This window comes from Pseudomonas sp. TMW 2.1634 (assembly GCF_001703595.1).
GTDB classification, from domain to species: domain Bacteria; phylum Pseudomonadota; class Gammaproteobacteria; order Pseudomonadales; family Pseudomonadaceae; genus Aquipseudomonas; species Aquipseudomonas fragi.
Genome location: NZ_CP016849.1, coordinates 1,314,153 through 1,429,495, shown reverse-complemented (window position 1 = coordinate 1,429,495; position 115,343 = coordinate 1,314,153). Strand labels below are relative to the sequence as shown.

General features: G+C 61.3%; 80 protein-coding genes, 1 tRNA gene, 3 pseudogenes and 1 riboswitch (2 of these 85 cut by a window edge). Of the genes and pseudogenes, 37 read left to right on the top strand and 47 right to left on the bottom strand.

The window, feature by feature from the left end; all coding sequences use genetic code 11:
- Positions 1-2,553: the 3' portion of an NEL-type E3 ubiquitin ligase domain-containing protein gene (locus BFC21_RS06650; protein WP_120265831.1), read on the top strand. Its footprint begins 3,921 nt before the window's first position; only the last 2,553 of its 6,474 coding nucleotides appear in the window; the start codon falls outside the window, past its left edge; the stop codon is at positions 2,551-2,553.
- A 40-nt stretch (positions 2,554-2,593) separates the two neighbouring features.
- Here BFC21_RS06650 and metH read toward each other — a convergent pair whose 3' ends face one another.
- Positions 2,594-6,304 carry a methionine synthase gene (gene metH, locus BFC21_RS06645; protein WP_088377507.1) on the bottom strand — a complete coding sequence of 1,237 codons (3,711 nt, stop codon included), beginning with the start codon at positions 6,302-6,304 and terminating at the stop codon, positions 2,594-2,596.
- 154 nt (positions 6,305-6,458) lie between these two features.
- Between metH and BFC21_RS06640 the strand changes: the two genes are divergently transcribed.
- Positions 6,459-8,756 (top strand): fatty acid cis/trans isomerase, encoded by a 2,298-nt coding sequence (locus BFC21_RS06640; protein WP_088377506.1) that lies wholly within the window; start codon positions 6,459-6,461, stop codon positions 8,754-8,756.
- A gap of 112 nt (positions 8,757-8,868) precedes the next feature.
- Complete coding sequence (gene nfuA, locus BFC21_RS06635; RefSeq protein ID WP_016781101.1) at positions 8,869-9,453, top strand: Fe-S biogenesis protein NfuA; 585 nt, start codon at positions 8,869-8,871, stop codon at positions 9,451-9,453.
- Positions 9,454-9,670: 217 nt separating this feature from the next.
- Here nfuA and cobM read toward each other — a convergent pair whose 3' ends face one another.
- The 5 genes from cobM to BFC21_RS06605 all read right to left on the bottom strand — a co-directional run bounded on the left by cobM (position 9,671) and on the right by BFC21_RS06605 (position 12,629).
- Positions 9,671-10,417 (bottom strand): precorrin-4 C(11)-methyltransferase, encoded by a 747-nt coding sequence (gene cobM / locus BFC21_RS06625; protein WP_088377505.1) that lies wholly within the window; start codon positions 10,415-10,417, stop codon positions 9,671-9,673.
- A 64-nt stretch (positions 10,418-10,481) separates the two neighbouring features.
- Positions 10,482-10,907: a cobalamin biosynthesis protein gene (locus BFC21_RS06620; RefSeq protein WP_088377504.1), complete on the bottom strand. Its 426-nt coding sequence runs from the start codon at positions 10,905-10,907 to the stop codon at positions 10,482-10,484.
- Positions 10,904-11,605, bottom strand: coding sequence for a CbtA family protein (locus BFC21_RS06615; protein ID WP_095003694.1), 702 nt, complete (start codon positions 11,603-11,605; stop codon positions 10,904-10,906). Before BFC21_RS06615 ends, BFC21_RS06620 begins: the two co-directional genes overlap by 4 nt.
- A gap of 11 nt (positions 11,606-11,616) precedes the next feature.
- Entirely contained in the window at positions 11,617-11,805 is a 189-nt protein-coding gene (locus BFC21_RS06610; RefSeq protein ID WP_081481042.1) for a CbtB-domain containing protein, read from the bottom strand.
- Between the two features lie 95 nt (positions 11,806-11,900).
- A riboswitch (cobalamin riboswitch) is annotated at positions 11,901-12,113 on the bottom strand.
- Between the two features lie 150 nt (positions 12,114-12,263).
- Complete coding sequence (locus BFC21_RS06605; RefSeq protein WP_120265829.1) at positions 12,264-12,629, bottom strand: response regulator; 366 nt, start codon at positions 12,627-12,629, stop codon at positions 12,264-12,266.
- 164 nt (positions 12,630-12,793) lie between these two features.
- On the opposite strand from BFC21_RS06605, the gene BFC21_RS06600 reads away from it, so the two are divergent.
- The 5 genes from BFC21_RS06600 to BFC21_RS06580 all read left to right on the top strand — a co-directional run bounded on the left by BFC21_RS06600 (position 12,794) and on the right by BFC21_RS06580 (position 19,322).
- On the top strand, positions 12,794-16,270 hold the full coding sequence (locus tag BFC21_RS06600; protein WP_095003696.1) for a response regulator: 3,477 nt from the start codon (positions 12,794-12,796) through the stop codon (positions 16,268-16,270).
- Positions 16,271-17,086 carry a protein-glutamate O-methyltransferase CheR gene (locus tag BFC21_RS06595; protein ID WP_016781095.1) on the top strand — a complete coding sequence of 272 codons (816 nt, stop codon included), beginning with the start codon at positions 16,271-16,273 and terminating at the stop codon, positions 17,084-17,086.
- The gene (locus BFC21_RS06590) at positions 17,083-17,691 is read left to right on the top strand and encodes a chemotaxis protein CheB (protein ID WP_088377501.1); all 609 of its coding nucleotides are present in this window, start codon (positions 17,083-17,085) and stop codon (positions 17,689-17,691) included. Before BFC21_RS06595 ends, BFC21_RS06590 begins: the two co-directional genes overlap by 4 nt.
- Positions 17,682-18,878, top strand: a complete 1,197-nt coding sequence (locus BFC21_RS06585; protein WP_088377500.1) for a hybrid sensor histidine kinase/response regulator — start codon at positions 17,682-17,684, stop codon at positions 18,876-18,878. The genes BFC21_RS06590 and BFC21_RS06585 overlap by 10 nt, the downstream gene beginning before the upstream one ends.
- Positions 18,879-18,944: 66 nt before the next feature.
- Positions 18,945-19,322 carry a response regulator gene (locus tag BFC21_RS06580; RefSeq protein WP_016781092.1) on the top strand — a complete coding sequence of 126 codons (378 nt, stop codon included), beginning with the start codon at positions 18,945-18,947 and terminating at the stop codon, positions 19,320-19,322.
- A 112-nt stretch (positions 19,323-19,434) separates the two neighbouring features.
- On the opposite strand, the gene BFC21_RS06575 is transcribed toward BFC21_RS06580, so the two are convergent.
- From BFC21_RS06575 to mexE, 4 genes are all read right to left on the bottom strand, one after another.
- On the bottom strand, positions 19,435-20,490 hold the full coding sequence (locus BFC21_RS06575; RefSeq protein WP_088377499.1) for a tetratricopeptide repeat protein: 1,056 nt from the start codon (positions 20,488-20,490) through the stop codon (positions 19,435-19,437).
- 208 nt (positions 20,491-20,698) lie between these two features.
- Positions 20,699-22,108: an efflux transporter outer membrane subunit gene (locus tag BFC21_RS06570; RefSeq protein ID WP_120265828.1), complete on the bottom strand. Its 1,410-nt coding sequence runs from the start codon at positions 22,106-22,108 to the stop codon at positions 20,699-20,701.
- Positions 22,105-25,284 (bottom strand): efflux RND transporter permease subunit, encoded by a 3,180-nt coding sequence (locus tag BFC21_RS06565; protein ID WP_120265827.1) that lies wholly within the window; start codon positions 25,282-25,284, stop codon positions 22,105-22,107. Before BFC21_RS06565 ends, BFC21_RS06570 begins: the two co-directional genes overlap by 4 nt.
- 15 nt (positions 25,285-25,299) lie before the next feature.
- On the bottom strand, positions 25,300-26,544 hold the full coding sequence (gene mexE / locus BFC21_RS06560) for a multidrug efflux RND transporter periplasmic adaptor subunit MexE (protein WP_120265826.1): 1,245 nt from the start codon (positions 26,542-26,544) through the stop codon (positions 25,300-25,302).
- Between the two features lie 290 nt (positions 26,545-26,834).
- Here mexE and BFC21_RS06555 point away from each other — a divergent pair, with 290 nt between their 5' ends.
- On the top strand, positions 26,835-29,714 hold the full coding sequence (locus tag BFC21_RS06555; protein WP_256557629.1) for an RHS repeat domain-containing protein: 2,880 nt from the start codon (positions 26,835-26,837) through the stop codon (positions 29,712-29,714).
- A gap of 132 nt (positions 29,715-29,846) precedes the next feature.
- Here the strand turns inward: BFC21_RS06555 and BFC21_RS06550 are convergent, their stop codons facing one another.
- The 4 genes from BFC21_RS06550 to BFC21_RS06535 form a co-directional block, all read right to left on the bottom strand.
- On the bottom strand, positions 29,847-34,334 hold the full coding sequence (locus tag BFC21_RS06550; RefSeq protein WP_120265825.1) for a SpvB/TcaC N-terminal domain-containing protein: 4,488 nt from the start codon (positions 34,332-34,334) through the stop codon (positions 29,847-29,849).
- Complete coding sequence (locus BFC21_RS06545; RefSeq protein ID WP_120265824.1) at positions 34,331-39,043, bottom strand: neuraminidase-like domain-containing protein; 4,713 nt, start codon at positions 39,041-39,043, stop codon at positions 34,331-34,333. Before BFC21_RS06545 ends, BFC21_RS06550 begins: the two co-directional genes overlap by 4 nt.
- Positions 39,036-41,690, bottom strand: a complete 2,655-nt coding sequence (locus BFC21_RS06540; protein WP_162939290.1) for a Tc toxin subunit A — start codon at positions 41,688-41,690, stop codon at positions 39,036-39,038. The genes BFC21_RS06545 and BFC21_RS06540 overlap by 8 nt, the downstream gene beginning before the upstream one ends.
- Before the next feature lie 232 nt (positions 41,691-41,922).
- Positions 41,923-44,106 (bottom strand): TonB-dependent siderophore receptor, encoded by a 2,184-nt coding sequence (locus BFC21_RS06535; protein WP_120265822.1) that lies wholly within the window; start codon positions 44,104-44,106, stop codon positions 41,923-41,925.
- A 535-nt stretch (positions 44,107-44,641) separates the two neighbouring features.
- On the opposite strand from BFC21_RS06535, the gene mtlD reads away from it, so the two are divergent.
- Both mtlD and BFC21_RS06525 read left to right on the top strand, forming a co-directional pair.
- Positions 44,642-46,768: a bifunctional mannitol-1-phosphate dehydrogenase/phosphatase gene (mtlD, locus tag BFC21_RS06530; protein WP_120265821.1), complete on the top strand. Its 2,127-nt coding sequence runs from the start codon at positions 44,642-44,644 to the stop codon at positions 46,766-46,768.
- A gap of 61 nt (positions 46,769-46,829) precedes the next feature.
- Positions 46,830-47,840 carry an Ldh family oxidoreductase gene (locus tag BFC21_RS06525; protein WP_095003707.1) on the top strand — a complete coding sequence of 337 codons (1,011 nt, stop codon included), beginning with the start codon at positions 46,830-46,832 and terminating at the stop codon, positions 47,838-47,840.
- Positions 47,841-47,963: 123 nt separating this feature from the next.
- Here the strand turns inward: BFC21_RS06525 and abaF are convergent, their stop codons facing one another.
- From abaF to BFC21_RS06455, 11 genes are all read right to left on the bottom strand, one after another.
- Positions 47,964-49,358 (bottom strand): fosfomycin efflux MFS transporter AbaF, encoded by a 1,395-nt coding sequence (gene abaF / locus BFC21_RS06515; RefSeq protein ID WP_088377490.1) that lies wholly within the window; start codon positions 49,356-49,358, stop codon positions 47,964-47,966.
- A 70-nt stretch (positions 49,359-49,428) separates the two neighbouring features.
- Entirely contained in the window at positions 49,429-50,346 is a 918-nt protein-coding gene (locus BFC21_RS06510) for a dihydrodipicolinate synthase family protein (protein ID WP_095003708.1), read from the bottom strand.
- A gap of 202 nt (positions 50,347-50,548) precedes the next feature.
- Positions 50,549-51,577 (bottom strand): proline racemase family protein, encoded by a 1,029-nt coding sequence (locus BFC21_RS06505; protein WP_088377489.1) that lies wholly within the window; start codon positions 51,575-51,577, stop codon positions 50,549-50,551.
- 9 nt (positions 51,578-51,586) lie between these two features.
- Positions 51,587-52,309, bottom strand: coding sequence for an amino acid ABC transporter ATP-binding protein (locus tag BFC21_RS06500; protein WP_088377488.1), 723 nt, complete (start codon positions 52,307-52,309; stop codon positions 51,587-51,589).
- Positions 52,302-52,952 carry an amino acid ABC transporter permease gene (locus BFC21_RS06495; protein WP_086797303.1) on the bottom strand — a complete coding sequence of 217 codons (651 nt, stop codon included), beginning with the start codon at positions 52,950-52,952 and terminating at the stop codon, positions 52,302-52,304. Before BFC21_RS06495 ends, BFC21_RS06500 begins: the two co-directional genes overlap by 8 nt.
- Positions 52,953-52,962: 10 nt before the next feature.
- Entirely contained in the window at positions 52,963-53,628 is a 666-nt protein-coding gene (locus tag BFC21_RS06490; protein WP_088377487.1) for an amino acid ABC transporter permease, read from the bottom strand.
- Complete coding sequence (locus BFC21_RS06485; protein ID WP_120265820.1) at positions 53,621-55,387, bottom strand: aconitase X; 1,767 nt, start codon at positions 55,385-55,387, stop codon at positions 53,621-53,623. The genes BFC21_RS06490 and BFC21_RS06485 overlap by 8 nt, the downstream gene beginning before the upstream one ends.
- A 10-nt stretch (positions 55,388-55,397) precedes the next feature.
- Positions 55,398-56,216, bottom strand: coding sequence for a transporter substrate-binding domain-containing protein (locus tag BFC21_RS06480; RefSeq protein WP_016781074.1), 819 nt, complete (start codon positions 56,214-56,216; stop codon positions 55,398-55,400).
- A gap of 1,402 nt (positions 56,217-57,618) precedes the next feature.
- Positions 57,619-58,299 carry a GntR family transcriptional regulator gene (locus BFC21_RS06465; RefSeq protein WP_088377485.1) on the bottom strand — a complete coding sequence of 227 codons (681 nt, stop codon included), beginning with the start codon at positions 58,297-58,299 and terminating at the stop codon, positions 57,619-57,621.
- Between the two features lie 70 nt (positions 58,300-58,369).
- Positions 58,370-59,773, bottom strand: coding sequence for an ATP-binding protein (locus tag BFC21_RS06460; protein WP_120265817.1), 1,404 nt, complete (start codon positions 59,771-59,773; stop codon positions 58,370-58,372).
- The gene (locus tag BFC21_RS06455) at positions 59,770-60,480 is read right to left on the bottom strand and encodes a response regulator (RefSeq protein WP_088377483.1); all 711 of its coding nucleotides are present in this window, start codon (positions 60,478-60,480) and stop codon (positions 59,770-59,772) included. The genes BFC21_RS06460 and BFC21_RS06455 overlap by 4 nt, the downstream gene beginning before the upstream one ends.
- 187 nt (positions 60,481-60,667) lie before the next feature.
- Between BFC21_RS06455 and BFC21_RS06450 the strand changes: the two genes are divergently transcribed.
- The 8 genes from BFC21_RS06450 to BFC21_RS06415 all read left to right on the top strand — a co-directional run bounded on the left by BFC21_RS06450 (position 60,668) and on the right by BFC21_RS06415 (position 70,748).
- Positions 60,668-63,046 (top strand): TonB-dependent siderophore receptor, encoded by a 2,379-nt coding sequence (locus tag BFC21_RS06450; RefSeq protein WP_120265816.1) that lies wholly within the window; start codon positions 60,668-60,670, stop codon positions 63,044-63,046.
- Between the two features lie 24 nt (positions 63,047-63,070).
- The gene (locus tag BFC21_RS06445; protein WP_095003715.1) at positions 63,071-63,751 is read left to right on the top strand and encodes a Fe2+-dependent dioxygenase; all 681 of its coding nucleotides are present in this window, start codon (positions 63,071-63,073) and stop codon (positions 63,749-63,751) included.
- Positions 63,748-64,896 carry an ABC transporter substrate-binding protein gene (locus tag BFC21_RS06440; RefSeq protein WP_177342577.1) on the top strand — a complete coding sequence of 383 codons (1,149 nt, stop codon included), beginning with the start codon at positions 63,748-63,750 and terminating at the stop codon, positions 64,894-64,896. The genes BFC21_RS06445 and BFC21_RS06440 overlap by 4 nt, the downstream gene beginning before the upstream one ends.
- Complete coding sequence (locus BFC21_RS06435; protein ID WP_016781068.1) at positions 64,893-65,954, top strand: iron ABC transporter permease; 1,062 nt, start codon at positions 64,893-64,895, stop codon at positions 65,952-65,954. Before BFC21_RS06440 ends, BFC21_RS06435 begins: the two co-directional genes overlap by 4 nt.
- The gene (locus tag BFC21_RS06430; RefSeq protein WP_088377480.1) at positions 65,951-66,721 is read left to right on the top strand and encodes an ABC transporter ATP-binding protein; all 771 of its coding nucleotides are present in this window, start codon (positions 65,951-65,953) and stop codon (positions 66,719-66,721) included. The genes BFC21_RS06435 and BFC21_RS06430 overlap by 4 nt, the downstream gene beginning before the upstream one ends.
- 145 nt (positions 66,722-66,866) lie before the next feature.
- Positions 66,867-68,159, top strand: coding sequence for an MFS transporter (locus BFC21_RS06425; protein ID WP_120265815.1), 1,293 nt, complete (start codon positions 66,867-66,869; stop codon positions 68,157-68,159).
- 13 nt (positions 68,160-68,172) lie between these two features.
- The gene (locus tag BFC21_RS06420; RefSeq protein ID WP_120265814.1) at positions 68,173-69,648 is read left to right on the top strand and encodes a sucrose-6-phosphate hydrolase; all 1,476 of its coding nucleotides are present in this window, start codon (positions 68,173-68,175) and stop codon (positions 69,646-69,648) included.
- A 101-nt stretch (positions 69,649-69,749) separates the two neighbouring features.
- Positions 69,750-70,748, top strand: coding sequence for a LacI family DNA-binding transcriptional regulator (locus tag BFC21_RS06415; protein WP_120265813.1), 999 nt, complete (start codon positions 69,750-69,752; stop codon positions 70,746-70,748).
- A 5-nt stretch (positions 70,749-70,753) separates the two neighbouring features.
- Here the strand turns inward: BFC21_RS06415 and BFC21_RS06410 are convergent, their stop codons facing one another.
- Entirely contained in the window at positions 70,754-71,788 is a 1,035-nt protein-coding gene (locus BFC21_RS06410) for a D-cysteine desulfhydrase family protein (RefSeq protein ID WP_120265812.1), read from the bottom strand.
- Between the two features lie 233 nt (positions 71,789-72,021).
- Between BFC21_RS06410 and BFC21_RS06405 the strand changes: the two genes are divergently transcribed.
- Positions 72,022-72,909 carry a LysR family transcriptional regulator gene (locus BFC21_RS06405; RefSeq protein ID WP_162939289.1) on the top strand — a complete coding sequence of 296 codons (888 nt, stop codon included), beginning with the start codon at positions 72,022-72,024 and terminating at the stop codon, positions 72,907-72,909.
- Between the two features lie 85 nt (positions 72,910-72,994).
- Here the strand turns inward: BFC21_RS06405 and BFC21_RS06400 are convergent.
- Positions 72,995-75,418, bottom strand: a pseudogene (locus BFC21_RS06400) (membrane-bound PQQ-dependent dehydrogenase, glucose/quinate/shikimate family).
- Between the two features lie 242 nt (positions 75,419-75,660).
- On the opposite strand from BFC21_RS06400, the gene BFC21_RS06395 reads away from it, so the two are divergent.
- A complete protein-coding gene (locus tag BFC21_RS06395) occupies positions 75,661-77,031 on the top strand; it encodes an MFS transporter (protein ID WP_086797282.1) in 1,371 nt (456 codons plus the stop codon).
- Positions 77,032-78,236: 1,205 nt separating this feature from the next.
- On the opposite strand, the gene BFC21_RS06385 is transcribed toward BFC21_RS06395, so the two are convergent.
- From BFC21_RS06385 to BFC21_RS06330, 11 genes are all read right to left on the bottom strand, one after another.
- Positions 78,237-79,208: an ABC transporter ATP-binding protein gene (locus BFC21_RS06385; protein WP_088377474.1), complete on the bottom strand. Its 972-nt coding sequence runs from the start codon at positions 79,206-79,208 to the stop codon at positions 78,237-78,239.
- Positions 79,208-80,197: an ABC transporter ATP-binding protein gene (locus BFC21_RS06380; RefSeq protein WP_088377473.1), complete on the bottom strand. Its 990-nt coding sequence runs from the start codon at positions 80,195-80,197 to the stop codon at positions 79,208-79,210. Before BFC21_RS06380 ends, BFC21_RS06385 begins: the two co-directional genes overlap by 1 nt.
- A gap of 2 nt (positions 80,198-80,199) precedes the next feature.
- Positions 80,200-81,081, bottom strand: a complete 882-nt coding sequence (gene ddpC, locus BFC21_RS06375; RefSeq protein WP_088377472.1) for a D,D-dipeptide ABC transporter permease — start codon at positions 81,079-81,081, stop codon at positions 80,200-80,202.
- A gap of 1 nt (position 81,082) precedes the next feature.
- Entirely contained in the window at positions 81,083-82,099 is a 1,017-nt protein-coding gene (locus BFC21_RS06370) for an ABC transporter permease (protein ID WP_095003726.1), read from the bottom strand.
- A 75-nt stretch (positions 82,100-82,174) separates the two neighbouring features.
- Positions 82,175-83,740, bottom strand: a complete 1,566-nt coding sequence (locus tag BFC21_RS06365) for an ABC transporter substrate-binding protein (RefSeq protein WP_088377471.1) — start codon at positions 83,738-83,740, stop codon at positions 82,175-82,177.
- 150 nt (positions 83,741-83,890) lie between these two features.
- On the bottom strand, positions 83,891-84,442 hold the full coding sequence (gene ddpX, locus BFC21_RS06360) for a D-alanyl-D-alanine dipeptidase (protein WP_088377470.1): 552 nt from the start codon (positions 84,440-84,442) through the stop codon (positions 83,891-83,893).
- Positions 84,443-84,480: 38 nt separating this feature from the next.
- Positions 84,481-85,341, bottom strand: a complete 861-nt coding sequence (locus BFC21_RS06355) for a MurR/RpiR family transcriptional regulator (protein ID WP_086797272.1) — start codon at positions 85,339-85,341, stop codon at positions 84,481-84,483.
- 170 nt (positions 85,342-85,511) lie between these two features.
- Positions 85,512-85,997, bottom strand: coding sequence for a GNAT family N-acetyltransferase (locus BFC21_RS06350; protein WP_120265810.1), 486 nt, complete (start codon positions 85,995-85,997; stop codon positions 85,512-85,514).
- A gap of 3 nt (positions 85,998-86,000) precedes the next feature.
- Positions 86,001-86,162: a DUF2986 domain-containing protein gene (locus tag BFC21_RS06345; RefSeq protein ID WP_088377468.1), complete on the bottom strand. Its 162-nt coding sequence runs from the start codon at positions 86,160-86,162 to the stop codon at positions 86,001-86,003.
- A gap of 672 nt (positions 86,163-86,834) precedes the next feature.
- Positions 86,835-87,938 carry an alkene reductase gene (locus BFC21_RS06335; protein WP_083369526.1) on the bottom strand — a complete coding sequence of 368 codons (1,104 nt, stop codon included), beginning with the start codon at positions 87,936-87,938 and terminating at the stop codon, positions 86,835-86,837.
- A 175-nt stretch (positions 87,939-88,113) separates the two neighbouring features.
- Positions 88,114-89,151: a LacI family DNA-binding transcriptional regulator gene (locus BFC21_RS06330; protein ID WP_088377467.1), complete on the bottom strand. Its 1,038-nt coding sequence runs from the start codon at positions 89,149-89,151 to the stop codon at positions 88,114-88,116.
- Positions 89,152-89,362: 211 nt separating this feature from the next.
- Here BFC21_RS06330 and BFC21_RS06325 point away from each other — a divergent pair, with 211 nt between their 5' ends.
- Both BFC21_RS06325 and BFC21_RS06320 read left to right on the top strand, forming a co-directional pair.
- A complete protein-coding gene (locus tag BFC21_RS06325) occupies positions 89,363-90,694 on the top strand; it encodes an MFS transporter (RefSeq protein ID WP_088377466.1) in 1,332 nt (443 codons plus the stop codon).
- A 13-nt stretch (positions 90,695-90,707) separates the two neighbouring features.
- On the top strand, positions 90,708-92,051 hold the full coding sequence (locus tag BFC21_RS06320) for an amidase (RefSeq protein WP_095003734.1): 1,344 nt from the start codon (positions 90,708-90,710) through the stop codon (positions 92,049-92,051).
- A 999-nt stretch (positions 92,052-93,050) separates the two neighbouring features.
- Here BFC21_RS06320 and BFC21_RS06305 read toward each other — a convergent pair.
- A complete protein-coding gene (locus tag BFC21_RS06305; protein WP_088377464.1) occupies positions 93,051-93,635 on the bottom strand; it encodes a flavin reductase family protein in 585 nt (194 codons plus the stop codon).
- A 109-nt stretch (positions 93,636-93,744) separates the two neighbouring features.
- Here BFC21_RS06305 and BFC21_RS06300 point away from each other — a divergent pair, with 109 nt between their 5' ends.
- Entirely contained in the window at positions 93,745-94,956 is a 1,212-nt protein-coding gene (locus BFC21_RS06300; protein ID WP_088379482.1) for an MFS transporter, read from the top strand.
- Between the two features lie 4 nt (positions 94,957-94,960).
- Here the strand turns inward: BFC21_RS06300 and BFC21_RS06295 are convergent, their stop codons facing one another.
- On the bottom strand, positions 94,961-95,404 hold the full coding sequence (locus tag BFC21_RS06295; RefSeq protein ID WP_088377463.1) for a nuclear transport factor 2 family protein: 444 nt from the start codon (positions 95,402-95,404) through the stop codon (positions 94,961-94,963).
- 361 nt (positions 95,405-95,765) lie between these two features.
- On the opposite strand from BFC21_RS06295, the gene BFC21_RS06290 reads away from it, so the two are divergent.
- Complete coding sequence (locus BFC21_RS06290; protein WP_016781043.1) at positions 95,766-95,969, top strand: co-regulatory protein PtrA N-terminal domain-containing protein; 204 nt, start codon at positions 95,766-95,768, stop codon at positions 95,967-95,969.
- Positions 95,970-95,971: 2 nt separating this feature from the next.
- On the opposite strand, the gene BFC21_RS06285 is transcribed toward BFC21_RS06290, so the two are convergent.
- Entirely contained in the window at positions 95,972-97,336 is a 1,365-nt protein-coding gene (locus BFC21_RS06285) for a HAMP domain-containing sensor histidine kinase (RefSeq protein ID WP_088377462.1), read from the bottom strand.
- Positions 97,314-98,006: a response regulator transcription factor gene (locus BFC21_RS06280; protein WP_088377461.1), complete on the bottom strand. Its 693-nt coding sequence runs from the start codon at positions 98,004-98,006 to the stop codon at positions 97,314-97,316. The genes BFC21_RS06285 and BFC21_RS06280 overlap by 23 nt, the downstream gene beginning before the upstream one ends.
- A gap of 117 nt (positions 98,007-98,123) precedes the next feature.
- Between BFC21_RS06280 and BFC21_RS06275 the strand changes: the two genes are divergently transcribed.
- From BFC21_RS06275 to BFC21_RS06255, 5 genes and pseudogenes are all read left to right on the top strand, one after another.
- Positions 98,124-98,813 carry a response regulator transcription factor gene (locus BFC21_RS06275; protein WP_088377460.1) on the top strand — a complete coding sequence of 230 codons (690 nt, stop codon included), beginning with the start codon at positions 98,124-98,126 and terminating at the stop codon, positions 98,811-98,813.
- 103 nt (positions 98,814-98,916) lie between these two features.
- Positions 98,917-100,335 (top strand): efflux transporter outer membrane subunit, encoded by a 1,419-nt coding sequence (locus tag BFC21_RS06270; protein ID WP_088377459.1) that lies wholly within the window; start codon positions 98,917-98,919, stop codon positions 100,333-100,335.
- The gene (locus BFC21_RS06265; protein WP_088377458.1) at positions 100,332-101,498 is read left to right on the top strand and encodes an efflux RND transporter periplasmic adaptor subunit; all 1,167 of its coding nucleotides are present in this window, start codon (positions 100,332-100,334) and stop codon (positions 101,496-101,498) included. Before BFC21_RS06270 ends, BFC21_RS06265 begins: the two co-directional genes overlap by 4 nt.
- The gene (locus tag BFC21_RS06260) at positions 101,495-104,572 is read left to right on the top strand and encodes an efflux RND transporter permease subunit (protein ID WP_088377457.1); all 3,078 of its coding nucleotides are present in this window, start codon (positions 101,495-101,497) and stop codon (positions 104,570-104,572) included. The genes BFC21_RS06265 and BFC21_RS06260 overlap by 4 nt, the downstream gene beginning before the upstream one ends.
- 143 nt (positions 104,573-104,715) lie before the next feature.
- Positions 104,716-105,067 (top strand): annotated as a pseudogene (locus BFC21_RS06255) (hypothetical protein); the annotation flags it as partial.
- 25 nt (positions 105,068-105,092) lie between these two features.
- Here BFC21_RS06255 and BFC21_RS06250 read toward each other — a convergent pair.
- Positions 105,093-105,476, bottom strand: a complete 384-nt coding sequence (locus tag BFC21_RS06250; RefSeq protein WP_120265806.1) for a hypothetical protein — start codon at positions 105,474-105,476, stop codon at positions 105,093-105,095.
- Positions 105,477-105,530: 54 nt separating this feature from the next.
- On the opposite strand from BFC21_RS06250, the pseudogene BFC21_RS06245 reads away from it, so the two are divergent.
- From BFC21_RS06245 to BFC21_RS06235, 3 genes and pseudogenes are all read left to right on the top strand, one after another.
- A pseudogene (locus BFC21_RS06245) lies at positions 105,531-106,063 on the top strand (glycoside hydrolase family 19 protein).
- Positions 106,064-106,088: 25 nt separating this feature from the next.
- Positions 106,089-106,580: a lysis protein gene (locus tag BFC21_RS06240; protein ID WP_371914942.1), complete on the top strand. Its 492-nt coding sequence runs from the start codon at positions 106,089-106,091 to the stop codon at positions 106,578-106,580.
- Between the two features lie 72 nt (positions 106,581-106,652).
- On the top strand, positions 106,653-107,549 hold the full coding sequence (locus BFC21_RS06235) for a hypothetical protein (RefSeq protein ID WP_095039542.1): 897 nt from the start codon (positions 106,653-106,655) through the stop codon (positions 107,547-107,549).
- Between the two features lie 176 nt (positions 107,550-107,725).
- Here BFC21_RS06235 and BFC21_RS06230 read toward each other — a convergent pair whose 3' ends face one another.
- The 3 genes from BFC21_RS06230 to BFC21_RS06220 form a co-directional block, all read right to left on the bottom strand.
- Complete coding sequence (locus tag BFC21_RS06230; RefSeq protein ID WP_120265805.1) at positions 107,726-109,633, bottom strand: PIN-like domain-containing protein; 1,908 nt, start codon at positions 109,631-109,633, stop codon at positions 107,726-107,728.
- Between the two features lie 649 nt (positions 109,634-110,282).
- Positions 110,283-110,501: a hypothetical protein gene (locus tag BFC21_RS06225; RefSeq protein WP_095039541.1), complete on the bottom strand. Its 219-nt coding sequence runs from the start codon at positions 110,499-110,501 to the stop codon at positions 110,283-110,285.
- Between the two features lie 248 nt (positions 110,502-110,749).
- Positions 110,750-110,836 (bottom strand) — tRNA-Leu (locus BFC21_RS06220).
- 290 nt (positions 110,837-111,126) lie between these two features.
- Here BFC21_RS06220 and BFC21_RS06215 point away from each other — a divergent pair.
- The 4 genes from BFC21_RS06215 to BFC21_RS06200 all read left to right on the top strand — a co-directional run bounded on the left by BFC21_RS06215 (position 111,127) and on the right by BFC21_RS06200 (position 114,619).
- Positions 111,127-112,173 carry a DMT family transporter gene (locus BFC21_RS06215; RefSeq protein WP_088377456.1) on the top strand — a complete coding sequence of 349 codons (1,047 nt, stop codon included), beginning with the start codon at positions 111,127-111,129 and terminating at the stop codon, positions 112,171-112,173.
- A gap of 45 nt (positions 112,174-112,218) precedes the next feature.
- Complete coding sequence (locus tag BFC21_RS06210) at positions 112,219-112,803, top strand: DedA family protein (RefSeq protein ID WP_120265804.1); 585 nt, start codon at positions 112,219-112,221, stop codon at positions 112,801-112,803.
- A 472-nt stretch (positions 112,804-113,275) separates the two neighbouring features.
- On the top strand, positions 113,276-113,803 hold the full coding sequence (locus BFC21_RS06205) for a DUF4174 domain-containing protein (protein ID WP_088377454.1): 528 nt from the start codon (positions 113,276-113,278) through the stop codon (positions 113,801-113,803).
- A gap of 204 nt (positions 113,804-114,007) precedes the next feature.
- On the top strand, positions 114,008-114,619 hold the full coding sequence (locus BFC21_RS06200) for a LysE family translocator (protein ID WP_016781033.1): 612 nt from the start codon (positions 114,008-114,010) through the stop codon (positions 114,617-114,619).
- Here BFC21_RS06200 and punR read toward each other — a convergent pair.
- A protein-coding gene (gene punR, locus BFC21_RS06195) for a DNA-binding transcriptional activator PunR (RefSeq protein ID WP_088379481.1) crosses the window boundary here: on the bottom strand, positions 114,555-115,343 show its 3' portion. It continues 171 nt past the right edge of the window; 789 of the gene's 960 nt are visible here — the last part of the coding sequence; its start codon lies off the right edge, out of view; the stop codon is at positions 114,555-114,557. The genes BFC21_RS06200 and punR overlap by 65 nt on opposite strands.

The following is a 115,343-nucleotide window of genomic DNA, read 5'->3' as shown; positions in this document are numbered from 1 at the left end:
GCCCATGTCCACAGCCTCAACCTGAGCGAACTGGGCCTTGGGGTGGAGTTGCTGGACCGCTTCCTGGTTTCGTTTGAGCACGTGCGCGAGTTGAACCTGAGTCGCAACGGCCTGGACACGCTGCCACTGGCCCTGAGTGACATGCACCAGTTGACCGGCCTGAATCTGGCCCATAACGAATTGACCATCACCCCGGCGTTGCAAACCCGTCTGAGCGGGTTGGCCCGGCTGGAGCGCCTGGACCTGCAGGGTAATCGCATCACGGCTCTGGATGTCAGCACCATGACCCGGCTGCAGTCCCTTGACCTCAGCCATACGGGTATCAAGAGCTGGCCGACCGGGGTGCTGCAGTTGCCACGCCTGCGCCAGCTGGACCTGAGCAGCAGCGCCGTCAGGACCGTACCCAATGCCCTGTTCAGTGGTCATGACGGGTTGCTGCAGGGCACGCGACTTAACGGTTGCAGCCTGACTGCGCAAAGCTGCGCAGACTTGCTGGCCTATGGTCGGCGCACAGGGAGTGACAGGGTTGGCAATATTGCAACCGGGCTGCTGGCTGCCGGCAGGACCGGCGGCAGCCCGGAGTATTTCCCTGTGCTGGTAAGCGACCAGCCCGACCTGCTGCTGGCCGACGGGCCTGTATTCAGCCCGGATGAAGTGGTGCCCGGTCCTGCACCTGTGTTTGAACCGGGCAACCCCTCATCCAGTCGTACCGCCTTGCTGCAGCAGGTCAACCCGGACCTGAGCCTGCACGACGCGGTGGCCTGTCTGGATCGGTGGCAGGCAGAGGGGATGGCGGTACTGGATATCGACGCGCGGCTTGGCGAGTTGCATCGCCAGCACCAGGTGCTGGTCCAGCGCCTCAATGACTGGATCAACACCCCGGGGCACCGGGAAGGCGGACGCTGGGTCAGTGCCGTCGACCGCCGGCGCGCGGCTGACCGGCTTATGAGGACCTGGCGCCAGGGAGTGACCGCCGTCAGGGGCGCGGAGGGCCAGACCCTGGACTTTTCCGATCTGTGCCTGGGGGACATACCTGCCCTGAGCGTGGTCCAGGAGCATGTCACCACCCTCAACCTCAGTGGCGCACGCATCACTGACCGAGGTACGCAAGCCTTTATCTGCGAGTTCCCGGCCTTGCGCAGCCTGCACCTGAACAACAACCAGCTGAGCCGCTTGCCGGAGGGGCTGGGCTCCTTGCAAAACCTGTCGCGGCTAGAAGCCTCGCGCAACCATTTGCAGGCCGAGGACAGTTATGGTCCGTTGCGCTCCCTGGCTCATCTGCAGTGGCTGGACCTGAGCTACAACCGGCTTGCCAGCTTCGACCTGAGTGGCATGAACCAGTTGCAAACCCTGAACCTGCAAGGCAATCGCCTGGTGCGCTGGCCAGCCCGTGTGCTCACGACTCCCACGCTGGCGACCCTCAACCTGAGCGGCAACCAGATCGAGAATATTCCGGTGGAGTTGTTTGAAGGTGACAACGACGGACTTATGGCGCACACCGATCTGTCCAATAATCCGCTTTCGGCTGCGGGGTATGAAACCTTGCGCGACTACATCGACTTTTCAGGCAACGACATGGGCTTGTCTCCCGAAGACATTGACGACGGGCTGGCCTACACCGGTAACAGTTCCGACAGTGACAATGAGCAGGGCCCGGCCCCTGTCAGAGATGAGAACCTGGACCACCTTGATGACTTGAGCCCGGCACAAGTGGCGCAGCAGAAGGCTCGCTGGTTACAGGGCGTGGCCCAGGACTCGCCCCTGCAGGGCATCTGGGATGGCTTGTGGGCACGCAGTGAGGGCAGGGGCCTGTTCTATCTGCTTGACCAGTTGCAGTTTACCCAGGACTTTATCCAGGATCGGGCCGGCTTGACCCAGCGGGTATTGAATGTGCTGCAGGCTGCGGCGTCGGATCCCCGGCTATGCGACGAACTGTTTGTCATGGGGCGTTCGGATGTGACCTGTGGTGATGGCCGCATCCTGCTGTTCAGTGATCTGGAAGTGAAGGTCTACGAATTCAACGCGCTGAAAACGGTAGTGGCGGGTCAGGAAGGCCCGGCATTGCTGGCCCTGACCAGGCGTCTGTTCCGTCTGGGGCAGTTGGAGGATATTGCGCAAATGGCCTGTTTGAACCGCCGGGGCGCAGATATCGCCGAAGTGCGCCTGGCCTACCGCATCAGCCTGGGCAAGCGCCTGGATCTGCCATCACAGCCCAAGGACATGCATTACAGGCATGCGGCCAAGGTCAGCGCGCTGGATATCGAGAGTGCCTACCTGAGAATCAAGGCAGCAGAAAGCTCGCCAGCCTTTATGGCGCAGTTACTTGAGCAGGATTACTGGACCAGCTATCTCCAGCGCCAGTATCCCCAGGCGTTCGTGGAGCTTGAACAGCGTTTTGCCCAGGAGCACAAAGCCCTGGAAGAACGCCATGCTGATCTTGGGGATGACTATCAGAGAGACATCAACGATCTGGACGAAGAGAAGAAAAGCGAGGAGCGGCAACTGCGTGAGCGCCTGACAGAGCAGGCGATCAGCAGCCATGAAGCGGCTTGACGGTGTGGGAGCGGGCAAGCCCGCTCCCCCTGGGTCTCTATCAGTTGTCGTAGCCCAGGTTTGGTGCCAGCCAGCGCTCGGTCACGCTCAGGTCCTGGCCCTTGCGTGCGGTGTAGCTGTCGATCTGGTCCTTGTCGACCTTGCCCACTGCAAAGTACTGCGCTTGCGGGTGGGCAAAGTACCAGCCGCTGACTGCCGCCGCCGGGAACATGGCGTAGTGTTCGGTGAGGAACACGCCGCTTTTGCCTGCGCGCATTTCTTCGGCTTCTGGATCAAGCAGCTTGAACAGCGTGGCCTTCTCGGTGTGGTCCGGGCACGCGGGGTAGCCGGGAGCAGGGCGGATGCCGCTGTATTGCTCCTTGATCAGCTCTTCATTGGCCAGTTGCTCGTCCTTGGCATAGCCCCAGTAGTGGGTCCGCACCTGCTGGTGCAGCCACTCGGCGCAGGCCTCGGCCAGACGGTCGGCCAGGGCCTTGACCATGATCGAGTTGTAGTCGTCACCGGCATCCTGGTAAGCCTTGGCCACTTCTTCGGCACCAATCCCCGCAGTGGTGATAAAACCACCCACATAGTCGGTCACGCCGCTGTCCTTTGGCGCAACGAAGTCGGCCAGGGAGAAGTTCGGCTTGCCGTCGGTCTTGATGATCTGCTGGCGCAGGTGATGCAGCTTGGCCAAAGGTTGGCCATCGTCGTCAAACAGCTCCAGGTCGTCATCGTTAACCTGGTTGGCCGGCCAGAAACCAAACACCGCCCGGGCGCTGATCAGCTTTTCATCGATGAGCTTCTTGAGCATTTCCTGGGCGTCGGCGTACAGCGCCGTGGCCGCTTCGCCCACCACTTCATCGGTGAGGATGCGCGGGAACTTGCCGGCCAGGTCCCAGGAAATAAAGAACGGGGTCCAGTCGATGTACTCGGCCAGCACCTTGAGGTCGATATTGTCCAGCACCTTGGCGCCGGTAAAAGTCGGCTTGACCGGCTGATAGCTGGCCCAGTCGAACTGCGGCTTCTTGGCGATGGACGCGGCGTAGCTCAGGCGCTCGGTGCGGGCGCTGCGGTTGGCGGTGCGCTCGCGCACTTCAACGTACTCTTCGCGGGTTTTCTCGACGAATGCCGGTTTCAGCTCCTTGGACAGCAGCTGGGTGGCCACGCCCACGGCGCGGGAAGCGTCGGTGACGTAGATCACGGCATCGTTCTGGTACTTGGGTTCGATCTTGACCGCGGTGTGCGCCTTGGAGGTGGTCGCGCCGCCGATCATCAACGGCAGATGGAAGTTCTGACGCTGCATCTCGCGGGCCACATGCACCATTTCATCCAGCGACGGGGTGATCAGGCCGGACAGGCCGATGATGTCGCACTTCTGCTCCTTGGCCACCTGCAGGATTTTCTCCGCAGGCACCATCACCCCCAGGTCAACGATATCGTAGCCGTTACAGCCCAGCACCACGCCGACAATGTTCTTGCCGATGTCATGCACGTCGCCCTTGACCGTGGCCATCAGGATCTTGCCCTTGGCTTCAGGCTTGTCGCCTTTTTCCAATTCGATAAACGGGATCAGGTGGGCCACCGCCTGTTTCATCACGCGGGCAGATTTAACTACCTGGGGCAGGAACATTTTGCCTGCGCCAAACAGGTCGCCGACGATGTTCATGCCCGACATCAGCGGGCCTTCGATCACTTCGATCGGGCGCTTGAACGACAGGCGCGATTCTTCGGTGTCTTCGACAATGTGGGTGGTAATGCCCTTGACCAGCGCGTGCTCCAGACGCTTGTTGACGTCCCAGCCGCGCCACTCTTCGGTCTCGGCTTCCTTGACGCTGCCATCGCCCTTGTACTTGTCGGCAATGGCCAGCAGGTTGTCGGTGGCATCCGGTGTGCGGTTGAGCACCACGTCTTCCACGGCATCACGCAGCTCGGCCGGGATCTGGTCGTAGATCTCCAGCTGGCCGGCGTTGACGATACCCATGGTCAGGCCATTACGGATCGCGTAGAGCAAAAACACCGAGTGGATGGCTTCACGCACCGGGTTGTTGCCGCGGAACGAGAACGACACGTTGGACACGCCACCGGACGTCAGCGCATAGGGCAGCTCGTCACGGATATAGGCGCAGGCGTTGATAAAGTCCACGGCATAGTTGTTGTGCTCTTCAATGCCGGTGGCCACGGCGAAGATGTTCGGGTCGAAGATGATGTCTTCCGGCGGGAAGCCCACTTCATTGACCAGAATGTCGTAGGAGCGTTTGCAGATTTCCTTTTTGCGCGCTTCGGTATCGGCCTGGCCGGCTTCGTCGAAGGCCATCACCACCACGGCGGCACCGTAGCGCTTGCACAGTTTGGCGTGGTGGATGAACTGCTCCACGCCTTCTTTCATGCTGATGGAGTTGACGATGCCCTTGCCCTGGATGCATTTGAGGCCGGCTTCGATCACTTCCCACTTGGAGGAGTCGATCATGATCGGGACGCGGCTGATATCCGGCTCGCCGGCGATCAGGTTGAGGAAGGTGACCATCGCCTTCTTCGAGTCCAGCATGCCCTCATCCATGTTGATGTCGATGATCTGCGCACCGGCTTCAACCTGTTGCAGGGCCACTTCCAGGGCTTCGGTGTAGTTGTCTTCGCGGATCAGGCGGGCGAAGCGGGCAGAGCCGGTGATGTTGGTGCGCTCGCCGACGTTTACGAACAACGAGCTGCGATCGATGGTGAACGGTTCCAGCCCGGAAAGACGGCAGGCCTTTGGAATGTCCGGGATCTGGCGCGGCGCATAACCGGCCACGGCATTGGCGATGGCCTGGATATGCCCCGGCGTGGTGCCGCAGCAGCCGCCGACAATGTTGAGGAAACCGCTTTGGGCGAATTCTTCAATGACCTTGGCGGTTTCGGCCGGCAGTTCGTCGTACTCGCCGAATTCGTTGGGCAGGCCGGCGTTGGGGTGCGCCGAAACGTAGGTGCTGGCCTTGTTCGACAGTTCTTCGAGGTACGGGCGCAGTTCGCTGGCACCCAGGGCGCAGTTCAGGCCCACGGAAATAGGTTTGGCATGGGCCACCGAGTTCCAGAATGCTTCGGTGGTCTGGCCCGACAGAGTGCGGCCGGAGGCGTCGGTGATGGTGCCGGAAATCATGATCGGCAACTCGACACCCAGCTCTTCAAATACGCCCTGTACGGCAAAGATCGCGGCCTTGGCGTTGAGGGTGTCGAAAATGGTCTCGATCAGGATCAGGTCGGCGCCGCCTTCGATCAGGCCTTTAGTGGCCTCGGTGTAGTTTTCCACCAGCTCATCAAAGGTCACATTGCGGTAGCCGGGGTTGTTCACGTCCGGGGACAGCGAGCAGGTGCGGCTGGTCGGGCCCAGTACACCAGCGACAAAACGGGGTTTGTCCGGGGTTTCCAGCGTCTTGGCATCGGCCACCTTGCGCGCCAGGCGGGCGCCTTCTACGTTTAGTTCGTAGGCCAGTGCCTGCATGCCGTAGTCGGCCTGGGAAACCTGGGTGGCGTTGAAGGTGTTGGTTTCGAGAATATCGGCACCCGCATCCAGATACGCCTTCTCAATGGAGCCGATCACGTCCGGGCGGGTGAGCACCAGAAGGTCGTTGTTGCCCTTGACGTCGCTCGGCCAGTCGGCGAAGCGTGTGCCACGATAGTCGTGTTCCTCTAGACGGTAGCTTTGGATCATAGTGCCCATGCCGCCATCGAGAATCAGAATGCGCTCTTTGAGGGCTTGCTGAAGTGCTTGGAGACGAGCGCTGCGGTCAGACATAGGACTACCTGTTAGAGCCATGCAAAAGATGCGAAATCATAACAAACCTGCGTGGGATTTGAGCGTCTGCTGATTTACATGAATTTGATTCATGTTGTGACGTTTGTTCGACGGGTAGAATCGCGACATATTTTTGATATCAGGACACTGGCACATGTTTTTTCGCCTACTCACCAGCGCCGTGACGCTGGTGATGTGCAGTACAGCGTTGGCACAGGCCCCGTTGGTTAGCCCGGCTATTTCCTATACCAGGGACATACAGCCGATCCTTACCGAAAAATGCGTGGCCTGCCATGCCTGCAACGACGCCGCCTGCCAGTTGAACCTGGGCAGTGCGGAGGGCGCGACCCGGGGTGCCAGCAAGGTGCCGGTATACAAAGGTGATCGCGTCGATGCCGTGGCCCCCACGCGGATCTTCTACGATGCCAGCGGCCCCACTGAATGGCGCAACAAGGGTTTTTACTCGGTGCTCGACGCCCAGGGCGCGCAAGCGGCCCTGATGGCGCGCATGCTGGAGCTGGGGCACAGCACGCCGCTGACCCCGAATGCCAAATTGCCCGAAGAAATCGTCCTGGGCCTGAACCGCGAGAACGTCTGCCCGGCGCCCGGCGAGTTCAATGCCTATGCCCAGAGCCATCCCAAAGAGGGTATGCCGCTGGCCGTGACCGGCCTGACCGACCAGCAATACAGCACTGTGCAAACCTGGCTGGCCCAGGGCGCGAAAGTTGATCAGAACGCCATCAAGCCCACTGCGGTCGAGGCCGCGCAGATTGCCGAGTGGGAGGAACTGTTCAACCGCCCGGGTTCCACCGAAGCCCTGGTGGCGCGCTGGTTGTACGAGCACCTGTTCCTCGCCCATACCTATTTTGACAACGGTGTGCCGGGGCATTATTTCCAGTGGGTGCGTTCGCGCACGCCCAGCGGCCAACCTGTCGACCTGATTGCCACGCGCCGCCCCAACGATGACCCGGGCACGGCGTTTTACTATCGCTTGCAGCCAGTGCAGGGCGTGATCGTGCATAAAACCCACATCACCTACCCGATGGGGGCGCACAAACTGGCGCGGGTCAAGCAGCTGTTCTACAGCGGTGACTGGCATGCCACCAAGCTGCCTGGCTATGGGCCGCGCGGGCGGGCCAACCCGTTTGAAACCTTTGAAGCCATCCCGGCGGTCGCGCGCTATCAGTTCATGCTCGATAACGCCGAATACTTCGTGCGTACCTTTATCCGCGGCCCGGTGTGCCGTGGGCAGATCGCCACCGATGTAATCCGCGACAACTTCTGGACCGTGTTCCAGGAACCGGCCCGCGACCGTTATGTCACCGATGCGGTGTACCGTGGCCTGGCAACGCCCCTGCTGGCCATGCCCGGGCAGATCGACGACGTTGGCAGCGTGATTTCCCTGTGGCACAACTACCGCGACAAGCGCAACGACTATGAAAAGCTGCGGCAAAAAGCCTATGCCGACATGCCGCCACCGAGCTGGTCGACCCTGTGGGCGGGCAACGACAACGCCTTGCTGACGGTATTCCGCCACTTTGACAGTGCCAGTGTCAGCAAGGGTTTGATCGGCGAGATCCCGCAGACCATGTGGCTGTTTGACTACCCGTTGCTGGAACGCACCTACTACCAGTTGGCAGTCAACTTCGACGTCTTCGGCAATGTCTCGCACCAGGCTCAGACGCGTCTGTACTTTGACTTGATTCGCAACGGTGCCGAGGTCAACTTCCTGCGCCTGATGCCCGCCGACTCCCGCGCATCGATCCTCAGTGACTGGTATCAGAACAGCGGCAAGCTGAAGATGTGGATGGACTACCAGAAAATCGACACCGACACCCCGACCGGCATGAAGCTCGACCCGGCCGACCCCAAGCGTGACTTCGCCCTCAAGCTGATCGAGCGCACCGGCACCCTCAATGCAAGGCCCGACCCGATCAACCGTTGCAGCGGTGCCTACTGCTCACGGCCCAATATCCCACAAGAGTTCAAGTACGCCGAGCAATCCCTGAGCCGCTTGACCTCGCGCCCGGCAGCGGGGCTGGCGGTGATCAACCAGTTGCCCGAAGCCACCATGCTGCGTATCGAAGGTGCAGACGGCAAGCGTGAGATGTACAGCATGCTGCGCAATCGCGCGCACACCAACGTGGCCTTTATGCTGGGTGAGGAATACCGCCTGGAGCCGGGGCTGGACACCCTGACCATCTACCCGGGCGTGCTGAGCAGCTACCCCAACTTTATGTTCAATATCCCGGCAGGGCAGGTCGAAGCCTTTGTCGAGGCGATGGAGCAATGCAAGGATCAGGCAACGTTCGACACCATCGTCGAGCGGTGGGGCATTCGCCGCAGCCACCCGCAGTTTTGGCAGTACTTCCATGATATAGGCCAGTACATCAATGAAACCGACCCGGTGGAAGCAGGCGTACTGGACATGAACCGTTACGAAAACCTGTAAAGGGACGGTTGAAATTGAACGAATGGGACGCAGCTTTCCTGACAAAAACACTAGGACTTTGTCAGGCGCGCCGATTGGCGTAAACTGCGTCCCATGTCTGCGAGGAGATTCCATGAGCGCCATAACGATTACCGACGCTGCCCACGATTACCTGGCTGATCTGCTGTCCAAGCAGAACACCCCGGGTATCGGTATCCGCGTTTTTATCACCCAACCCGGTACTCAGTACGCTGAAACCTGCATTGCTTACTGCAAGCCGGCTGAAGTCAAACCTGAAGACACGGCCATCGGCCTGAAAAGCTTCACGGCCTGGATCGATTCGTTCAGCGAACCGTTCCTGGACGATGCCGTGGTCGACTATGCCACCGATCGCATGGGTGGCCAGCTGACCATCAAGGCGCCCAACGCCAAAGTGCCGATGGTCAATGCCGACAGCCCGATCAACGAGCGCATCAACTACTACCTGCAAACCGAGATCAACCCCGGTTTGGCCAGCCACGGTGGTCAGGTGAGCCTGATCGAAGTGGTTGAGGACGGTATCGCGGTGCTCAAGTTCGGTGGCGGTTGCCAGGGCTGCGGCCAGGCAGACGTGACCTTGCGTGAAGGTATCGAGCGCACCTTGCTTGAGCGTGTGCCGGAGCTCAAAGGTGTACGTGATGTGACCGACCACTCGCAGAAAGAAAACGCCTACTACTAAAAAGGTGTTCGCTGCGAAGCTGAAGAAAAAACGGTGCCCCGTGAGCACCGTTTTTTTATGCCTGCGCGAGGGCTCAACCCTTGTGGGAGAACGCTTGATTGTGGGAGCGGGCTTGCCCGCGATGGAATCGCTGCGGTTTACCTGACAGACCGCAGCGCCTGGATCGCGAGCAAGCCCGCTCCCACAGCAAGCCAGTTCCTGCAAGGGGGAGTGCCGTTTATGGCCGGTACAAATGCGCATGCCCTGCGCGGTACAGCGACGAATCGGCAAAGCTGTCACTGGCCAGCACCCGGCCCACCAGAATCAGCGCCGTACGCCTGAAACCCTTGGCCTGGACCTTGGCCGCGATGTCGGCCAGCGTGCCCTGTACCCAGTCCTGATCCGGCCAGCTGGCCCGATGGATCACCGCAATCGGGCAATCGCTGCCGTAATGGGGGGTCAGCTCGGCGACGATATTTTCCAGGTTCTTGACCCCCAGGTGAATCGCCATCGTCGCCTTGTGCTGCGCCAGGCTGGCCAGTTCCTCGCCCGCAGGCATCACGGTTTTTTCCGCATAGCGGGTCAGAATGACGGTTTGCGAGATATCCGGCAGGGTCAGTTCAGCCCCCAGAATCGCCGCGCAGGCCGCGGTGGCCGTGACCCCGGGGATAATTTCAAAAGCTATGCCCAGCTCGCGCAGGCAGCGAATCTGTTCGCCAATCGCGCCGTACAGGCTCGGGTCGCCGGAATGCACGCGAGCCACGTCCTGGCCCCTGGCGTCGGCGGCCTTGATCAAGTCGATGATCTGCTCGAGGTGCAGCTCGGCGCTGTTGATCACCTGTTCGGCCTGATGGCCTTGCAGCACCGCTTCGGGCACCAGGGAGCCTGCGTAAATGATCAGCGGGCAACTGCGAATCAGGCGCTGGCCCTTGACGGTAATCAGTTCTGGATCGCCGGGCCCGGCGCCGATGAAATAGACGGTCATGGCAGTCTCTTGAAAGGGTCGAGGTAGAGCTGTTCTTGAACAACGCTCATAGTGAGGCGGGGGATTATCGCGGGTTTTGCCGGGCACAGGCCAATGCAAAGGTTGCTTCGGCCGTATGTTGGCGTGTGATCAGCAGGCTGGCAGGTGCGCCAGCGAGTTGTTCGGCCAGCGCCAGGGCAGCACTTTCGGCAATGCCAAAACAGCCGGTTTGCTCGTAGGCAATAGCCGAATGATGGCTCAGTTGCGGAGCATACCGGTCCAGTTGTGCCGCGCTGAACACCTCAAGCCCGAGGCCCAGTTGCGCTGCCAGTTGCACCAGCCCCGGTTCGTCGCGCTTGAGATCGATACTGGCCAGGGCCTGCACCCCATCGAGTGCAAGCCCGGCCCGGGCCAGTGATTGTTCGATCAGCGCCCGCAGCGCCTGCGCGCTGCACCCCCGGCGGCAGCCCAGGCCAATCACCAGGATTGGCGCTGTGCGAGTGGCCGTCATGCCGAGTATTGGCCTTCAGCTTTGCGGCGGAACAGCCAGGCGCTGATCACGCCCAGGGCCAGCCAGAAGGCCAGGTTGGTCAGTTGTGCGGCAATCTTGAACTGCGACTCCAGTGCCTCGGGTGCCAGGCTGGAATGTACCAGCGGCTGCGGTGCGCCAAACAGGTGTGGCACCAGCACAATTGCCACGCCCAGCACTTTCAGTGCCCAATGCCGGCCAAACACCAGCAGGGCAATGCCCACGGCCGTCGAGGCGGCAGTGCTGACCCACCAGAGCTGGCGTTGCAGCAAGTCCGCCGCGGCAGTGCCCGGCAGTTCTGGTGGCAAGCCCATTGTCGGTGCCAGGCAGAACACGGCATAGCCAGCCAGGCCCCAGAGCAGGCCCTGGGACGTGCGGGTCGGGGCGCGCAAGGTATACAGGCCCGCCAGCATCAGGGCGAAACCCACCGCGACCACCAGATTGCCGCCTGTGGTGGACAATACGCGCTGCCAGCCGTCTTCCGGTTCCCAGGCCTCGGCGTCGTGCTCATGCGCAGGCATGGCCATGTCGGCATGCTCGTGCATTTCACTGGCGGCGGGTTTTTCGTAGGTTTCGGCCTGCAAAATCAGCGGGGCGACCCACAGGCTTTGCAGCAGGGTCAGCAGCAGGGCGGCCAGCAGGCCGGTAAAGCCTGCCGTTTGAGCGATACGCTTGATCATGGCAGGCAGTCTCAATGGCACGGGAAGGCGGAGCTGTGACGGGTGTCGTGGGCGGCGTTGTGAACGGCGTCGATATGGGAGAACCCGGCAAAGTACACCAGGAACGCGCCCAGCACGGCAGCGCCGACAGCGGCGACGATGCGTTGGCTCTGGGTAGTGCTGGTAGCGGCGGAATGGGTACGGCTGGTGCTGACGGACATGGCGCTTGCCTCGGGTCGGACGACGGGCAGCAAAGCGCAAGAAAACCCCGCGAACGAAGCCCGCAGGGTTTAACAGCGCCCGCCCACCGCGGGTTTGTTATTCGAAATAATCAGGCCGGTCTCCGGGCTTGCGAGGGGCTCGTAGGTTGAGCCTGCAAACATCTCCTTCCCATGCCTTCGGCACAGTGGACGTGATGTTTCTCTCGCTTACCGTTGCGGGGGCAGCGCCGGACTTGTCAGGGCAAAACGCCTGACGCACCGGTTTCCCGTTTCACCCTGTGAAGGGCACCTGATACAAGATGTGTAGGAAAACACAGCGCTGTGGGGCCGTCAATTGCACAGGCATGCCTGGCTTTTGATTTTTATGGGGGCGCAGGCTTGCCTGCGATGCGGGTAAGGCGGTCTTGCAGGCACACAGCAGTGAGACGATCGCGAGCAAGCCCGCTCCCACAGACCTCTTAGGCGTTCACCAACATGCTTTTGACTTTGGCACGCAGTTGGTCAATGGAGAAGGGCTTGCCGATTACCGCCATGCCTTCGGCAATCTCCAGGCTCTCGGCATAACCACTGGCAAACAGTACCGGCAATTGCTGGCGCAGTTCCCGGGCCTTGCTGGCCAGCGCCCGGCCATCCATGCCCGGCAAACCCACGTCGGTCATCAGCAGGTCGATAGTCTGGGCCGTATCCTCAAGCAGTTCCAGGGCGCGCTCGCTGCCATCAGCTTCAAGCACACTGAACTCCAGCTCTTGCAGCACGTCTACGATCAGCATGCGAACAATGGCGTCGTCTTCGACCACAAGGATAGTGGAGGGTGTTGCGGACATAATCGTGATCCCGATAAAAATTTGAGCGTGTTCTCGCAGCCAGCAAGGATAGCCTTCACCTGCCTTTGTATGCGCGTAAAATCTGCTTTGAAAGCAAGAAAATAGAACTATTACTCGATAATCCGGCAAACTCCGGTTTTTTATGACAGTCCACGGGCCTGAAAATGAACTCACCTGCATCAATTGATGAGCGAAGCTTTCGCAAGCTCCTGAGCCGCAATATCGGTTTGCCCCTGGCCGTTGGCGTGCTCAGTGCCGCGTTGTTTGTGGTCATGGTCAGCTATCTGCTGTCGGTTATCAGGTGGGTCGAACACAGTGACCGGGTCATCAGCAATGCCAATGAGGCCGTGCGCCTGACGGTCGATCTGGAAACCGGCATGCGCGGCTTCCTGATTACCGGGGACGAGCACTTCCTCGACCCCTACGCCGTGGCCAAGCCGCAGATCAATGTGCAGCTCAAGGGCTTGCAGGAGCTGGTCAGCGACAACCCGCAGCAAGTTGACCGCCTCAAGCGCCTCGAGGCCCTGCAGGAAGAGTGGAATGCCTACGCACAGTCGATGGTCGAACTGCGTCGCCAGGACGGCGATTACCGCTCGGCGGTGCAGGCTGGCCGGGGCAAGCGCCTCAGTGATGAAATTCGCAAGGAATATGACGACTTCATTCAAATGGAGCAGCAGTTGCGGGTTGCGCGCAGTGAAGATGTCAGCCGCACCACCATTGTCAGCATTGGCCTGTATCTGGTTTTCGTACTGGGCCTGAGCGGTTTTCTGGCTTATATCGGGCGTCGTGATTTACTTGCACTTTCAAGCAGTTATAACAATGCCTTCGAGTCGCAGATCAAGGCCGCGCAGCGCCTCGAACAGCAGGCTTGGCTACGCAACGGCCAGACCGAACTGGCGGAGCAGGTGCTGGGCCGCCTGACCCTGAACATGTTGGGGCGCAATATCCTGCAGTTCTGTGCCCAGTACCTGGGGTCGGTGGTAGCCGCCGTTTATGTCCGCGAAGATCACGGGGGCCTCAAGCGTGTGGCCAGTTATGGTTTTTCCCGCGAGCAGGAAGCCCAGGACCAGTTGATCCACAACGACGAGGGCATTGTCGGGCAGGCTGCCCAGCAGGATACCTTGATCCGCCTGGACAACGTGCCAGCCGACTACACCCTCAAGGTCACTTCCGGGCTGGGCCAGGGCAGCCCGCACAGTGTGCTGGTGATTCCCACCAGTGATGACGACCGTGTCAACGGGGTGATCGAACTGGGCTTTTTACGCCCGTTGGACGGGCGTGATATCGAGCTGTTCGAACTGATTGCCGACAATATCGGCACCTCGATCGAGGCCGCGCGTTATCGCCAGCGTCTGCAGGAAGTGCTCGCTGAAACCCAGCAGCTCAACGAACAACTGCAAGTGCAGCAGGAAGAGTTGAAGACCGCCAACGAAGAGCTTGAAGAGCAATCGCGGATTCTCAACGAGTCGCAAACCAGCCTGGAAACCCAGCAGGCCGAGCTTGAGCAGACCAACGAAGAGCTGGCTGGCCAGCGCGACGCGATGGACCGCAAAAACAACGAACTGAACCGGGTACAAATCCAGCTCGAAGAACGCGCCGATGAGTTGCAGCGCTCCAGCAAGTACAAGTCCGAATTCCTCGCCAATATGTCCCACGAGCTGCGCACGCCGCTGAACAGCTCGTTGATTCTGGCCAAGCTGCTGTCTGAAAACCCGCAGCAGAACCTCAGTGCAGAGCAGGTCAAGTTTGCCGAGTCGATCTATTCGGCGGGCAATGACTTGCTTAACCTGATCAATGACATTCTGGATATTTCCAAGGTTGAGGCCGGCAAGCTCGAAGTGCGCCCCGAAAACACCAGTGTGGCGCGGGTGGTAGAAGGTTTGCGTGGCATGTTCCAGCCGCTGGCCGGGGAAAAGTCCCTGAACTTTGACGTGCAATTGCAGCCTGGCACGCCGCCGATGATCTACACCGACAGTCAGCGCCTGGAGCAGATCCTGAAAAACCTGCTGTCCAATGCGGTCAAGTTCACCGAAAAAGGCCAGGTCAGCCTGGTCGTGTCCCACCAGCCGGGGGAAGGCGTTGCCTTTGCCGTGACCGATTCCGGCATAGGTATCGCCCCGGATCAGCAGGAAAGCATTTTCGAAGCCTTCCGCCAGGCAGATGGCACCAGCAACCGTCGCTATGGCGGCACGGGCCTGGGCCTGTCGATCTCCCGCGATCTGGCGACCCTGCTCGGTGGCTCAATCACGGTCAGTAGCGAGCCGGGGCAGGGCAGCACTTTTACCCTGGTGTTGCCGGAGCAGTATGTGGAGTCGGCCCAGGAGCTGGCACAACTGTCCGCAGCTCCTGCGCCACGGCCGGCGCCAGTGGCCCACAGGCCTCAGCCGCTGCCGGCCGTTGTGCCGCCGGTAGACATTGCACGCTTTATGGATGACCGCGAACAGGCTCCGTTCACCACGCGCTGCATCCTGGTGATTGAAGATGAGCCCAACTTTGCGAACATCCTCTTCGATCTTGCGCATGAACTGGGCTATCGCTGCCTGGTGGCCCACGGTGCGGACGAAGGCTTCAGCCTGGCCGCGCAGTTTATCCCTGACGCCATCCTGCTCGATATGCGCCTGCCCGACCACTCGGGGCTGACCGTGTTGCAGCGCCTCAAGGCGCTGGCGCCGACCCGGCATATCCCGGTGCATGTGATTTCCGTCGAGGATCGGGTCGAAGCTGCGATGCACATGGGCGCAGTGGGTTACGCCGTTAAGCCGACCACCCGTGAAGAACTGAAAAACGTGTTCGCCCGCCTTGAAGCCAAACTGACGCAGAAGGTCAAACGGGTTCTGCTGGTGGAGGACGACGACCTGCAGCGCGACAGCATTGCCCGCCTGATCGGCGACGATGATATTGAAATCACCGCCGTTGGCTACGCCCAGGAAGCGTTGGACCTGCTGCGCAGCAATATCTACGACTGCATGATTATCGACCTCAAGCTGCCGGACATGCTCGGCAACGACTTGCTCAAGCGCATGTCTACCGAGGATATCTGCTCGTTCCCGCCGGTGATCGTCTATACCGGGCGCAACCTGACCCGTGATGAAGAGGCCGAACTGCGCAAGTATTCGCGCTCGATCATCATCAAGGGCGCCCGTTCGCCGGAGCGTTTGCTCGATGAAGTGACATTATTTCTGCACAAAGTCGAATCTCAGTTGTCCCATGAGCGGCAAACGATGCTCAAGACCGCCCGCAGCCGCGACAAGGTCTTTGAAGGGCGCAAGATTCTGCTGGTGGATGACGATGTACGTAACATCTTTGCCCTGACCAGCGCCCTGGAGCAAAAGGGCGCCATCGTAGTAATCGGCCGTAACGGGCGCGAAGCCATCGAGCGCCTCGATGAAGTCGAAGACATCGACCTGGTGCTGATGGACGTGATGATGCCGGAGATGGATGGCTACGAGGCCACCGTCGAAATTCGCAAGAACCCGCGCTGGCGCAAGCTGCCGATCATTGCGGTTACGGCCAAGGCAATGAAGGACGATCAGGAGCGTTGCCTGCAGGCAGGCTCCAATGATTACCTGGCCAAACCTATCGATCTGGACCGACTGTTTTCGTTGATCCGGGTCTGGCTACCGAAAATGGAACGACTCTAAGTGCAACGGAACACCGATATCGAGTTACGGCTGCTGATCGAAGCGATCTATCTCAAATACAGTTATGACTTTCGCGATTACTCCGGCGCGTCGATCAAGCGCCGGGTCAATCATGCGTTGCGTCAGTTCGACTGCAACACTATCTCGGCTTTGCAGGAACGCATCCTGCACGATCCCACGGCCTTTATGCAGTTGCTGCAGTTCCTGACCATCCCGGTGAGCGAGATGTTTCGCGATCCGGAGCACTTCCTGGCCATTCGCCAGGAGGTGGTGCCGATTCTCAAGACCTACCCGTCGCTGAAAATCTGGATTGCCGGCTGCAGCACCGGCGAGGAGGTCTATTCAATGGCCATCCTGCTGCGCGAGGAAGGCCTGCTCGATCGCACCATCATCTACGCCACCGATATCAACCCGCGGTCCCTGGAAAAAGCCAAGCAGGGGATTTTTTCCCTGGAGAATATCCGCGCCTATACCCACAACTATCAAAAGGCCGGTGGTCAGCGCTCGTTTGCCGATTACTACACCGCCGCCTACGACTACGCGATTTTCGACAAGAGCCTGCGTGAGAACGTGACCTTTGCCGATCACAGCCTGGCAACCGATAGCGTGTTCTCGGAAACGAATTTAATTTCGTGCCGTAACGTATTGATTTATTTCAATAAAGATTTGCAAAACAGAGCCTTTGGTCTGTTTCACGAGTCGCTGTGCCACCGCGGGTTCCTGATGCTGGGCAGCAAGGAAACCCTGGATTTTTCGGACTACAGCAAGCAATTCACCCCCGTGCTCAAGCACGAACGGATTTACCGCAAGCTATGACAGCCCGGCACAGCCCCGTGGCTGACAACAGGCAGGTAGCGGCAGTGGTGATCGGCGCGTCGGCGGGTGGGGTCGAGGCGTTGCTGACGATTTTTGCCGAGCTCACGGCTGATTTTTCCCTGCCGATCATCGTGGTGCTGCACTTGCCCGACGAGCGCCGCAGCCAGCTTGCCGAGGTGTTTGCCCGGCGCGTGGCCCTGCCGGTCAGGGAGGTCCAGGACAAACAGCCGATTGTGCCGGGCACCTTGTACTTTGCCGCGCCCGGCTACCATGTCTCGGTGGAGCAGGATCAAAGTTTTTCCCTGAGCCAGGAAGAGCCGGTGCATTACTCGCGGCCTGCAATCGATTACCTTTTTGAGTCTGCAGCCGATGTGTATCAACAGCGCCTGGCCGCAATATTGCTGACAGGGGCCAATCGCGATGGTGCGCGAGGGATGAGCCAGGTCAAGCAGGCGGGCGGCCTGACCATTATCCAGGACCCGGACGAAGCCCATGTGGCGACCATGCCCCGTGCAGCCCTGGAACTTTTTCAACCGGACTGCATCCTTTCCTTGCGCGGCATCGGCCGTCTGCTTGTCGAGCTGGAACATAGCCAATGCTACTGAATGAAATCAAAGCCAAGCTGCTGATCGTCGATGATCTGCCGGAAAACCTGCTGGCCCTTGAAGCGCTGATCAAACGCGAAGACCGCATCGTGTATAAGGCCCTGTCGGCTGACGAAGCGCTGTCGTTGCTGCTGCAGCACGAGTTCGCGATGGCCATTCTGGATGTGCAGATGCCCGGCATGAACGGTTTTGAGCTGGCTGAGCTGATGCGGGGGACGGCCAAGACCAAAAACATCCCCATCGTGTTTGTCAGTGCCGCCGGGCGCGAGATGAACTATGCCTTCAAGGGCTATGAAAGCGGCGCGGTGGACTTTCTGCACAAGCCGCTGGATATCCATGCGGTCAAGAGCAAGGTCAATGTGTTCGTTGAGTTGTATCGCCAGAGCAAGGCCATGAAGCAGCAGGTCGAAGCCCTGGAGCAGAGTCGCCGTGAGCAGGAGACCTTGCTGGCGCAATTGCAGTTGACCCAGGTGGAACTGGAGCACGCTGTGCGTATGCGCGATGACTTTATGTCGATCGTCTCCCATGAGGTGCGAACGCCGCTCAACGGGCTGATTCTGGAAACCCAGCTGCGCAAGATGCACCTGGCCCGGGACAATGCCGCGGCATTCACCCTGGACAAGATGCAGGCGATGGTCGAGCGCGACGAGCGCCAGATCCAGAGCCTGATCCGCTTGATCGAAGACATGCTCGACGTGTCGCGCATCCGCACCGGCAAGCTGTCCATTCGCCCTGCGCCGGTTGACTTGACCCAGGTCGTGGCCCGGTTGCTGGAAAACTTTGCCGCGCAGATCAGCGCGGCGCAATCGAGCGTCAACTTCACGGCCGGGCAACCGGTGGTGGGGCAGTGGGATGAATTCAGGATCGAGCAGGTCATCAGTAACCTGCTGACCAATGCCTTGCGCTATGGCGCGAAAAAGCTCATTGATGTAGCGGTTTATAGCGAAAATGACCAGGCCGTGGTGGATGTGCGCGACCAGGGCATTGGCATCAGCGCAGAAAACCAGCAGCGGGTTTTCCAGCAATTTGAGCGGGTATCGGCCAGCCATGTGACCGCAGGGCTTGGCCTGGGGCTGTTTATTTCGGAGCAGATCGTGACTGCGCACAGCGGCACTATCAGCGTGCAGAGCACGCTGGGTGAGGGGGCCTTGTTCAGGGTTTGCCTGCCGTTGGTACAAAAGGCATAAACTGGGCGCAACCTATGACCGCGCCCGGGGTCATACTGGCAGCGATGGCATGAATTAAGGTTTCCCATGAGTGAAGATGCGCAAGATGTTGTTTTGATTGTCGAAGACGATCCCTCGATCCTGATGGTCCTTAGTGCCTATCTGGCGGGTGAGGGCTACAGGGTGTTGCAGGCCGAAAATGGCGAGCAGGCGTTCGAGATTCTGGCGAGCAAGCCGCATCTGGACCTGATGGTCACCGACTTCCGATTGCCGGGAGGGATTTCCGGGGTACAGATCGCCGAGCCGGCGCTCAAGCTGCGCCCGGACCTGAAGGTGATCTTTATCAGCGGTTACCCGGCCGAGATCCGCGACACGGGCAGCCCGATCACCCTGACTGCACCGATCCTGGCCAAGCCGTTCGACCTCGACACCCTGCAGGCGCAGATCCAGAAATTGCTGGCTTGACCCTTGATCCCTTTGGGGGAGCGGACTTGCTCGCGATTGCATCACCCCGAATGCTTTAGCCAGACCGGGTTGCCTGCATCGCGAGCAAGCCCGCTCCCACAGGTTCAGCTGTTCACAACCCCTGCTGCAGCGCCGGGTCATCCGGGTTCTGCTGCTCCAGTTGCGCCAGTAGCACCTGCACATTCTGCAATTGCCCGGCCTCTTTCCAGTATCGAATCAACAGCACTCGCGCCCGACGATTGGCGGGCTGGCGTTGCAGCAGCTCCTCGAGCTGGCGTTGCGCAGCTTCCAGCTGGTCGAGGTCATGCAGGGCCGTTGCCAGTTTGTAGCGGTAGTCGCTGTTGTCGGGCTCCAGCTCCACGGCCTTGGCCAGGCCGAGCAGGGCATATTCAGTCTGGCCGTGGTTGAGCAGCCAGATCCCCAAGGCATGCTGCAGATACGCCGAATCCGGGTGCGCTTCGAGCTGACGGGCCAGCAATTGACGGGCCTGGTCAGGCTTGCCGCGCTTGTCCAGCAGATCGATCTGCGCCACCACGGCCTTGAGGTTGTCCGGGTCCAGGCGGGTGACCTGTTCCAGCGCCGCCTGGGCTTCATCCAGCTGGCCTTCGTGCAAGTACAGGCGGGCGAGCTGACCCTGGGCTTGGGGGTCGTCAGGGCGGGTTTTGAGGTCGCGTTCGAACTCGTCGATCACTTGCTGCAACGGTCCGAAGTACAGGCCCTGTTCATCTGGCGACAGGCCGAGCAAGGCGTTGGCCGCAGCAAAGCGCACGCTTTGCTCCTCGTCATCGAGCAATGGCCCCAACAACAACGTGCGCTGGGCACTGGGCACGAGGCCGACGATGCTCTGGATCGCTGCTTTGCGCACCAGCGGTGACGGGTTGTGCAGGTCGGCGTCGGCCAGCTTCAGGGCTTGGGGGCTCGGGTAGTTGGGCAGTTCGGCATGCAGGCTGGCGCGGCGGCTATCGCTCAGGTCGGTGCGGGCCAGTTGCTGATAGAGCACGCGGGCGGCACCGGGTTTGCCGTTATGGGCCATGTCCAGGGCGATGGAGTAGCGCTGGCTCACGGAGGGCGTGGGGACGGCAGGCGCAGGGGCCATCGAATACCAGAGGCCGGCGGCAACGAGTGCTGACACCAGGCTGATTACGAGGTAGCGGCGGGGCTGGGTCATCCAATATCCAGAAACAGGCTTACGTATGGGCTGCAAGAGTGGGTGAGTCGGGGGCTTGAGTCAAATCCCTGATGCGCGTGCGTGAACCCCGTAGCAGCTGCCGAAGGCTGCGTTCGGGAGCTGCTACAGACAAAAAAAAGCCCCGCGACCGAATGTACGCGGGGCCAAAAATTTGGTTGGTTGCGGCCAACCAAAGGAGCTCGTTGAATCAGTGCGCGCTGGCCACGGTCTCGGCTTGCCAGCCACCACCCAGTGCCTTGTAGATGGCTACCACGCCGCGATACAGCTCAACCTCAGCCTGGGCCTGGCTGTCTTCGGCCGCCAGGCGCTCGCGCTGGGCATCCAGCAGCACCAGGAAATCCACCGTACCTTCGCGGTAGCGAATCGCCGCCAAGTCCGCCGCAGTACGGCTGGACTCGCTCTGACGAATCAGCGATACCAGGCGCTGCTGACGTTTGCCGTAGTCACTGAAGGCGTTTTCCGACTCTTCCAGGGCCAACAGGACTTGCTGCTCGTAGCTGGCCAGGGCGCCATCGGCTTCTGCGTCTGCACCGCGCAGGCGTGCCCGCACGCTGCCCAGATCAAACGCCGGCCAGGTAATGCGCGGGCCCAGTGCCCATGCATTGGCTGCCGCCGAGCCGATCTGCGAGCCGCGCCCGGCGGTAAAGCCGAGGAAGCCGCTGAGGCTGACCCGCGGGAACAGGTCGGCCTTGGCCACGCCAATTCGGGCAGTGGCCGCTGCCAGCTTGCGCTCGGCGCTCATAATGTCCGGGCGCTGCTGCAGCAGGTCACCCGGATTTCCGATATTCAGCGCCTTGGCAATGGCCGGCAGCTGTTTGGGGCTCAGATCGACGCTCAGTTGCTCAGGGCGCTGACCGAGCAAGGTGGCGATACGATTGCGCTCGCGCACCTGCTCGGCCTGCAACTGCGGCACGCTGGCTTCAACCGAAGCAAGGCGGGCATCAGCGCGCACTACGTCCAACTGATCGCCAACCCCGGCGTCACGCAGGCTTTCAGTGATGGCCTTGGAGTCCTGCTGGTTTTTCAGGTTGTCCAGGGCGATGCGCTCACGCAGTTGGGCGCCGCGCAATTCACCATAGGCGTCCACCAGTTCGGCAATCATCGTGACTTGCAACTGATACAGGTCGGCTGCAGCGGCCTGCTCGTCAGCGTCGCTGGCTTCCAGCTCGCGCTGGATACGGCCAAACAGGTCGACTTCCCAGGCCATGTCCAGGCCCAGGTCGTAACGCTCACTGTTGACGCGCTTCTCGGTCTGGCCCGGGATCTGGCCTTTGCCCAGATCACTGCTGGCTCGGCTGGTGATGGTCGGCATGGCGTCGTTACTGACGTCATCGCGAATCGCCCGGGCCGCGCGCAGGCGGGCAAAGGCCACGCGCAGCTCGCGGTTGCCGGCCAGTGACTGGGTCACCAGCTGGTTGAGGGTCGGGTCATCAAATTGCTGCCACCAGATCCCTTCAAAATGCGCCCGGTCAAAGCCCTTGAGGTTATCGGCACTGATCTGTGCCGGTTCAGTGGCCGGGGTCTTGTAGTCCGGGCCCACGGCGCAGGCACTCAAGGCCAGCACCAACAGGCTCGGCAGAAAAACTTTCACGCTCATTGTTGCGACTCCAACTTGAGGTGCTTGGCCGCTTTGCGCGCTTCACTGCGCTCCACATAGCGGCGAATCAATACATAGAACACCGGCGTCAGCAGCAGGCCGAAGAAGGTCACCCCGAGCATCCCGGAGAACACCGCCACACCCATCGCATGGCGCATTTCCGAACCGGCACCGGTGGACAGCACCAATGGCACCACACCCATGATGAAGGCGAACGAGGTCATCAGGATCGGCCGCAGACGCAGGCGGCAGGCTTCCAGCACAGCGGCCAGCGGGTCGAGCCCTTCGGCCTGCTTGTCCTTGGCGAACTCGACGATCAGGATCGCGTTCTTGCACGCCAGGCCCACCAGCACGATCAAGCCGATCTGGGTGAAGATGTTGTTATCGCTGCCCGAGATGATCACCCCGGTAATCGCCGACAAAAGTGTCATCGGCACGATCAGGATCACCGCCAGCGGCAGGCTCCAGCTTTCGTATTGGGCGGCCAGTACCAGGAACGCCAGCAGTACGCAGAGCGGGAACACGAACAGCGCGGTGTTGCCCGACAGGATTTGCTGATAAGTCAGCTCGGTCCATTCGAAGGTCATGCCGTTGGGCAGTTCTTCCTTGAGCAGTTTTTCCATCGCCGCTTCGGCTTGGCCCGAGCTGTAACCCGGTGCTGCGCCGCCGTTGATCTCAGCGGTGACGAAACCGTTGTAGTGCATTACACGGTCGGGGCCTGCGGTGTCGCTGACCTTGATAAAGGTCGCCAGCGGGATCATTTCGCCTTTGTTGTTACGCACTTTCAGTTGGCCAATCTGCTCGGGTTCCAGGCGGAACTGCTGCTCGGCTTGCACATTCACCTGATAAGTGCGACCGAAGCGGTTGAAATCGTTGGCATACAGCGAACCCAGGTAGATCTGCAGGGTATCGAAGATGTCGCTGATGGCAACGCCGTGGGTCTTGGCTTTTTCACGGTCAATGGCAGCGTCCACTTGCGGCACGTTGACTTGATAGCTGGTGAACAACCCGGCCAGTTCCGGTACGTCATGGCTCTTGGCGATTACGTTCTGCACTTCTTTGTACAGTTCGTCATAGCCAAGGCCACCACGGTCCTCGACTTGCAGGCGGAAACCGCCAATGGTGCCCAGCCCCTGTACCGGCGGCGGCGGGAAGATGGCGATATAAGCTTCCTGAATATCGGCAAACTGCGCGTTCAAGGTGGCGGCAATCGCGGCTGCGGACTGGCTCGGATCTTTGCGCTCGTCAAAGGACTTGAGTGCGACAAACACGATGCCGCTGTTCGGGCTGTTGGTGAAACCGTTGATCGACAGGCCGGGGAAGGCAATCGAGTTGGCCACGCCGGGTTGCTTGAGGGCCAGCTCGGACATGCGCTTGATCACGTCTTCGGTGCGATCCAGGCTTGCTGCGTCCGGCAACTGGGCAAAGGCCACCAGATACTGCTTATCCTGAGGGGGGACGAAGCCGGTCGGGGTGTGGGCAAAACCGGCCCAGGTCAGCACCATCAGGCCTGCGTACACCAGCATGGCAATACCGCTGCCACGGATGATCCGCCGCACCGTGCCGACATAACCGTTACTGGCCTTGACGAAGAAGCGGTTGAACGGGCCGAACAGCCAGCCACCGAAGAGGCGATCCAGCAGGCGGGTAAAGCGGTCTTTCGGTGCGTGATGGCCCTTGAGCAATACCGCCGCCAGCGCCGGGGACAGGGTCAGCGAGTTGAAGGCCGAGATCACCGTGGAAATGGCAATGGTCAGGGCGAACTGCTTGTAGAACTGCCCGGTCAGGCCGGAGATAAAGGCCGCTGGGACAAACACCGCACACAGTACCAACGCGGTGGCGATAATCGGCCCGGTTACTTCGCGCATGGCACGCTTGGTGGCGTCCACCGGGTTGAGCCCCAGCTCGATATTGCGCTCGACGTTCTCCACCACCACGATCGCATCGTCCACCACGATACCGATGGCCAGCACCAAACCGAACAGCGACAACGCGTTAAGCGAGAAGCCGAACATATGCATCACTGCGAACGTACCGATCAGCGATACGGGCACAGCGACCAGCGGGATAATCGAAGCGCGCCAGGTTTGCAGGAACAGGATGACAACCAGTACCACCAGGATCAGCGCTTCAAACAGCGTATGAACCACGGCCTCGATCGAGCCACGGACGAAAATCGTCGGGTCGTAGGCGATTTCGAAGTCCATGCCCTCTGGGAAGCTCTTCTTCAGTTCGGTCATCTTGGCGCGAACGTCATTGGAAATCTGGATCGCGTTGGAGCCGGGGCGCTGGAAGATCGGGATCGCCACGGCCGGCTGGTTGTCCAGCAGCGAGCGCAGGGCGTACTGGCTGGAGCCCAGCTCGACCCGGGCGATGTCCTTCAGGCGGGTGATCTGACCATCTTCGCCGGAGCGGATGATGATGTTCTCGAACTCTTCTTCACTGACCAGGCGGCCCTGGGTGTTGACCGACAGCTGGAAGCTGGTGGCATTCGGCGCAGGCGGCGCGCCCAGGGCACCGGCGGCGACCTGGCGGTTCTGCTCGCGAATGGCGGTCACTACATCAGTGGCGGTCAGGTTGCGCGAGGCGGTCTTGTTTGGATCGAGCCATACCCGCAGCGAGTAGTCGCCCATGCCGAACATCTGCACATCGCCGATGCCGTTGAGCCGCGCCAGTTCATCCTTGATATTGAGGATGGCGTAGTTGGACAGGTACAGCATGTCGTAGCGCTGATCCGGCGAGGTCAAGTGCACAACCATGGTCAGGTCGGGCGAAGCCTTGTCCACCGTGATGCCGATGCGCGTCACTTCCTCGGGCAGCTTGGGCTGCGTACGGGTCACACGGTTCTGCACCTGCACCTGGGCATTGTCCAGGTCAGTGCCCAAAGCAAAGGTGATGGTCAGGGTGATCTTGCCGTCAGCGGTGGATTGCGAGGACATGTACAGCATGTTCTCGACGCCGGTGATGGCCTGTTCCAGCGGCGCGGCGACGGTTTCGCCGATCACCTTGGGGTTGGCGCCGGGGAAATTGGCACGCACTACCACGGTAGGCGGGACGACTTCCGGGTATTCGCTGATCGGCAACTGGAACAGCGAAATGCCGCCCGCAATCAGGATAAGCAAGGAAAGCACAGCGGCGAAAATCGGCCGCTGGATAAAGAACTGGGAAAAATTCATCGGAGTTATCGTCCCTTAACCGCGAGGAGTCGCGACGCTGGCCAACTTCGGCGCGCCAGTGGCGGGCTTGATTTGCGGCAGGTTGCTGGCTTCCAGGGCTTGTCGTTGTTGTGCCAGTGCGGCGAGGGTCTGTTCGTTGGCCATCGGGATCACCTGCGGCGTGACCGGTGAGCCCGGGCGTACTTTCTGCAGGCCCTTGACGATGATGGTGTCGTCCTTGCTCAGGCCGCTGCGCACGATGCGCAGGCCTTCGATTTTCGGCCCCAGGTCCACGGTGCGGTAGGCGGTCTTGTTGTCGCCATCCATCACCAGCACGAATTTTTTGCCAAGGTCGGTACCTACCGCTTCTTCATTGATCAGCACGGCGGAGTAGGTGCCGCTGCCCACCAGCTTGAGGCGCGCATACAGGCCGGGGGTGAAGCTGCCGTCGGTGTTGTCGAACACCGCGCGGCCACGAATGGTGCCGGTCTGCGGGTTGACCCGGTTGTCGACGAAGTTCATCTGGCCCAGGTGCGGGTTGCCGTCTTCGTTGGACAGGCCCAGGTACACCGGCGTGGTCTGGCCGCGCTGGCCCTGGCGGGCAAGCTGGTTGTACTTGAGGAACACGCGCTCGTCAGCGTCGAAGTAGGCGTACACCTTGTCGGTGGACACCAGGCTGGTCAGTGGCGTGACATCGGCGGTGACGATGTTGCCGGCGGTGATTTCGGCACGGCTCACGCGACCGCTGATCGGCGCGGTAACGCGGGTAAAGCTCAGGTTGAGCTTGGCCAGGTCCAGTTGTGCCTGGATGGCCGCGACGCCGGCACGGGCTTGCTGGGCGGCGGTGGTACGCGAGTCGGCCAGCTCCGCCGAGATGGCATTGCTCTGGCGCAGGCGCTCGCCGCGCTGGGCTTCGTTGTCGGTACGGCTGGCATTGGCGCGGGCTTGCTGCACTTGGGCTTCAAGCTGGCGCACGGTGGCCTGGAACGGGCGCGGGTCGATCTGGAACAGCAAGTCGCCCTTTTTCACCAGGGCGCCCTCGGTAAAGGCGACCTGATCAATCTGGCCCGACACGCGTGGACGAATTTCTACGGTCTCTGGCGCTTCCAGGCGCCCGGTGAATTCATCCCATTCATTGACCGGCTGTTCAAGCACCTTGGCCACGCTGACTTTTGCAGCTGGAGCCGGAGCAGTCGCTTGGGGAGTTTTACCGCATGCGCTCATCACCACGATGGCCAGGGCCGCGAGTGGGAAGCGCAAATGTTTAAGTGACTGTTCCATGAGGGGGAGTCCGCCAATCTATTGAGATGGGCGGATAATGCTGGCGCGCGTGCCGGGGCACGAATCGAACCCAGCGAAGATCAATATCATCCGGAATGATACAAAGCGTTACCAAGCCCTCTAGCCTGCACTTTTTGTTAGGACACTATCAATTAAATTCTGTGTCATGAAATGACGAAGTGTGTGGCATGGGCGGCCAGAATGGCCTGTTAAAAAACCAATATGTACCGCCTGTGGCGATGCGGGTCGGCCTAGGCTGGCCCAATCTTGCTGCCAGTCAGGTATGTGCTATGGCTTCCCTGCATCGTTTTACCCCTTCACTTGTCGCCTTCGACCCCAGAGGGGCGAGTGTGCGCGCGGTGGCCTACCACCGCTTGCGCGTCGAGGATCAACCCGTGGCCCGGGTCAACCGCAATGTGTTTGGCATCACCGGCGCGCTGCAACAGCAGTGGGATCCGCGACAAGTGCACAGCCCCGGTGGGCGGCCCGCCATCAGTCGTCAATACAGCCTGAGCGGGCGGGTGCTGCGCACCGACAGCGTGGATGCCGGGTGGCACATTGTCTTGTCAGGCAGTGGCGGGCAGGGATTAACCCGCTGGGACAGTCGGGGGGGCCGGCAACGTTATCAATACGATGGCTTGCTGCGCCGGGTGGCGGTGTTCGAGCAGGCGGGCAATGACGCGCGCGAGCGTTGTGTCGAACGCCTGGCATATGCGCCACCCAGTGCCGGGCATGCGGCGTTCAACCGCTGTGGCCGGCTGGTGCGCCACGATGACCCGGCAGGCAGTGTAGCAATCGAGCATTACGGGCTCGGCGGGGCCATGACGGGCCAGTCGCGGCGCCTGCTGAACGCCGATACACCGCCTGACTGGCCGGCAGCCGAACACTTGCGCGAGCTGCAACTGGCCCCTGAGCGCTTTGCCAGTAGCTGGCACTACGATGCGCTGGGCGGGTTGCAGCAATTGACCGACGCCAGGGGCAATCAGCGGCTATGGCGATACGGCGTGGAGGGTGAACTGGCCCGGGTCGAACTGGTGTTCAGCAGCGCCAGGCGCAAGGTGCTGCTGGAACGCAGGGATTGCAACGCGCAGGGCCAGGTCACCCGCGAGCAGATGGGTAACGGTATGCTCGCCGAATTCAGCTACGACGAAAAAGATGGCAGCCTGCTGCGGTTGGCGGCCTATCGTTCGGCACGGCGGGAAAACACGCTACAAGACATGACCTATGCCTACGATCGCGTGGGCAATGTGCTCAGTCTCCGCGATGCAGCCCAGCCCACCACCTGGCACAGCAATGTGCGCAGCGACGCCACCTGTGTGTTCGGGTATGACAGCCTGTACCAGCTGGTAAGCGCCAGTGGCCGGGAAAACGCCCGGCACGCTGGCGGCCCGGCCTTGCCCGGGCTGGTCATGTTCGGTGCCGCCCAGGTTGACCTCTGGCGCAATTACAACCGCCATTATCAGTACGATGCGGGAGGTAACCTGGTGCAGATGCGCCATGCGCCCTCAAGCGGTCAGGGCTACACCCGGCGCATGGCCGTGGCCGCGCACAGCAATCATGCCTGGATCCAGGGCCAGGCCGTGGGCTTCGACCGCTGCGGCAACCAGCAGACGCTGACAGTGGGCCAGGCTTTGAGCTGGAACCTGCGCAACCAGTTGGCGCAGGTTAGCCAGGTGCTGCGTGAAGACGGCCAGGCGGATACCGAGAGCTATGCCTACGACGCCGACGGCCAGCGGCTACTCAAGCGCCGCGTGAGCAAGGCGGCGGGCATGACGCATCTGCGCGAAGTGATTTACCTGCCGGGCCTGGAGCTGCGTCGCGATCACGCCACCGGCCAGTGGCTCAATGTGCTGACAATTGAAACCGGGCGCACGTCGATCAGGGCCCTGCAATGGCAGAAGGGCCGCCCCGATGGGGTCAACGATGAGCAGTTGCGCTTCAGCCTGTCGGACCTGACCGGTAGTTGCACCCTGGAACTTGATGAGCACGCGGTGTTGCTCAGCCAGGAAGGCTTTTACCCCTACGGAGAGACCGCCTGGTGGGCCGCGAAAAATGCCGTCGAGGCCAGTTACAAAACCCTTCGCTATTCGGGAAAGGAACGCGATGCCAGCGGGTTGTATTACTACGGTTACAGGTACTACGCGCCGTGGTTGCAACGCTGGATCAGCCCTGACCCGGCGGCAGAGGTTGATGGCCTGAATCTTTATGCAATGGTGAGCAATAACCCGATGACGCTGGCTGATGCCGACGGGCGCGCGGGCAGCACGATGAGTGAGCGGGTGAGCCTCGGCCTGTTTTTTGTTGGCTTTCTTGGCCTGGCGGGCCTCGCACTGGGGGCCTTGGCTGATATTCCGGCCATTGGTGCGACGGCGGGTGCCTTGCTGGGCGGGGTGTTGCTGGGGTTGCTGGTGCATGAGGGGTATCGCAACGCCAGAAGAAAGGCCGTACACAACTCCGCCGAGAGCATTGCCGAATGGTTGTCGCAACGGGCCATCGACATTGCAGAGTCCCGGGGGTTGACCCATGAGGAAACCCATCGGCTGGTCAATTTTTTCTACGAGCATCAGGGTGACAATGCCTTGTTGTCGGTCGCGGCCCACAGCACGCAAGAAGGCAAGATTTACGGCTTTGTCGGGCCAGCAGTTTCTGCGCAAGTGGCCAATAATCTGATGCAGTCCGGCAAGTCCATGGGCCGGGACATGCGCAGGCTGGGGTACCGCAATATCCTCCTGCGTGACCCGGTTCGGGCGCAACCGGAACAACCTGTGGGGCCTTCTACTGCCGGGGCAGTCAGCAGCTTTGACGTCCAGGCCACCACCGGGCTGGCCAGGCGCAAAGTGGCCAGGGCAAGTGCTCCAGCCGCGAGCAGCGAAAGCCCCGGCGTGCTGGCACGGGCTCCCGCTTCGGCGTTCAGTGCCGATATGTCCGCGGTTGAACACTTGATGGCAGGCCCTGAGGGGAGAAGCATTGCCCTGACCATCGGGCATCTGCGCGAGGGCCGTACGGGCGCCGTGCATTGGCACAAATATCAGGACGAAGGCGGATTGTGGTCGGCGGACTTGCATGCTTACCCGGGAGGCGGCACCGGGCGTGGCGCATTCAGGCTGATGTTCGAACACCTGGGCGGGCGTCGCTATCGGGTGGTCGGGGTGCGCAATCCCCATCGGTAGACGACCCTCTCAAGCCACTGAGGGAGCGAGCAGGCTCACTCCCTCAGTGGCGGATTTTTGCTGTAGCCAAGTGAGTACCCATCATTGAAGGCCGGGCGCAAGTAGGTGAAGGGCGTGCCCGCGACGGTTGTATCAGGAGTCGTCCTCTTCCCAGGTATCGTTTTCGTCCTCGCTGATGGTGTACCAGGTGCAATAGGTCTGGCGGCTTAAATGCCCTTTGCCGTTGAGCCTGCGGGCAGGGCGGCCCAGGGGGTCATGGAATATCTGGTCGCTGCAGCCATCCTTGCGCAGGGCTTCATCATCGATATAGCGGTAGTGATCGGCGAAATACGCCCGGTAGTTCCTGACCACCAGCCCTTTGTTGTTGTATTCGACCCGGCCGCTGACACGCCAGCGCTGCTCGCTGTTCTGGCGCAATGGCTTGCCCTCGCTGTCCAGGCCCAGGCGCCCCGACGGGGTGACCACATAGGCCTGGCCCGGGGTGGTTTTCTGTTTGGTTTGCAGCTCGCGGCCAAAACCGTCGCTGAATGCCAGGCTTATACGGATCTGCCGGGTAACGCCGGCATCCTCAGTGGGGTATTGGTCTGCCTGTAGCACTGCGCTGCACACCGGTTCGCGGCGGGCCTGAAGGATCTGTTCGGCGAGCTGGCGGTTGGTCGGTTCGGCCATGTCCAGGGCTGCAAGCCGGCTACGGGTACTGGCGCGGATATGGCCGCCCGGGGTCAGGTAACCCTGCGCAATCCATTGCTCGCGCAGGGGCGATGGGGGGATTTGCCCCATCCAGTTGAAGGGTGCGTAAAAACAAGCGCTAGCGGCATTCAGCAGCGCGCTCCAGGGGTTGTCGATGGCGGCACGGGGGCTGTCGTCAGCCGGGCGCCGGTAGTCTGCCAGCGGGGCGAAGCCCGCCGGTTTGCCGTGTTCCTGGCCGAAAAGACTGCTGGCCTGCAATTGCCCGAAAGCGTCATAGAGGGCTTGCTGGACACTGCCCTGAGCATCGGTGATGGCAATGGGCAGTTGCAGGCGATAGTCATACACCGCTTGTGTGCTGCAGCCGTCAGCGCCGGTCACCACGGCAAGATGGCAACTGTAACGGTCATGCTCCAGGGTGGTGGCCGCATGGCTTTCGGACGGGCGCACCTGCTGGGGCCGATAGAACAACTGTTCACCGGCATAGCGGGCAAATCCCTGTTTCAGCGCCCACAGTGGAGGCGGCGGGGTGGCATCCGGGGTATCAGGCAAAAACAGGCGCATGGGGTGGTAATGCTCCTGGGCCAGGGTAGCGGCCAGATCGAAGGGGCTTTCTGCAGGCATGGTTGGCACTTCGTCATAAGCGCTGAGTGCCTGCTCGTCCAGTTCGGCGGTTTCCCGGTAGGCTACCAGCGCCTGAAAACTGGCCTGACCCGGGGGCAAGGGGGTGTCGCTGCGGGGCAGGCAGTAGTGCTGCAGGCTCAACCCGGCCAACGTGCGTGCGGCTTGCGGCCCCAGCGAGTTGTCGGCGGTGTTGCCAATCAGGTGTTCGTAGCTGATCCGCGTCGGGTCCAGGGCCGCCTTGTCCAGCACCAGGGCATTGCTGCGGTGGCGGTAAGGCAGGTGCAGGCGCCAGCGCTGGGCGTTGTCCAGATGGATAAGTTGTGCGCGGACTTCACTGATGTAGTACGCCTGCTGGGCCGGGTCGTGGGTGTCGCGCCACCATGTCTGCTGATGGGGCTCGCTGAACGGGGGCGTGTCGCTGGCCTGCTTGCGCCGTGCGTAGTCGATGGTCACGCCGTGGACCAGGCTGCCATAACGATCCCGGCGCAGGTTGATAGTGTGCTGGCAGGCCGGATCGGCGGGCTCGCGTTCGTAACGGTACACCTGCGACTCCAGCGGCAGTACCAGCATGCTGGCCGCAGGTTGCAGCAGGCGCAGCAGGTAACGGTGCTGGCTCACGGTGTAGGGCACCCGCGACGCGGGCGGATCATCGGCGGCGAATACCTCTTCGCGCAATACCAGGCCGCTGAGCGCGTGGCGTGCCTCGTCCTGCTGCGCCACAGGCAGGGCGGGCAGCACGCTGTCCTGCGTGGCGTTCGCCTCCAGACGGGTCAGCAAGGTATGGCCCGGCAGGTGGGCGTGGGCATCCCCCGCCCAGTAATCGTCGCGGGGCATGTCGAGGGATTTACCGGTGTGATACCAGGTTTTTCGCAACAGCGCCGCAGTATGCGCCTGGTCGCCGGGGGCTGTGGTGGAGTGCTCGGTGTCGGTGGCCAGGACCAGGCCATAGCCCTGGAAGCGGCGTTTTTTGCCATCGTAGAAAGCGTCCCGGTATTCAAACCGTTGGGTATGCTGGTTGCCGCTGATCTGGTCAAGTTGTTGCTGCTCGCTGACCAGGTGCAGGGCAAAAGGCAGGCCGCTGCGGTGTGGCAGGCGGCTGGCGCGGCGTAGCTGCTTTTCATCAAGCCACTGCTGGGCGCTGCTGCGGTAATGCAGGCGTGCGACAGCACCCATGTTGTTATCGGTGCCTGTCAGCAAGTAGGGCTTTTGCGTGACAAAGTCGTACCGCCAATGGCGCGGTACGGGGTGGGTCACGCTCAGGACCAGGCTGGTACAGCCCAGCCCCTGCAGGTCGGCGACGCTGACCTGGCACAAGCGGTCGTACCTCACCCCCGCCGGCCAGGGCAGCGGGGTGGCTGCGGTTTGCAAGCCGTTGCCGCACTGGTTCATGAAAATCAGCGCCTGGTCGGCTTCGAGATAGATCAGGTCGCTGGCGCCGGAGCCGTCAAGATCGGCCAGCAATACCCGCGATGCCTCGAACCCGGTATAGGAAAAAGGCAGGCTGGCGAATACAAAACCTTTGCCAAATCGGCCCCGGCCCAGGTTCGGCCAGCATTTGATCTCGTTATGGCGGATACGCACCAGGTGTTGCTGGCCGCTGCCCAGCAGATCACTGAAGGCCAGGACTTCGCTGGCCTGGTCACCGGGCAGCGGCAGGCGGTCATCGTCATGGGCGTGGGGGATGTGCGTGGCTGCAGCAAAGCCCTGCTGGCCCTGGTTGGGGTACAAGCGCACGCTGTTGCTGCCGATCAGGACCAGGTCTTGCAGGCCACTGCCCATCAGCTCGGCGAGCTGGCCCGTCGGCTGGAAAAATTCTTGCGGCAGGGCGGTGAAGGGGGTGAATGGCGCCCATTGGCGATCTTGCTCAAGGGTGAAAAAGCCGCCCATGCCGGGCTGGGCAACCACCCACTCCAGGCGGCCGTCGCCGTTGAGGTCTGTGAGGGCCTGCCGCAGCGGGCGGTTGCGGTCCGCCACGGGAATGCGTGCCAGTGTCTGCAGCGGGCCATAGACCACAGGCTCGGCGGTTACCGCTGGCGCCGCCCGAAGCGGTTCGCGGTAGTGCCAGGCCTTGTCGCTGCGGTAAAGCACCCCTGGCAAACCGTCGCTGTACAGGTCAACCAGTTGGTAACCTTGGCTGTCATGCGGCCCGTGCAGGGCATCGAAGGGGCGGTACCGGGCGGGGTCGGGGGCCAGTTCAAAAGCGCTGTAGGTCAGCTCCAGGGGGGGGCAGTGGTTGATTGCACCTGCCGGGTCCACTGCCTGTTGATGCACGGCCTGCAGCAGGCTGGCGCCAGTGCCGGTGGTGGCGTACTCCAGCAGCAGGCGCCGGGTCAGCACCGGGGCGGGGCCGAGGCTGGCCTCTTCGGGGAAGTAGTGGAACATCAGGATCTGCCGGCACAGCCGCCGAGTGCCCAGTTCAAACCCGCAGGCATAGCTGCTGAACGGGTCGCGGCGCACCGGCCAGGGCTGTTGTTCGGCGTAACCGGGCGTCTGGTCCGGGGCCGTGGTGCGTTCGCCGTAGTCCAGGAGCAGCTCAAAATGCCACTGCCCGGCGGGCGGGGCCTGGTCGGTCCAGAGTGCCAGCTGCGCCCTGGGCGTGATGTTCCCATAGCCTATACGGCTCAGGTAACGCTGGGCGCTGTAGTCATGGGGGCCATCGCCGCGGGTATCGGCCTTGTAGTGATAGAGGATCTGTTCCCCGAGAGGGTTCAGGCTCTCTTCGAGCAACCATTGCGCAACCTGGGTGGGGGCCTGCGGATCGGCGATGCGTGCCGAAGCGGTTTTGCCAAACAGATGGACGTTGCCGTCCGCGCCCTGGACAAGCCAGAACCCTGCAGGGTCTGCCATCGAGGACCAGTGTTCGATGCGGTCGAAGCGGGTTTCAGTGCGCGGCAGATAACGCACCACGCTGTAGTGCGCGCCCAGTGCCAGGCCGTTGAACTGGTTCACGCTGCGGCTTTCCAGGGCCCCGCTGGCCGCCCGCTCGGGCACCAGTTCCACGCCCGAAGGGCCGATAAAGCTGTCTTCATGGTCCCAGGCGGGCACGCCCTTGAGGGTGCTGCGCAGGATGGCACCGGCACTCGCCGTCCAGCCCGTGCCGAACGGGCCGTTGCCCAGCGGGCTGTGATAGTTGAGGTCAATGGCCGGGGTGAATCCGCGCCCCGCAGACAGCGGCAACGGAATCTGTAACGACGCCGCACCGGTCATCCCGACGGCGCCCCAGCTGTTGCCGATACTGTGGATGGCGCCCCCGCCCTTGGGCAGGGAGGGAGTTTGCACCTGGTCATTGGCCGGTGTTTGAGTGCTCATTTCTGGCCTCCTGCACTTTGTGCGGTGTAGCGGATATGCACAATGATGTCGCTCAGTGAGTTGAGCATGGGCAACTGGGCCATGTGCATGGGGAAGGCCAGCAGCCATGTGGACACGGCCCCGGTGTACTCGAAGGGCAGGTAGCGTTCGTCGCTGTCGAAGTTGAGAGTGAACAGGCCGCTGTCATTAAGCCCGGTCGAGAGCACGACCTGCTCCCTGACCCGCAGGTCATCGCGGGTGTCACTGCTGGTTGCGGATAGCTGAATCTTGCTCGAGGTCTGGGTCAGGGTCGCGCGGATGTCTTCATAGGGGCCGAGCGTGGCTGGCAGGGATACGCTGATGTTTTTGATCCTGCGCAGGTAATGCCCGGGGTAGTCGTCGTCGAACAGGGCCTGGGTCAACTCGAAGGCCACGCTGCCCTTGTCGAGCAGACTCTTGTGCATTTCGGCCCAGTCCTGGTTTACGGTCCCGCTACGGTCCTTGGCGCGCAGCAGGCGCAACGACACGGTCTTGCTGATCTGCAGTTCACGCCGGTTGCGCTGCAGATACGCGGCGAGCATGTGCTGCAGGTCAAGCTTGAGCGTTTCGCCTGCGATCATGCCCTTGAAGTGGTTGTTCCAGGTGCCGCTGCGGATAAAACGTGTGTCCCAGTCGGCACGCTCGAACTGCCAGCAGGCCTGGGCGGTCAGGCACAGCGCATGGGCCACGTCATAGGCCTGATAGTAGAGCGCCGCCAGTTGGCTGTTGAGCCACTGATACAGTTGCGCGTTGCCAAAGCGCCTGCTGAGCAACTCGTAGGTTTGCCGGGCCTGATCCAGGGCCGTTTCGCTGTACCGCAGTTGTAGGCGCAGTGCCGCGCTTTGCTGGATGTGGGCCTGTAGCTGCATGTCCACCTGATGCAGTTCCAGTGTGCACTGTTCCAGCGCCTGGGCCCATTCCTGGGCGCGCCGGTTGAACAGGCTCGTGCGGTCCAGATGGCCAGCACTGGCGCGTTTTTCATTGGCAACACTCTGGGCACCGGCCTGGACCGCATGAAAGGCGCCCTCATACCGCATCCCGCCGTTGGAGGTGCCGAAAATATTCGGTGCCAGCATCGCCAGCCCTGCACCCGCCTGGGCCACCGAAGCCACCGTGTCCCATTGCGCACTTTCCAGATAATGCTGGGTGGCCTGTGCCTCGGTTGCAGAGATTTTTTCCTTGAGCAGGCCTTGGAAATACTGCATCCGGCCCTCGATCACCCGTCGCCCGGCCAACAGGGCATCATGGCTGCTGGCGTCTGCGAGCAGGCCCTGACGCTGCTGGTCGACGGCAATCCGGGCCAGGTCCCAGGCCTGCTGTTGCTGCAACTGCAGGTGCTCGCTCTGCTCCTTGCGTTCGAACAGCAACAGCAAGGTGTTACCCAGCTGGATGACGTTATCGACCAGGCTCATGGCGTGTGCCTGGATGGTCTGGAAGCGGTAATGGCCGATGTCGGTGGCCGGTGCTGCGGGGTGGGCTGCGCCGCTGGCACCGCCGCCGCGGGCGTATCGGCTCAGCAGCGTGTGTGCTTGCAGGGCCGGGGCAAACAGGGGCTGCTGCAGGGGCCTGGCATTGATGTCGAGGTGATGCCTGAGGTTGTACAGGCGGCTTTCAATCTTGTCCCAGCGTGTCAGCAGTTGCGGGTTAAGGGGCCTGCACAAGGTGCTGGCGGGTTCGGTCGCCAACTCGTGCAGGGTTCTGGGCTCCCAGGGATCGCTGCGGGTGATGTCAGGGCGTGGCCCGAGCAGGCTCTTGACTCGCAGGTACCACAGCCTGGCTTCAGCCAGGCTGTCGCTGCTGGCCTGGCGAAAAGCGGCATCGCCGCGATTGAGCAGGATGTCCAGGTACAGCATGTACAGCGCCTGACGAAAATGCAGTGGCGTGCTGAGAGCGATCTGGTGCGGGTCGTCGGGGTTGTCCAGGGCATAGCTGGGGTCGGGTGGGTCTGCGTGCAGAACAGGCAGGCGCCAGTGTTGCCGGTGCGCGCGCTGGCCTTGCGGGTCGAAGATATGCCGCAGCCAGGCTTCGGCTTCGGCGTAGCGTTGCTCCATGTTCAAGCGGCAGGCCACCAGCCAGGGCAGGTACAGGAACAGCTCCCAGAAGTACTTGCCGTGGGCGCCATGAAAATCCAGTGGCTGGGGCGCGGCCCGGTTGCCCATGCCGGGTTCGTGCCATTGGCTGACCGTTGTTGCGAACAGATGGTCGAGGCTGACGTTGGCGGCTGCACTCAGTTGCCGGCCAACCCCGGTGTTCATGCGGATCGGTGCTCGCGGCTGGCGGGCCTGGGCATCGTCACTAAAGTGGATGCGCGAACCGCTGAAATCGATGTACTCGGCTGTGCCCTCGGCTTGCACCCTGCTGCGGCTTATACCGGGCGCAAGCGTGATGACAGGTGCTGCGTTGGCCGGATCCAGGGTCAGCTGCAGGGCTTTGAGGGCGTAGCCGCGGATCATGCGGTCGTGGTGGCGGGTATCGGTGTCGTAGATCAACACCCCGTGGATGATCGTGATTGGCCCTTGGCCGGAGCCGCTTTGTTCGTCAAGAGGGCGCAGCGTACGGGGGTTGAGTTGAATATGGGCGTTGAACGGCTGCGCGGGGTCCAGGCTGGGGAACGTGCCGTTGAGTTCGCGGCGGGAGGTGTTGGGTTCGCCGACCAGATGGCTGTTGCCACGATGGATATTGGCCGGGTGCGGGGTGCCCTGGTGACGGGGGATCATGATCACCCGCTTGTAATGGCGGGCATACAGCCTGGCCTCGGCATTGTCGAATAGCCAGTCGTTTTGCGGGTTGGCAGTGTCGTTTTGCAGTGAGTGAAAATGAACGGTAATGCTGTAGTCGGTATTGGTGTTTTCAAACAGGAAGTTGAAGGCGTCGTACTCGATGAACCTGTTATGCAATGGAACGTGCCAGTCCCGGCGTATAGGCAAGGTTTGCTGAGGCCTTGGCCCGCCATCAGGGTCTTGAGCGGCGTCGTAGATCAGGTTCGAGTAGCTCAGGCCGGTCTTGTTGCAGGTAATGGCAAGCGAGACCCAGATGCACGGCGGGCTGACTTCGGTCTTGAGGGTCAGTTGCGAACCGGTTTGCAGTGCCACCTTGTCGGTCATGTTTGCCGGGGGTGTGGGCACGCTCAGGTTCAGCTCCAGGCTCAGTTCAGCCCAGTTGGTACGCGCCTTGAACGCGATACTGCGGTGCTCCTCGAATGGCTTGCTCAGCCTTGAGGTGACCTCCAGCACGCAGGAGGTCTTGTTGAACACGATATCGCTGTTATCGCGCAGTTCGCTGATATGCTCGTGTTTCTTGTCGAAATTCCACCCGTCTGGCACGGGGTCGGGCGTACTGGTAGCCATGCCCGTCACCGCCACGGTTTCGCTGTGCGGTGCATGAAAATTGAAGCGCCGGGTGTTGCTGTAAACAAACTGTGACAAATAGCGTTTTGCCAAATTTTCATGCTCGGTAGTGTGAGGAGCATCCCACACGGTCCCCCTGGAAAACAGCCGCTCGATGGCAAAGTCCTGATCGATGCGTACGGCCTGGTAGAAATCGCTGCGGGTGTGCTTCTGGCCGGCGGCAGGCAGCGGGCTGGCATGGGCGTTCAACCCCAGGAACAGTGACGGCGGGTGGGTGGTGGAGTCGAGCACGGCCACGGTTTCAGTCGCCTGTTTCAGGGCTTCCTTGTCCAGTTTGTTGAGTTCTTTCATGACGCAGTATTCGTCGCTGCACAGCTGCGGCACGCTCCAGGTGCCATCGTATTTCAAGTAAATAAAGTACAGGCGAAACTGGATAAAGCGGTTTTTGAGATAGCGCTCCAGGCGGGCCTTGTAGTCCTTTTCCGTCTCGTCGGGCTCAAGCCAGGAGTATTCCGCGCTGCCACTGACTGTGGTCGGGGACATGCACTGGGCCCAGACCACAAACAGGCGATTGTTGAAGTAGACCGGGCGGAGGCTATGGTCCGGGATGTTTTCCGAGGCGGGCAGGGGGATTTTCTTCCAGTCCGACCAGGCACCAGGCTCGGGGGCATCCTGCTTGTACCCTTGGCTGGAGCCGGCTGGCAGGCTGCGCCGCGACATGTCCAGCGACCGCCAGTAATAGGTGTTGTCGACATTTGAACGGGCAACAAAGCAGTAGGTGCTATTGGCAAAGTTGTCCTTGTTGCCATCGATATAGCCATTGAGCGTTCTGAGGGTGGCGACCTGTTCAAAACGGGTCAGATAGCGCTGTATGGCCGGCAGTACGCTGTCGGGCTCGATACGGCATTGATTGATGTCGTTTTCCAGTTGCTCAAAGCTGTCGCTCTTGTGGCTGCGCAACATCGGGCTCAGGTAGTTGGCCGGAAAATGGCGCAGCTGTTGTACCGCCCGCCAAATCGAGTAGGCATGCAGGTTGTCGCGCCAGGTGGCCTGCTGGGCGGCGCTCATGCCCTTGATGTCATAACCGGGCTCCAGGCCCAGGGAGATGGCGTTGATGTATTGCTGCAGGCTGGCAATGGCACTGGCCACGCGACTGGTGGGCACGGCCTGGCTGACCTGCACGTCCAGCAGCCACCAGGCCTGCAGCTCGTCATCTGTGACGGGTTTGCCATCGGTGGGCGCGGTGGGCAGGGAGCTGTCATGGCCCGATACATGGGTCAGGCAGAATGCGAGCAGGGCGTCGCGGGTCTGTTCATTGAGTTGTTGATGGATGTGTTCAGACATGGTCACTTCCTGGACGGTCCGCCACCGGCTGCGTTGAAGTTGAAGGAAGGGCCGCGAGAATGGCGTTGCCGACCCTGGTCCAGTCATCGGAGCTAAAGGTGGCGGTCAAACGGGTTGCCATCAGCAACATGCTGGCCGAGAGCCCTGTTTGTCGGGCGGTGTCATGGCAGCGCATCAGCCAGTCCAGCTCCGCCATTGAACGCACGCGTTTTTCCGGCAGCCGATTGGCCAGTACTTCGATTTCGCTGATGCTCCACCCCAGCAGCACAGACAGTTGCTGGCAGGTCTGCGCGGTCAAATCCTCGCTCTGGCCTGAAGTGTTGGCCAACTGCAGGTAGTTGAGCAGAGCGGGCTGTTGCACCCCATAGGCATGGCTGCAGTGATGGAACCGTTCAAACAGGTACAGCGTGCTCAGGGCCAGCTTCAGGGGCGCACTGGCGGGTTGTTCGTGATCCAGCCAGTGCGGGTTGAGCAGGAAGGCGTGCAGAGCCGTACGCTCAAGGGGCAGTTGCAGGTCGGTCTCGGCATCGGGCAAATACAGCAACAGATGCTTGAGTATTTCCTGCGGGGTTTCGCTGCCCAGGGCATTGGCGAAAATGCGCGCCCCCTGGCGGCACCCCTGCCTGAGCAGTTCGCTGGTTTCACTGGCTGTGGAGGTTTGCTTGAACAATTGTTCCAGCACTTGCCTGAACTGCAGCAACCGTGCGTAGGCGTCGGCTACCAAGGGGTTGAGCTTGAGCTTGACTGCGGATTTCAAGGCCAGGTTGCGCTCGACATCCGTACTCAGGTTTACATAACGATCGATCATGTAAGCCAAGCCCTTTTCCAGGCTCCCGGGCCTGGTTTCTATGGGCAACTGGGACTGGGCCCTGAGCAGCCCTTTGGCCAGCAAGACGCCCCAGGTGTAGCCCAGGGGGCGGGCGCCAGCCTCGGGCTGCGGCAAGTCCAGTGCGGCGAGGGTGGCCTGGGGCAGCAGGTACTGCTGCATGCCGTGCAAGACCTCCTCAAGCTGCCTGAGCCGCAGCTGTACCCGTGAGGGGGGCGCTGTGCCGTCCAGTATCAGGTGTCGGCGTATCTGCTGCACATCGGTACCACTGCCCTTGAACCAGGTCACTGCCCAATCCAGTTGCATCAATACATCGAGAAAATCCGCCGGGACGTTGCTGCCCGATGGCCGCAGGTTGGGGCTGACCAGTTGCAGGCGGTAGTCTTCGCCACCCAGCAGTTGCGCAAGGTGGTCCGCGTCCTGCAGGGTCAGGCCGAACAGGGCAGGAAGCGTGGCTTGCCGGTAAAAGCTGGAGAAAGTTGCCAAATCCCGGCGCAGCCCCTTCAGGTGCTTGTGGCTTCGCGCGGTCAGCAGGCCCAGTGACTGCGGGGTGTCTTCCAGGCCCAGCGCCGCGCACACCTGGTACAGCGTGGCCGCGTCGGTGTTCAGGTCCAGGCGACGGTTGTCCAGGGTCAGTGCCGAACCGGAGCCGTGGGGCGGGTTGAACACCCGGTCGAACAATGCCGGGGTGTGCCCCACGCCATGCACGGGCATTTGGTACAGCCACGCGCCAAAGGTTTCGGGGGTAATGCCATAACGGCGGCGCAGATAACCAAACACGCCCAGCGCCCGCAGGCTGTTGTCATTGATGAGGATGGGTTCCTTCGCGCTGCCTTCGCAGGCCCTGGCGCTGTACAGCAGGGTGTCGAGGTCGGCATAGGGAATATCGAGCCAGCGTTGCAGGCGGATCATCCGTTGCAATCGATCGTGCCGCTCAAGGCTGGTGTTGAGCAGGTGAACCGCCGCCGTAGTGTCGTTGCCCAGCGCCAGGTTTTTTTGCCCTTTGTGGTGGGGGCCGTTGATAAAACGGGCACCCACGGTATGGTCCTGGCTCATTTGATCTGCGGTTTGCACCACATTGGCAGACAGTCGTGGCCGAAAGCTGGCGCTTGCCAACAGCTCCTGCAGCTGAAGGCTGTTGAGCCCAGTGTGCTGCATGAATTGTTGCTGCCCGGTGATCGGCTGTTCGTGGCCATAGTGTTTTTTGTAGAAGGCCGCAGGGTCGTGCAGTGCCTGCGGTGCGCCAATGTCTTCGGTTAGCAGGTTCTGCTGTGCGGGGCTGAGCAGGGTCAGCAGGCGCTGGGCTACATAGGCTTCCTGCAGCACGGTGCCGTACTTGTTTTCCGGTTGCTGGCTGCAGGGTAATTTAAGGCTGATGCGGTAGTTCAGCTCGCCCAGCCCCGGTTTTTTATCCCCCAGCCCCAGTACGCACTGGCGGTGGGCCAGATCGAAAGGCAGGGCAAAGGGGTAGCGCAATTCGGCCAGCACTTGCTCGACCGTGCTGTCGCCATAGATGTCACGGTTTTTCTTCAGGTATGCCTTGACGGGCTCGAGCAATGTTTCATTGACCAGGGCCAGCAGGGGCAGTTGCCGGGTGGTATTTTCGGCGTCCACCAGCAGATCCTTGAGCATGGGGCGGCGCCGGGCCAGAGTGATTTTTGCTGCCGTGCCCTGGCCGGTGCCTTCCACCTCCAGGGCGAACCGGTAGAGCGCCTGTAAATACGCGGCAGGGGAGTCCACGGCGGCCAGGGAGGTGGATGAACAGAAGCTGTTCCAGTCGTCCTTGAACAGGGCTGACCAGGTGGGGGGGGATTCGGTCACAAGGCCCGAATCAACGGGCGAGTCCGTTGGGGGGGAGGTTTCCTTGGGCATATTGAACATTCCTGTGCGCACAGTGGGTAATCCACTGCGCGTACAGAAAATTAACATTGCCGGGGCTGCTTCTCGGCCAGCCACAAGCCCGGCTAACGCTAGGACTTGTCGCTGTTTTCAAGGTGTTTGCGGTGTCGGTGCCGCAGGTTTTTTTAAATTTGCCGTGAAGGCAGTGTTACCGTCAAAAGTTGATCGATGCACTCAGGCGCGCCGTTAATGGCGCCCCCTGGAATACATAGTTATCGCCCATGTATTCCCCCACATCGCGCCAGTAGCGCTTGTCGAACAGGTTGTCGACGGTCAGGCGAAACACTGTGTCATAACCTTCGATACGGGTGCTGTAGCGGCTGCCGATATTGAAGATGGCGTAGGCGTCAGCCTGTACCGTTCCCACCTGGCTGGCGTATTTCTTGCCGCTGTACTGCACGCCGCCCAGCAGGGCCAGGCCGTCGACCCAGGGCAGGGCGTAGTCGCCGTAGAGGCTGGCGCGCAGGGTCGGTACGTTGATGGTCTGGTGGCCTTCATATTCGGGCGTGTCGCTGCCGGTGACCCGGGAACGGATCGCCGCGACGCTGGCGGCGATCTGCAGGCGTTCGGTGGCCCAACCGTTGGCCGCCAGCTCAATGCCGGTGTTTTTCTGCTGGCCCTGTTGTACGTAAGTGAACTCGCCATCCTGGGGGCGGGCGTACTGGTAGGCCTGGCGGATCTGAAACAGTGTGGCGCTCAGGCTGATGCGCTGCCAGTCGTACTTGATCCCCGCCTCGATCTGCCGTGACACAGTGGGTGGCAGGATGTCAAAGGCATTGCTGGCAAACCACGGCGCCGTGCCACCCAGTGACAGGCCCTGGCTGTAGCGCGTATACAGGGTCATGTTTTGCACCGGTTTGTAGATCAGAGCCGCCTCGGGAAGGAACTCGTAGCGCTGGGTGTGGCGGGTGGTGTTGCCCTGATTGTCGAAGGTTTTTTCGTCCAGGCGCACTTCGCGACCGCCGAGCAGGGTTTGCCATTGCTCGTTGAAGCTGATCAGGTCGTTGAAGAACACCCCATACTGACGGCTGTCCAGACGGCGATGGCTGTCGTTGAGGGCGCCGTCGTAGCGCTCAAGATTTTCGGGTTCGCTGTCGATATTGCCACTGCCGAGCCAATGGTTGATGGCTTCACGATTATTTACCACACGCCTGAACGCACTGCTGCCCACGGTCAGTTCATGGCCGAGGGTGCCGGTATCAAAGTGACCGCTGAGCGCTGCCTGTAGCTCATCATTACGCCGGGTATCGTCAGGGCTGCGAAAGTCGTAGATGTCGTAACCCCCTTCGGGGGTGAAGTAGTTGCCGACGTTGGGGGTTACGCAGCCGACGGTGCAGCCGCCCCAGGCAAACGAGCTGTAGTCGTCGATCACCACCTTGCTGCGCGAGGCGCTCAGGTTGCCTTTCCAGTTGTCGCTGAAGCGGTACTCGAAGTTGCCGTTGATGTTCAGCGAATCAATGGTCACCGGTTTGGAGCCGCTCTGGTGGGCCAGCAGTTTTTTCGGCGAAGCGTGGTGCGGCAACTCGCTGCCGCCGAGCAGTTGATAGCCCGGTACCGAGCGCTGCTCCTTGTTCTGATACTCCACATCCAGTTGCAACAGTGCGTCGGGGCTGATGTTCCAGTCGAATGCCACCGAGGCAAAATCGCGCTGGCCATTGGCGTGTTTGACGTAAGAGTGGATGTCTTCGTGGGCAACGTTGGCACGCAGGCCGAACTGCTGCTCGCTGCCGAACCAGCCGCCCACATCGGTGGCGATGTAACCGCTACCGCGATCGTCGGTAGACACCGTGACAGAGCGCACATCGGCGGCCCGCTTGGTCACGTAATTGACCGCGCCGCCAGGCTCGGAGACGCCGCTTTGCAAACCTGAAAGGCCCTTGAGCAGCTCTACTTGCTGCTTGTTTTCCAGGCCAACGTTCTGCTCGCCGGTGATGGTGCGGCCATTGATCTTGTAGCTGCTGGCCGAGTTCAGCGAAAAACCGCGCACCACGAAATTTTCGTAATACCCGACCGGCGCGTAACTTTCGCCCACCGAGGCATCGTTTTTCAGCACATCGCTGAGCAGGCGTGCTTGTTGATCTTCAATCAAGGCATCGGTGAACACCGCAATGGCCGCGGGTGTGTCCAGCAAGGGGGCTGCCTCGAAACCACCCACCGAGGCGTTATCGGCCTGCCAGGTGCCGGTTTCGTCGGCGGTCACGGCTGTGGCCGGCAGTTCGGTTTTGGCCGCGTGTACTGCGGGCATGGCGCAGCTTACCAGCAGCCCGAGGCTGAGCGAGCCAAGGGTGAACCGCGGGGCGGACTCTGCCTCGTTGCAAGTCCGGTAAAGCCTTTTCATGCACAGCTCCTGAACAATGGGCAGGCTTGTGACCCGAGCCTGTTTCCTGATCGCCATCATACAGCCATCAGCCGGGACACGCTTGCCGCCGGATTGAGTCAAACCTTGATTTAGACGCGCTGCATGGGTTATAGCTAAAAAGGTCTCCAGTGCTATTACAGGAAATACCAACGTTCTTATGGATGGAATCACACGTATCAATCGCCAGTTGGGCTCACACTTCGCATCCCTGATTGCAAGCTGTGGGCCTCACGTCAAATGCTGCATTCGTGCAGTCACAGGGTGTGTTCCCCGCCTTCTCGCAAACTTCGCTTTCCCTCACCTGAGACCCTGCTTCTCGGGCAGCTGCGCCAACTGGCGCCATTGTTACGTCCCTCCGCCTGACTATTTCTGATCACCAGCCGTTCCGGTGCACTCACGCCCCGCTGTCAATGGTGCGTTCTGCTGCCCGGCATTTGTATTTGAAACCACGTTTTTAATCCAAAGCGTTTGCGCGAGCAGCCAATAATCCCTCGCGCTACAAGGAGCTGTGTTCATGATTTATTTTCAGGGTAAACGAATTTTCAGTGCCATCTTCGACATGGACGGCACCATGTTCGACACCGAGCGCTTGCGCTTCAAGACGCTCAAGCAGGCCGCCGAGGAAATCTATGGCACGCCGCTGAGTGAAGCGACACTGATCGGCTCATTGGGCCTGAGTGCCAAAAAAGCCGAGGCGTTGGCCAGGGCCAATCACGGCGACGACTTCCCCTATGCCCAGGTGCGTCAGCGCGCCGACGAGCTGGAGCTGGCCCACGTTCGCAATCACGGCGTGCCGATCAAGGACGGCCTGCTCGAAGTGCTGGAGCGTTTGCGCAAGTACGGCCTGACGATGGCCGTGGCCACCTCCAGCCGCCGGGCGATTGCCGAGGAATACCTGATCAATGCCAATGTGCTGAAGTACTTCGACGTCACCGTGTGTGGCGATGAAGTGGCCCAGGGCAAGCCCCACCCGGAGATTTTCCTCAAGGCGGCCAGCGCACTCAATTGCCTGCCTGAGCATTGCCTGATGCTGGAAGACTCGCAAAACGGCTTGCTGTCGGCCATTCGCGCCGGCGGCCAGCCGATCCTGATCGAGGACATCAAGGCTCCGGCAGCCGAAGTCAAGGCCGGTGCGCTCAAGGCCTACGCCAGCATGCACGGCTTTCTCGGCGACCTGAGCGAATGCATGCCCGACCTCGGCACCCCGGCACTGACCGAGAGCTTCCCGCCCACCCTCAACCAGTTCAGCGCCGGGATTCATGGCTTTGGTGCAATGGGTGGCGGTTACCTGACGCAGATTTTTTCCCATTGGGATGGCTACACCCGGCCCTGCGAGATTATCGCCGCGACGCGCTCGCGGATGCTGCGCGAGACCATTCAGGCGTTTGGCCGCTTCAGTGTGCGCTACAGCGCCACGTCCTTCGATCAGACCATCGATAACCTGCGCATGATCGACATGGACGACGCCGAAGCGGTGATCCGCATGTACGACGTGGCGGAAATCGTCGGCCTGAGCCTGCCTGAAACCGCTATTCGCAAGCAGGCCGGGGTGATTGCCCAGGGCCTGGTGCGTCGCTACGAGCGCCGGGGCCGTGAGTTGACCATTCTGATTGTGCTGAACAAGGTTGGTGGCGCGGACTTTGTGCGCCGCCAGGTGCAGGCGCAGCTCGAACGGCTGGTTTCGCCCGAGCTGTGCGGCAAGATTCTGGACAACACCCATTTTGTCGAAACGGTGGTCAGCCGCATCGTCTCCAAACTGTCCAATGAAGCCTTGGTGCGCCAGTTGCGGATCAAGTCGAAGATGTTCCAGAACAGCCTCAATGACGAACCCGACGCCCCTCGCGCCGCGCCGCGCACACCGGTGCCCGAGTACGAGCGGTTGATCAGCCGCTTTCGGCCTTTTGCCCAGTCCAGCAACGCCTTGAGCCAGCTGCACCTGATCCTGTTCAACAGCGAGCCGGACATGCCCCTGTATGCCCAGCGCTGCAGCAATCTGCTTGAGCGCTTGCGTCAGGTGAAGACGGTGGACGATATCACCCAGACCCAGGTGATGAAGAACCTGCTGTGGAATGGCCCCCACGCGATCATTGCCTGGTACGCCAGCCTGCTGGGGCATGACTGGTTGGGGCAGGGCATGGGCGATCCACGGGTCAATGAGCTGGCGCAGCGCCTGATCGGCGAGGCCGTCGGCCCGGCACTGGTGGCCGAAAACCCGCATATGGCCGAGGCTGTGGCCGCGTTTTCGAGCACGTTTCTGGAACGCTGCAACACCTCGTTCAAGGACCCCTGTGCCCGGGTCGGGCGTGATCCGCTGCGCAAACTGCAACGCAACGAGCGGATTTTCCGCAGTATCGACCTGGCCAGAAAACATGGCATCGACAGCAGCGCCCTGGAATTAGGCGCTGCGCTGGCCCTGCACTATGCGCTGCGCAGTACTGACAGCAAGGATCTGGAGTGCCAGCAGATGCGCAGCCTGTATCGGGAAAGTAGCAGCATCGAGGCGGTGCTGACCTGGACAGGCAACTACAACGGCCAGCCGTATCCGGGGCTGGATCCGGTGCAGGATGCGGCGTTGATCGCGTCCATCGCCGGACACTTCCACGGTCCGCTCTGTGCTGAATTCGTCATGCAGGCGGCCTGAATCGATCAAGCCGCACGCTCGGCGATGGTCCAGTCTGAAAGGTCTGTTCAAGGAGCTGACCATGAAACGACTGACCCTGGCCCAGGCTTATGAGCTGGCCGAATCGATCTTATTGCATAACGGTTTCAACCCGGCCCATGCGCGTGCAGTGAGTGCCACGGTACTGGCCGGGGAACGCGATGGCTGCGCGTCCCACGGCTTGTACCGGGTGCTGGGCTGCGTCAATTCACTGCGCGCGGGCAAGGTGTCGGCCGATGCCGTGCCCCGGGTAATCGACCAGGCGCCGTCGATTGTGCGCGTGGATGCCGCTGGGGGTTTTTCCCAACTGGCGTTCCAGGCGGGTTTGCCGTTATTGCAGGAAAAAACCCGGGCCAACGGCATTGCGGCACTGGCGATCAACCACTGTGTGCATTTTTCGGCATTGTGGGTGGAGATCGAGCAGTTGACCGCAGCCGGGCTGGTGGCGCTGGCCTGTAACCCGAGCCATGCCTGGGTGGCGCCGGCGGGGGGCAGCCAGCCGGTGTTTGGCACCAACCCCATTGCCTTTGGCTGGCCACGGCCGGGGCGCGACCCGTTTGTCTTTGACTTTGCCACCAGTGCCATTGCGCGTGGCGATATCGAGCTGCATCGCCGGGCCGGCAAGGCTATTCCTGAGGGCTGGGGGGTTGATGCGCACGGGCAACCCAGCAGCGATGCCAGCGTGGTGCTCGACAGCGGCGCGATGCTCACGTTTGGCGGGCATAAAGGTTCGGCGCTGGCGGCGATGGTGGAGTTGATCGCCGGGCCCTTGATCGGCGACTTGACCAGTGCCGAATCCCTGGCCTGGGACGCGGGAAGCAAGTCGTCGCCGTATCATGGCGAGTTGATCATCGCGCTGGACCCCCAGCGTTTTCTGGGGGCAGCAACCGAGGAACATCTGGCCCGGGCCGAAGGGTTGTTTGCTGGCATCGAAGGGCAGGGCGCGCGCTTGCCGTCACAGCGCAGGTATGAGGCGCGGGCGCGCAGCGAGGTGGAGGGGGTGCAGATCCCGTTAGCCTTGTTCAATGACCTGCAGGCCTTGCTGAAGGGATAGGTGTGCGGGGTGGCGCTGGTTGTGGGAGCGGGCTTGCCCGCGATGGCAGCGCCACGGTTTGACTGAAACACCGCAGCGATCCCATCGCGGGCAAGCCCGCTCCCACAGGGGATCCCCTATGGGTCAGGCCAGCGAATCGCCCTGACGTGCAGTCGTCACCGCAGGCTCATCCTGCGCCGAGATACGCGCCGCCGATTCAGCGTCCACCAGATGCAGCGATTTGCCCCGCGTCTCGCGGGTCAGGCCCACCGCTACGATCGAGATCAACGATGCCCCCACCAGGTACCAGGCGATAGGCGTTGAGCTGTGGTACTTGTTGAGCAGGGTGATGGCGATCAACGGTGCCAGCGAACCGGCAAAGATCGGTGCCACCTGGTAGCACAGCGACAGGGCTGTGTAGCGCACATGGGTGGGGAACATTTCGGCCATCAGCGCCGAGTAAGGTGCATAGGTCATCGACTCGATGGCCAGGCCCAGGGTAATGGCCGCCATGATCAGCCAGTTGTTGCCGGTGTCCATCATCGGAAAACCGACAAAGCCCCAGAACGCTGTCAGCACCGCACCCACCAGGTACACCGGCTTGCGGCCCACCAGGTCGGACAGATAACCCATCAGCGGAATCATGAAAAAGTGCAGCAGGTGGGCACCGAACATCAACAACAGGATTTCTGAGGTGTCCTTGTGCACCACCAGTTTCAGGTAGGTGATCGAGAACGTGACCACGGTGTAGTAGAGAATGTTTTCCGCAAAGCGCGCACCTATGCCTACCAGCACCGAGCGCCAGTGATGACGCAGGACTTCAACCACCCCCAGTTGCTGTTGCTTGTTTTGCGCCTGACGGGCCTGGGCCTCCTTGAAAATCGGGGCGTCGTCGACGCTGGTGCGGATCCAGTAGCCGATCAGTACCACCACGGCCGAGAACCAGAACGCTACACGCCAGCCCCAGGCGAGAAAGTCCGCCTCCGAGAGTGTCGTCGACAGCAGTAGCAGGGCAACGGTGGCGACCAGGTTGCCCGCCGGAACCCCGGCTTGTGGCCAACTGGCCCAGAAGCCACGGCGGTTGTCCGGGCAGTGTTCGGACACCAGCAAAATGGCCCCGCCCCATTCACCGCCAAAGGCGAAGCCCTGAATCAGGCGCAGCAATACCAGCAGCACCGGTGCGGCGTAGCCGATGGTGTCGAAACCGGGCAGGCAGCCCATCAGGAAGGTGGTGATGCCCACTACCACCAGGCTCAGTTGCAGCAGGCGCTTGCGGCCGAATTTGTCACCATAGTGACCAAACACCAGGCCACCCAGTGGCCGGGCCAGAAAACCTACGGCATACAGGGCGAAGGCCGCAATGATGCCGTCAATCGGACTGTCGGTCTGGCGGAAAAACAGCTGGCCAAACACCAGTGCCGAGGCCGTGCCGTAAAGGAAGAATTCATACCATTCTGCGACTGTACCGGCCATGGCTGCTGCCACGACACGTTTGAGTCCGGCAGGGCTGGTGGTTGCGTGAGAAGGTTGTGTCGTCATGCGGGTTATCCTTAAGGGGCGCGAAGACAGGGGGCAGGGCGGGCACGCGCCGGCCCGCCCCGGCTATCAGTCAAAGACCGACGTCAGGCAAGTGCGGGCGGTTGGCCAGGGCCCTGGCCATGATCTGCTCGACAAATTCACGATCCTCACGGGGCAGGGCCAGGCGCGGCGGGCGGGTCAGGGCGCTGCCGCGACCGGCAATGGCTTCGCACAACTTGATGCACTGCACCAGGTCGGCACGCGCGTCCAGGTGCAGGATCGGCATCAGCCATTCATAGATCGGCATGGCTTCGGCAAAGCGCCCGGCCTTGGCCAGGCGAAAAATGGTTTCGCCTTCCTTGGGGAATACGTTGGACATGCCCGACACCCAGCCCTCGGCACCCACGGCCAGGCTTTCCAGCACCACGTCGTCGAGCCCGGCAAACAGCACAAAGCGCTCGCCCACTTCGTTGCGAATATCGATAAAGCGCCGGGTATCGCCCGATGAATCCTTGAAACACACCACGTTGTCGCAGTCGGCCAGGGAAATCAGGATGTCGGGGGTGACGTCGTTTTTGTAGATCGGCGGGTTGTTGTAGACCATCAACGGTACATCGGCATTTTTCGCCACATAGCGATAGTGCTCGGCGGTCTCGAAGGGTTTGGAGCCGTAGACCAGCGCAGGCATCAGCATCACGCCATCCACGCCGACCTTGCGTACCGCATTGGCCACCTTGGCCGCCTGCACGCTGGTGAATTCGGCCACGCCGCAAATCACCGGGACCCGGCCGCGGGAGGCGTCCACCGCGACTTCGGTGACGGCAATTTTCTCTTCGGCGCTCAGCGAGGTGTTTTCCCCCACCGAACCGCACACCACCAGGCCGGACACACCGTCGCGGATCACGTTGGAAATCACCTGGTGGGTCTTGTCCAGGTTGATGCTGAAGTCATCGTTGAATTGAGTGGTCACCGCAGGGAAGACGCCACTCCAGTTGATGCGCTTGCTCATGTTTGTTGCCTCCGGTTGTATTAATCGTATTTCGTATACGTTTGCAGGGATGTTTTTTTGCCCTTGTGGGAGCGGGCTTGCTCGCGATTGCATCGCTGTGGTGTGCCTGCCAGACCGTGTCGTCTGCATCGCAGGCAAGCCAGCTCCCACAGGTCTATCGCGAGCAAGCCAGCTCCCACAGGGCGGGTTGTTGTGGGCGGGGTTACGCCCCCGGCCAGGTATCCGACAGGCGATAGCCCTGGGGCCACGGATCGCTCGGGTCCAGCAGCAGCTGGTGGGTGCCGGTGATCCAGGCCCGGCCGGATATGCACGGGTAGATCGCCGTGCGCCCGGCCACTTCGGTCATGGAGTCGATACGGCAATGAAATTCCGAGCCAATGATCGAACGGCCGATAAAGCGCTCGCCCACCTTGAGCACGCCCTTGGCCTGCAACACCGCCATGCGCGCCGAGCAGCCGGTGCCGCAGGGCGAGCGGTCGATCTTGCCCGGGCGGATCACCACCGCGTTGGCCGCACTGGCTACGCCGTTTTCGTACTGCACGGGCGCGGCGATCTGGCAAAAGGAGATATGCGACCAGTCCGGGTTCAGCGGGTGAACAAACCCCAGCTGTTCGTTGGCGGCACGGGTGATTTTCAGGCCGATTTCAACGATATCTTTGGCTTCATCCGGGCTGATCGAAAAGCCCAGCTCCTTGGCATCGGCGAGCACGAAGCTGTCACCGCCATAGGCCGTGTCGACCTTGAGCGAGCCCAGGCCCTCGACTTCGATCCAGGCATCCAGGCGATCGGCAAAGGACGGCACGTTCTTGATCTCGACCCGTTGCACCTTGCCGTCGCGGCAGTCGGCCACGGCTTCGATCAGGCCCCCGGGGGCTTCGAGCACCAGCCGGGTCTGCGGCTCGGTCATCGGCAGGATGCCGCTGTCGAGCAACACCGTGGACACGCACATCGAGTTGGAGCCGGACATGGGCGGCGTGTCGGCCGGCTCCATGATGATCCAGGCCATTTGCGCCCGTGGGTCCTTGGCCGGCACCAGCAGGTTGACGTGGCGGAACACCCCGCCACGGGGTTCGTTGAGCACGAAGTTGCGCAGGGTTTCATCCCGGGCAATCCAGCGCGACTGCTCCCACACCGTGGCACCCGGTGGCGGTGCCACGCCGCCGACAATCACGTCACCGACCTCGCCCTCGGCGTGACAGCTGACCACATGAATGACTTTCGATGAACGCATGCTCTGCTCCTATTTGACTGACTTGAGGAAGGCCGCGGTTTCCGCGTGCACAGGGTTGCCGATGACTTGATCGGGGGAGCCGATTTCGTGCACCAGGCCATTGCGAAAGAACGCCACGCGGTCGGACACATCCCGCGCGAAGCGGATTTCATGGGTTACCAGGACCATGGTCATGCCGTCTTCGGCGAGCATGCGCATGGTGTCCAGCACTTCACCCACCAGTTGCGGGTCGAGGGCCGAGGTGGCTTCGTCGAACAGCATGTAGTCGGGGGACATGGCTAGGGCGCGGGCGATGGCCATACGCTGTTGCTGGCCGCCGGACAACTTGCCGGGGAAGGTCTTGAGCTTGTCGCCCAGGCCCACATGGGTCAGTTGCTGCACCGCCAGCGCCTCGGCTTCAGCCTTGCTTTTACCCAGTACCTTGCGCGGTGCCAGCATCACGTTTTCCAGCACGGTGAGATGGGGGAAAGCGTTCCATTGCTGGAACACGATGCCGATTTTCTGCCGCAGGCGGTTGAGGTCGGTGGCACGGTCGTGGACTTCGATGCCGTCGACGCGGATATGCCCTTGCTGGATCGGCTCCAGGCCGTTGATGCACATCAGCAATGTCGACTTGCCGGAGCCGGAGCCGCCGATAATCGACACCACTTCACCCTTGTCCACGGTCAGGCTCACGCCCTTGACCACTTCCAGGTCGCCGAATGATTTGTGGACGTTGACGATCTCAATCATTTTCTTGCCACCTTTTTTCCAGGCGAGCACCAAGGCGGGCGACCACCAGGCTCATGACGTAATAGATAAGGCCCGCGATGCACAGCACCAGCATTGGTTCCTGAATGCGGGTGACGATGGTTTGCGAGGCGCGCAGCAGTTCGACGATGCCGATCCACATCACCAGGGCGGTGTCTTTCATCACGCTGAGCACCAGGTTGAGCCAGCCGGGGAAGGCCACGCGCATGGCAATGGGCAACACGATATAGCGCAAATCCTGCAGGTAGCTCAGGCCCAGGGAGCGGCTGGCCCGGCGCACGGTGAACGGCACCGCCAGCACGCCGCTGCGCACGATCTCGGTGAAGTACGCGGCGGCATACACCCCCAGTACGATGCAGCCAACGCTGAAGGCGCTGATGTTCAAGCCGACGATGCTCTTGAGCGAGTTGAACAGCACGAACTGGATCAGCAACGGTACGCTGCGAAACACATCCAGCACCCACGCCAGCGGCAGGCTGGCCCGAGGCAGCAAGGCGCGCAGCAGGCCGAACAGTAGGCCGGCAACGGTGCCGAGCAAGATCGCCCAGCTGGTCAGTTGCAGGGTGACCCATGCCCCCTGCAGCAAAAACACAAAATCGTTCCAGGTAAAACTGGTGGAAAACATGGGCTAGTCCTCAGTAACGAAACAGCCGCCAGGCCATCAGCCGGGCGACGGCAACGATCGCCTTGGCAATCAGGTAATACAGCACCGCGGCAATGGCGAAGTATTCGAAGGTGCGGAACGTTTTGACGTTGTAGTCCTGGGTTACACCGGTGAGGTCGTTGTTCAGGCCCACGATCACGCCCAGCGAAGTCATCAGTACCGCCCAGACCATCTGGTTGGTCAGCGGGTAGAACACGATGCGCAGCAATTGCGGCACGACGATCATGCGGTAGGTCTGGAAGGCGCTCATGCCCAGCGAGCGAGCGGCGCGTATCTGGGTGTCGGGCACGGCCTTGAGGCCGCCGCGAAAGTTCTCCGCCAGATAGCCGGCATTGTTGAACGTAATCCCGGCCAGCAGGGCGATCCATGAACTGACATGCAGGCCCAGGGAACCGAGACCGAAGTACAGGACATAGATCTGGAACAGCGAGGGCGTATTGCGGGCGATGGACACCCAGGCATTGCCGGTGCCGCGCAGCAGCGGGTTTTTGCTTTCGCGCATGACCGTCAGGGCGAGGGCGATCAAGACGCCGAAGATCATCGACAAGGCCGCGGTCTCGAAGGTCACCAGGGCACCGGCGAGCATATCCGGCAAGGCGCGCAGGGCAGAGCGCCATTGGAAGGTGTAGTCAAACATGGGTTGCGTTCTCCAGTGAGGCAGCGGGTTGCAGCCACGCTGGCAAACGCCCGCTGGCCGTAGCGCTGCACGCCGCATCCACACACTCGGCGAGGCTGGCGAAATGAACTTTGCGGCCCACCAGGCCGGGGGCGTAATGGGCGTATTTGCCCGAGTTGGTCATCAGGTTCCTGGCCGCCGGAGGAATCACCGGCTCACCGAGCATGCACCAGCAGGTGTCGCTGACGATCACGGCGCCAAAGGCTTCGAGCACCCCGACATGCCCGGCGGCACGGGCCTGTTCCAGCACGGCACGGCCACAGGTGATCGCCAGCACCACATCAGGGTGACGCATGCGGCCCTGGCACAGGCGCGCCAGATGGGCGAACTCGCTGAGGGAAAAGTGCGGGTTGCCCAATGACACCACGTCGACCTGCGGGTCTCGGGCGCTGTTGAGTTCGTGCCAGCTGAGCAGCAAGTCTTCAAGGCTGACCTTGATCACCTGCAGCGGACCGTCGATGACCTGTGCGGGGTCGAGGGCTTCGGGGGTGACACCGGCGATATGAAACAGGGGGGCGGCGCTGGTGGTAGCAAAGGCCGCGCCGAATGCCTTGAGATCGTCCAGGTCCGGATGCTGCTTGAGCCCCATAATCAGCGGGATCCGGCTGCCGGCCAACGCACCGATGTGATAGCCCAGCAGGGGGTAAAACGCGTCATCAAGGGTGCCCAGGGTTGGCAGCTCGATTTGCAGGCGGGCCTTGCGCTGGTCCTCCAGATGGCAGCCGATCAGCGGTGCGCGACCCGTGAGGGCAATGCAGATATCCAGATAGTCGGGGTACTTGAGTGTGCGGGCGCCGAGCACGCTGTTGGCGTAAACCACCGCGTTGGATTCGGCCCAGACAATTTGCTCGCCCGCCTTGGGCGCACTGTCGAGCAGGTAAGGGGCACAGGTGAAACTCAGTTGCGCACCCATAGCCATATAAGCATCGCCCAAGGCACTGGCAGGTACGCCGAGTGCCGGGTCGATCCCCAGCTCGCGCCAGCGGCGCTGGTCCACGGAAATTGAATTGAGGGTGGTGGGTACGCGAACTTTTGCGCCCCATGCCACCAGTTGCTGCGCAAAGCGCAAACTCGCCGGCCCGGTATAGATGCAGCCGTCGATATGGGCCTGGGTGATGTCGACCAGTTGCGTGGCACCTTGAATCTGCGCCATGCGCAACACGATCTGCATGGCAACCTGGGCGGCTTTGCCGTAACTGCCGGCGAGCAGTGCACGGTCGTGTTCGGTCAGTTCGATCGAGGCGTGTGCTTCTGCGGTCGGTGTGTCGTTGTGCGGTGGCGCAGTGTCGTCAGGTGCTGAGTCGTAGAGGCTTAGATGTGTGCCATCGACCCTGGCGAACGCGTTGCCGCGCAATTGGCCAAAGGCTTCCCTGCCGATGCACAGCACCGGCAGGGAACGCTGGAACAGGGTCCGGGCGACCAGCACGCCAAGGGTCAGGATCTCGTCGGCTTCAGCCAGCACCAGCGCCGCGGGGGCATGGCCATTGCTGATCAGTTCCATCAGCACGCTGCTGCCGGTGCAGGAGCCGCGTCCGCTGGGGATCGCCAGCACGCGCCCCGCCAGGCATTCGCCGCTGAGGGGGTGATGGCGGTCGATCACTTCGCCGCTGAACGGGTCGACCCCGCCCCAGAAACTCAGGCCGACATCGGCGTACAACAGTGGGGCGGATGCATGGCCATCAACCAGGCTGCGGCCTTCAAGAGCACTTATCCCGGACATGCTGGATACCTCAGTAGTAGACGTGAGGTACGGTCAGATCAGCCGGTGGAATCTCGGTCCCGACCCATTTGGTCCACAGCTCCTTGTAGCGTCCGGTGCGTACTTGCTGGTTGACGAACAGGTTGAGGTAGTTGAGCAGGCCGTACTCGTTGCGCTTGGCGCCCAGGGACACGTAATCGACCACATAGGGCGCGTTACCGGCGACCTTAAGGTTTTTGTACTTGCCTGATTTAAGGGTAGCTGCGGCCACGGTATTGGTCACCACGGTGGCTTCGATATGGCCCTGGGCGACGGCCAGCAGGGTGTCGTTCTGCGACTGATAGGCACGGAACGAACCGCTGCCCCAGTTTTTCACGTCTTTCTCCAGGGCGATGGCCTCATAGGTGCCGCTGGTGTTGCCCAGCGCCTTGCCCTTGAGGTCGTCGAAGCTGTTGATGCCCGTGTTGTCGCGGGTCAGTACCACCATCTGGAAGGCGAAGTAAGGGATGCTCAGGCCCACGGTCTTGGCCCGTTCCAGGGTGTCGGAAGTGGACGCCACGATGACATCGGCCCGCCCGGAGACCAGTGCCGGGATGCGGTCGGGGAACGGGGTTTCAACGATTTCGGCATCCACGCCCAGCACTTTTGCCAGGTCGTTGCAGTAGTCCACATCGAAGCCTACCGGCTTGTTGGCTTCGTCACGCGAGCCCATCGGCGGGAAGTCCAGGGTCACGGCGCAGCGCAACTTGCCCGAACCGATAATGTCGTCGAGCTTGTCGGCCTGGGCCGTGGCAATAAAAGAGGTACTGAGAACAGCGCTAAGGGCTACGGCAAGTACGGGGTTTTTCATGGAAGCCTCGGAGTCGTTGAAGTGCTGTTGAAAATCGTTCTTTGGATTTCGTATACGATATTTGTTTAGCAAATCGTGTGCCGATTGTTCCTGCAAAGCTGTAATCAGCGCGGGAGAGGGTTTGTCACGGGTTTGCGCGGTGGGGTGTTGGGGTGGGCGGTGTTACAGAAGGGAGCAGTGACGTAGGAAATGCCCCACAAGGGAACACTTTGGGAGGTTGTTCCTGACAATTAGGCCCACTCCTGTGGGAGCGGGCTTGCCCGCGATGGCATCAACGCGGTTTGGCTGAAAGACCGCAGCGTCAATATCGCAGGCAAGCCAGCTCCTACAGGGTATGCGGCGCTCGCACCATTCGGCACATACCGGTGGGAGCGGGCTTGCCCGCGATGGCATCAACGCGGTTTGGCTGGCAGACTGCAGCGTCTGCATCGCAGGCAAGCCAGCTCCCACAGGGTATGCGGCGCTCGCACCATTCGACACTCTCCTGTGGGAGCGTGCTTGCCCGCGATGGCATCAACGCGGTTTGGCTGAAAGACCGCAGCGTCAGTATCGCAGGCAAGCCAGCTCCTACAGGGTATGCGGCGCTCGCACCATTCGGCACTCTCCTGTGGGAGCGGGCTTGCCCGCGATGGCATCAACGCGGTTTGGCTGGCAGCCCGCAGCGTCTGCATCGCAGGCAAGCCAGCTCCTACAGGGCATGCGGCGCTCGCACCATTCGACACTCTCCTGTGGGAGCGTGCTTGCCCGCGATGGCATCAACGCGGTTTGGCTGAAAGACCGCAGCGTCAGTATCGCAGGCAAGCCAGCTCCTACAGGGTATGCGGCGCTCGCACCATTCGGCACACACCGGTGGGAGCGGGCTTGCCCTCGATGGCATCAACGCGGTTTGGCTGGCAGACCGCAGCGTCTGCATCGCAGGCAAGCCAGCTCCTACAGGGCATGCGGCGCTCGCACCATTAGGCACACACCGGTGGGAGCGGGCTTGCCCGCTATGGCATCAACGCGGTTTGGCTGGCGGACCGCAGCGTCAGTATCGCAGGCAAGCCAGCTCCTACAGGGTATGCGGCGCTCGCACCATTCGGCACACACCGGTGGGAGCGGGCTTGCCCGCGATGGCATCAACGCGGTTTGGCTGAAAGACCGCAGCGTCTGCATCGCAGGCAAGCCAGCTGCTACAGGGCATGCGGCGCTCGCACCATTAGGCACATACCGGTGGGAGCGGGCTTGCCCGCGATGGAATCAACGCGGTTTGGCTGGCAGCCCGCAGCGTCTGCATCGCAGGCAAGCCAGCTCCCACAGGGTATGCGGCGCTCGCACCATTCGGCCCACTCCTGTGGGAGCGGGCTTGCCCGCGATGGCATCAACGCGGTTTGGCTGGCAGCCCGCAGCGTCTGCAGGCCAATCAATGGCTTTGCGGCAAATGCTCAAACAGGGTTTTGCACACACCGGCGATATGCTCATCCAGCAACTTGACCGCCAGCTCCACATCGCCGGCGCGGCAGGCATCGAGGATTTCACGGTGTTCGTGGTCGGCGCGGTGCTTGCCCGCCGACAAACTCATCTGCATGCGCAGGTAGCGCTCCAGCTTGTCATTGACCGAACGGATCAGGCTGATCATGAAGGGCCGCTGCGCAGGCTCGTACAAACAGGCATGCAGTTCCCAGTTGAGCTCGGCCCAGCGGCCCACGTCATCTTCACCCACAAACTCCTGGCAGATGCGTTCGGCACGGGCAAAGGTGTCTGCGGTCATGTTGGGGATGGCCAGGCGCAGCAACTTGTCTTCAAGGAGCATGCGCACTTCGAACATTTGCGCCAGTTCCGCCTCGGAAATCCGCGTGACCATCGCGCCGCGGTTACGCTGGAACATCACCAGCCCTTCCGCTTCAAGCCGCTTGAGGGCTTCGCGCACGGGGATCTTGCTCACATTGAACTGGCGGGCGATATCATCCTGGCGAATCGGTTCGTCTTCAGCGAAATGCCCGGCGACAATCGCGTCGCGCAGATGCAGGGTGATGATTTCCGACGTGGAAGGTGAGTTACCCAGGTCGGGAGCATTGAATTTTGGGTGGGCCACGGCGATCATCGTTCACTGGTAAAAAAGATATGGTATACGAAACGCAAATGGACCGGGTAATACCCTCTCTACGCTGGGGTCATTGGCCTGTGGTCGCGGGCACCTGGTTTTTCAGGGTAAGCAGCGCATCCAGCCCGCCCTCGGGGCGATTGTGCAAGGTCAATGTGCCGCCGTGGGCGACTGCCACGGTGTGGGCGATACTCAAGCCCAGGCCATAGCCGCCGCTGCGGCTGTTGCGCGAAGACTCCAGCCGGTAGAACGGCTCCAGCACCTGGGTCAGTTGCTGCGCGGCTATCCCCGGGCCGCTGTCCCTGACCGTGATGCTCAGGCCATCGGGGTGTTCGTCGACCAGCACCTGCACATCGCGGGCATAACGCACGGCGTTTTCCAGCAGGTTCTGTATGCAGCGTTTCAGGCTGCGGGCATAACCCGACACCGGGCGGCTGGCGCGTCCGTTCAGGGTGATGGTTGCTCCCATGTCGTGCAGGTCGGCCTGCAGGCTTTGCAGCAAGGCGTTGAGGTCGATGTTCTGGCGCGGCTCGTTGATTTCACCGCTGCTGACAAATTCCAGGGTGGTGGAGACCAGCCCCTCCATGTCCGTCAAGTCATTGCGAAAACGCTGCTTGAGTGCTTCGTCGTCGAGCATTTCGGTGCGCAGGCGCAGGCGGGTGATGGGCGAGCGCAGATCGTGGGACACCGCCGCCAGAAAGCGCGTGCGCTCAGCCATGCTGGCCAGCAGGCGCTGCTGCATCAGGTTGAAGGCCTGGGCCGCACGCTGCACTTCCACCGGCCCTTTAATCGGCAGTGGCTGGCGGCGGATATCCTGCCCCAGTGCTTGCGCAGCCTGCGCCAGTTGATTGAGCGGGCGAACGGCCAGGCGTACCGCGAGCAACACGATGATCGCCACCACGATGATGCGCACCAGATAGATACGCATAAAGTAATCGAGCAGCACATCGGCCGGCGCCATGCTGGTCCAGCCCTGATCCTCGGTGGCCTGCACATGCAGCCAGCGGCCGTCGGCCAGGCGCAGCTCAAGGGTGAATTGCCCGGCAGCGGGGCTGGAGCCGAACAGGGTATCCACCCCGGCCTTGTGCCCCTGGCTGTCGAGCAGGGTGAGGTTTAGCAGGTTCAGGGCCGTGCGCGACGCGGTTTTTTCATCGACCAGGCTGCGCAGCAACGATTCGGTAGCCTGGTCCTGGAGGGGCAGTGTGTTGCGCTGCATATCAGCGGCGTTGCGCAGTTCGAGGTTGAAAGCCGGGGTGCTGAGGTTATGCAAAAAAAGCTCGATGTGCTGCGGATCGCTGCGGGCAACCCGCACGATATCGGCCAGGCGGCTGGCAATCAGGCGCGTGGGGATTTCCAGCACCTGACTGTGGCGCACGTCATACCAGATGCTGCTGGTCAGCACCTGGGCGGCGAGCATGCCCGTGACCAGGATCACCACCAGCCGACCGTAGAGGGTACGCGGCAACAACGTCATGATTCGCTCGTCACGCAGGCCGAAGTGAGCATATAGCCTTCATTGCGTACGGTCTTGATCAGGCCGGGGGCCAGTTGCTGACGCAGGCGGCTGACGCACACATCAATGGAGCGATCGAAAGGCGTGCTGTCCTTGTCGAACACATGGTTGAGCAAAAAGTCCCGGCTCAACGGCCGGTTGGGGTGCTGTAACAGCAGGCGCAGCACGCGGTAGTCGGAGTTGCCCAGGCTGATCACCAGGCCTTCGGCGGACAGCACCTGGCGAGCGCGGGTGTCGAGGCGCCACTGGTCGAAGCGGACAAAGGGCGCCTCATCGATACGGGCGCGCTCGGGGAAACTCTGCGCCCGACGCAACACCACCTTGATGCGCACCAGTAATTCACGCGGATCGAAGGGTTTGGGCAAGTAGTCATCGGCGCCGATTTCCAGGCCGACGATGCGGTCGATCAGGCTGGCGCGTGCCGTGAGCATGATCACCGGGATATTGGAGCTGGCACGCAGAGTTCGGCACAGGCTCAGGCCGTCTTCGCCGGGCAGCATCAGATCGAGCACGATCAGGTCGATCACGTTCAGCTCCAGGCGCCGGCGCATTTCCTTGCCGTCGCAGGCCGTGCAGGTTTGGTAACCGGCGTCGCGCAGGTAGTCGGCCAGCAACTGGCGGATTTCGGGGTCGTCATCGACGATCAATATATGGTCTTGCTTGGACATGGGCTTCGGGTACGCCTTGGGGCTCGCAGCAATAGCGGATTTCACGCGGTGGAGCCAAACGAAATGTAATGGAATGTTGTGGGCGCTGATTTCGTGCAGTGCCGATACAAAGTCGGGCCATCCGCGGCAATGACGCTCTTTAGAATGGCGAATCTAAATGCGAGTCATTGTAATTAAGGAAGGCCCGATGTCATCGTCACCCGATGCGGCAGTAGTTCGCAATACCCCTTGTGCATTGAACGTTACCCTGGCTCCGGTTATCAGCCTGCTGGCCCTTGGGGTTTTAAGCCCGGCCAGCGAGGCGGCGCAGCCGGCAAACGACGTGCTGACTCTGCCTGCGTCGAACGTCGAGGGGACTTATGACTCGCCGTTCAAGGTCGACGAAGTGTCATCGCGCAAGGTCATGACCCCGCTGCTCGATGCCCCGCAAAGTATCACCATTGTGCCGCAGCAGGTGCTCAAGGAGCAGAACGCCCAGAGCCTGCAGGACATTCTGCGCAATGTACCGGGTATCACCTTTATGTCGGGGGAGGGCAACCTGGGCTGGGGCGACCTGTTTTCCATTCGCGGTTTTTCTTCCGAGCAGAGCCTGACAGTCGATGGTGTGCGCGACGCGGGCATGTCCAGCCGCAACGACATGTTCAACCTGCAACAAGCCGAGGTGTTCAAGGGCACCGGCGCCATCGAGTCGGGTATTTCGGCGGTGGGTGGCAGCGTCAACCTGGTGAGCAAGGAGGCCCATCTGGGGGATGCCAACCGGGTCTCCGCCGGGGTCGGCACTGACGGTTACAAACGCCTGACGGCCGATATCAACCACGAGTTGAATGACACCAGCGCCCTGCGTATCAACCTGATGAAGCACTCGAGCCAGGTGGCCGAGCGCGACGAGGTGGACTACGACCGTTGGGGCATCGCCACTTCGCTGGCCCTGGGGCTGTCGACACCGACCCGGGCCTTTGTCGACTTCTTTTACCAGAAAGATGACAACACCCCGGACGGCGGCCTGCCGATCTTGCGCGGCACCGATGGCAAGCGCATGCCCGGCGTCAAACGCAGCAACTGGTACGGCGATTCGAGCCTGTACACCCAGCAGACCGAAACCACCTCGCTGACCGGGCGCCTGGAGCACGACTTCGACAACGGTGCGCTGCTGACCAACCAACTGCGCTGGCAGCGTACCGACAACTTCTCGGTGCTGTCGCCGGCGCGCTTCAATGCCGCCAGTGCCGACGGCGCGAAAACCTGCACCGGCAGCCGCTGCGCCACCCTGGGCTATGTGGGCGTGGGCCCGGCGTCGACGGTCAACGGGGTCAAGGTCTATACCGACTACAGCAACACCGGCAGCACCGCCTACGGCATTCTGCGCGGCAGCGATTTCGGCCTGTCCAAGCGCTATACCATCCTCGATAACCAGACCGACGTGAGCTTTGCCTTCGATACCGGCTCCATCAGCCACAAGGCCGTGGCGGGGCTGGATGTGTACCACGAAACCTACGGCGGCCTTGAGCGCAACGCCAAGGTGCCGGCGGCCAATATGTTCTTCGACATGGCCAACCCGCAACATGACTTTGCCGTGGAGTACACCACCAAGGGCGTGGGCGAGCCGCGCTCAAGCATCGACAACGCCGGGCTGTATTTTGGCGACACCCTGACCCTCAACCCGTGGTGGCAGGTCATGGGCTCGCTGCGCTACGACCACTGGAGCGCCGAGACCACCCAGCGTGGCCAGGACGATGTCAAGGACACCTCGGGCGCCTGGAGCGGCCGCGCCGGGATCGTGTTCAAGCCACAACCCAACGGCACGATCTACGCCTCGTACAGTGAGTCGACCCAGCCTTCGGCTATCGGTGCCTCGACCAACAACCAGATCTACGGCGCCGCCAGCACCAGCCGCTACACCCCGGCCAAGTCCAAGACCTACGAACTGGGCACCAAGTGGGACCTGCTGGACAAGGGCATCAGCGTGACGGCGGCGGTGTTTCGCACCGAACTGGTCAACTCCTGGGAGTACACCGAGGGCGAAGCGTCGCCGGTGCGTGCCTTGCCTGCCAAGCGCGTCGATGGCGTGGAACTGGGCCTGCAGGGCAACCTGACCAATCGATGGACGGCCTACAGCGGTTTTTCGGCGCTTAAAAGCGAGCAAACCAAGGGCGTCAACAAAGGTGCAGAAGCCAAGAACGTCCCCGACCTGACGGCCAACCTGTGGACCACCTACGCCTTTACCGATGACCTGAGCCTGAGCTACGGCGCCAACTATGTCGGGCGCCGGCGTTATACCGACAACAAATACGTGGGCGGCCTGAACAACAACAGCAGTTATGCCGACGGCCCGTCCGGGGTGCTGGCGATCTACACGCAGGACAAGGAAAAAGCCCCCGGCTACTGGGTGCATTACCTGGCCGCGCAGTACCAGGTCAATCCTCAAACCACCGTCCACGTCAACGTCGACAACCTGTTCAACACCTTCTACTTCAGCCGCGTCGGTGCCTCCCTCGATGGCTTCCAGCTGTATGGCGTACCGGGGGCCGGGCGCACGCTGACGGCGAGCATCGACTATGACTTCTGACCACCACCGGTTGCGGAGCGCGCCATGCTGATCGAAATCGCCGAGGTGTTCAGCGCCCATGAGGTGAACGAGATGCGCGACCTGTTGCTTGCCCGGCCGTGGGTGGACGGCAAGCAGACGGCTGGCGTGGGGTCGGCGCGGGTGAAATGCAACCGCCAGTTGGCCGAGGACGACGCCGCCGGCGTCAACCTGGGGCAACGCATTCTGGCGCGGTTGTCCGAGCACGGGCTGTTTATGTCCGGCGCGTTGCCCAAGCGCATCTACCCGCCGCTGTTCAATCGCTACAGCGGCGGCGAGGGGTTCGGTTTTCATATCGACAATGCCATTCGCGGCATCAAGGGGGTGCGTGAGCGGGTGCGCACCGACCTGTCCGCGACCCTGTTCCTGAGTGATCCGCACAGCTATGACGGCGGCGAACTGGTGATCCGCGACACCTTCGGCGAGCGCAGCGTCAAGCTGCCCGCAGGCCACCTGGTGTTGTACCCGGGCAGCAGCGTGCATCGGGTCAACCCGGTGACGCGGGGCGAGCGGCTGGCGGCGTTTTTCTGGATCGAAAGCCTGGTGCGTGAAGACAGTCAGCGCAGCTTGTTGCTGGACATGGACGTGGCCATTCAACGCCTCACCACCCAGCAGGCGGATGACGAGTCGCTGCTGCAACTGAGCGGCGTGTACCACAACCTCTTGCGCCGCTGGAGCGACGTATGAGCCCTTTACTGAGCGGGAGATTTACCGTGTCCAAGCTGTTTTTGCGTCAAGCCTGTGTGCGCCTGGGCGCCCTTATCGTCCTTCTGGGCATGGCGGTATCGACGGCCTGGGCCAGGGACGTCACCGATGCCCTGGGCCGGGTGGTCAAGGTGCCGGACACCGTACAGCGGGTGGTGCTGGGGGAGGGGCGGCTGATTTCGGCCTTTGCCCTGCTTGACCGCGACCGGCCGTTCCAGCGCATCGTGGGCTGGCAGAACGACCTGCGCAAGCTCGACCCCAACACCTACGCCGCCTATGTGGCGAAGTTTCCCCAGGTCAAGGATATCCCCTTGATCGGTCAGGCGTCGGAGCAGAGCGTCAGCGCCGAGCAGATCCTGGCGCTCAAGCCGGACCTGGCGGTATTCAGCATCTCCGGGCATGGCCCCACCGAACACAGCCCGGTGGCCGATGTGCTGGAAAAGGCCGGTATCGCGGTGTTGTTCGTGGACTTTCGGGTCAACCCGCTGCAAGGCACCCGCGACAGCATGACCGCGCTGGGCCAGGCTCTGGGCCGCGAAGCGCAGGCCAGTGCCTTTGTCGATTTCTACAACCGGCATGTCGAACGCATTACCCGCACCCTGGGTACGCTTGATGACAGCCAGCGGCCCGGCGTGTTTCTCGAACTGCTGGCCGGGGTCTGGGCCAACCCCGGACACACCACGGGTAAAGGCGGTATGGGCGAACTGATCCGCCTTGTGGGCGGGCGCAATATTGCCGAGGGCGTGGTACCCGGCGCACTGGGGGATATCAGTGTGGAATATGCCCTCAAGGCCGACCCTGATGTGTACATCCTGTCTGGCAACCAGCAGCCCGGGGTGATGCTGGGTGCGGGCATCGATGCACAAACGGCCCGTACCTCGCTGATGCAGGTGTTGAAACGGCCGCAGTTCGCCGATTTGCGCGCGGTACGCGAGGGCACGGTGCACGCGCTGTGGCACGACTTCTACAACTCGCCGTACAACATCCTCGCCATTGAGGCCCTGGCCAAGTGGGTTCACCCGCAAAAGTTCACCGACCTTGATCCGCAGTTGACCCTCAATGAGCTCAACCAACAGTTTCTCGACACGCCGCTGGCAGGTCAGTACTGGATCAGTGAACAACAATGAGCGCTATCGCCAACCCGGCAGTGCTTGCTGCCAGTCACGGTTATCGACGCCTGCTGGCGCGGCGCGTGTGCCTGTTACTGGTGATCGGCTGTGCGCTGCTGGGCAGCGTGTTGCTGGACCTGTCCACCGGCTCGTCCGGCATGGGGCTGGGGCAACTGCTCCAGGGGCTGCTGCATCCGCAGACCCTGGATGTCACGGACCGGGTGATCATCTGGAATGTGCGCTTGCCCTATGCGCTGATGGCGGTGTTGGTGGGCGCGGCGCTGTCGCTGGCCGGCGCAGAAATGCAGGCCATCCTCAATAACCCGCTGGCCAGCCCGTTTACCCTGGGCGTGTCGTCGGCGGCGGCGTTGGGGGCTTCGCTGGTGATCGTATTTCCACTGAGCAGCGCCTTGTTAAGCCGCGATTCGCTGGTGGCGCTGGCGGCCTTTGTATTTGCCTGCGCCTCGATGTTCCTGCTGCACGGCATGTCGCGGTTGCGCGGAGCCGGGGTCGAGACCCTGGTGCTGTTCGGTATTGCCCTGGTGTTCAGTTGCAACGCCCTGGTGGCGCTGTTGCAGTTGCTGGCCACCGAAGATGTGTTGCAGCAACTGGTGTTCTGGAGCTTGGGCAGCGTGGCCCGTGCCAACTGGGACAAGCTGGGCATTCTTGCCCTGGTGCTGGGGCTGACCGCGCCGTTTTCCCTGCATGCAGCTTCGCGCATGACCTTGCTGCGCATGGGCGAGGAGCGGGCGCAGAGCTTTGGTGTTGACGTGCGGCGGCTGCGCTTTTTCGCCTTGCTGCGCATCAGCCTGCTGTCCGCCACGGCGGTGGCGTTTGTCGGCACCATCGGCTTTATCGGCCTGGTAGGGCCGCATATTGCGCGGATCCTGATCGGTGAAGACCAGCGTTTTCTGTTCCCGGCCAGTGCCCTGGTGGGGGCGTTGTTGCTGTCGCTGTCCTCGGTGGTGAGCAAGGTCATCATGCCGGGGGTGATTGTGCCGGTGGGTATTGTGACCGCGCTGGTGGGCGTGCCGATTTTTGTTGTACTGGTATTCAAGCGGGGCAGGCAGCTATGAGTGAACAAGGGTTATTGATCGAACACGCCCACGTCAAATACGGACGCAAGGTGGTGATTGCCGACGCTTCGCTGCCGCCCCTGCGCCCGGGTACATTGACCGCCCTGATTGGCCCCAACGGGGCGGGCAAGTCCACCCTGTTGCGCGGGCTGGCGGGCCTTGAGCCGATGACCGGCGCAGTCACCCTGCACGGTCAGCCGTTGGCGCCGATGAGCGTGGCGCAGCGTGCGCGGCAGGTCACCTATATGCCCCAGCACCTGCCGCCAGGGCTGGGCTTGAGTGTGATCGAGAGCGTGATGGCGGCACTGCGGGTGGCGGGCAATGGCGGTGATTGCCTGGAGCAAGCCTACGGGGCTTTGCAGCGCATTGGCATTGCAGCGCTGGCCGATCATATGCTCAACGCACTGTCCGGCGGCCAGCGGCAACTGGTCAGCCTGGCGCAGCTGATTGCCCGCAAGCCCCGGGTCATGCTGCTGGATGAGCCGACCAGTGCGCTGGATTTAAGCTATCAATTGCGGGTAATGGACTGCGTGCGCCAGATGGTTGGCCAGCACCAGCTGATTGCCGTGATCGTGCTGCACGATATCAGCCTGGCGGCCCGTTTTGCCGATCATATTGCGGTGCTGCGCGAAGGGGCGGTGGTCGCTTTTGGCGCGGCAGAGCAGGTACTGACTGCGCAGCTGTTTGCCGAGGTATATGGGGTCAGGGCACGGGTTGAACGGTGTTCGCAGCAGACCCTGCAGGTAGTGGTCGATAGCCCGGTTTGAACCCTTGTTCGTCAGCCTGCACGGAGGTTTTTGGCTGGCTTTGCCAGGCGCTCTTAAGCGACCGGTGCTTGACAGCGAAGCTATTGGCAGCCGTAATAGCCAGAAATGTTAACGTTAACTTAAATAATAACAAGAGGCGCAACCCATGCAGCGGACGGTCAAGCGTGATTACTGGCTTATCAGCGGTTTACTGTTTTTCTTCTTCTTTTCCTGGTCTTCCAGCTACTCGCTGTTTTCCATCTGGCTGCATCAGGTCATCGGCCTCAATGGTGCCCAGACCGGCTATGTGTTCGCCGCCAATGCGATCGCGGCGCTGCTGATCCAGCCGTTCTACGGGGCCTTGCAGGACAAGCTCGGGTTGTCGAGAAAACTGCTGGTGTGGATTGGCGTGCTGCTGTGCGCTGCTGCGCCGTTCGCAATTTATGTCTACAGCCACTTGCTGGCTCAAAACGTGGTGCTGGGCGCTGTGGTGGGGGCGATTTTTCTGGCCTTTGCCATGCTGGCGGGGGTGGGCGTGATCGAGAGCTATACCGAACGCCTGTCCCGGCATGTGGGTTTTGAATTTGGTACCAGCAGGATGTGGGGATCGTTGGGCTGGGCTGCGGCCACCTGCATGGTGGGTGTGGTGTTCAATATTGACCCCAATATTGCCTTCTATATGAGCAGCGCCGCCGGCGTGGTGTTTTTGCTGATTCTGTTTCGGCTGGACTTGAGCCGCTTCAAGCAACCCGGCGCCTGTGGCGGCGAAAGCGGCGTTGCGCCGGTCACCGTCAGCGACCTGTGGCAATTGCTCAAGCTGCCGCGGTTTTGGGCCTTCAGCGTTTACCTGACCGGGGTTTGCGGGATCTACATGATCTACGAGCAGCAGTTTCCAGTGTATTTCTCGTCGTTTTTTGCGACCCCGGAACAGGGCATCCAGGCCTATGGCTACCTGAATTCTTCCCAGGTTCTGCTGGAAGCGGGCCTGCTCCTGGTGGCGCCGTGGGTGGTCGGGCGTACCGGTGCGAAATACGGGCTGATCCTGGCGGGCAGCATCATGTTTTTTCGCATTCTCGGTTCCGGCCTGGCCACTGAAACCTGGGCCATCGCCGTGTTCAAGATGCTGCATGCGGTAGAGGTGCCGATCCTGCTGGTCTCGGTATTCAAGTACATCGCGTTTAATTTCGACCCGCGCCTGTCGGCCTCGATCTACCTGGTGGGCTTTCATTTTGCCCAGCAGCTCACCGCCATGTTGCTCTCGCCGCTGGTGGGCTACGGTTATGACCAGTACGGATTTGCCGACGTGTACCTGGTGATGTCCGCACTGGCCGGTGCCTGCCTGTTGTTGTCCTGGCGCCTGCTGCGCAACGACCCCCGGCCGCCGCCGCGCAAGGCCAGTGTGGCAGAGGCGCTGGCAATGCCCGCCATCACTCAATCGGTTACCCGTTATGAACCCTGACAAGGACCACCCCATGCACGCTGTACGGCTGGACAAGGCCCATCGCGCCATCGCGCAAACACTGCCCGAACGCGGCAACGACTATCGCCTCGCTTATCACCTGGCCCCTGCGGCCGGGTGGATGAACGACCCTAACGGGCTGGTGTTCTTTCGCGGCCAATACCATGTGTTTTATCAGCACCATCCGTTTTCTGCGCAATGGGGCCCCATGCACTGGGGCCATGCCTGTAGCGATGATCTGGTGCATTGGCAGCATTTGCCGATTGCCCTGGCGCCCGGTGACGACTACGACCGCGATGGCTGCTTTTCTGGCTCGGCAGTGGTGCTCGATGACACCCTCTACCTGATTTATACCGGCCACATCTGGTTGCAAGAGCCGGGTGATGACCAGCACATCCGTCAGGTCCAGTGCCTGGCCAGCAGCACCGATGGTATTACCTTCACCAAGCTCGGACCGGTCATCGAGACACCGCCGGACCCGGCCATCATGCATTTTCGCGACCCCAAGGTGTGGCAGCGTAACGGTGCATGGTGGATGGCACTGGGCGCGCGGCGGGGCGATGACCCACAGTTGTTGCTCTATCGATCTGCTGACCTGCTGCACTGGGACTTTCTGGGCTGTGCCCTGCAAGGCCAGCGCGAGCCGGATGGCTATATGTGGGAGTGTCCGGACATCTTTGCACTGGATGGCCGCGATGTGCTGCTGTACTCGCCCCAGGGCTTGAAACCCGTTGGATACGACAACTGGAACCTGTACCAGAACAGCTACCGGGTGGGCCAACTGGACGATATGGGCGTGTTCGAGCCCTGCGGGCCGCTGCATGAACTCGATCATGGCCACGATTTTTATGCCGCCCAGACCCTGCTGGCACCCGACGGCCGTCGTCTGTTATGGGCCTGGATGGACATGTGGGAAAGCCCGATGCCCAGCCAGGCCGAACACTGGTGCGGCGCGCTGACGTTACCCCGCGAGTTGAGCCGCGACGGTGACCGGCTGCTGATGCGACCGGCCCGCGAGCTGGTGGCGTTGAGGCAGTCCGGGCAGGTGCTGCAGATAGGTCAGGTCAAGTCCGCGAGCCAGTTGCTCGAGGCCCGGGGCGCGCTGCTGGAGCTTGAGGTTGAGCTGGATATTGCCCGCAGCAGCGCCGAGCATTTCGGCCTGGCATTGCGCTGCAGCGATGACCAGCAGGAGCAAACCCTGCTGTACTACGATGCCTTGGCCCGCCGCCTGGTGCTCGACCGGCAGCACTCGGGTGCCGGGGTGAGCGGTGTTCGCAGCGTACCGATTGCGGCGGACCAGACACGCATCGCCCTGCGGATTTTCCTCGATCGTTCGTCCATTGAAGTGTTTGTCGATGATGGCGCCTGGAGCCTGAGCAGCCGGATTTACCCGCACGCCAACAGCCTTGCGCTGCGGGCGTATGCCGTCAATGGCACAGGGCACTTTGGCGAAGCCCTGGTATGGGGGCTGGCTGATTTGAAGCTATGAGGCCTAGGCTTCCATGCACAGGGGCGCCGCCCGGGTTGGCGCTGTTCTGCCGCTGGCAGGCATGACATCATGCCCGGCCAGACAGGTAATGGCGCGCACCAATGGCCTCAGTAAAAGATGTAGCACGGCTGGCGGGGGTTTCCCTGATGACCGTTTCCAGGGCCCTCAATACCCCGGGAAAGTTGAACCAGGAGACCCTGGCCAAAGTGCTGCAAGCCGTCGAAACACTTGGCTATGTGCCCAGCCTCTCGGCGCGCAAGACCCGTGGCGGGCATTCCAGTGGCAAGACCATCGGCATCTTTGCCCTGGACACGGCCACCACGCCTTTTGCCGTTGAAATGCTGCTGTCGATGGAACGCACGGCCCGCGAACATGGCTGGAACGTGTTTATCCTCAACGTGTTTGAAACCCCGCCAGACCAGCAGGCCATCGAGTTGATGCTCTCCCATCAACCGGACGGCATCATCTTCAGCGCCATGCAGCTGCGGCGGGTGGAGATACCCCGGGTACTGCGCAGCGTGCCACTGGTACTGGGCAATTGCGTCAGCACCGACCCCGGCATCGCCTGCTATATATCAGACGATGAAGACGGGCAGTATCAGGCGGTCCGCCAGGCGCTGCGACAAGGTTATCGCCGTCCGCTATGCATAAACCTGCCGCAAAGCAGCATGGCCTGGGGGCTGCGCCAGAGCGGCTTGGCCCGTGCCCTGGACGAGGCCGGGATCGATGCTGCGCAAGTGCCGCAATATGACCTGTCCGACGATGATGGCTATCAGGAAACAATGGTGGTGCTGGAACAACAGTTGCGTGAGGATCAAGGGACGGCGCCCTTTGACCTGCTGATCTGCGGCAACGACCGGATTGCCCTGGTCGCGTATCAGTATCTGCTCAGCCGCGGCTTGCGTATCCCGCAAGATGTGGCGGTGCTGGGTTTTGACAATATGGTGGGGGTTGCCGAGCTGTTTTACCCGCCCTTGAGCACTGTGCAGCTGCCGTATTACGACATGGGCCGGCGTGCGGTGCTGCATCTGATTGAAGGTCTGGACGACTGCGCCGTACACCAGGTTGCCTGCCCGCTGATTGAGCGCGAGTCCTGCTGACGCGGTCAATGGCCGATAAAAGCGTCCCTGTAGGCATACAACCCCGGTGTGCCACCGGTCATCACAAACAGCAGGTTATCGCCAGCCTGGTAAAGGCCCTGGCGCAGGTCGCTCAGCAGGCCGGCCAGGGCCTTGCCCGAGTACACCGGGTCTACCAGTAAACCTTCGCAACGGGCCAGCAGGCGTACCGCTTCGAGCATGGCCGGGGTCGGCAAGCCGTAACCTTCGCCCAGCTGGCTGCCATCGATGTCGATCGCGTCTGTGCGCAGGGCCGCCGAGCTGCCCAGCAGGGCCAGGGTCTGGCGGGTCAGTTGCAGGGTTCTGGCCGCCGCCGTGTCGCGATCCGCCAGCACCGACCAGGACCTGACCATTGCCGCGCCGCGCCCCAGCAGCTCGAAACCGGCGGCCAGTCCGGCATGGGTGCCGGCACTGCCGTTGGCGATCATCACGCGGGTAAATTGCACGTCCAGTTCTGTTTCCTGACAGGTTATTTCCGCGGCGCAGCGTGCATAACCCAGACTGCCCACCGGCGTCGATCCGCCGGTGGGAATTACCAGCGGTTTGCGCCCTTCAGCCCGCAGTTGAGCCGCCCTGATTTCGGCCTGCGCCTGTGCGTCTACACCCTGTGGCAGCACATGCACCCGGGCGCCAAACAGGTGGTCGAGCAGCCTGTTGCCGTTGAGTTCGTAGTCGGCGTCGCGCTTGGGCACTGCGCGGCTCAGGATCAATTCGCAGTCGATGCCCTGGCGAGCACAGACCGCCGCCGTCAGCCGGGCATGATTGGACTGGATGCCGCCCACGGTGATGATCGTATTAATACCGTCCTGAAGGGCTGCGCCCAGGTGAAACTCAAGTTTGCGTAACTTGTTGCCGCCACCACCGATCAGCATATGGTCATCGCGCTTGATATACAGCTGCACTTGCTGCTCATGCAAACCCAGCTGTTGTTCAAGGCGGCTGGCCCGTTGAATCGGAGTAGGGCCCTGTAACAGGTCGGCGCGGGGAAACGCGCTCAGCGCCTTGTCCAGTACGGTTTGCATGGCTTGATACCTGAGTGTTGAATTGAATGGGGCCTAACTGTAGGGGTTAAATGGGCGGCAATAAATGCAGTAAAAGTTAGGACTGGTGGAACTGAAAGTTTGTAATGGATGGCCCGGGTTTTATAGATAAAAAGCCCGTTTAATTTATGCCTGACAAGCGCTTAAAATCAGATGAAAAGCATGGGCGTGCCGATGAGCCGTTTATTTTTCCAGCGTGGCCAGAAGGCGGTTTTATGAGCAAGCTCAGGCAGATGGAAGTTTTTGTGGCTGTGGTCGAGGCCGGCAGTTTTGCCGACGCGGCAGTCCGGGTGGGCATGTCGGCGGTGATGGTGGGGCGCCATATTCAGAGCCTTGAAACAGCGCTCAACAGCAAGCTGATTCAACGAACTACCCGCCGCCAGTCGGTGACAGGTGAGGGGCGGCTGTTCTATGAAGAGTCGAAAAAGGCCCTTGAACAGATCAAGTACGCCTGGAGCCGGGTCGAAGCCTCCACTGGCAAGCCGGGCGGGCTGCTGCGCATGACTGCGCCCATGACCCTGGGCGTCACGCTGGTGGGGCCGCTGGTGAACGAGTTCATGCAGCTGTACCCGGACGTGCAAGTGGAGCTGATCCTCAGCAACGACGTGGTGGATTTGCACGAAAGCTCATTTGATCTGGGCTTCAGGATATCCGAGCTGATTGAGGTCAACCTCGAATCAAGGCCGCTGCCACCGTACCGAATGGTTATTTGCGCAGCACCCGGGTACCTGCAAACGCACCAGGAGCCACAGACGCCGGAGCAGCTGTACCAGCACCGAATCCTCACCCACACCTCGTGGACCAACCGTTTCGCCTGGCCCCTGCAACACGGTAATAAAACCATGCCCTGGCCCGATCACGCGGTGCTCAGAAGCAACGACGGTCAGGTCCTCCTGCAAGCGGCGATCGCCGGCAACGGCATCTTGATGCAACCCGACTTTCTGGTCGCCGAGGCCCTGGCCAAAGGCGAGCTGGTAACCATCATGGATGCCTGTGCACCGGCAGCCAAACCGGTACAGATGGTCTATCCACGCAGCAAAAAAGCACTGCCCAAGCTCAATGCTTTTGTGACGTTCATTGTCGAGCGTTTGCAGCCGGCATGACCTGACGGGATGCAGGGGGAGCGACTTCAATTGTGGGGGCGAGCGTGCTCGCTCCCACAACGAAAGTAGCTTCAAGGCCAAAGCCTTACTCTTTGCCAACAGCATCCGGTAGCGCATAGGCAATGATGTAGTCGCCCACGTCAGGTGAGTGGCTCATGCCGCCTGCCGAGATCACCACATATTGCTTGCCCGTGGCCGGCGACTGGTAGATCAACGGCGCCGCAACTGCACCCACCGGCAAACGGGCTTTCCATACTTGCTTGCCGGTTTTGGAGTCCAGCGCACGCAGGTAGTAATCCTGGGTGCCGGCAAAGAACACCAGCCCGGAAGCGGTGGCGGTGGGGCCGCCCAGGGTCGGCATGCCCAGCGGCACCGGCATGTGGGTCTTGATCCCCAGCGGCCCGGTGTCCTGGACAGTGCCCAGCGGGACCTGCCAGACCAGTTTCTGCGTGTTGAGGTCAATCGCACTCATGCTGCCGAACGGCGGGGTGTTGCACGGCACGCCCAGGGGCGACTGGAGAATGTCGATTTTTACACCGCCATAAATACCGGCCACTTGCGGGCGAATGGTACCCATGAAACCTGGCACTTCGTCGGTCGACACCTTGAACTTGTTCGTGTCTTCCTTGGTAACCAGCGCCATGCGCAGGGGCATGCGCATGTCATTGACGAACATCATGCCGGTGTTTTCGTCGATGGCAATCCCGCCCCAGTTCATCCCGCCCAGCAAGCCCGGCCATTCAATATAGGGCTTTTCGCCCGGCGGGGTGAACGGGCCCACATAGACCGAGTCCTTGAACAGGATCCGGCAATAGAGCTGGTCGAATGTGCTCACGCCCCACATGGATTTTTCGGTCAGCGGCTCGGCGCCAATCATCGGCATGCCTGTCGAGAACGGTTGGGTCGGCGACAGGTGTTCGCCTACGGCTGCAGGGGAGGTTGGTACGGCGCGTTCTTCAACAGCGGTCACCGGCAGGCCCGTGCGCCGGTCCAGGACAAAGATATTGCCCGTCTTGGTGGTCTGGATCAGCACCGGGGTTTTCACGCCCTGGGCATTCTTGATGTCGTACAGCACAGGCTGCGAAGGCAGGTCATAGTCCCAGACATCGTGATGGACGGTCTGGTACACCCACTTGGCCTTGCCGGTCGAAGCATCCACAGCGACCACGGCCGAGCCGTATTTCTCCTTGGCCTGGTTGCGGTCGCCGCCCCAATAGTCGGGTGGGCCGTTGCCGGTGGGCAGGTAGACCAGGTTCAGCTCTTTATCGTAAGTCGGAATGGTCCATACATTGGGGGTTTCCAGGGCGAACTGGTGATCGGCCTCTGTAACGTCGCTGTTTTGCGGCGCACCCACATCCCATGCCCAGGCCAGCTTACCGGTCAGCACATCAAATGCGCGCACGGCACCCGAAGGTTCACCGGCCACAATATCCCGCACCCAGCCACCCACCACGGTGAGATGGCCCATGACCACCGGCAGGGAAGTGGGGTGGTAGCGCTTGCTGTGTTCGGTGGGGCCCATGCCTTTTTTCAGATCAACATAGCCGTTGTCGCCAAAGCTCGGGCACAGGGCGCCGCTCCGGGCATCCAGGGCAAACAAACGGGCATCCACAGAGGACACCAGAATGCGCTGACGGCATTGCTGTTGATCGTTGTAGGACGCTTTGACTTCAGCACTCAGGCTGTCGTCCTTGTCGATGTCGTAATAGCCCACGCCCCGGCAAGTAACATGCTCTTCGCTTTTGGCGTGAGGATCGAACTTCCACAGCGGCTTGCCGGTATCGGCGTCAAGGGCGGTGATCAGGTTTTCCGGGGTGCAGGAGTACAGCACATTACCGATCTGCAACGGGGTGTTTTCGTCGACACCCGCGCCCGGGCCGCTGGTGCGGCGGCCCGTACGGTAGACCCAGGCCACTTGCAGGTCATTGACATTGTGCGGGGTGATTTGAGTGTAAGGCGCAAAGCGGGTGCCCGATGCATTGCGGCCGAAGAACTCCTAGTTTTGCGCAGCCGGTGATGGCTCAGCGGCCGGCGCCGGGTCAGCCGCGGCAACCGGGTTGGAGATAGCACCGTGGGGGTAAAACGCAGCGATCAAGGTGGCGAGCAACGCCACGAACACTGCAACACCGCTGCGGTTAGCCGCACGCCGGGTGTTCAGGGGAAGGCCTGGCAAGGCCGCGCCGACCCACAGACTGAGGGTCAGGATAATGGCCGGGACGACCAGGCGTGGCAGCAGTTGCCAATAGCTGAACTGACCCACTTCATAAAATGCCCAGACGCACGTTGCCAGGAAAATGGCCACTGAAAGACTGATGCCGATGCGCTTGCGCAAAAAAAACAGCACCGCCAGCAGCAGATAAGCCAGGCCCGCGATCAGGTAGTAACTGGATCCTCCCAGAGCCACCAGCTTGACCCCGCCATATATCAGGGCCAGTGATACGACCAATACCAGCAGGGAAAATAGCACCCGCGCACTATTGCCAGCCGGGGGCTGTTTACTGTCCGTCATGTTGTTAAATGCTCCATGGTTGATACACACATATCGGTATTCATTAATCAGGAGCAGTCTATGCGGATGGTTTTTTCGATAAATCCGCAGGTTTGAGAAACATTGTTGGTAAAGCAGCAATAATCCGCTGTTGTGGCGAGGGTATCGACGAACATGAAATTTCGTCCGAGTGAGCAATCCGCCGCTGAAAAAAACCGCTGCAGCCCTTAATCTTGAGCTCTTTGTCTGTGTGCGGATGATTCATGTCTTCAATTGCCGATGGCTTGCCCAGTAACAAACGCCTGCCCGCCGTGATCGCGATCTCCTTGGGGATCGGCATGGCGACCCTGGATACCGCCATCGTCAACACGGCCTTGCCAACCCTGGCCGAAGGTATTGGCACTGATTCCGCCTCGGTGATCTGGGTGGTCAATGCCTACCAGCTGGCAACCATCGCCGCGGTGCTGCCGTTTGCCTCGCTCAGCGATGTGCTGGGCCATCGACGGGTGTTTCTCGGCGGTTTGCTGGTGTTTATCGTCGCCTCGCTGTTTTGCGGGCTGGCCTGGTCGCTGCCCACGCTGACGGCGGCGCGGGTGGTACAGGGCCTGGGTGCGGCCGCGATCATGAGCGTGAATATCGCGTTGTTGCGCCACATTTATCCGGCGAAAATCCTCGGTCGGGGCCTGGGTTACAACTCGCTGGTGGTGGGGCTGGCCTTTACCCTGGGGCCGACCGCGGCGTCGGCCATCCTGGCGGTGACCACCTGGCATTGGCTGTATCTGATCAATGTGCCGCTGGGGTTGCTGGCGGTTGTGCTGGGCTTGCGCTCGTTGCCGGAAATCCCGAGAAGCGGGCACGCTTTCGACCGGTTGGCGGCGATCTTGTGTGCAGGGTTGTTTGCCTTGCTGGTATTGGGGCTGGGTTCGGCGGTACATGGCGCCGAAGGTGACCTGAGCCTGGGCCTGGTCGCAGTAGCGCTGGTGTGCGGGGTGTGGCTGATGCGTCGTCAGGCCGATCATCCAGCGCCGATGCTGGCAATCGATCTGTTCAAGCGGCCACTGTTTGCGTTGTCGTCACTGACGGCGATTTGTGCGTTTTGTGCCCAAGGGCTGGCCTTCGTGTCGTTGCCCTTCTTGTTGCAGACGGCATTGGGCCATAGCCAGGTGGCTACGGGGTTTTTGATGACGCCGTGGCCGGCGGTGGTGGCGGTGATGGCACTGATTGCCGGGCGCCTGGCTGATCGGGTGTCGCTGGCGCTGCTGTGCGGGATCGGCTTGTTGCTGTTGAGCGCAGGCATGGCGGCGCTGGCGCTGCTGAGCGAAGGGGCTTCGGCCTTTGATATCGGCTGGCGCATGGCGTTGTGCGGTGCCGGGTTCGGGTTTTTCCAGTCGCCCAACCTCAAGGCGATCATGACCAGCGCGCCGCTGGCCCGCAGTGGCGGCGCCAGCGGCATTGTCGCTACCTCGCGATTGATGGGGCAGACATTGGGCGCGTCGCTGGTGGCGCTGTGTTTTCATCTGTCCACGGGCAGTGGCCCGCAGTTAGCGTTGTGGCTGGGTTGCGTTTTTGCCCTGGCGGGAGCGTTGGCCAGCGGCTTGCGGTTGATGCAGAGCCCCGTTGCATTGCGATCTTAAAAGCCGGCCTTTATAACGAGGTTGCTTCTGTGGGAGCGGGCTTGCTCGCGATGGCATCCCTGCGGTGTGCCGGCCAGACCGCGTCGCCAGTATCGCAGGCAAGCCAGCTCCCACAGGTTTTGCATTGCCAGCAGAACCTGCGGTTTGACAGGATCTTTTGTGGGAGCGGGCTTGCCCGCGATGGCAGCACTGCGGTGTGCTGGCCAGACCGCGTCGCCAGCATCGCAGGCAAGCCAGCTCCCACAAGTGATGCATTGCCAGCAGAACCTGCGGTTTGGCAGGATCTTTTGTGGGAGCGGGCTTGCCCGCGATGGCAGCACTGCGGTGTGCTGGCCAGACCGCGTCGCCAGCATCGCAGGCAAGCCAGCTCCCACAAGTGATGCATTGCCAGCAGAACCTGCGGTTTGGCAGGATCTTTTGTGGGAGCGGGCTTGCCCGCGATGGCAGCACTGCGGTGTACCTGCCAGACCGCGTCGCCAGCATCGCAGGCAAGCCAGCTCCCACAGGTTTTGCATTGCCAGCAGAACCTGCGGTTTGGCAGGATCTTTTGTGGGAGCGGGCTTGCTCGCGATGGCATCGCTGCGGTGTACCTGCCAGACCGCATCGCCAGCATCGCAGGCAAGCCAGCTCCCACAAGTGATGCATTGCCAGCAGAACCTGCGGTTTGGCAGGATCTTTTGTGGGAGCGGGCTTGCTCGCGATGGCATCGCTGCGGTGTACCTGCCAGACCGCATCGCCAGCATCGCAGGCAAGTCAGCTCCCACAAGTGATGCATTGCCAGCAGAACCTGCGGTTTGGCAGGATCTTTTGTGGGAGCGGGCTTGCTCGCGATGGCATCCCTGCGGTGTACCTGCCAGACCGCGTCGCCAGCATCGCAGGCAAGCCAGCTCCCACAGGTTTTGCATTACCAGCAGAACCTGCGGCTTGGCAGGATCTTTTGTGGGAGCGGGCTTGCTCGCGATGGCATCGCTGCGGTGTACCTGCCAGACCGCATCGCCAGCATCGCAGGCAAGCCAGCTCCCACAAGTGATGCATTGCCAGCAGAACCTGCGGTTTGGCAGGATCTTTTGTGGGAGCGGGCTTGCTCGCGATGGCATCCCTGCGGTGTACCTGCCAGACCGCGTCGCCAGCATCGCAGGCAAGCCAGCTGCCACAGGTTTTGCGGTGCTGCCCCCTCACAGACGACCACCCCCCATACAGCCGTTTCAGCCCATAACGTGGCACCTTACCCGCTGGTGCTCGCCCCCTCGCATCACCTGGGGCTGGCCGCAGCCCTCGCGGCTTGAGCTGCAACGCTCCAGAAAGAAACACCCTTCAGGCAGCTTGCGGTTGCCCGGCAGTTCGGTGGGGGCCGCGACCTGCTCGGCGCGCAAGGGCACACCCAGGCGCGGCACGGCTTCGAACAGCAGGCGCGTGTAAGGGTGGTGCGGCTGGTCGAGCACCTGGGCGGCGCTGCCCAGTTCGACAATCTGCCCCAGGTACATCACCGCCACGCGGTCGGCCATATGGCGCACCACCGAGACGTTGTGGGAGATCAGGATATAGGTGAGGTTACGCGCCTGCTGCAATTCGGCCAGCAGGTTGAGGATCTGTGCCTGCACCGAGATATCCAGCGCCGAAGTCGGTTCGTCGAGGACGATGATGTCCGGGTCCGATGACAGTGCCCGGGCAATTGCGATGCGTTGGCGCTGACCACCGGAAAACTGGTGGGCAAATCGGTCCAGGTACTCGGGGCGGATACCTACTTGGGCCGCTACTTTGGCGGCAATGCTGCGCATCTGTTCGTTCGAGCGCATGCCCCGGGCGTACAGCGGCTCGGTGATGATGCGCCAGATCGGCAGGCGCGGGTTGAGCGACGACTGCGGGTCCTGGAACACGATCTGCACGTTGCTGCTGCCTTCGCCTTTGCTGCCGTTGGCCCAGCTCAGCTCGCCGCTGCTGGGCTTGAGCAGGCCCATCAGCAGTTGTGCCAGGGTGCTTTTGCCGCAGCCCGACTCGCCGACGATGCCCAGGGTTTCCCCGGCCCGCACCTGCAGGTCGATGCCATTGAGCGCGTGGGCGTAGCCCCGGGGCCGGCCCAGCCAGTCGTTGCTGACGGGAAAGCGCACGCGCACGTCGGCCAGTTTCAGAATCTCGGGGCCGCTCTGGTTGACGGGGTAGATCAGCGCACTGTTCATTATGAAAGCTCCTGTTGCGGCAACCAGCACGCACGCTTGCGTTGTTCGTCCTGGTTGATGGCGGTCAGCACCGGGCGCTCGCCGCACACGTGCATGGCATGTACACAACGTTCGGCGAAGGTGCAGCCGGCGGGCAGGCGCGACAGGTTGGGGACTTGCCCGGGAATGGTCAGCAGCGGCTGCCCCGGCTCGACCATCTCCGGCAGGCCGCTAAGCAGACCCCGGGTGTAGGGGTGTTGCGGGTTGCTCATGACGTCGGCGGTAAGGCCCTGTTCCACCACCGCGCCGGTGTACATCACATACACCCGGTCGCAGAACTGCGACACCAAGGCCATGTCGTGGGTGATCAACAGGATGGCAGTGCCTTTTTGCCGGGCCTTTTCGCGCAGCAGCAACAGCACCTGGCGTTGTACGGTCACGTCCAGCGCGGTGGTGGGTTCGTCGGCAATCAGCAGTTGCGGTTCGCAGGAGAAGGCCAGGGCAATCATCACCCGCTGGCGCATACCCCCTGACAGTTCGAACGGGTAGCTTTCCAGCACCTGCTCGGGGCTGGCGATGTGCATGTCGCGCAGCAGGGCAACCGCCTTGGCGTGGGCTGCGCTGGCACTGATTTTCTGGTGGTGGATGATCACGTCGAGCATCTGCCGGCCGATGCGCCGGGTCGGGTTGAGCGCGGTCATGGGCTCCTGGAAGATCATCGCCGCATCGCGGCCACGGATGTTCAGCAGGTCCTTTTCCGGCGCCTTGAGCATGTCGCGGCCGAGCATGCTCAGGCTCCCGGAGGTGATGCGATAGCTGCGCTCGGGCAGCAGGCGCATGCTCAGCATGGCGGTCACCGACTTGCCAGAGCCAGACTCGCCGACCACGCCGACAATCTCGCCGGGGTTGACGTGCAGCGACACGCCGTTGAGTGCCTTGACGCTGCTTTTGTAGGCCGGGAATTCCAGGCTCAGGTTGTCGATGGCCAGTACGGGTTGCGAATGAGTCATGGTCATTTCCCCTGTTGCCGTGGGTCGAGCAGATCGCGCACGCCATCGCCCAGCAAGTTGAAGCCGGTGGCGGTGATCAGGATCGCCAGCCCCGGAAAGGTCGAGTACCACCAGTTGTCGAGGATGTAGTTGCGCCCGGTAGCGACCATTGCGCCCCATTCCGCCGTGGGCTGTTGCGCGCCCAGGCCGATAAAGCCCAGGGCCGAGGCCATGAGGATGGCGCTGCCGATATCCAGGCTCAGTTGCACCAGCAAAGGCGGCATGGCATTGCGCGCCACATGCCAGTGCACCATGTGCCAGCGCCGGGCGCCGAAGGTTTCGGCGGCCTTGACGTAGCCCATCTGGCGGATGCCCAGGGCCTGGCCGCGAGCCAAGCGCACATAGGACGGGATGCGCACCAGGGTAATGGCCAGCATGGCGTTGAACAGGCTGGCGCCCAGTGCGGCAGCCAGGGCCATGATCAGCACCAGCGACGGCACCGACAGCATGATGTCCATCAGGCGCATGGTCAGGGCGTCGAAGCGCCCGCCGATCACCCCGGAAAAACAGCCCAGCAGGCCGCCGATAAAGCACGAGGCAAAGGCCACGAACAGGCCGACGCCCACCGATTGCTGGCTGCCGTACAGCACCCGGCTGAACAGGTCACGGCCCACTTCGTCGGTGCCGAACCAGTGTTCGGCAGAAGGCGGCGCCAGGCGCTCGGCCAGGTTCAGGGCATTGGGGTCGTGGCTGGCCAGCCAGGGGGCGAAAATCATGCACATCACCACCATCAGGGTGATCAACAGGCCGGCCATGGTCAGCGGGCTGCGGCGGATCTGGTAGGCCAGGTAGGTGAGTTTTTCACGCCATTGCGGGCTGTGTGTTGCGGTTAAAGGCACGGACATTTCAATTCACCTCGCCGATACGCGGGTCGATCACCCGGTACAGCAGATCGATGGCCATGTTCAGCAGTACATAGATAAACGACACCAGGATGGCGAAGCCCATCACCGCCGGGAAATCCAGGGACTGGATCGACTTGACCACATAGGCACCCATGCCCGGCCAGGCGAATACGGTCTCGGTCAGGACTGCGCCGTAGAGCAGGTCGCCCAGGGTAAGGCCCAGTACGGTTACAGAAGGAATCAGCGCATTGGGCAGCGCATGGCGCAGGATCACAGTCCATTTCGACAGGCCATAAGCGCGGGCGGTGCGGATATAGTCCTCGCCCAGTTGATCAAGCATGGCCGAGCGAATTTGCCGCGAGATAACCCCCAGGGTCACAAAGCCCAGGGTGGCGGCGGGCAGGATCAAGTGCTTGAGCGCATCGACAAACAGGCTGAAGTTACCCGCCAGCAATGAGTCGATCAGGTAGAAACCGGTGATGGTGTTGGGGGGTGTCAGTCCTTCCGACAAACGCCCGCCGCCAGGCAGCCAGCCGAGGTGCCCGTAGAACAGCACGATGGCGCCCAGGCCCAGCCAGAACGCCGGGGTGGAGATACCGGTCACGGCCAGGGTGCGGGCAATCTGGTCGATGGCGCGGTTGTGGTACACCGCCGACAGCACACCCAGCGGCACGCCGACCACAATGGCGAGAAACAGCGCCACCAGGGCCAGCTCCAAAGTGGCCGGGAAAAACGCCTGCAGGTCTTCCAGCACCGGGCGGTTAGTGCGGATCGAGGTGCCCAGGTCGCCCTGCACCAGGTCGAGCACATAACGGCCGTATTGCTGGTACAGCGGCAGATCCAGCCCCAGCTGATGGCGGATGCCGGCCACCAGCGCATCGCTGGCCCGGTCACCGGCGATCAACCGGGCCGGGTCGCCGGGAATCAGGTGGGAAATGGTAAAGGTAATCAGCGAGACACCGAACACGACCAGTAACAGGCCAAGCAGGCGCTTGCGCAACAACGTCAGGAAGGCCATAGGGCACCTCAGTCACTCTAACGACAGAAATCCAACGCCATGCGCGCCAATGCTGGCGCGCACGCAGCAGCAGGTTTACTTGCTCATGCTGCCCAGGTTGAACACCTGTTCGAGCATCGGGTTGAACACATAGCCCTTGACCGAATCACGCATCGGCAGGGTGTAGCTCTTCTGATAGAGGTAAACGTAGGCACTGTCGTTGAGCACCTTTTTCTGCGCCTGCTGGTACAGCTCGGTGCGTTTCGCGGTGTCACTGGTGGTGGCGGCTTCGCGGATCAGGGTATCGACCTGGGGGTTGCTGTAGAACGAGCGGTTGCCCTGCAGGCCCTGCATCTTGGAGTCGAACCAGAAGTTCATGAACATGTAGGGGTCGGCAAAGTCCGGGCTCCAGGTGCCGACGGCGATGTCGTAGTCGGCCTGGCCGACCCGTTCGCGCAGGGTGGCGTTGGCGGTTTTTTCCAGCTTGAGGTTGATGCCCAGGGGCATCAGCGCCGCTTGCAGGGTCAGGCCTATCGGCTCCCAGTTGGCGTCCTTGTCCGAGTACATGTAGCTCAGGTTGGTGATCTTTTTCGGCACCTTGGCCAGGCTGTCGGCGGCGGCCTGCATGTCCTGTTTCATGGCTGGCAGCGAGCTGTCGTAGGCCCACATGCCGTCCGGGATCGGCCCGTTGAGCAGTTCGGCCTTGCCCTTGAGAATGCCCTTGACGATACCGTTGTAGTCCACGGCCTCGGTGATGGCCCGACGCGCATCGACGTTGGTCAGCGGGCCTTGCTTGTTGTTCAGGTACAGGTAGGTCACGCGCAGCGACGGGTATTCCTTGACCACCACGCCCGGCTTGCTGGCCAGGGAGCCGAGCTGGTCTTCGGGCATGTCTTCGATGATGTCCAGATCACCGCGCTCCAGTTGCAGGCGGCGTACCGAAGGTTCGGCGATGATCTTCAGCACCACGGTTTTCAGTGCCGGCTTGGCCCCGGCGTAGTGGGGGTTGGGCTCCATGGTCAGGGACTGGCCTTTCTGCCAGTTGGCCAGGCGGTAGGGGCCCGAGCCTGCGGTATGGCTGGAGAGCCAGGCATTGGCCTCGGCGCCCTTGGCGGCCACCAGCGGGTTGACGATGGACGCGCCGTTGTGGGCCAGGGTGAACAGGAAGGGCGCGAACGGGGTCTTGAGGGTGAAGCGGATGGTCTGCGGGTTGACGACCTCGACCACCATGTCTTCGGGGAATGCACCCGACGGCCCTTGTTTGAGGGTCATCAGACGATCGAAGGAAAACTTCACGGCATTGGCGTCCACTTCGGTGCCGTCATCGAACTTGTTGCCGGGCTTGAGCTTGAATTCCCAGACCAGGTTGTCCGGGGACACGGTCCAGCTTTCGGCCAGGTCGCCCTGGACTTCGGTGGTGCTTTTTTCGCCGTCGGTTTTGTAGCCCACCAGGCGCTGGTACGACGGGTAGGTGATGGTCCAGTCGTTGTTGTCGAACGTCACGGCCGGGTCGAGGGTTTGCGGGTCGGCGGGCTTGCCGATGATCAGCGTGTCCTGGGCGGTGGCAGCGGTAGCCGCTTGCCAGGCGCCAAGGCTCAGGGCAGCACAGAGCAGGCTCGGCAACAGGTTGCGGGTGCGTGAAGCGGTGTTTATCAGGGTCATGCCGGTTTCCTTCAACATTCGATATCTGGAAGTAGGTTTATTTTTGGAATCTATAACCGGGCAGTAGCAGGTGAAGCAGGTGTGCAGCGTTTTCTTGTTGTGTTCAAGCAGTGGTGCTGGCCGCGAAACTCTGGGGTTTCGTAGGCCGGATCAGGGGTTGATCAGGGGGTAGTCGTCGGCGTTGGGCAACTCGTAATGCCACCACTCCGTGGCGATCGCGTGGAAGCCGGCAATCAGCATGATGCCCAGCAGCAACAGGCGGTTGCGCTGCACGTTGGGCGGCAGGTCGGGGTAGAACTGATGGGACTGGTCTTGCATCGCATCGAACGCCGTGCCCATGTCCAGTGGCTGGCCGTCGGCGTCCACCAGGGTCAGGTCCACGGCCACGCCGCGGCTGTGATGGGAGCCCAGGTGCGGGTCGCGCACATAGTCGCCATTGGGCAGGGCTTCCCATAACAGGAATTGCGCGTAGGGCGGCCGGTAGGCGTCATAGATGCGCAGGGTAAAACCCGCCAGGGCGGCCAGCTCGACGGCCTTGCGCAAACACGCAGCGGCATCGCGGTGCAACTGGCAACGGGCGGTGGGGTAGATCGCTTTGCCGGCCAGGTTATCGGCCGTGGCATAGATCATCTCGATCTGCACCTGGTACTGCTCGGCATCGATATCAACGAGCGGGCTTGGGTATGCAACGCTTTGATTCACACAAACACTCCAGTGGTGATTGGTTTCGGGCGACAGGCTCAGCCTTCGAACTGGCCAAAGGCTTTTTGCAGTTGACGGTTTTTGGCCAGGCGCGCATCCAGGTGCTCGCCGTATTTTTCCGCGACGGCTGAAACCATCAGGTTCAGCAGGCACGCCAGGGGCGCCGGGGAATCCCAGAACTGGCCGACATCGGTCTTGATCTGCAGCAGGTCCAGCGGGTAATCCCGGGCCCAGGGGCATTGCAGGTCGGTGATCAGGGCCAGGGGCAGGTCGTGCTCGATGGCGGCGTCACAGAAGGTCTGGGTCACGCTGGAATAGGCGCGGAAGTCGGCAATGATCGCGTAGGGGTTGGCGAAGCCGGAATTCAGGGTTTCGGCATAAATGCCGGACAGGCCGTCGACGTAATACACCTTGGGGCGGATGTATTCGAGGTGGCTGTGAAAGGCGGTGAGAATGCCGCGAGTGGACTGGATGCCGAGGATAAACACCGCATCGGCGTCGTGAATGCGTTGCACGATGCTGGCAAAGGCGTCGCTGCGGGCCAGGCCGTACACCTGCTGAATGGCCTCGACTTCACGGTGCATGGAGCGCTCGAGAGCATCGTCGTGGGTGTTTTCTGCGCGGAAGGCGCCGATGCGGTCGGTGATCAGCCAGGAGGAGGGCGCCTCACCGCGCAGGCTTTGCTTGACCTCATCGAGGTTCTGGTAACCCAGCGAGCGCAAAAACCGCCCCACGGAAATACCGGTGGTGCTGGCCTGCTGCGCAATGCTGTCGGCGGACTCGAACGGCAACTGCTGCGGATTGCCCAGCAGATAACTGGCGATGCGCTTGCCGGTGGGGGTCAGGTTGGAGAACTCGTGTTCCAGCAACTGAAGAAAACTGTTCTTTTCCAGGGACATAAGCGCGCCGACGGTTTAATTGTTATAGGCATGTCATTTGCGTGCCTTGTGTTACGAACATAACATTTGTTTTCGAGACAATACAACGCCTTTTCTGCGGGTGGCGTGGTTTTCATGAATGGGGGTGTTTTGGGTCGTGCAACGAGCGCCGCGGGCGCTCGTCAAGGCAGTCAGAGGGTCATGAGCATTTCATGCCAGGCCATGCCGCCATGTTCGGAGGGCGAAGGTTGAACATATTCATAGCCCATTTTTGCATAGAGCTGGACATGCTGTTCTTTGCACATCAGGTGGATGGTTGCCTTGCCCTGGCTGCGCATCTGCCTGACAAACTGGTCCATCAGCAGCCTGGCAAAGCCCTTGCCCTGGTGGGCCGGGGCCACCACCACGGACATGATCACCACATTGGGTGCCGCGGGATCATGACCGACCAGCTCCTTGAAATCCTCATCCGACATCACGACCGAATGGGCACAGCCGCTGTTGATAAAGCCGACGATTTCGCCGGCCTGCTCAAGGATCAGAAAGCCTTGGGGGTACTGGGCGATGCGCGTGGCAATCTTCGCCAGCGTGGCGGCTTCATCGCCTTCATAAGCGCTGATTTCGAGCTGATAGCAGGTTTCGGCGTCCTGGGGTGTTGCCTGTCTGAACAGAGGCATGGCTCAGCTCTCGGTGGACGGGGTTGCTTCCTGTTCAGCTTGCTCGGCCAGCTTGAGTCGGTCAGCCTTGCTGATGTACGGGTTCTTGTTCTTCGGGGCCAGCTTGGCGTTGGCCTTCTTGGCATTGGCCTTCAATATCTGGTTGATTTTTTTGCGACGATTCATGGGTTACTGCTCGGTGTGTGGGGCGTAGGGCGGTGATTTTACAGGGGGCGAGGGTGGACTGATATGAAAATATCGGTTGGCGGGATTGCAGTGGGGGTCTGGTTTTGCGCTGATCGCGGGCAAGCCCGCTCCCACAAGGGGGCCTGGCAAAGCGCGGATTCTGTTGGCGATGCATCACCTGTGGGAGCTGGCTTGCCTGCGATCCAGGCGACGCGGTGTGGCTGATGCACCGCAGCGCTGCCATCGCGGGCAAGCCCGCTCCCACAAGGGGGCCTGGCAAGGCGCGGATTCTGTTGGCGATGCATCACCTGTGGGAGCTGGCTTGCTTGCGATCCAGGCTAAGCGGTGTGGCTGATGCACCGCAGGGATACCATCGCGGGCAAGCCCGCTCCCACAAGGGGGCCTGGCAAGGCGCGGATTCTGTTGGCGATGCATCACCTGTGGGAGCTGGCTTGCCTGCGATCCAGGCGACGCGGTCTGGCTGATGCACCGCAGCGCTGCCATCGCGGGCAAGCCCGCTCCCACAAAGGGGCCTGGCAAGGCACGGATTCTGGTGGCGATGCATCACCTGTGGGAGCTGGCTTGCCTGCGATCCAGGCTACGCGGTGTGGCTGATGCACCGCAGCGCTGCCATCGCGGGCAAGCCCGCTCCCACAAAGGGTTCAGGTAAACCTATCGCGCAGATGCATGGCAGGGATAGTCGACATAACCTTTTTCGCCGCTGTTGCCGTAGAACGTGGCACGGTCGGGCAGGGCGATCGGCCAGCCGTTTTGCATGCGCGCCACCAGGTCGGGGTTGGCGATAAAGGGTCTGCCAAACGCAACCAGGTCCAGCTCGCCAGCCTCCAGCGTCGCCTGTGCCGAGTCCCGGTCAAAACCGCCGGCCGCAATCAGGGTGCCCTGGTACGAGTCGCGAAACGCCTGGGCAAAGCCTTCGGGCATGCGCTCGGCGCCAATGGTCAACTGGTCGCTCAAGTGAACGTAGGCGATGTGCCGCTCCTGCAATTGCCGGGCAACGGTAACCCAGGTCTGCGCTTCGTCAGCAAAGGGGGCCATGTCGAAGAGACGGCCAAAGGGCGAGATGCGCACCCCAACCTTGCTGCCGCCAATTTCCTCGGCCACGGCGTCGATGGTTTCCAGCAGCAGGCGAATGCGGTTGTCGATCGAGCCACCGTAACGGTCGGTACGGTCGTTGACGCCCGGGTTGATAAATTGCTCGAACAGGTAGCCGTTCGCGCCATGAATCTCCACACCGTCAAAACCGGCTTCCATCGCCCGGCGGGCGGCCAGTACGAAGTCCTGGACCAGCCCTTCGACCTCAAGGGTTGAAAGCGCCCGCGGCGTGCTGGCCTGGATCGGGCCCGGCTGGCGGTTTTCATCCCAGGCATAGGTCATGGAGTTGGCCGCCAGCCTGTCGCTCGATGACACCGGGGCGCCGCCCCCGGGCTGCAAGGTGGTGTGCGAGACCCGTCCCACATGCCAGAGCTGGGCAAATATCTTGCCGCCTTCTTCGTGGACGGCGTCGGTAACCTGCTTCCAGCCCTGCACTTGTTCCTGGTTGTACAGGCCGGGGTTGAACAGGTAGCCGCGCCCCTGGATGGACACCGGCACACCTTCGCTGATAATCAGGCCGGCGCTGGCCCGCTGGCGGTAGTAAAGCGTGGTCAGGGCGTCAGGGATATCGTTGAGGGCACGGGCGCGGGTCATCGGCGCCATCACGACACGGTTCTTCAGCGCGATTCCCGACAGGTTGAAGGGGGAAAAAAGCATGCTCATAAGGCTGTGACCTCTGAAGTGGGGCGCGGTGTGGCGCCGATCAGAGTCACTATACTGCGAAGCCACGGATGGATAATCTGCTATGGATTCCAAACATTGTGGCGCTGAATTCCACAATCAAGGCGGTGTGAGCGAGCCTGGCGTCGTATGCCTTAACCAGTACCTGGCGTTTTTCTCATTCAGTGCGGCGCACTACCGATGAACTCGCCCGCACCTGCAACTGCGGCGGGAGGATAATCGACTCACAGGCTTCGCCCTTGATGCGTTTGAGCAATAACTCAACGGCGCGTTGACCCATGTCAGCCAGCGGCAGGCGCACGCTGGTCAGGGGGACGGTCAGTTCATTGGCCAGGGGGATGTCGTTGAAGCCGACCACCGCGATGTCCTTGCCCGGCACCAGGCCTTTGTCCCGCGCCGCGCCCATCAAGCCGATGGCCAGGAAGTCGTTGACCGCGAAAAACGCCTGCGGCCGTGGGTTGAGCTCCAGCAGGTATGCGCCTTGCCTGTGACCGGTCAGGCTGTCGAACGGGCCGTTAAGGGTCCACTCCGGGCGCAGGGCGATGCCTTTTTCGCGGTAGTAACGGGTAAAGCCGCGGGTGCGGTCTGCCCCCGTGGAGGCATGCCGTTCACCGGCCAGTATGGCCACGTCGGTAAAACCCTGGCGGAACAAGTGCTCTGCCGCCAGCCAGCCGCCCAGTTCATCGTCACTGCCCGCCGTAAGGTGGCCGGCAATCTGCCGGCTAACCAACACATAGGGGATGTGTTTGCGCATCAGCAGGTCGAGCAGGGGCTGGGTGTCACCCACATGGGAGTCGCCCACAATCAGCCCGGCCACCGAGCGGCGCAGGGCGTGTTCGGCGCGGGCCATCTGCCGGGGTTGCTGGTCGTCGGTGTTGGACACAAAAGTCAGGTAGCCAGCCTGCTCGGCGGTGCTGTCGATGCTGTCGTAGATGGTCGCCATCACCAGGTCGGTCAGGCGCGGCATAAGCACGCAGATTTCCTGACTTTTGCGCAGTTTCAGGTTGGATGCCTGGGTGTTTGGCCGGTAATCCAGCTCTTTTGCCAACGCGCGAATACGCTCGACCACCTCGGCCGACGCAGCGCGTTCAACCCCGGCCGGGTCGCCATTGAGCACTCGCGACACCGTGGACACATGAATGCCCAGAGCGGTCGCCATGGATTTCAACGTGGCGGGGCGAGATTGATTCGACATGGTGGCAAGGCTTCCGGCAGTCCGTTATTCAGCGCGCGGATTCTACCCGAACAGAGGACCTAGCTCCGGAATTAAATTTTTACCCAAACGTTTGACTAAAGTTTTTCGGCGCTCTACATTCCGTCTACCCAAACGTTTGGGTAGCCAATAAAAATACGCCGATAACGGCCGACTTTTTGACTTCTGCCATCACTTCAAGAGTCAGATTCCTATGCACACCCCAGTGATCCCGTCTTTCCGCTACCAGATTTTCTTCCTGATCATGCTGATGGCGCTGCTCAACTACATCGACCGTGGCGCGATTGCCTATGCCTCGGCGAGCATCCTTCCCGAGTACGGTTTCGACAAGGCCGACTGGGGCAACGTACTGGGTTACTTCGGTTACGGTTATATCCTCGGCGCGCTGGTGGGCGGCATTCTGGCCGACCGCTTCGGTGCCAAGCGCGTGTGGCTGATTGCCGGGGGCACCTGGTCGATCTTTGAAATTGCCACCGCATTTGCCGGTGATTTTGGCCTGGCGTTTCTCGGTGGCTCGGCCATGGCCGGCTTTGCCACGATTCGCGTCATGTTCGGTTTTGCCGAAGGCCCGGCCTACTCGGTGATCAACAAGAGCGTGGCCAACTGGGCCACGCCCAAAGAACGCGGGTTTGTGGTCTCGGTGGGCCTGCTCAGCACCCCGCTGGGCGCGCTGCTCACGGCACCGGTGGCGGTGGGTTTGCAAACCCTGACCGGTGACTGGCGCAGCATGTTCGTGGTGCTGGGCGTGGTCAGCCTGGCGCTGCTGATTTTCTTCATGACGCGCTTTACCAACACCCCCGATGAAAACCCGCGGGTGTCCAAAGCCGAGCTGGAGTTCCTGCGCAAGGAACGCGCCGAAGCTGTCAATGCCTCAACCCCGACCACCACCGTGGCGCCGGTGTGGCACTTCTTCAAGAACAAGGACTTGCTGCTCAACGCCGTCGGTTACTTCGCGTTTGTGTACGTGACCTTCCTGCTGCTGACCTGGACTCCCAAATACCTGCAGGACGAGTTCCACTACAACCTGTCGTCGCTGTGGTACATGGGCATGATCCCGTGGACGGGCGCCTGTTTCACCGTGCTGCTGGGTGGCAAGATTTCCGATTTTCTACTGCGCCGTACCGGCAACCTGAAAGTGGCGCGCAGCTGGCTGGCGGCGATCTGCCTGTTGCTGACCACCCTGTGTTTTATCCTGGTGTCCCAGGCCCAGACCGTATGGGGTGTGATCGCCCTGATGACCCTGGCCAATGCCTTGAACGCGCTGCCCAACTCGGTCTACTGGGCCGTGGTGATCGACACCGCGCCATCCAACCGCGTAGGCGCCTACAGCGGCATGACCCGCTTTATTGCCAACACCGCTTCGTTTATCGCGCCCATGCTCACGGGTTACCTGACCGTGCGTTATGGCTATTCGTCGATGTTCGTGGCCGCTGCAGTGGCTACGGCCCTGGGCATGAGCGCCATGCTGATGGTGCGCCCGGGCGGTCGTCAGGCTGTCAGTTCCCCTATCCCTGCCGTTGTTTGATGGAGTTGTTTGCATGAGCCTGGTGAAGCCTGATCACGCTGGATATTTTTGTGGCCAATCGGTCACGGCGCTGGCCGAACGCCTGCGCGCGGGCAGCCTGACTAGTGTCGAGCTGACCCAAGCCGCCCTGGACACCATCGCGCGGCTGAACCCGACGCTTAACGCCTTTGTGCAGGTCGACGCCCCCGTCGCCCTGGCCCAGGCGCGCAAGGCCGATGCGCTGTTTGCCCGGGGGCAGGACCTGGGGCCGCTGCAGGGCATACCCGTGGCGGTGAAGGACAATATCGACACCTTTGATTACATCACCACCTATGGCTCGGCGCATTTTCAAGGGCACCGGCCGGGCCGGGATGCGCTGTGCGTGCAGCGTCTGCGCGAGGCGGGGGCGGTGATTGTGGGCAAGACCCTGACCCACGAATTCGCCTATGGCCCCACTGGCGACCGCTCGTTGCAGGGGGCGGCGCGCAACCCGTGGGATGAGCGCTGCATCACCGGTGGCTCCAGCGCCGGCAGTGCTGCAGCGGTGGCCAGCGGCATGGTGCCGCTGGCGCTGGGCACCGACACCGGCGGCTCGATCCGGATTCCGGCCGCCTTGTGCGGCGTGGTCGGTTTCAAGCCGTCGTTTGGCGGCGTGCCGCTGGAAGGGGTGTTCCCGCTGTCGTCGAGCCTTGACCATGTGGGGCCCATCGCCCACAACGTTGCGGATGCGCGCTTGCTGTATGGCGTGATCGCCGGGCGCGCGGTGGCGGCTGCACACCGTGTTCGACCGCTGCGGGTGGGCTGGATCAGCACGGGCACCTTCGGCCCGGTTGACGCCGAAGTGGATCGGCAAGTGCGGCAGGTGGCGCGGCAGTGGTTCGGTGACGGGTTGCAAGAGGTTGTCGAACTGGCGCCGCTGGCGGCGGCCATGAAAGACACCCTGCTGACCTTGCAGCGCGCCGAGGCCTATGACGTGCATGCCGAACGTATGCACGAGGCACCGCAATTGTTCGACCCGGAAGTGCGCGAGCGGCTGGCGTTATCGCAGGAAGTCAGGGGCTGGCAATACATCCGCGCCCAGGCTGCCCAGGCGTTGTTCAAGACCGAGATGGCGCGGTTGTTCGAGCGCTATGACTATCTGGTATCGCCCAGCGTGCCGATTACTGCCACGGCGGTGGATGCGCGGGAAGTGCGGGTGGGCGAGCAGGACATCGACGTGCGTGCTGCGGTGCTCAGCCACACCAGTGCCTGGAACCTTACCGGCCTGCCGGCGATCAGCCTGCCTGCCGGGCAGGTGAGGGGCTTGCCGGTAGGGCTGCAGGTGATTGGCGCCATTGGCGAGGATGATCGCCTGTTGCAGGAAATGGGCAGGCTTTGATGCCCTGTGTGTGGGAGCGGGCTTGCTCGCGATGGCATCGCTGCGCAGTGCCTGCCAGACCGCGCCGTCCGCATCGCAGGCAAGCCAGCTCCCACAGGTAATGCATTGCCAGCGGAATCTGCGCCTTGCCAGGAGCCTTTGTGGGAGCGGGCTTGCCCGCGATGGCATCCCTGCGGTGCATCAGCCACACCGCGTCGCCTGGATCGCAGGCAAGCCAGCTCCCACAGGTTATTCATCGCCAACAGAATCTGCGGCTTGCCAGGAGCCTTTGTGGGAGCGGGCTTGCTCGCGATGGCATCGCTGCGCAGTGCCTGCCAGACCGCGTAGTCCGCATCGCAGGCAAGCCAGCTCCCACAGGTTATTCATCGCCAACAGAATCTGTGCCTTGCCAGGAGCCTTTGTGGAAGCGGGCTTGCCCGCGATGGCAGCGCTGCGGTGTGCCTGACAGACCGCGCCGTCCGCATCGCAGGCAAGCCAGCTCCCACAGGTTATTCATCGCCAACAGAATCTGTGCCTTGCCAGGAGCCTTTGTGGAAGCGGGCTTGCCCGCGATGGCAGCGCTGCGGTGTGCCTGACAGACCGCGCCGTCCGCATCGCAGGCAAGCCAGCTCCCACAGGTTATTCATCGCCAACAGAATCTGTGCCTTGCCAGGAGCCTTTGTGGAAGCGGGCTTGCTCGAGATGGCATCGCTGCGCAGTGCCTGCCACACCGCGTCGCCTGGATCGCAGGCAAGCCAGCTCCCACAGGTAATGCATTGTCAGCGGAATCTGCGGCTTGCCAGGAGCCTTTGTGGGAGCGGGCTTGCTCGCGATGGCATCGCTGCGCAGTGCCTGACAGACCGCGTCGTCTGGATCGCAGGCAAGCCAGCTCCCACAGGTGATGCATTGCCAGCGGGATCTGTGCCTTGCCAGGAGCCTTTGTGGGAGCGGGCTTGCCCGCGATGGCAGCACTGCGGTATGCCAGCCAGATACCAGCTCCCACGGGGCTATCACCCGCCGCTAAATATTGTGCTCATCCACATCCAGCGCTTCGCCGATGGCGTAGTAATGCCCACCAGCGATGTAATGCAGGCTGCGCAAGACGGGGTCGGCAGTTTCAAAATGCCAGTGGCCCTCGCTGAACACACGGGTATCAGCCCAGGCTGCAACCACCTCACCAATAAACAGGTCGTAGGCCGTCTGGTTATGCGGCTCCGGGATCAGCTTGCACGCCAGCCAGGCTGAGCACCCCTCGACAAAGGGCAGGTCATGGCCCTCCCGCTCGAACAATTGCACTCCGCAATGCCCAAGCTTGCCCGGGTCATCGAACAGGCTGACGCTGCCGACCCGGCTGGTCAGGTGGATTTGGGCTACCGTAGGTACCTGGATGACAAAGGTGCCGCTGCTTTCCACCAGCTCGCGGGTTTTCACGCTTTTATCCAGCACCACGGTCAGTTTGGGCGGGGCAAAGTCCAGCGCACAGGCCCACGCCGCCGCCATGACATTCTGTTCGCCGCCGTGGCGGGCCGAGACCAGAACGGTGGGGCCGTGGTTGAGCAGTCGGTAGGCTTTGTCCAGTGGGACGGCTGCAATGTGATCAGGCATTGGGGCTCCGCAAATGGGCAGGGGGTGTCAAGGCCGCAGGCTTTGACTTAATGCATGCAGGATACGATGCTTGATTGCTTATCTGAAACCTTTTGAAACGGAAGTGTTCATGGCCAATCCTTACCGCGACCTTGTGGCCATACCCGGCGTCATGGGGCTGGTGATCGCCAGTTCCATCGCTCGCTTACCGCAGGCAATGATTGGTATCGGCATCATCACCATGCTGGTCCAGCAAACCGGGCTTTACTGGCTGGCCGGGGCAGTGGCCGGCACCTTTACCCTGGCCAATGCCGTGGCAGGACCGCAGATTTCCAAACGGGTCGACCGCCTGGGCCAGCGCCGGGTGCTGCCGGTGTTTACTGCGTTCAGCATCGCCATGCTGCTGGGCTTGATCGCCGCTTCACATCTGCGTGCCGATGCGCCGTTGTTGTTTGTGCTGGCGGCACTGGCAGGCACCATGCCCAGCATGCCGGCCATGACCCGGGCGCGCTGGACGCAACTGTTTCGCGGCAAGCCGCTGCTGCATACGGCCTTTTCCCTGGACACCGTGCTGACGGAAATGGCCTTTATCGTCGGTCCGCCCCTGGCAATCGGCCTGAGTACCGGGCTGTTTGCCGAAGCCGGGCCGCTGGCGGTGGCCGTGCTACTGGCAGTTGGCGTCACGGCATTTGTGATGCAGCGCCAGACCGAGCCACAGGTGATCAAGGTCGATAACACTGAAGCAGGTTCGACCTGGCGCTTGCCGGGCCTGCGCACCATTGTGCTGGCCCTGCTGGGCATGGGTGTGATTGGCGGCGCCGTCGACGTGGCCGTGGTCGCTTTTGCCAACGCCCATGGCTGGCCGGCATCCGCCAGTTTTATCCTTGCCGCCTATGCCCTGGGCTCACTGATCGCCGGTCTGGCCTTCGGCGCCCTCAGGGTTGCCATGCCTATGGCTCAACAATTTTTCATCGGCATTCTGGTCACGGCCATCACTGCGGTGCTGCCGATTTTTTCCCCAGGGGTGTATTTCCTGGCGTTGATGCTGTTTATCTCCGGGGTGTCTTTTGCGCCGACGATGGTGATTGTGATGAACCTGGGCACCTTGATACTGCCGCCGGAGCGGGTCACCGAGGGCCTGACCTGGATGTCCACCGGCATCAGCATCGGCGTGGCGTTGGGCGGGGTGGTGGCCGGGCTGGTGATCGATGCCTATGGCGCCCGGGCAGGTTTTGCCGTGCCTATTGGCGCAGGGGTGGTGATGGTGCTGATCGTATGGTTGGGGCTGCGCACCCTGCAGGCGGCTGCCCAGACCCAGTCGCAACGGGACTTTGCCCACTGATCTGTCAGGCCAGCGCCGGACGCAGGACGTCGCGCGATCCCAGCTCGTGGCTGATATCCATGCGCCGATGGGCGATGCGCCAGCCGTTGGGCGTTGACACCCAGCGGTCCTGATATTCGGCCAGGCATTCATAAGTCATGCTGTGCAGGTTGCCGGTGCCGCGATGGGCTGCGCGTACATAAACGTGACTCGCCACGGCCCCGTCGCGGGCCTCGACCAGCAGGTTGCCGAGCAAGTGTTGAGAGGGGCCGCAACCGCCGAGATGGGCGCGGATCATCGCCACAATCGGCCCGCGCCCTTGCAGGTGAAGGGAGCCGCCATAGTCGGCGGTTGCCTCCTGCACAAAAACCTCATCCAGCGCGGCCCAGTCGCGCTGGTCACAGGCCCGCGCATAGCGAGCCAGTACTTCATTGAGCTGGTGCTCAAGCAGCAGGTGTTCGATGTCCATCTTGCCCCCTCGATTATCGGTCTGTCAGCAGTGTTCCGGCTAAGCTGATGCTCGACCTGGGCGGGGGTTGCCTCATCGTCCGTTCGGACGTGGTAGTGGCGCAGCCGACCGAACGCAGGTGCTGTCTGGATGCAGGGTTTGCGAGTGACATGTTTTCCTTGTGGGAGCCGGGCTTGCCCGCGATGCAGGCACCTCGTTCCAGCAGGATGACCGAGGTGCTGCCATCGCGAGCAAGCCCGCTCCCACCTGTACCTGTCAAAAAATTCATGTTGCGCAGAACAGGCCGTAAGGCCCGGGGCCTCAGGATAGGTTCAAGCCAGCCAATTGTGGGTTGGCGCCATTTATCACTGGAGTTTGCCTCATGAATACCCTCAAAAGCCTGTTGCTTGTAACCCTGATGACCGCCTCTGTGGCTGCGATGGCCGAAGGCGGTGCCGATCGGGTCATGGCGCGGATGGACGCAGCCACGGCGTCCGCCCAGGCCAGCGCGCAGCCGTCGGCAACAAAGACCGCCACGGCCAGCACTCAGGCCGCGTCCAGCAGCGAAACCGCTCGCTCCAATTGAGCTCAGGCCGTGCGCCGGGTGGTCAATTCGATACGGCAGCCCGGCGCCGCGTCGCTGATGTTCAGTTTCATGTCATGCAGGCGCGCAACCGCCGAAACCATGCTCAGCCCCAGGCCATTGCCCGGGGTATGGCGGCTGGCTTCTGCACGGTAGAGCCTGCGCAGCACCGCTTCCTGCTCGGCCTGGGCGATACCCGGGCCGTTGTCCGTCACGCACAGCCCGACCCGGTTCGGTTCACTGATCACGGTCAACCGCACCTCGCTGTGGTCCGGGCAGAACTTGATGGCGTTGTCCAGCAGGTTGCAGATGGCATCGAACAGCAGTTGCGCATCGCCGGGCATCACCGCCGGGAACCGGGCGGGCTCCAGGGTCAGGTTGATGTCGCGCTCCTGTGCCAGGGGTTCATACAGCTCCACGGCGTCGGCACTGATCAGGTTCAGGTCCAGCGGGGCGAAGTGGCTGCGCCGTGCGCTGTCTTCGATTTCGGAGATGCGCAGCAGGGCCTTGAAGGTCAGCAGCAGGGATTTGGCTTCGTTCAACGCCGCGTCGATGCTGGCGGCGTATTGCGCTTCATCCAGGCCACGGCGCTGGGTGCGCTCAAGGCCGGCGATCAGGCGAGTCAGCGGGGTGCGCAGGTCGTGGGCGATGTCGTCGCACACGCCCTTGACCTCGCTCATCAAGCGCTCCAGTTCATCGAGCATGCCGTTGACCACGGTGGCCAGGCGGTCGATGTCGTCGTTGTTGCCCCGCACCGGCAGGCGCCCGGTGAGGTCGCCTTCGATAATGCCCTTGATCGAGCGGCTGACCTTGTCCAGCCGCCGGTGCGCCGAATACCCCAGCACCACGGCCCCGAACAGGCCCACCACCAGCAACAGCACACCACCGGACACCAGCGCGCGAATCAGCAGTTCGTCGAATTCGCGGATGTCGTGGATATCCTGGGCCACCAGCAGGGTCTTGCCGTCGGCCAGGCGATGGACGATAAAGCGCACGGGGCGATGGTGCCCGTTGGCTTTTTTCCAGCGGAATTCCTGGGGTTTGTCGTAGGCCGTAAACGGTGGCAGTTGCTCGATGGCCCCGGCGAGGAACTGGCCCTGTTCGTCGAACAGGCTGTGGGGCATGCGCCCGTCGGCGTCCTGCGCGGCGTGGTTGCGGATTTCCCTGAGTTGCAGCTGCGGGTCCTGCGCGCTGCGGTTTTCGACCTGACGATAGAGCAGGGTGTCGGCCTCGGTTTTCAGGTACACCGCCGTCTGCCAGTACACATAGCCGAACAGGGCCAGGAACGAGCAGCCAAACAGGCCGAGAAACACCAGGCCGGTGCGAAAACTGATGGTGCGCGGGATTTCACTCAGGCGAACGAAGGACATAGCCGGCTCCGCGAATGGTATGGATCATCGGCGCTTCACCTTCGCCGTCGACCTTGCGCCGCAAGCGGCCCATATGCACTTCAATGACGTTGGTGCGTTCATCGAAGCGGTAATTCCACACGGCTTCGAACAGCATGGTGCGGGTGACGACTTGCCCGGCGTTGCGCATCAGGTATTCGAGCAGGGCGTATTCCCGGGGCACCAGTTCGATCACGCGGTCACCCCGGCGCACGGTGCGGCTCAGCAGGTCGATTTCCAGGCTGGCCACGCGCAGGCGGGTTTGCCGTGCCTCGGCAGCCGGCTCGGCGCGCCGGCGGTTAAGGGCGTCCAGGCGTGCCGTCAGTTCGATAAATTCGAAGGGCTTGGTCAGGTAATCATCACCGCCGGCGCGCAGGCCACGCACCCGTTCATCGAGGGCGCTGAGGGCACTGAGGATCAGCACCGGGGTGCTCACGCCCGCGGCGCGCAAGGCGGTGAGCAGGCCAAGCCCGTCGAGGCCGCCGGGCAGCATGCGGTCCAGCACGATCAGGTCGAAAGGCTCGCTCAGGGCCTTGAGCAGGCCGTCGCGGCCGGTATGCGCGCAACTCACGGTGAAGCCGTGGTCACACAGGGCCGCTTCGATTTCACGGCAGGTCGGCACGTCGTCTTCGACGACCAGTACATGGGTCATGGCAGTTGCACCGCTCGCATCATCAGGCAGAGATGGCATAGTGTGGCAGAGCCTGCGGCGGCGCCACGTCGTCGTCGGCTAAATAAAAGTTTAGTTTTGACGGGCGGAGACACTACCTTGCGCATTCTCGTGGTTGAAGATGACGCTCGCACGGCGGCCTACCTGCTGCGCGGGCTGAGCGAAAGCGGTCATGTGGTGGATATCGCCAGCGACGGCAATACGGGGCTGGGCATGGCCCTGGAGGGCATTCATGACGTGCTGGTGGTCGATCGCCGCTTGCCCGGCCTCGATGGCATCGCCCTGGTCAAGGCCCTGCGTGCGCAACAGCTGCGGGTGCCGGTACTGATGCTCAGCGCCCAGGCGTCCACCACCGACAAGGTCGAAGGTCTGCGGGCCGGCTGCGACGATTACCTGGCCAAGCCCTATGCCTTTGCCGAAGTGCTGGCGCGCCTTGACGCCCTGTTGCGCACCCGTGAGCAAGGCAGCGGCCCGACACGCCAGCTCCAGGTGGGCGAACTGCAACTGGATTGCGCCACCCGCACCGCCGTGCGCCAGGGCAGGGTGATTGCGTTGCAGCATCGCGAGGCGCTGTTGCTGGAAAAACTCATGCGCCACAGCGGCCAGGTGGTGACCCGCGATATGTTGCTCGACAGTGCCTGGGATTACACCTTCGACCCCAACGACAATGTGATCGACAAGCATATCCATCGTCTGCGCCGCAAACTCGATGAAGGCTTCGATTATTCGTTGATCAGGACCGTGCCCGGTGCCGGCTACAGCTTCGAGGCACCGGCGGCGCCCGGCTAAATAAAAGTTTACCTGCCGACGAACGCTCTGGCAGGCGCCCCCCGCTATCTTGGCCGCATTCGTGGAGTTTTCCACACAGGCTCAAGCGGGAGATGGCTTGCCCATGTCGGTTCCAACCCTGGCGGCGCGCAGATGGCGCCGCGTGCGTGTTTTCCCTTTTTCCCTGGCCGTGCTCGGCGGGTTGCTGCTCGCCGGCTGCTCGATGGTGCCCGCCTACCACCCGCCGCAACTGCCCTTGGCCCCGCAGTGGGACGGCGCGACAGCTGGCCCTGCGGCCCGTGGCGGGCAATGGTGGGGGGAATTCCACAGCGCCGAACTGGATCAGTTGATCGCTCGCGGCCTGGCCGGCAACTACACCCTCAAGGCTGCCGCCAGCCGCATCGATGAGGCCCGCGCCTCGGCGCAGGTGGCGGGTGCGGGGCAGTATCCGGCGCTGAACCTGGGCGGCAGTTTCCAGCGCCAGAACAACTACGGCACCACGGCAAAACGCAGCGTGTTTGCCCAGGCCACGTATGAGATCGACTTTTGGGGTAAACAACGGGCCGTGGCCGACTCCGCCGATGCCCTGGCCAGCGCCACGCTGTTCGATGCCCAGACCCTGCGCATGAGCCTGGGTGCCAGCATTGCCGACAGTTACTTCCAGGTGCTGTCCCTCGAAGAGCGTTTGCGCCTGGCCCAGGCCATTGCCGACGATGCGCGGCGGGTACTGGCGCTGGTGCAAGTGCAGGCCAGCCAGGGCGCGGTGTCGAACCTGGAAGTCGCCCAGCAACGCAACGCCATGCAAACCTTCGAGGCCGCGATGCCGCCCCTGCGCCAGCAACGGGATCTGGCCCTGTATCAACTGGCCGTGCTGGTGGGTGAGCAGCCTGCGGGCTTTCATCTGCAAGCGGGCGGGCTGGACAACCTGCAAGTGCCGCAGCCTGCTGCCGGGCTGCCAATCGGCCTGCTGCGCCAGCGCCCGGATATCCAGGCCGCCGAAGCGCGGCTGCAATCGGCCAACTTCGATGTCGGCGTCGCCCGCGCGGCGTTCCTGCCCAACCTGTCGCTGGACTTGCTCGGCGGCCTCGACACCCTGGGTGGCGGGCAGATCTGGAGCGCCATCGGCACCCTTGGTCAGCCGCTGTTTGCCGGTGGTCAGCTCAAGGGGCAATTGCATTTCGATCAGGCCCATGTGCAGGAACTGACCGCGAGTTACCGCGAATCCATCATCGAAGCCCTGCAGGATGTGCAAACCCAGCTCAGCGCCGCCCGCGAACTGGACAAAAGCTACGACCTGAACCGGGCTGCGGTCGATTCGGCACGGGAGGCGGCCCGCCTGGCGCAGGTTCGCTACCGGCTCGGCTCGACCGACTTCCAGACCTTGCTGATCGTCGAACGCACCCAGTACCAGGCCGAAGACACTCTGTTGCAGGTGCGCCTGCAGCACTTGCAGGCCGCTGTCGGGCTGTTCCGCGCCCTGGGCGGCGACTTCGCGCCCCAGACCCTCGCTTCCCATTCTCCAGCTCAGGTGGCACAGCCATGAATGCCTTGAAATCACATCCTCGCGTCACTTTCTGGGGGCTGGCGGTGCTGGGCCTCGCCGTGGCTTTTGCCAGCGCCTACTGGCTGCGGCAGGCCCAAGCCGCGCCGGTCAAGACCGGGGAGGACGCCGTGCCGGTGCAAATGGCCCGGGTCAGCCGCCAGGACCTGCCCGTATGGATCAGCGCCATTGGCAATGTGCAGCCGCTCAACAGCGTCAATGTGCGGGTGCGGGTGGACGGCGAGTTGCAACAAATGCTCTTCGAAGAGGGGCAGACCGTCACTGCGGGCAGCCTGCTGGCGGTGGTCGATCCGCGCCTGTATCAGGCCCAGGTGGCCCAGGCGCAAGCCCTGGTGGCCAAGGACCAGGCGCAGTTGGCCAACCTCAAGGTCAGCCTCGACCGCGCCAGCAAACTGGCCGCCGCGCAGGCCGGGCCGACCCAGGACGTCGACACCTATCGCGCGCAACTGGCGGCCCAGCACGCCACGGTGCAGGCCGATCAGGCGACGCTGGACACGGCGCGCCTGCAACTGGAGTTCACCCGGGTCAAGGCGCCGTTCACCGGGCGTACCGGCCAGCGGCAGCTGGATGTCGGCGCCATCGCCCACGGCGCCGAGGCCACCGGGCTGGTGACCATTACCCAGATGAACCCGATCTCGGTGGCGTTCGCCGTGTCCCAGGACGCGCTGGCGAACATTCTTGAAGAAAATGCCAAGGGCGCGCTGCAGGTGGTCGCCATGAGCCGTGACGGCCAGCAGGAAATCGCCCGTGGCCACTTGAGTTTTATCGACAGCCAGGTGGCCCCGGCCAGCGGTCAGGTGCAGCTCAAGGCGCAGTTCGACAACAGCGCCGCCAAACTGTGGCCCGGCGAGCTGGTCAGTGCGCGGTTGCTGGTGCAGACCCACCATGATGTGGCCGTGGTGCCGAGCGATGCCGTGCAGTTGGGCCGCGACGGCCATTTTGTCTATGTGGTGGATGCCGCGCAGCGGGTGCAGCCACGCCGGGTCGACGCCGCCACGGTGGTCGATGGCAAACAGTGGATCCGCCAGGGCCTGGCGGCGGGTGAAACCGTTGTGGTGCAGGGCCAGTCCCGCATCGCCCCGGGGCTCAAGGTCACGCCGGTCAACACTGACAGCACGGCCGAGCTGGCGCAGGTGGCGCCATGAAGGGGCTTGCCGGATTGATCCAGCGCCGTGTGGGCCTGAGCCTGTTGGCCCTGGGAGTCATGCTGCTGGGAGTGTTTGCCTATTTTCAATTGCCGGTCGCGCCATTACCGAGCGTGGATTTCCCGACGATACAAGTCACCGCCAAGTTGTCCGGCGCCAGTGCCGAAACCATGGCGTCCTCGGTGGCCACGCCCCTGGAGCGTGCGTTTGCCACAGTGCCGCAAGTGACCTCGATGACCTCGTCCAGCGCGGCGGGCAAAACCCAGGTGGTGTTGCAGTTCGATCTGTCGCGGGACATCGACGGCGCCGCCCAGGACGTGCAAACGGCGATCAACACCGCCACGCCCAACCTGCCGCGGACCATGACCAGCGCGCCGACCTTCAACAAGGTCAACCCGGCCGAAGGCACGGTCATGTCCCTGGCCGTGACCTCGCCCACCCGTACCTTGCCTGAACTGGGCCGCTACGCTGACAACTACATTGCCCAGCGCCTGTCGCAAATCCCCGGGGTCGGCATGGTGGATTTTCATGGTGAACAGAAACCGGCGGTGCGCGTGCAGATAGATCCCGATGCCCTGGCGGCTCGTGGCCTGACCCTGGAGGATGTGCGCAGCATCATTGGCGTCAGCACCCTCGACCAGCCCAAGGGCACCCTCGACGGCCCGACCCGTTCCATCAGCCTGGGGGCTACCGATCAATTGCTCGACCCGCAACACTATCGCGAGCAGGTGGTGGCCTATAAAAACGGCATGCCCATCAAGCTCGGCGACCTCGGGCGGGTGATCGCCGGGGCCGAAGACACCCAGCAGGCGGCGCAGTTGGGCGCCGAGCCCACGGTGATTGTCGACATTCATAAACAGCCGGGTTTCAACCTGCTGTCGACCATCACCACGATCAAGGCCCGCCTGCCGGAGCTGACCGCCTCGTTGCCCCGGGACGTGCAGGTGCAGGTGGTGGGTGACCGTACCCAGACCATCGAAGCCTCGGTCAATGACATGCAGTTCACCTTGCTGCTGTCCATTGCCCTGGTGGTCGTGGTGATCTTCGTATTCCTGCGCAAGGCAACGGCCACGCTGATCCCCAGCCTGACCATCCCGCTGTCGCTGACGGCCACGTTCGGGGTCATGTACCTGCTGGGCTACAGCCTGGACAACCTGTCGATCATGGGGCTGGCAATTGCCGTGGGCTTTGTGGTGGACGATGCGATCGTGGTGATGGAGAACATCGTGCGCCATCTTGAGATGGGTAAGTCACGGCTGCAGGCGGCGGTCGACGGCCTGCGCGAAGTGGCGTTCACCATCGTCTCGATGACCGTGTCGCTGATTGCCGTGTTCCTGCCCATCCTGCTGATGTCGGGGATTGTCGGGCGACTGATGCGCGAGTTCGCGGTGACGGTGAGCGTGGCGATCATCATGTCCGGGATCGTGTCCCTGACCATCACCCCGATGCTCTGCGCCTGGCTGCTCAAACCCCATGCCGAAAGCGAGGAGGGGCGCTTTGCCAAAGCCTGCGAACGCCTGTTCGATGGCGTGCAGAACCGCTACCGGCGCAGCCTGGACTGGGTGCTCGACCACCAGCGCATCACCCTGGCAGTGGCCGTGGCTACCCTGGTCGTCACCGCGGCGCTGTATGCAGCCATCCCCAAGGGCTTCTTCCCGCAACAGGACAACGGCTTGATCCAGGGCGTTGCCGAGGCCGCTGCAGACATCTCGCCAACCGCCATGCAGGCACAGGTCAACCGTGCTGCCGAGATCATCGGCCAGGACCCGGATGTGGCCCGGGTGTACTTCTGGATCGGGCCTAACCCGACCGTGAGCCAGGGCAAGATAATGATCAACCTAAAGCCGTTCAGCGAGCGCAGTGCCAGCGCGGGGCAGGTCATCAGTCGCCTGCAGCCGGCGCTGGACCGGCTGGACGGGGTCAAGGTGTTCATGCAGGCCAACCAGGACATCCAGATCGGTGGCCGGGCCAGCAAGACCCAGTACCAGTACACCCTGCAGGACCCGGACAGCGCCGAACTGGATCACTGGAGCGGCGTGCTCCTGGCTCGGCTCAAGACCCTGGCGCCGCTGCAAAACGTCACCTCGGACCAGCAACAGGCCATTGCCCAGTCGACCCTGCTGATCGACCGCCCCACGGCCGCGCGCCTGGGCGTCACGGTGCAGGCCATCGACGATGTGCTCTATGACGCCTTTGGCCAGCGGCAGATCGCAACCCTGTTTACCCAACTGGACCAGAACCATGTGATCCTGGAACTCGACCCAGCCTGGCAAACGTCCACGGCGACCCTGGAACATTTATTTGTCCGCGCCGACAGCGGGGCGCTGGTGCCGTTGAGCCTGCTGGCCAGCGTCAAGAGCGAGCAAGTGCCGATCATCATCAACCACCAGGGGGTATTCCCGGCCATTACCTTGTCGTTCGACCTGGCGCCCGGGCATGCCTTGAGCGAAGCGGTGAGCGCCATCAACCAGGCCTCACTGGCCGTGGCCATGCCCGACAGCGTGGTCGGCAGCTTCCAGGGCAGCGCCCAGGCCTTCCAGGACTCGCTCAAATCGCAACCCTGGCTGATCCTGGCGGCCATCCTCACGGTCTACATCGTGCTGGGCGTGCTGTACGAGAATGCCATCCACCCGCTGACCATCATCTCGACCTTACCGTCCGCGGGTTTTGGCGCGCTGCTGGCGCTGATGCTGAGCGGGCAGGACCTGTCGGTGCTGGGCATGATCGGCATCATCCTGCTGATTGGCATCGTCAAGAAAAACGCAATCATGATCGTCGACTTCACCTTGCAGGCGCAGCAGCGGGGCCTGTCGCCCCGGGATGCGGTGCGCGAAGCCTGTCTGCTGCGCCTGCGGCCGATCCTGATGACCTCGCTGGCCGCCTTGCTCGGCGCCGTACCGCTGGCGTTCGGTCATGGTGCTGGCGCAGAACTGCGCCAGCCGTTGGGGATTGCGATAGTGGGCGGTTTGCTGGTGTCGCAGATCCTCACGCTCTACACCACGCCGGTGGTGTACCTGTGGTTTGAGCGGCGGCGGGGCAAGCGCCAGGCCGTTGCTGTCGAGGAGATGGCCTGAGGAGGGGGCCAGAATTGCGCAGCAGTCTGAATTTTGCGGTGCAAAAAACAAAGGGCCTGCACGAAGAATCTCATGCAAGCCCTTGATTTGTTTGGTGCCCGAAGCCGGAATCGAACCGGCACGTCCTTACGAACGGGGGGTGTAAGACCGCCGTTCGTAAAGGCCGCCAAGGCGCGCCTGAACGCATTCAACCGCTCAAAGGCCGGTGTACGGCTGGAAATGCCCGGGCGCTCTGATCTGTTCGCAGAACGGATGAACAACGCACAGGGACTCAAGGACAGGCCCGATGGCGAGTATCTGGTGGACTCCCGGGAGCAGGTATTCACCCAATCCGGCTGGTCGACGACGATCGAGTGCAATGCCGGCAAGAAGGGCAAGGCCAATGTCAAAGGCAAGAAGCCAGAGAAGCCCCTGAAATCGTTCAACTCTAACCCGAACAAAGCCAATACCGGCCCCCTTGTTCGGGCTTTCTTTAACCTTGAGAGAAAATATTAGCGAACCACCGCTTCTACGGAGTATCTCAGGCCATTGGCTCGTAGTGGCCGCATTTTGCGCAGTAAGCATAGGTTTTGTCGCCTGCCGTGCGCTTTGAAAATAGATACTTCACACCAACTCCTGCAGCGCTCAGGGCTAGTGTAATTCCTGCGGTTATCAATAGCTCCTTGGGCCCCTTTGTTGCTGCCTTCGCTGCATTGGCAGCCACGCTGGCAATGCCAGATCCGCCGGTCTTGGCGGCGAGTACGGTAGCAGCCGCTACAGCTGGTCCTATGTAGTTACTTTTCGAAAGCTTGCTCAAATCTCGCTTGGTGATAACGCGGGCGGTGACCTGATTGCATTTCTTGCAAAGCATCATCACGAAATCTCTCTGGGTAAATAATTCCCTTTGTATCAGATAGCAGGCCATTTGCCATCTATCAATCCATCCCACCTAAGTACGTTTTTACGCTTGGAGAAACTCATGAGCATCGCAGCGCAGCAACTGCTGCAGATTCTCCCGAGCGCCGGCCAATCAGCCGGCGTTTGTGTGTCCGCTCTAAACACTGCCATGAACCACTACCAGATTATTGGCTTGAAACGCGTGGGGGCTTCCATAGCCCAGCTCTGGCATGAGTCTGGCCAGTTGAAGCACTTGAAAGAAATCTGGGGCCCAACCAAAGCCCAGGCCAAATACGAGGGCAGGGCAGACCTGGGTAATACCGAGAAGTGTGACGGCTCCTAATACCGTGGTCGTGGCCTGAGCCAAGTCACCGGGCGTGCCAACTACGAGGCGTGCGGTGAAGCACTGGCCCTTGGCATGATCAGCAGCCCGAACTGCTGGAGAAACCACAGCACGCCTGCATGTCAGCGGCATGGTTCTGGGCGACCAAGGGCCTGAGCACACTGGCCGACGCGGGCCAGTTCGACAAGATTACCCAGCGCATCAACGGTGGCCAGAACGGCGCGGCCGATCGGCAGGCGCTGTACGCCCGTGCGCTCAAGGTGTTGGCGTGAAGATCGATGCGGTGAAGTGGGGCGGGTGCTACTGATCATCCTCGCCCTGATGGCGGGCAGCGCGTGGGCCGCATGGGAGTGGCAGGCCAACGCCTATGGTCAGCAGTTGGCCACCAAGGAAGCGGCCTATCAAACCGAGCGCACCAATCTGGCCAATGCCAACTCCGCGCAAATTCTGGCAGAGCAGGGCAAGCGCCTCGCCCTGGACCAATGGCTGGCAGCCAGTGACCAATCCCATTACCGAGCCCTTACCGATGAGACAACGAAACAGGCACGCCTGCGTGATCGCCTTGCTACTGCTGACCTGCGGCTGTCAGTCCAACTCGACGCCGCCGCAACTGGTTGTGACGCAGTGCAAGCCACCACCAGCCCCGGCAGCATGGTTTATGGCGCCCATAGAGCCCAACTTGACCCAGCGCATGCTCAACGAATTATCGGAATCACCGGTGACGGTGACCAAGGACTAACTGCTCTCACCGCTTGTCAGGCATTTGTTAAGAAAATTATTGACTTTTAAATTTGCGTATAAATGTAATTTTTTGATAAAAGAGAGCGTGAACTAAAATAGACTAGATTAGGAGTATGTTGATTGAGGGAGCTAGCGAAAGTAGAAGGGGAGAATTTATCGGGCTTTAGGTTGGTAACCGAAGCTCAGTATGAGCTATATAAAGCCCATCGTAATGTTGTCGCGAAGTTTAGCAAGGATTACGAGTTGCTAAAGTTTGTTCTTGAAGAATATCGGCGGTTTCAAATTGGATTAGTGGATGTTGGGCGCGCGATGGCGGGCGAAGCTAATTTATTAAATCAAAATCACTTGAATGATCTTACTTTTAAAACAAATAGCCTGATGCTTGGCTTTCTTGGTTCGGTTAGAACGTTTCTTGATCATGCTGGAACTTCTATCTCTCGCCGATATGGTAAAGGTTCAGATCAGTTTCTGTACTTCAAGGCATTGACGGCTTATCAATTCGATAACATGTTTTCATATCGTTTTTTATATAAGTTACGTAATTATACGCAGCATTGTGGTATGCCCCCTGTTAGCTTTGATGTGAATATCATTCCAGGCGATGGGTTAGAGATTGTTCCCCGCTTTTCAAGGCAGGGTCTACTCGATAGTTACTCGGAGTGGGGCGCTTCTTTAAAAGAGGAGATTAAACTAGGTTCGGGGTCTCTGTATGTTTTTCCTCTTTTAAAAGAGCATCGGGATTCTGTGTTGGGTATCTATCTATCTTTTTATGAAAAGTTTGAGTCAGGTGGTGTTGTCTCAAGCAAGGATTGGATTTGTGATTTCTTGTCTGATCCGCAGCCCGATGATAAATATTGTTTTTTGGCTGCGGGGGAAAGTGGCTCTGATCCGAAATCCAAGTCCTTTAAGCTGGAGTGGATACCAACATCTATGGTGAGAGATATTGTATGGGTAGAGCAATGTCTTAAAGATGCGTTGTTAGGGGGGAGTGATTGTGAGTCCCCTTTCAACCCATAGCTTTGAGCGGTATGGCTAAGGTCGGGATCTTATTTCTAGGTGTTGAAAATAAAGAATTTAAATAACTAAACCCATATGTGCTACATGCGAATATTGCCGAGCTCTATTGTCCAGCACCTACTGGACCGGCGAAACCGCCGGTACATTTAGGCAACATCTCAAGATGAGTTCGAGCGCTATAGGTGCTTAAGCGCTAAGGTTGTTTTAATTCCGTGGTTTTCTGGTACGGCTAGGAAAACATCCGAACTCATTGGCGGCTCGGTTTTAATTTGAAGTGCCCATTTTGGGATCGCAAGATCATCTGAAATCCGGTCTCTTATGCGGTCTGGGCTGAAAAATTTACTCCCGTAGACCCCCATCCACGGCCTCTGATCTCCCTCAGTTGTGACGCTCAGAAGTTCGACTCCATCAAGCTGTACCGATTGAATTTCATGCGTAGGGAGTGATGGTTGGTCGTCCAGTATCGAGGGAGTATCGTCTTCGGGTTTCAATGGCGCAGCAATGATTTGGATTACCTTAATTGTGCTATCACCGGGCATGAACGTGAGACGCTCTCTGTGGTCACGTAGCTTACATTTCATAAACTCAGTCACATCAGAGTAGTTCTGATTCACTACAACTGATAGTGGCATGTCAGCATGGCTAAACTTGATGCGAGAGCGAAACTCACCCCGCGAGTCAAAATAAATCTCGAATAGTATGCCGGCGAGTTGATGTTTGGCAGTAGAGGGTGGAAATTGCAGAAGTTGCGATTCAAGTCCTGCAACGTACTCCATAGCTTTCTGGGAGTTGCCACAAGCAGCCTGATAAATATTGCGGCCGAGTACAAACCACGACGAGGGTGTGAACTGTTCCTCGCGGATAGAGCTAATTCTGGTTATAGCAGGATTTTGGGTGTACCAATTTGACGATTTCAGATCGCGGATAATCTCGTTAATAGACGACGGAGCATCGGCTTGATATTCCCGGTCTCGAAGCGCCGCTTGCTCATAGACCAAATTAGGTTGGTCAGGTTCGGAAGCCTCCGGTTGCATCTCCTCGGCCTCTCGAGTTACCTCGACTGGCGCATCAACCGCTTGATTAAGTACTGGTGGCTCTGGCTCCTCGAAAGCAACGGTCGGAACTGGTGCTGATTCCTCTATATTGATTTGGATTGCTGCTGCAAGATGAGAGAAGAGTGCCGGTGTGGCCTTTGACAAACCTTCAACTAGGATGTCAAAACTTGCTATTGCAATATTGGAGTGCTCGGTCAGGCGACGAAACTCGGTGACGAGTCTTGGGTCTGCTATTTTGATTTCAGGACGGGCGTTGTTAACCGTCTTTCGGTTACCTTTTACCAGCTCCGTGCGCTTTCTAGGTGCATAAACCCAGTCATCTTTCTCATCCCTAGTGACGAATAAAACCTTTGGGAATATCTCCTTGCTAGCAAAAGATTTTTCGAGTATTTCGAACCAGATAATTAGATCGCCGAGGCGGTTTTCGGGCTTGTCAGCATCGCGAAACCCTGGCGGAAGCCGGTGTTCAAATCTTCCGGGACCTTCTTGAGTTGCTCGGGCGCAAAGGGCAGCAAGATCGGAATCGAGAATTGCTGACGACAAGTGCGCATCAATCTGCTCATGTATAACACCTGAGTCAAATTCCTGAGAGAAGACACTCGTAAACAAAGTCAGCGCATCGATGGCTGTGCGGAAGTCCGTAATAAAGGTTGCGCGATCTGAGGTGTAATTTATCTTTTTCAGTGATACTTCGTCTACGAACAAAGATGCACTCTCAAACAAGCTATTGAGCAGCTTGTTCGCCTGGGTGTGTTCTTTACTCTTGGGAGTATAAGTATCGAGTGTTTTTGACGTCACCTTCGAAAGATACTCATTGGCTGCCCATGCCGGAATGACCAAACGGTTAGCATCTAAGACGGTATCAGACCAAGCGAAGAACTCGCTTCGCGCCGCCTCATGCAGCTTGTACAGGTACGAGAGGATATTGGTATCAAAAAAGATGAGGGTTTGCGGATCACTTGCAAGATTGGCAATATCGCGAACATGCTCATCAAAAGTTTTGTCTAATACGTAATGGCCCAGTAGCATCCGATTCTTCCCTTGCCCTGACATAATCTGGTTTTTAGGTGCACCATGTAGCCTGTCTAAGCTCCTTGGGTCAAGAAAATACGCACTTAACTTTTATCGAATATGTGCTTATGGTCAGTGATGCGTATTGTTTGGGGGAACTCAATGTAGTTCCTATGCAATCGCGGCCGCCGTTCAAATATGGCTCCAAGTATGGTGCCAGGCGGTTGGGCCGATCCTTTTCTAGAATAACGGGGTGTATTTGGTCGGCACGACGCAAGAAAAGTCAAATACAGTTCCGAAACCAAAGACAGAGTATGCATCCTAAGCGGTTTGCAGAGCACCGACTCAGCCAGCGTTTCGGAAATGAATATAGCTACAAGCCACAGCCCGTATGAATTTTCATATCGGACTACAAATCCGTTGTAGTGAACATGAGCTATTTTGGGTTTGTGTTCGCTCGGCAGAACGCCGTGGGAGGAGGCTAAAGCCTCAGTGACTTTTCGAGTAACATCGTTACTCGTTGCCCAGCGGCGTTGGGCGTCGTTGCAGCGAGCGCCTGTTGCTGGAGTCCCGTATTTACTGGCGCTTAGTAAGTCCAGCTTGAATGGGGTGCTAGGAGGTTCGTGTCGTAATGATTCACCCCGGTCATGTGTCCAGGAATGGTCAGCTAACCCCGCACAATCTTTCCAGCCTTCACTTCGTCCGCCAACATCGTTAGCTGATCAACATGCTCATGAAGCTTTGCGATTTTTGCCATAGCCATCAGGAACTCGGGTTCAGCGTAGCCTTTAGCTTCCCGGAACAGATCTTGCGCGGCGTCATCGAGAGCGAAGGCTGCTGCTTTCAGGTGCCTGCGTAGCTCTTGGTTGGGCTTGGTGAGAGGCATGGTGTGCGGTTCCCGTATGTCGCAATCAATCCAGTATCACTAAAAACCATAAGTGAACTCAAGGTGCGGCATGCAGCTGCGAGTGTCGGGTACGAGGTGTTTGGCAGTGGTATGAGCTTTGGGTTTTGTGCTTTGGCAGGACGCCAGGGGAAGGGGCGAAAATCGAGAATTGCGGAACAGCTTTCAGAATTGCGGTGCAAAAAACAAAGGGCCTGCACGAAGAATCTCATGCAAGCCCTTGATTTGTTTGGTGCCCGAAGCCGGAATCGAACCGGCACGTCCTTACGAACGGGGGATTTTAAGTCCCATGCGTCTACCAATTTCGCCATTCGGGCGGTAGCGCTGTAAAGCGGGTCACGAAGGTCGGTGCTTTAACGAACAAAGTACTCAAGGCCCGCGCAACAGGTGGACGAATATATAGAGCCTGCGCCCATGAGGCAAGTTCGATAGCGCCTATTTGGCGACATTTTTTTTCCCGTTGGCAGGCCAAAACCGTCGAAAAATCATAGATATAAGTAAAGGCCCGGGTTTGCGCCCGTGCTGGCGCAGGCATTTGCCGCGCTGCTGCGGCGCGTATTCCCGAGTAGGCTAGGCTGCTTGCACAGCCGGGACATGAGTGGGCGTGATGAATACGAGTGTGATTTATGCATTGGCAGCCGCTGCGCTGTTCGGGGCCAGTACGCCACTGGCCAAGGTGCTGGGGACTGAAGTCTCGCCGGTGATGCTGGCCGGGCTGTTGTACCTGGGCAGTGGCCTGGGGTTGTTGTTGGTGCGCTGTGTGCGCGATCGGGGCTGGAAGCGCTCGGGCCTGGGGGCCGGTGAATGGCCCTGGCTGCTGGGGGCCATTGTGTTTGGCGGGATCCTGGGACCTGTCGCCTTGATGTTCGGTTTGACCCTCACCAGCGGTGCGACGGCTTCGCTGATGCTCAATCTTGAGCCGGTGCTGACTGCGCTGCTGGCCTGGGTGGTCTTCAAGGAAAACGCAGACCGGCGGATTGTGCTGGGCATGCTGGCAATCATTGTCGGCGGCGTGGTGTTGTCCTGGCCGGCAGGGGGCGGCGCGGTTGTGTCGCGGTCCTGGCTTGGGCCGTTGGCCGTGGCATTGGCCTGTTTCTGTTGGGCGGTCGATAACAATCTGACGCGCAAGGTGTCTGCTTCAGATGCGCTCTATATCGCGGGCGCCAAAGGCCTGTTCGCGGGGCTGGTGAACTGTGCGATTGCTTTGATTCTGGGGGCGAAGATCCCGGCGCCCGGAGTGCTGAGCCCGACCCTGCTGATCGGTTTTTTAGGCTATGGTGTGAGCCTGGTGCTTTTTGTCCTGGCCTTGCGCGGCCTGGGGGCGGCGCGCACCGGGGCGTATTTTTCGACGGCGCCTTTTCTGGGCGCAGCGATTGCCATTGTGCTGCTGGGCGAGTCGGTGTCGTTGCTGTTCTGGCTGGCTGCAGCCTGCATGGTGGTCGGGGTCTGGCTACACCTGACCGAACGCCATGAGCATGAGCATGAACATCAACCGCTGGAGCACTCCCATCGCCATACCCACGATGAACACCACCAGCACACACATGCCGAGGATGTGCCGGCCGGCAAGGCCCACAGCCACACGCATCAGCATGCTGTGATCAACCACAACCACCCGCACTTCCCGGATATCCATCATCGCCACCGGCACTGAGTCGCTGCATTTTGCACCCTGATTTAATGGAGCTATGGACTGCGCATGTTTGAACACATCGATTTCAATTACCTGCTGGCAACCTATGGCTACCTGGCCATTTTTATCGGCTGTCTGCTCGAAGGTGAAACCATTCTGATTCTGGGGGGGATGGCGGCGCACCAGCATGTACTCAAGCTGTTGCCGGTGATTGGTTATGCCAGCCTGACGGGGATGCTGGGGGATCAGTTGTTGTTTTGGGCCGGGCGTTATTTCGGTGCTCGCCTGTTGCCGCGCCTGCACAAGCAGCAGGCCGCCATCGATCGCGTGACGCAGCTTATTAACCGGTATCCGACGGTGTCGATTTTCTCGGTGCGGTTTTTGTACGGCATGCGCTTGATCGGGCCTATGGTGATCGGTGCCAGCAAGGTGTCGCCGTTGAAGTTTCTGTGTGTCAATGCCCTGGGTGCAGTTGTCTGGGCAACGCTGTTTGCCAGTGGCGGATATTGGGCCGGGGAGTTTCTCGAAGGCATGCTGGGCGACCTCAAACCCTATCGCTTGCCGATCGCCCTGGGCGTCGTGGCATTGATGGTGGTGGTGGCCGTGGCCCGTCACTACAGGGCGAAAACCAAGGCCGTCAGAACACCTTGATCCACGGCTTACTTGTTTACTATTTGTGTCGTTGAGCCGGGTTTTTTGGCCTGTCAAAAAACACTAAAATTCCTTCGTTAAATTGGATTTTACTCGCGTTCAAAGAAGATTTTTCCTGCAACAACTGTCGTTGTTGCCATCTTGTGAGTGTCAGGATCTCTAATGTTTTCGGGCTCGCTCGACGGTCTTCAGGCGCCCGCTGCTGCCGTCAGTTTCGCGGGTGCAAGGGGTAGGCTGGTCAAGGGCGTGGCGTTGAAATTCTGGCGTGTGTCGGGAGGGGCGCGTGCGCTGGCGATGGGCAAGACCCGCCCGGGATGCAGTTGCAAAAAATAAACATGAAAGGCAAAGTCCGGGAACCCGGTTGCGTGACTGAACCCTTGGCCTACGCTTTGAACTACAGGGTCAATGCCAAGGGTTTCAAGGCATTGGCAACACGCTCGCCAAGCCGGTCCGATAGTAAAAGGAGATCTGGATGTTTATCCGTTTATTGATCCTTGCCTCTGTGCTGGTCACTGGCACGGTGCAGGCCGTTGAAGTTCCAAGCCCGCTCGAACAGGACCGCGGCAAGTTTCGCCCGCTGGTTATCGTTGCGCGTGCCGAGGCCGACCCAACCCTGGTCAACCTCAAGAAAGCCCTTGAGGACCCGGCCAACAAGCAGGCTTTTGACCAGCGCAACATGGTGCTCTATACGATTGTGGGCATTACCGGCAAACGCGATGGCAAGGACCTTGAACCCCAGAGCACCATGTCGCTGATTCGCGGGCTCAAGCCGGGGATGATCATCGACAAGGCCAAAGTGATCCTGATCGGCAAGGATGGCGAAAAGAAAGTCGAGACAGTGGGTGATGTTGACCTCGCCGAACTGTTCAAAACCATTGATGCCTTGCCCGTGGCCGAGAAGGAGACCCAGGCTCCGGTCGCCGTGGAGCCACCCGCCAAAGGCAGTGCGGCGGGCAAGTCGGGTAAGCCGGGCAAAGCGGTACAGGCGCTGGATGACTGAATGCCAGGCAAAAAAAGGCCCGCTGGGGGAGCGGGCCTAAATGGGATTCACTAAAGGAGTGGATCCAATCTAGGCGCAATGATGTGAAAGTGATGTGAAAGCCACTGCCAAGGTGTGTGGTTAAAATAGTGACCATCTGTAGCGCAATGCCAGCACGGTAATCCGATAGGGTGGTTCTACCGCCCCCTCACAGTCGGATCCCCTATGCCGTTTTCCCTTGAACTGATCTCTGCCTTCGCCCTCTTTGCTTTCGTTTCCTCCATTACCCCTGGCCCGAATAACACCATGCTGCTGGCATCGGGGGTCAACTTTGGTTTCAGGCGCACCATCCCCCATGCCCTGGGGATCAGTTTCGGCTTTATGTTCCTGGTGCTGGCGGTCGGCCTGGGGTTGGGCGGGGTTTTCAAGGCCGTCCCCGTGGCCTACACCGTGTTGCGTTATCTGGGGGCGGCGTATTTGTTGTATCTGGCCTGGAAAGTCGCCACTTCGGGGCCTGTTTCGCCATCGGAGGCGGCCCACGGCAGGCCGTTGGGCTTCTGGGGCGCGGCGGCCTTCCAATGGGTCAACCCCAAGGCCTGGGTCATGGCCATTGGTGCAATTACCACCTACACGCCCTCGCAGGGTTACATCGCCAACGTGTTTATCATTGCCCTGGTGTTCGCCATCATCAACTTGCCCAGCGTGTGCGTGTGGGCAGGCTGCGGCAGTGCGTTGCGCAGCGTGCTGACCAGGCCCAGGTGGTTGCTGGCATTCAACCTGACGATGGCGATGCTGCTGGTGGTGTCGCTGTATCCGATTCTGTTTGATGTTCATTGAGCCATTCCTGGCTCAGGGTGGCGGTGTCTCCCAGATACTCCAAAAGCCAGCTCATGGCCGGGGAGTGATTTTTCTGCGCCCAGGCTATGCACGAAGGGCTGGCGGGGAAGGGCCGCTGCAGATTCAGCGCAAGCAGTTGCCCCTGGTCGATCAGGGGCTGGGCCAGATGGGCCGGGACCATGCCCACACACAGGCCGTCACTCAAGCAGGCCAGCCCCGAAGCCCAATCGGGCACCATCATCCGGCGCTGGTTATCCAGGGTCCAGGTGTCGCGTTTGGGCAGGCTGCGCGAGGTGTCATCCATGCATAGCGCAGGGTAGGGCCGCAGGTCCTCGTCACCGAGCAAACCGGGAATGGTCGCCAGCGGATGCTGCGGGCTGGCAACGCACAACCAGTGCAGAAAACCCATATCGCGAAAGGCGAAACTGCCTGCAACCGGCACGGCACGGGTGGCGCCGATCACCAGGTCAGTGCGGCCATCCACCAAGGCATCCCACACACCGTTGTACACCTCGTACTGAACGATCAGCTCCACATCGGGAAAGTGCCGATAGAAGTCGATGATCATTTGCTGGCAGCGCGGCTTTTTGATGATTGAGTCCACGGCCACCCGCAACTGGCCGCTCCAGCCATTGGCAACTTGCTGGCAGAGGCGGCGGGTGCCAAGCATTTTTTTCATCACGTCGCGGGCTTCTTTGACAAACATCTGCCCGGCGGGCGTCAG

Coding starts and splice junctions, on each gene's coding strand:
- BFC21_RS06545 (WP_120265824.1), bottom strand. CDS start 39,043: ATGTCTGAACACATCCATCAACAACTCAATGAACAGACCCGCGACGCC.
- BFC21_RS06285 (WP_088377462.1), bottom strand. CDS start 97,336: ATGTCCTTCGTTCGCCTGAGTGAAATCCCGCGCACCATCAGTTTTCGC.
- BFC21_RS06440 (WP_177342577.1), top strand. CDS start 63,748: ATGAGCCCTTTACTGAGCGGGAGATTTACCGTGTCCAAGCTGTTTTTG.
- BFC21_RS06410 (WP_120265812.1), bottom strand. CDS start 71,788: ATGCAAACCGTACTGGACAAGGCGCTGAGCGCGTTTCCCCGCGCCGAC.
- BFC21_RS06225 (WP_095039541.1), bottom strand. CDS start 110,501: ATGCCTCTCACCAAGCCCAACCAAGAGCTACGCAGGCACCTGAAAGCA.
- BFC21_RS06230 (WP_120265805.1), bottom strand. CDS start 109,633: ATGCTACTGGGCCATTACGTATTAGACAAAACTTTTGATGAGCATGTT.
- BFC21_RS06395 (WP_086797282.1), top strand. CDS start 75,661: ATGTCTTCAATTGCCGATGGCTTGCCCAGTAACAAACGCCTGCCCGCC.
- BFC21_RS06295 (WP_088377463.1), bottom strand. CDS start 95,404: ATGGACATCGAACACCTGCTGCTTGAGCACCAGCTCAATGAAGTACTG.
- BFC21_RS06430 (WP_088377480.1), top strand. CDS start 65,951: ATGAGTGAACAAGGGTTATTGATCGAACACGCCCACGTCAAATACGGA.
- BFC21_RS06320 (WP_095003734.1), top strand. CDS start 90,708: ATGAGCCTGGTGAAGCCTGATCACGCTGGATATTTTTGTGGCCAATCG.
- BFC21_RS06605 (WP_120265829.1), bottom strand. CDS start 12,629: ATGTCCGCAACACCCTCCACTATCCTTGTGGTCGAAGACGACGCCATT.
- BFC21_RS06570 (WP_120265828.1), bottom strand. CDS start 22,108: ATGAGCGTGAAAGTTTTTCTGCCGAGCCTGTTGGTGCTGGCCTTGAGT.
- nfuA (WP_016781101.1), top strand. CDS start 8,869: ATGAGCGCCATAACGATTACCGACGCTGCCCACGATTACCTGGCTGAT.
- BFC21_RS06510 (WP_095003708.1), bottom strand. CDS start 50,346: ATGAGCAAGCGCATCAACTGGAGTGGCGTCTTCCCTGCGGTGACCACT.
- BFC21_RS06215 (WP_088377456.1), top strand. CDS start 111,127: ATGAATACGAGTGTGATTTATGCATTGGCAGCCGCTGCGCTGTTCGGG.
- BFC21_RS06580 (WP_016781092.1), top strand. CDS start 18,945: ATGAGTGAAGATGCGCAAGATGTTGTTTTGATTGTCGAAGACGATCCC.
- ddpC (WP_088377472.1), bottom strand. CDS start 81,081: ATGTCCGTGCCTTTAACCGCAACACACAGCCCGCAATGGCGTGAAAAA.
- cobM (WP_088377505.1), bottom strand. CDS start 10,417: ATGACCGTCTATTTCATCGGCGCCGGGCCCGGCGATCCAGAACTGATT.
- BFC21_RS06210 (WP_120265804.1), top strand. CDS start 112,219: ATGTTTGAACACATCGATTTCAATTACCTGCTGGCAACCTATGGCTAC.
- BFC21_RS06355 (WP_086797272.1), bottom strand. CDS start 85,341: ATGTCCCTGGAAAAGAACAGTTTTCTTCAGTTGCTGGAACACGAGTTC.
- BFC21_RS06525 (WP_095003707.1), top strand. CDS start 46,830: ATGAAACGACTGACCCTGGCCCAGGCTTATGAGCTGGCCGAATCGATC.
- BFC21_RS06620 (WP_088377504.1), bottom strand. CDS start 10,907: ATGACGGCCACTCGCACAGCGCCAATCCTGGTGATTGGCCTGGGCTGC.
- BFC21_RS06265 (WP_088377458.1), top strand. CDS start 100,332: ATGAATGCCTTGAAATCACATCCTCGCGTCACTTTCTGGGGGCTGGCG.
- mexE (WP_120265826.1), bottom strand. CDS start 26,544: ATGGAACAGTCACTTAAACATTTGCGCTTCCCACTCGCGGCCCTGGCC.
- BFC21_RS06565 (WP_120265827.1), bottom strand. CDS start 25,284: ATGAATTTTTCCCAGTTCTTTATCCAGCGGCCGATTTTCGCCGCTGTG.
- BFC21_RS06405 (WP_162939289.1), top strand. CDS start 72,022: ATGAGCAAGCTCAGGCAGATGGAAGTTTTTGTGGCTGTGGTCGAGGCC.
- BFC21_RS06205 (WP_088377454.1), top strand. CDS start 113,276: ATGTTTATCCGTTTATTGATCCTTGCCTCTGTGCTGGTCACTGGCACG.
- BFC21_RS06455 (WP_088377483.1), bottom strand. CDS start 60,480: ATGTCCAAGCAAGACCATATATTGATCGTCGATGACGACCCCGAAATC.
- BFC21_RS06415 (WP_120265813.1), top strand. CDS start 69,750: ATGGCCTCAGTAAAAGATGTAGCACGGCTGGCGGGGGTTTCCCTGATG.
- BFC21_RS06345 (WP_088377468.1), bottom strand. CDS start 86,162: ATGAATCGTCGCAAAAAAATCAACCAGATATTGAAGGCCAATGCCAAG.
- BFC21_RS06485 (WP_120265820.1), bottom strand. CDS start 55,387: ATGTCCGGGATAAGTGCTCTTGAAGGCCGCAGCCTGGTTGATGGCCAT.
- metH (WP_088377507.1), bottom strand. CDS start 6,304: ATGTCTGACCGCAGCGCTCGTCTCCAAGCACTTCAGCAAGCCCTCAAA.
- BFC21_RS06450 (WP_120265816.1), top strand. CDS start 60,668: ATGTCATCGTCACCCGATGCGGCAGTAGTTCGCAATACCCCTTGTGCA.
- BFC21_RS06420 (WP_120265814.1), top strand. CDS start 68,173: ATGCACGCTGTACGGCTGGACAAGGCCCATCGCGCCATCGCGCAAACA.
- BFC21_RS06550 (WP_120265825.1), bottom strand. CDS start 34,334: ATGAGCACTCAAACACCGGCCAATGACCAGGTGCAAACTCCCTCCCTG.
- BFC21_RS06425 (WP_120265815.1), top strand. CDS start 66,867: ATGCAGCGGACGGTCAAGCGTGATTACTGGCTTATCAGCGGTTTACTG.
- BFC21_RS06555 (WP_256557629.1), top strand. CDS start 26,835: ATGGCTTCCCTGCATCGTTTTACCCCTTCACTTGTCGCCTTCGACCCC.
- BFC21_RS06350 (WP_120265810.1), bottom strand. CDS start 85,997: ATGCCTCTGTTCAGACAGGCAACACCCCAGGACGCCGAAACCTGCTAT.
- BFC21_RS06365 (WP_088377471.1), bottom strand. CDS start 83,740: ATGACCCTGATAAACACCGCTTCACGCACCCGCAACCTGTTGCCGAGC.
- BFC21_RS06590 (WP_088377501.1), top strand. CDS start 17,083: ATGACAGCCCGGCACAGCCCCGTGGCTGACAACAGGCAGGTAGCGGCA.
- BFC21_RS06435 (WP_016781068.1), top strand. CDS start 64,893: ATGAGCGCTATCGCCAACCCGGCAGTGCTTGCTGCCAGTCACGGTTAT.
- BFC21_RS06260 (WP_088377457.1), top strand. CDS start 101,495: ATGAAGGGGCTTGCCGGATTGATCCAGCGCCGTGTGGGCCTGAGCCTG.
- BFC21_RS06500 (WP_088377488.1), bottom strand. CDS start 52,309: ATGATTGAGATCGTCAACGTCCACAAATCATTCGGCGACCTGGAAGTG.
- mtlD (WP_120265821.1), top strand. CDS start 44,642: ATGATTTATTTTCAGGGTAAACGAATTTTCAGTGCCATCTTCGACATG.
- BFC21_RS06445 (WP_095003715.1), top strand. CDS start 63,071: ATGCTGATCGAAATCGCCGAGGTGTTCAGCGCCCATGAGGTGAACGAG.
- BFC21_RS06460 (WP_120265817.1), bottom strand. CDS start 59,773: ATGACGTTGTTGCCGCGTACCCTCTACGGTCGGCTGGTGGTGATCCTG.
- BFC21_RS06465 (WP_088377485.1), bottom strand. CDS start 58,299: ATGATCGCCGTGGCCCACCCAAAATTCAATGCTCCCGACCTGGGTAAC.
- BFC21_RS06290 (WP_016781043.1), top strand. CDS start 95,766: ATGAATACCCTCAAAAGCCTGTTGCTTGTAACCCTGATGACCGCCTCT.
- BFC21_RS06535 (WP_120265822.1), bottom strand. CDS start 44,106: ATGAAAAGGCTTTACCGGACTTGCAACGAGGCAGAGTCCGCCCCGCGG.
- BFC21_RS06280 (WP_088377461.1), bottom strand. CDS start 98,006: ATGACCCATGTACTGGTCGTCGAAGACGACGTGCCGACCTGCCGTGAA.
- BFC21_RS06200 (WP_016781033.1), top strand. CDS start 114,008: ATGCCGTTTTCCCTTGAACTGATCTCTGCCTTCGCCCTCTTTGCTTTC.
- BFC21_RS06380 (WP_088377473.1), bottom strand. CDS start 80,197: ATGACTCATTCGCAACCCGTACTGGCCATCGACAACCTGAGCCTGGAA.
- BFC21_RS06600 (WP_095003696.1), top strand. CDS start 12,794: ATGAACTCACCTGCATCAATTGATGAGCGAAGCTTTCGCAAGCTCCTG.
- BFC21_RS06610 (WP_081481042.1), bottom strand. CDS start 11,805: ATGTCCGTCAGCACCAGCCGTACCCATTCCGCCGCTACCAGCACTACC.
- BFC21_RS06385 (WP_088377474.1), bottom strand. CDS start 79,208: ATGAACAGTGCGCTGATCTACCCCGTCAACCAGAGCGGCCCCGAGATT.
- BFC21_RS06250 (WP_120265806.1), bottom strand. CDS start 105,476: ATGGCCTGCTATCTGATACAAAGGGAATTATTTACCCAGAGAGATTTC.
- BFC21_RS06330 (WP_088377467.1), bottom strand. CDS start 89,151: ATGTCGAATCAATCTCGCCCCGCCACGTTGAAATCCATGGCGACCGCT.
- BFC21_RS06505 (WP_088377489.1), bottom strand. CDS start 51,577: ATGCGTTCATCGAAAGTCATTCATGTGGTCAGCTGTCACGCCGAGGGC.
- BFC21_RS06575 (WP_088377499.1), bottom strand. CDS start 20,490: ATGACCCAGCCCCGCCGCTACCTCGTAATCAGCCTGGTGTCAGCACTC.
- BFC21_RS06490 (WP_088377487.1), bottom strand. CDS start 53,628: ATGTTTGACTACACCTTCCAATGGCGCTCTGCCCTGCGCGCCTTGCCG.
- BFC21_RS06305 (WP_088377464.1), bottom strand. CDS start 93,635: ATGCCTGATCACATTGCAGCCGTCCCACTGGACAAAGCCTACCGACTG.
- abaF (WP_088377490.1), bottom strand. CDS start 49,358: ATGACGACACAACCTTCTCACGCAACCACCAGCCCTGCCGGACTCAAA.
- BFC21_RS06640 (WP_088377506.1), top strand. CDS start 6,459: ATGTTTTTTCGCCTACTCACCAGCGCCGTGACGCTGGTGATGTGCAGT.
- BFC21_RS06325 (WP_088377466.1), top strand. CDS start 89,363: ATGCACACCCCAGTGATCCCGTCTTTCCGCTACCAGATTTTCTTCCTG.
- BFC21_RS06495 (WP_086797303.1), bottom strand. CDS start 52,952: ATGTTTTCCACCAGTTTTACCTGGAACGATTTTGTGTTTTTGCTGCAG.
- BFC21_RS06615 (WP_095003694.1), bottom strand. CDS start 11,605: ATGATCAAGCGTATCGCTCAAACGGCAGGCTTTACCGGCCTGCTGGCC.
- BFC21_RS06335 (WP_083369526.1), bottom strand. CDS start 87,938: ATGAGCATGCTTTTTTCCCCCTTCAACCTGTCGGGAATCGCGCTGAAG.
- BFC21_RS06480 (WP_016781074.1), bottom strand. CDS start 56,216: ATGAAAAACCCCGTACTTGCCGTAGCCCTTAGCGCTGTTCTCAGTACC.
- BFC21_RS06300 (WP_088379482.1), top strand. CDS start 93,745: ATGGCCAATCCTTACCGCGACCTTGTGGCCATACCCGGCGTCATGGGG.
- BFC21_RS06585 (WP_088377500.1), top strand. CDS start 17,682: ATGCTACTGAATGAAATCAAAGCCAAGCTGCTGATCGTCGATGATCTG.
- BFC21_RS06370 (WP_095003726.1), bottom strand. CDS start 82,099: ATGGCCTTCCTGACGTTGTTGCGCAAGCGCCTGCTTGGCCTGTTACTG.
- BFC21_RS06270 (WP_088377459.1), top strand. CDS start 98,917: ATGTCGGTTCCAACCCTGGCGGCGCGCAGATGGCGCCGCGTGCGTGTT.